Below are 113760 nucleotides of genomic sequence, written 5' to 3'. Positions count from 1 at the left end.
TCGCCGTCGCTGGCGAGCCCCTTTTCGGCGAGCAGGCGATGGGCCGCGTGATCGGCCGGGATGTCAAAACTGGCGCTGATGACCGCCTGATCGGCCCCCGTGCGCAACAGGCCGGCCTCCGCCCGTTGGCCCAGCGCCAGCCCGAGCGAATCCAGCAGGATGGACTTGCCGGCGCCGGTTTCGCCCGTCAGCACGCCGAGGCCCGATTCGAACGTGAGATCGAGGCTTCGGATCAACACTACATCGCGGACGGACAGGGTCAGGAGCATGGCCGGCTAAAACAGCGATTGCCAGGTCTGGTCGAAAAAGTCCTGGTTCTGCCGCTCGAGGTCTTCCGGTGTGGGTGGGCGCTGATAGTCCTCGTTCAGGAGCGCGTAGCTGTCGCGATACCACTCGCTGTCGGGAAAATTGTAGCCGAGGACGGCGGCACTGCGCCGGGCCTCCTCAAGCAGGCCGAGGGAGAGGTAGCATTCTGTCAGCCGGTGCAGCGCTTCGGGCACGTGCGAGGTCCCGTCGTAATCGGCCAGCACGGTCTTGAACCGGTTAATGGCCGCGAGGTAATCGGTCTTGCGCTGGTAGTACCGGCCGATCTCGATTTCCTTGCCGGCCAGATGGTCGCGCGCCAGGACAGCCTTTCCCTTGGCGTCCTTGCCGTATTTGGTATCCGGGAACCGGCGGACAACCTCGTTGAGCGCCTCGAACGCGCGTTGTGTCATGCCCTGGTCGCGCTCGACGTCACTGATCTGCTCGTAATAACTGAGCGCGCGCAGGTAATAGGCGTAGGCAATGTCCTCGTTGCCCGGATGCAACTGGATGAAGGCTTCGAGTTGGTCGATGGCCAACTGGTACTTGTTCTCAAGGTAGAGCGTGTAGGCCGCCATCAGCTTCGATTTCGTGGCCCATTGCGAATAGGGATGCTGGCGCTCGACCTCGTTGAACTCGACCACGGCCTGGTTGTAGTTACCGACCGAAAACTCGTCGAGGGCGGTATTGTAGATGGCCCCGGGGTCGCGATCGACGAATTCAGGCTCGCCGCCGTCGCTCGCGCAGCCGCCCAGCACGAGGACCAGGGCGAGGACGGCAGGGGCGAGCCGGCCCCGGCGGGGGCGGCGGCTGGCGGCGGGGCGGTCAGGCGAAGCTGGCATCATGGGACGGTGCGGGCGTTTTTTTCCGGTTTGTCGGCCGACATCTTATCACGGCTCGGCCGGGTGGGGGACAGGCACTTATAACGCAGGCCGGCGCAGACGCAAGCAGGGGGGCTTCGCGGGCAGGGTGCCGACGGCGATCGCCTGGGGGGTATTTTCGGGGCGGAGATCTGCCGGCCGTGCCATGGAGGAGAGCGGACGCCCGCCTGGTGTCCGGCCCTATGGCGGCAGACCCTAGCCGGCGGCGAGTTTGAGTTCTTCCGTGCCTCGCAGGCGGCCGTCGGGTGTCGTTGTTTCGCCGACCGGACCGCTCATCGGTGCGACGGGCGCGTCCGCCCATTCCCAGGCGGCATCGTCAGCAAAAAGCGCACGAAGCAGCTTGTTGTTGATGCGATGGCCGGCGCACGAGCCTTCGAAGCGGCCAAGCACGAGGCCGCCCGCAAGATAGAGGTCGCCGATCGCATCCAGCAGCTTGTGGCGCACGAATTCGTTTTCGTAGCGCAGACCGTTCTCGTTGAGGATTCGCTCGCCCGAGACGACGACCGCGTTGTCCAGGGATCCGCCCAAGGCCAACCCCTGGGACTGAAGCGCGGTCACATCCTCGAGGAAGCCGTAAGTGCGTGCACGGCTGACCTCCGCGCGGAAGGTGGGTTCGGAAAAATCCAGTGTGTGTGATTGGCGGGCAATCACGCGATTGTCGTACTCGATCTCGAAAGAGAGGGAGGGTTGCTCGGCCGGAGTCAGGCTGGCCTTTGCGGTCCCGTCGCTCACCGAAACGGGCTTCAGCACGCGCAGGACCCGGCGTGGTGCTTCCTGTTCGACCACGCCCGCGCATTCGATCAGGAAAAGGAACGGCGCGGCGCTGCCGTCCATGGCCGGAACCTCGGCGCCATTGATCTCGATCAGCGCATTGTCGATGCCCGCGCCTGCCAGCGCCGCCATCAGATGCTCTATCGTGGCCACGTTCGCGCCCTGTCCGTTGCCGATCACCGTGCACAGCCGCGTATCCACCACATGATCGTAGCGTGCGGGAATATCGCCCGCACCCGCGGGCCCAACCCCCGGGCCCGTCCGGCGAAACACGATGCCTGTGTCTGCCGGCGCCGGATGCAGGGTCATCGCGACATGCGTGCCCGCATGCAGCGCCGTGCCCGAGCAGTTGATCGGGTTCTTGAGCGTGCGCTGGCGAACGGGCTCTTTGCCCGCCCCGGTCAGGCTGAAAGGAAATCCGTCTCTTGGCATGGTCTCTGGTTGGTCCCCCTGGGGGCGCTGTCCTTGGGCGCGTCCCGTCCCTTTGTCCCGAAAAGGGCAGGGGGAGTTAACCAAACTCCCCCTGCTGTCTCAAATCACCTTTTGTTACAGAATGTTACGCCAGAACCGCGGAGGTTCAGCCGGTTCATTCCACCTTCCGGCCCTGCGCCGTGAGGCCTCGCTCAATTGGCTTGCCGGCGCAGGAAGGCCGGAATATCGAGGAGGTCGTCCTCGGACTCCGCCCCGCCCGTGGCCGCCCGCTCGACCGGCATCCGCGATTGCGGAACCTCGCGCGGCCTTGCCGGCGCCGAGGCCTCCTCAGACCGGGCCGGGGTCTCGCGGCCCGGCGCCGCCTTCGGCAGGGAGGGCGCCGGTGCCGACGCCTGTTCGGTCGGAGTTTCTGCCGATTCCGGCGCCTCGTCGCGGGCGGCCTCCTTCTGTCGGCTGCCCATGAAGCCGAACAGTCCCGGCCGGTTGCTTCTGGGGCGGTCCGGCTGCCGGCCGCCATTGGCCATGGCCGCCTCGGCAAAGGGGTCTGGCCGGGCCGCGGTCGCCCGCGTGGCCTGTTCCGGCGATGCGGCGGGCTGGACCGGGCGGGGCGGGATGAACGGCTGGTCCGCCGCCCGGGTGCCAGGGGCCGTCACGGTCGCGGCGGGTGAGCCGGCGGCCGGGTCGGAAGCAATCGCCCCGGGCGTCTCGGGGTCCGCCAGGCTTGCTGCCTCGGGCACGGTATCGCCGGCGGTTTCGGCGCTTGTCTCGAGCTTCGTCTCGAGCTTCGTCTCGGGATCCGGCTCGGGGATGGCTTCGCCCGCGGGCTCGGCCATCGCCACTGCTGTCGCCGCGCCACCCGTGGCCACGGGCTGGGGCTGGCCTGGCATAGGGCTCACCGGGGACGGCCGGAAGGCCGGACTGGCGGTCGTGGCAACCACCGCCGGCCGGACCGGGCCCGCGTGGTTCGTCGTGGGTTGGGCCAGGCGCGCGCGGGCTTCGGTCCGCTCCCGGATTTCGGGATGCCGGGCGCCGATCGCCTCGGCGTCGATCCCGGTCGCGACGACCGAAACCCGAAGCTGGCCTTCCATCGCCTCGTCGAAGGTGGAGCCGAAGATGATATTTGCTTCCGGATCGACTTCTTCGCGAATGCGATTGGCGGCTTCATCGACCTCATACAGCGTCATGTCCATGCCGCCGGTGATATTGATGAGAACCCCGCGGGCACCCTTCATCGAGACGTCGTCCAGCAACGGGTTGGAGATGGCCGCTTCGGCCGCATCGGTGGCCCGTTTATCGCCATCGCCTTCGCCGGTGCCCATCATGGCCTTGCCCATTTCGGACATGACGGCCCGGATATCCGCGAAGTCGAGATTGATCAGGCCGGGCATCACCATGAGGTCGGTAATGCCCCGCACGCCCGAATAAAGGACGTTGTCGGCCATCGCGAACGCATCGGCGAAGGTTGTCTTCTCGTTCGCCACCCGGAACAGGTTCTGGTTGGGAATGACGATCAGCGTATCGACAAACTGCTGAAGCTCCTCAATCCCCGCCTCCGCGAGCCGCATCCGGTTGGTTCCTTCAAAGTGGAACGGCTTGGTCACGACGCCCACCGTCAGGAGGCCGTGGTCGCGCGCGGCCCGCGCGATAACAGGGGCCGCGCCCGTGCCGGTGCCACCGCCCATGCCGGCCGTGATGAAGAGCATGTGGCTTCCGCCCAGCTGCTCCATGATTTCCTCGATCGCTTCTTCGGCGGAAGCTCGGCCGACTTCGGGGCGCGAGCCGGCGCCGAGGCCCTGGGTGATCGTCGTGCCAAGCTGTAACGTGCGTGGCGCGCCCGACTGGGCAAGGGACTGGGCGTCGGTGTTCATGGCTGTGAACTCGACCCCCCCCAGGTTGAGATTGATCATATTGTTGACCGCGTTGCAGCCGGCGCCGCCGACTCCTACCACGGTGATACGAGGTTTCAGTTCCGTTTCGGTTTGCGGAACGCTGAGGTTGATGGTCATTTCAAATCTCCATTCCCCATAGTGGTTCGATTGTTCCGGTGCTGACCGGATGGCCATCGCCGGGCTCCCTTGCGCCTCAAAAGTTCTCCTTCAGCCAGAGACTCAGGCGGCGCAAAAACCCCTCGGGGTCGCCTGATCTCTCTTGTTCCATTCCAAATCCTTCGTTTTCCGCCGCGTTGGCGTAGAGCAGCAGACCGGCCGCCGTTGAAAAGGCGGGTCCGCTCATGGATTCAGCGAGCCCGGCAATGCGGGCCGGCCGCCCGATGCGGACCTGCTTGTCGAGAATGAGGGCGGCCAGTTCCCGCACGCCCTGTAGCTGGCAGGCGCCACCGGTCAGGATCACCCGCCGCCCCGCCAGCCGATCGAGGCCGCTCGCTTCGAGCGCGGCGCGCACCATTTCGAATGTTTCCTCGATCCGTGGTCGGATGATCCGGTGCAGCAGAGATTTGGAGACGTAGTTCGGCTCACCCGTCTGCGGTTCGCCGACGGGCGGCACGTCGATCCGGGCCTTGTCATCGCCAGGCAAGGTGGAAGTGCTGCCATAGAGTGTCTTGATGCGCTCCGCATCCGCCACCGAGGTGCAAAGCCCGCGCGCGATATCGCTGGTTACGTGGTGGCCGCCGACCGGGACCACGTCGGTATAGACGACCTTGCCGTTGACGAAGACGCCAAGGCTTGTGGTGCCGCCACCCATGTCGATCACAGTGGCGCCAAGATCCATCTCGTCCTCGACCAGGCAGGCCAGGCCCGAGGCGTAGGCCGAGAGCACGACACGCTCGATGTCGAGATGGCTGCGCTCGACACAGGTCACGAGATTGCGGACGGGGCCGCTCGTGGCCGTGATGACGTGCATTTCCACGCCCAGATTGTCACCAAACATCCCGCGTGGGTCGCGAATGCCGGAGGCATCGTCGACGCGGAACCCAACCGGTATCGAATGGATGACCTCGCGTTCCTCAAGATCCACATGGATCTGGCCCTCTTCGAATACGCGGCGAAGATCCGCGTCACCGATCTCGTGGCCATTGAGTGCGACTTCGACATCCAGGCGGCGCGAGCCGGGGCGGCCGCAGGACAGGTTGACGAGCACCGAGTGGACCGTCTCGCCCGCCATCTGTTCGGCCGCGTGTACCGCCTGGAGGATGGAGGCCTCCACCGCGTCCATATCGATGATCGCTCCCGCCTTGAGGCCCCTGGACATCTGGTGCCCGATGCCGCGGACGCGGGGCATGCCGTCGGGCCCGGTCCGGGCGACCAGGCAGCAGGTCTTGGTGGTGCCGATGTCGAGGGCGGCGATGGTATCGTTACGCAGTTTCATTTCTCGCTCACGTGTCCTGGCCCGACGCCCCACGCCGGGTGTCGGGTCCTGGCGTGCCGGACGGACGCAGGTTGCGGGGTTTGACCGTGATGCGGTCAGGCAAGCGCAGATCGATCGCCGCCATGTCGCGTGAAAGTATTTTTTCGCGCGATTCCAGCTCGGCGAGGCGCGTCAGCGCCGCATCAAAACTCTCCGCCGGCAGGCGGACTTCCACCGCGTCATCGAAACGCAGGTTCCATCGCCGGCCGGCGATCCGTACGGCCGCGGTCAGTCGCCGGGCCAGGGTGGGGTGGCGCCAGATGGCCTGGAGCAGCGTCTCGGTCAGATCGAGCGCACCGTCGCCCGCGATCACCGGCAGATCGGCATGCCGGGCCGCTATGTCGCGCTCCAGAATGGCGCCGGTACGGTCGATCAGGTGCAGTCGGGCGTCTGACTGCCAGCGGGCGGCGGGCCGGCGTTCGAAGAGATGAATGGCCAGCGTGCCCGGCAGGCGGCGGGAGACGGCGGCGCGTTCGACCCAGGCGAGCGCCTCGAGCCGGGCCTTGGCGGCCGCCAGATCGGTGGCGAGGATGGGATCGCCCCAGGCGACACCGAGCGCGGCGCGCAACTCGCCCGGGTCGGTCTCGACGCGCCCGCGCACCAGGGCCTCGCGGACAAACAAGCCATGGGCCACGGTTTGCTCGAAAAAAGCCGTTTCCACGCGTTCCGCCGCATGCCCGATCCAGCCTGATGACCAGAGATACCAGGGGCCGCCCACCAGCAGAGCGGCCGCCGCCGCGCCGCCGCTGCCCCAGGCGATGAGCCTGGGCCAGCCGGATCTGCGGCTGCTGGCCGACCGGCGGCGGGGCATGCGCTTCGTCTTCGGGCGTGGGAACGGATTCAGCCGCGGCATAGGGCGTCCTCCACCATCCAGTTCACCAGATCGGGGAAAGCGATCCCGGCATGGGCCGCGATTTCGGGGACCAGCGAGGTCGGGGTCAGGCCGGGCTGGGTGTTGACTTCGAGAAGGGCGAGGCGCGGCGCCAGCGAGGACATGTCGTCGAAGCGCAGATCGGCGCGCGTGACGCCGCGGCAGCCAAGACAGGCATGGGCGTCGCGGGCGATGGCCATGGCGGCGGCATAGATGTCGGCCGGCAACTCGGCGGGCAAAATGTGGTCGGACCGTCCGGGCGTATATTTCGCCTCGTAATCGTAAAAGCTTGTCGCTGCCCGGATTTCCAGCACGCCCAGAGCCTCGCCGCCCTTGACCGCAACTGTGATCTCGCGCCCCGGGATAAATTCCTCGACAAGCACCCGGTCGGCCCAGGGCCAGTCAAATCCGGTATCTCCGAGGGCCGGATCATTTTCGTCCACGATGCGGACCCCGACGCTTGACCCTTCCCCGACGGGCTTGATCACGAAGGGCCGGGCCATCGGCTCGCCCGCCAGAAGCTCGCGTTTCGTCATGACCCGGCCGCGCGGACAGGCAAGCCCAGCCTGAGCGAACAGTTTTTTTGCAGTGGGCTTGTGCATGGCGAGCGCGGACGCCAGAACGCGGGAATGGGTGTAGGGCAGGCCCAGCACCTCGAGCAGTCCTTGCACGGTCCCGTCCTCGCCGCCGGTGCCGTGCAGCGCGTTGAACACCACCTCGGGCGCGGGCGAGACCGCCGTGATCCGTGCCGGAAGGTCATGCCCGGCATCGATTTCGATCACGTCGTGGCCGAGTTCCGTGAGCGCCCGGGTCACGTTGGCGCCGGTCGCGAGAGAGACCTCTCGCTCGGCCGACCAGCCGCCTTTGAGGACGAGAACGCGCCGGCTCATGTCAGGCCGCCTTTCAGGCCACGTTGGCCACTCGGCCCCGGCAGACCGACCCGGCGGATTTCCCAATCCAGTTCGATCCCGCTCGTCTCGCGCACGCGCCGGCGTACTTCTTCACCCAGTTCTTCAAGATCGGCTGCGGTCGCGGTGCCCGTATTGATCAGGAAATTGCAGTGCAGATCCGAAACCATGGCGCCGCCGCGTGACAGTCCGCGGCAGCCGGCCGCATCGATGAGTTCCCACGCCTTGGGCGCGTTTGCGCCCGGCGGGTTCTTGAACGTGCTGCCGCCGGTGCGTGTCCGCAGCGGCTGGCTTGCCTCGCGAGCGGCGCGAATTTCCGCGATCCGGGCACGAATCTTCGCGGGATCGCCGCGACGGGCATGGAACGTGCCGCCGATCACGACCGAATCCGGCGGAAGCGCGCTGTGGCGGTAGCCGAAATCGAGGGCGCGGGCGGGAATCCGCTCGCGCCGCCCCATGCCCGAAATCGTGTCGGCATCGATCAGCACCTCGCTGACCTCGTGCCCGTAGGCGCCCGCATTCATGCGGATGGCGCCGCCGACCGTCCCCGGAATCCCGGCCAGGAACTCAAGACCCGCGAGACCGCCCGCCGCGGCCGCATTGGCGACCTTGAGTCCGGCCGCGCCGGCGCCCGCATGGATCGTGCCGTCCTCGACCGTGATCTCGGCGAAGGGCTTGCCCATATGGATCACCACCCCGGGCACGCCGCCATCGCGGACAAGGAGATTCGATCCCAGCCCGAGCATGGTGACGGGAATGTCCTTGGGACGGGCGGCGAGGAAAGCCGCCAGATCATCCGCGTCGGCCGGCTGGAACAGGGTTTCGGCCGCGCCGCCAACCCGAAACCAGGTCATGCCTCCCAGCGGGGCGTCCTCGATATAGGTGCCCCGCACCGGCGGCAGCCGGTCGATCAGGCGGTCGGTGATCTTGCGTACGCCGACCATCATGCCCGGGCTCCGCCTTCGCCATTAGCCGTCGCTGCGTGCGAGGGCGTGGGCAGTTGCGCCTCCAGTTCGCCGGGCAGCGACTGCGCCCAGTTGGTGATCGAGCCCGCGCCGAGACAGACGACGAGATCACCCGGTTCCGCCATATCGGCGATCATGCGGGCGAGGTCGGACGGGGTTTCAAGCGCGATGGCCTGGCGGTGCCCGTGCGCGGTCAGTCCGCGGACCAGTGCGTCGCGGTCGATTCCCTCGATCGGTGCCTCGCCGGCGGCGTACACATCGGCCACGATCACCACGTCCGCGTCATTCAGGCAGGCGCAAAAATCCTCGAAAAGCGCCTGGAGGCGCGAATACCGATGGGGCTGGATGACGGCAATGACGCGACCCTCGGTCGCCGCCTGCGCGGCGCCGACAACGGCCGCGATCTCGACCGGATGATGACCGTAATCATCGATCACGGTAATGCCCCCGGCGGTACCTGTGATGGTGAAGCGGCGCTTCACGCCGCCGAAGGTGCGAAAGCCCTTGCGGATGATCCGCTCGTCGAGCCCCATCGTGAGGATGATCGCCGCCGCCGCGAGCGCGTTCTGCACGTTGTGCCGGCCCAGCATCGGCAGGGTGATTCCGGTGATGAGATGTTCGGTTCCCTTCTGGCGGTTGGCGAACGCGATATCGAAGCGCACGCCCTCGACCGAAGAGGCCATGTTTACGGCCCGGATGTCGGCCTGCGGCCCCAGCCCGTAGGTGATGATGCGCCGGTCCTGGACCCGCGCGATCAGGGATTGCACCTCCGGGTGATCGACGCACAGAACGGCGAAACCATAAAACGGGATGTTCTCGACGAAATCCGTAAAGGCTTCGCGGACCTTGTCGAAGGAGCCGTAAAAATCGAGATGCTCGGGGTCGATATTGGTGACGGCGGCAACGGTCGCCGGCAGCTTGGTGAAGGTGCCGTCGGACTCGTCGGCCTCCACGACCATCCAGTCGCCTTCGCCCAGGCGCGCGTTGGTGCCATAGGCGTTGATTATTCCGCCGTTGATTACCGTGGGATCCAGCCCGGCGGCATCAAGCAGCGCCGCGATCAGGGACGTCGTGGTGGTCTTGCCATGAGTCCCGCCCACCGCGATGGACCATTTCAGACGCATCAATTCGGCCAGCATCTCCGCCCGGCGGACCACGGGCAGAAGCCGGGCCCGCGCCGTTTCAAGCTCGACGTTGCCGGGTTTGACGGCGCTCGAGGTGACGACGACCGAGGCACCATCCAGATTTTCGGCCTTGTGGCCGATGGAGACGTGCACGCCGAGGTCGCGCAGGCGACGGACATTGGCGTTCTCCGTCATGTCGCTGCCCTGAACCTTGTAACCCAGATTCACCAGGATCTCGGCGATACCGCTCATGCCGATTCCGCCGATGCCGATGAAGTGAAGCGTGCCCAATGGCAAGGGCAGCATGCGGTGCGTGGTCATCGGATGGCCTCCTGGCGGATGTAGGTGCTGCGGGTGGTTCCTTCGCTGTCTTCGCCGGCATCGAGGGACGGTGTGACGGCAAGGACAAGATCGGCGAGATGTCGGGCGGCGGCGGGCCTGGCGATTCGTCCTGCGGCGCTCGCCGTCTTGCGCAGCCCGGTCGCGCCACCCCGCAACAGATCGGCGAGGTGGTCGGCCAGACGTTCCGCATCGAACGCGTCTTCGGGGATCACCACCGCCGCGCCGGCGGCGGCCATGGCTTCGGCATTGGCACGCTGGTGGTTGTCGGCCGCATGGGGGTAGGGGACAAGAACGGCGGGCCGGTGGGCGGCCGCCAGTTCGGCGACGGTGGAAGCGCCAGCACGCGCGATCACCAGATGGGCGGCGACCAGCCGAGCGGGCATGTCGTCGAAGAAAGTCCGGGTCTCGGCCTCGATCCCGGCGGCGGCATAGATCGTGCGCACGCGCTCAAGGTCCTCCTCGCGGCATTGCTGGACCACCTTGATTCGGGTCCGGAGCGAGGAGTCGAGGCGCGCAAGCGCTTCGGGCACCACGCGGGAAAAGATGGCAGCACCCTGACTGCCGCCAAAGACCAGCAGACCGACCGGACCGCTTGGCGCCGGATGATGAAATGTCCGGGCGCCGATATCAGCGATCTCGGCCCGGACCGGATTACCGGTCAGCACCACTTTCTGATCCGCGCGGGGCTTGAGAAATTTCACCGCGGCGAAGCTGGTGGCGATGATCCGGGCCGCCGGGGCCATGAGGCGGTTGGCGCGGCCGAGCACGGCGTTCTGTTCGTGCAGGATGATCGGAAGACGCAAGAGTCGGGCGGCCATCAGCGTCGGCAGGGACGGATACCCGCCGAAACCGACCACCGCCGCCGCGTCGACTGCCTTGAGGGCCCGACGCGCGAGGCAGACGCCCCTGCCGAGCTGGACCAGGGTGTGGCCCAGGCGGAGCGGATTTCGCGCCAAGCGGGCGGCCGGGACAGTGCGTACGCCGATCTCGCCTGTCTCGGCCCCGGGTGCGGCACCAAAGGCCGCGCCCCGCTTGTCGGTGAACAGATAGACGGATATGCCGCGACGGACGAGTTCTCGTGCCAGCGCGTCGGCCGGGAAGACATGGCCGCCAGTGCCGCCGGAGGCAAGCACGATCGCGGGATGGCGCGGCGTATCGGCCTTCATGCGCTGCCTCCCTGATGGGGGCGGCGTCGGGTAAGCCCCAGCACCATGCCCATGGCGAAGGCCAGCCCGATCAGCGATGAGCCGCCGTAGCTGATAAAGGGCAGCGTCATGCCCTTCGTCGGCAGGAGATGCAGGGACGAGCCCATGTTCACCAGCGCCTGCACGCCGAACATGACGACAAGTCCCGTGCCGGCCAGCATGACGAAGAAATTTTGGTCCTGCAGCAGCCGCCCGAGACCGCGGATTACGACAAAGGCGAACAGCGCCACCAGCAGGAGGCAGGCGATCAGCCCGAACTCCTCTCCCGCGACCGAAAAAATGAAATCGGCATGGGCGTCGGGCAGCATGGTCTTTATCACCCCTTCGCCCGGGCCACGGCCGAAGATGCCGCCATTGGCGAACGCTTCGAGGGATCGGTTGATCTGGTAGCTGTCGCCGGCGGCGGGATCGAGAAAGCGGTCAATCCGGCTGGCGACGTGGGGCAGCAGGAAATAGGCACCGACCAGTCCGCCGATCCCGAGGATGCCCAGCAGGATGACGAAGATCATCGGGAGGCCGGCGGCAAACAACTGGGTGAACCAGACGGTACTCACCACCACCGTCATGCCGAGATCCGGCTGCAGGACAAGCAGGCCGATCATCAGCATGAGAAGAGCCGCGCCGATGCGGTAGCCCGGGAATTCGGGCCGCAAACGGTGCTCCGCGAACATCCAGGCGGTGACGACGGCAAAGGCGGGCTTGGCGATCTCCGAGGGCTGCAGCGAAAAGCTCATCACCGGCAGCCAGCGTCGCGCGCCCTTGATCTCGGGGCCGACCAGCAGCGTGAGGACGAGAAGGCCGACCGAGGCGACGAACACCACGACAGCGGTCCGCCGGATGTTCTGCGGGCTGAGCAGGGACACGCCGACCATGATCATGACGGCGACAGGCAGGATCATCCACTGGCGCTTGACGAAGTGGAAGGAATCGAGGCCGACCCGCTCCGCCACGGGGGGGCTCGCGGCCAGGGTCAGCAGCGCGCCGACGAAAATCAGTGCTGCCAGGGCCCCCAGCAGCCAGTGGTCCACCGTCCACCACCAGCGGCCCAGCGTGCTCGTATCGGTGCGGGCAAAACTGTTCACGCGGCCGCCTCCCCGAGGACGAGGGCGCGAAAACAATCACCCCTTTCCTCGAAATTCCGGAACTGGTCGAAGGAGGCGGCGGCCGGCGACAGGAGGATTACCTTCTCGCCCGCCTGCGGGTCTCCGCTTGCGTCCCTTTCAGCGTCTCCCAGGGCGGTGGCCAGATCGCGGGAGAGGGTGACGGGAACCCGGCCCTTCAGCCGGCCGGCGAAATCCGGGCCCGCTTCGCCGATGGCGTAGGCGTGGCGGACGGCCGCGAGATGGTCGATCGCCTCGCCCAGCCCGTCTGCCTTGGCGCGCCCGCCCAGAATCCAGAAAACGCTGTCGTAGGACTGAAGTGCCCGGGCGGCGGCCGCGCCGTTCGTGGCCTTGCTGTCATTCACGAACAGCAGATCCCCCTTGCGGGCGACGAGTTCCTGACGATGGGCAAGCCCGGGAAAGCTTTCCAGCCCGGCAGCCACTTCCTTCACGGAAATGCCGACGGTTCTGGCCACGGCCGCGGCGGCAGCGGCGTTCTGCCGGTTATGCGTGCCGCGCAGGGTCAGGCTGGCGGAAAGGTCGGCGATCGCCCGCTCGCGGCCCTGCGTGGTCTCGATCAGTCGTCCGCTCGCATCGGCAAAAATGCGGCGGGGCCCGGCATCGCATCCGGAAACGGCGATGACGGTGCGCTCGTGGTCTTCGCGCAGCGTATCGAGTATCGCGCGGCAATGCGCGTCATCGGCCCCAACGATGGCGACATCACCGAACTTGCGGCCCTCAAAGATCCGCCGCTTGGCTGCGATATAGCCCGCGAGCCCGCCATGGCGGTCAAGATGATCGGGCGAGATATTGAGCAGCACCGCGACGTCAAAGCCCGGGTCGTCGAGAAGGTCGAGCTGGTAGGAGGACAGCTCCAGTACGTAGATTCCACCGGCACCGAGAGGGTCGAGATCGAGCGCCGGCCGGCCGAGATTTCCGCCCACCTGGACGGGTCGGCCTGCCTGCCGCAGCAGATGGCCCGCAAGCGCGGTGGTGGTCGATTTGCCGTTCGTGCCGGTAATGGCGATGAAAAACGCATCGCCCTGGGCTGCGCGCAAAAGCGCGACGTCGCCGGTGATCGGCACGCCGTCCCGCCGTGCGCGGGCGACGGCCGGATGGGGCGCGGGGTGGTTCAGCGGGATTCCCGGGCTCAGCACCAGCAAGATTGCGTCGCCGAACCCGGCCGCGGCGAGATCCTGCACGCTTGCCCCCAGACCTGCCGCGGTGGCGCGCCGTTCGGGTGCGTCGTCCCAGGCCAGGACCGTCGCGCCGCCGGCGCGAAGTGCTTTCAACGTCGCGAGGCCCGAGGCGCCGAGACCCATCACGGCAACCGTCTTTTCCTTGTATGCATCGAGCGTAATCACGGCGTGCCGAGGACCTCTATCGCAGCTTCAACGTGGACAGGCCGATCAGGGCAAGCACCAGGGCGATGATCCAGAAGCGGATCACCACCGTGGGTTCGGCCCAGCCTTTTTTCTCAAAATGGTGGTGCAACGGCGCCATGCGGAACACGCGCCGTCCGGTCAGCTTGTAGGAGGCGACCTGAACGATCACCGATACGGTTTCCAGGACGAACAGCCCGCCGATGATGGCAAGCACGAGTTCGTGCTTGGTCACGACGCTGATCGCGCCCAGGGCGCCGCCGACGGACAACGAACCCGTATCCCCCATAAAGACCATGGCGGGTGGCGCGTTGAACCAGAGGAAACCGAGGCTCGCGCCGACCAGCGCGCCGCAGAGAACGGCCAACTCGCCCGTGCCGGGCACGTAGTTGATCTGCAGGTAATTGGCGAAGACCGCGTTCCCGACAAGATAGGCGATCAGGGCAAAGCAGCCGGCCACGATCATCACCGGTCCGATGGCCAGGCCGTCGAGCCCGTCCGTCAGGTTGACCGCATTGGAAGCACCCACGATCACGAAGACCGAGAACGCAAGATAGAGCCAGCCGAATTCCACCAGCACCTGCTTGAGAAACGGAATTGACAGGCTGGTGCCCGTGCCTTCGGGCAGGCTGACGGCGATCAGGTAGGCCGCGACCAGGGCGATGGCGATTTCCAGGGCCATGCGCAGCTTGCCGGGCACGCCATGATGGCTGCGCCGGCGGATCTTGAGAAAATCGTCGGCGAAACCGACAGCGCCGAAGCCGACGGCGACAAAGAGCACGATCCAGACGAAGCCGTTGCTGAGGTCGGCCCAGAGCAGCGTGCTGATCGAGAGTGCGATCAGGATGAGAAACCCGCCCATGGTGGGTGTTCCGGCCTTGGAAACGATATGCGTCTCCGGTCCGTCGTCACGGATGGGCTGGCCGTATTTCTGCTGACGGCGCAACCAGTCGATGAGCGGTCGGCCGAACAGGAAGCAGATAAAAAGGGCGGTCAGGACACCGCCGCCGGTGCGAAAGGTGAGATAACGAAAAAGATTAAAAATGGCGTGCTCGTCGGCCAGGGGGACGAGAAGGTTGTAGAGCATGCTTCAGGCCTCCTTTGCCGGCCTGTCGCGGACGGGCCGGTCAACACGGCTGGCGGAGAGCAGGGCGTCGCGCAGCCGGTGTAGCGCCACCCCGGCAGACCCCTTGATGAGAACGATGTCGCCGGCCTGAAGCTCGGCGAGAAGCGGTTCCGCCAAATCGGCCGCCTGTTCCACGGCCCGGGCTCTCTTGTCGGCCGGCAGATCCGCCATCAGGGAAGCGGCGAGCGGGCCGACGGTGAACACGCGCGCCACCTGAGCGGCCGAGATGTCCCGGGCCAGCGCCCGGTGCAGGCGTTCGGCCTCGGGCCCCAGTTCGAGCATGTCGCCGAGGACGAAAATCCGCCGCCCGTTGCCTTCGGGCGCGAGGTCACCGAAAACCTGGAGCGCGGCGCGTGTCGCCGCCGGGCTGGCATTGTAGGTCTCGTCGATCAGGGTCACGGGTCCGCAATCGAGACGAAGACGCTGGCGCGCACCCCTTCCCTGCAGCGGCGAGAGCGTGGCGAAATGTGCGGCCGCCGTCTCGATATCGCCCCCCGCGGCATGAATGGCGGCCAGCGCAGCCAGGCTGTTCAGCGCCGAATGGCGGCCCGGCAGGCCTATCGCATAGCGAAGCGGGCTGCCCATGACCACGGCCTCCACCTCGCTCCCGATCTCGCTCCCGATATTGGCGCCCGCCTCGCCGGCGAACTCTTGTGAGCGATAGGCGTGCAGGCGTGCATCCGCGTCGGGATGCGCCCCGAAAGAGAGAATGCGGGCAATGCCGGCACGATCGGCCTTTTCCGAAAGATAGTGAAAAAACGGGTTCTCCCGGTTGAGGACCGCCGTGCCACCCGTCATGCCTTCGAAGATTTCCGCCTTGGCATCGGCGACGCCGGCGATGGACTGGAAGAATTCGAGGTGCACGGGCTCGATCGTGGTGATGACGGCGATGTTTGGTGCCACCATTCGGGTCAGCTCGCTGATCTCGCCCCCGTGGTTCATGCCCAGTTCAAACACCGCATATTCGGAATCCCTAGGCAGCCGCGACAGGCTGAGCGGCACGCCATAGGCATTATTGAGATTGCCGGCGCTCGCGTAGGTGCGCCCCTGGGGCGCGAGCCCGCAGCGGACGGCTTCCTTGGTACCGGTCTTGCCGACACTGCCGGTGATCGCGATGCGTTTTGCCGGGCAGCGGGCGCGGGCCGCCTTGCCGAGATCGCGGAGTGCTCGTGTGGTATCATCGACCCGCAGCAAGGGTGTGGTCCCCCGTCCGGCCTCGAAGTCCCGGCTCACGACCGCGGCCGCGGCGCCGTTTCCGGACGCGGCTGCGACAAAGTCATGGCCGTCGAAATTGGGGCCCTTCAGCGCCACGAACAGATCGCCCGCCTCAAGGCGACGTGTGTCAATGGAGACGCCGCTCGCGCGCCACGGCCGATCGGTTGCGCCACCCGTGGCCCGGGCAGCCTCTTCCGATGTCCAGAGTGCGGTCATGGCCGCGGTCATGGGCGCGCCTCCCCCTCGCGGTCGTCGACCCTGGCGGCCCGCGCGATCTCGCGGACGATCTCGCGGTCGTCGAATGGATGGATGGCCTGGCCGATTATCTGGCCCTGCTCGTGCCCCTTGCCGGCGACAATCAGAAGGTCATCCGGCGCGAGAGACTCCATGGCGGTTGCGATGGCCTCGCGCCGGCCGGCGATTTCCCGCGCGCCGGGGCAGGCCTGGAGGATCGCCTGTCGGATGGCGGCCGGATCTTCGCTCCGCGGATTGTCATCGGTGACGAAAACCCGGTCGGCCGCGCGCGCGGCTGCCTCGCCCATGAGGGGACGCTTGCCAGGGTCACGGTCACCGCCGGCGCCGAAAACGACGACGAGGCGGTTTCCGCAATGTGCTCTCGCGGCTTCGAGCACATTGCGGAGCGCATCGGGTGTGTGCGCGTAATCAACCAGAATGTCGGCACCCCGGTGGCGTGCCACGCGTTCCATCCGGCCCGGCGCGGTGACCAGCGCGGGGGCCTCCGCGACGATCTCCCGGAACGGTCGGCCGAGCCCCATGACGAGTCCCGCCGCGGCCAGCACATTCTCGGCCTGGAACACGCCCAGAAGGGAAAGCCGCATCTCGAAATCGGTTCCCTCATGGGCAACCGTCAACGACAGCCCGTCCGCGTCCGCCGTTACCCCGCGCAGCATCAAATCCCGCCCGGCCCGGCCGTAGCTCACGACCCGGTGGCGGCGGGCGGCGGCAATTTCGCACAGTGGCGCGTAACAGGGGCTGTCGGCGTTGAGCACGGCGACGCCACCCGGCGCCATGACCTCGTCGAAAAGCCGGGCCTTGGCGGCGAAATAGGCGGCCATGTCGGGGTGATAATCGAGATGGTCGCGCGACAGGTTGGTGAAGGCGGCGGCGGCGATTTTCACGCCGTCGAGCCGGGCCTGGTCGAGTCCGTGGCTGGATGCTTCGAGCGCGAGGTAGTCGATGCCTTCGCTGGCGAGCCGGGCGAGCAGGCGATGCAACAGGACCGGATCGGGACTCGTCAGCCCGCCCGCGGCCTGAACGGCGGCCGGCCGGCCCGGAACGGAAAGTCCGAGCGTGCCGAGGCTGGCCGCGGGCAGGCCCAGGCGATGCCAGAGCTGGGCAACAAAAAAGGCGACGGATGATTTGCCGTTGGTTCCGGTAACGGCGGCGATGGTATGGGGTTGCTCCTTGTAGAAGGCGGCGGCGGCCAGGGCGAATGACCGCCGGGGCCGGCTCGTGCGAATTACGGGCACCGGCGAATTGGTGATATCGCTCTGCGTTCCGGCCAGAATTGCCGCCGCTCCGTTGCGGATGGCATCGGGCACGAAACGCGCGCCGTCGGCCTTCGCCCCTGGCAGGGCGGCAAAGAGAAATCCCGGCAGGACGTCGCGGGAATCCGCCGTCAGCCCCGCGATCTGGATCGCGCGAGCGGCATCAGCGGACTCCTGTATGTCTTGGAAAGCCAGCACCTCGTCCAACCGCACCTCAGTGTCCCCGTGTTCCCACATGGGTAAGGAGTTCTTCGAATTTGGGATCTTGAAAACGCAGCGTCGGGCGCACGCCAAGCAGGGGTGCCGCCTTTTCGACGACGCTGCCGACCACCGGCGCTGCGGTCCAGCCGCCGGTCGCGTAGCCGAAAGATTCCTTTGTACCTTTCGGGTCGTCGATCAGAACGACCAGCACGTAGCGCGGGTCATTGATTGGAAAGGCTGCCGAGAACGAGGACAGCAACCCCTCACCGTACCGCCCGTCCGACGTCTTTTCCGCCGTGCCCGTCTTGCCGCCCACAAGGTAGCCTGGCGCCACGGCATGGCTGCCGGTGCCGTGCTCGACGGCGAGGCGCAGGAGGTGGCGCATTTTTTCGGACGTGCGCGGGGAGATGATACGCGGGCCGGTCTCGACCCGGTCATCCGTGTCATGGGCAAGCAGCGTTGCGCGGGGCAGAGTGCCGCCGTTGACGATCGCCGAGGTGGCCGTCGCCATCTGGAGCGGCGTCACGGCAAGGCCGTGGCCGAAGGAAATCGTCATGGTGTTGATGTCGCGCCAGCGCGCCGGCACGAGGGGCGAGCCGATCTCGGGCAGTTCGAGGTGCGGCGTCGAAAGAAGGCCGATCCGGTCGAGAAAGTCGCGCTGGGCCTGGGTGCCGACATCCATGGCCATCTTGGCGGTGCCGATATTGGATGAGTACATGAAGATTTCGGGCACGCTGAGCGGCCCCTTCTTCGGCTTGAAATCGCGGATGGTGAACCGGGCGATACGGATCGGGTCGGACGTTTCGTATTGGTCCGAAAGGGTGACCGTTCCCTTTTCCAGCGCTAGCGCCGTGGAAAACGTTTTGAAGGTGGACCCCATCTCGTAGACGCCGAGCGTGATGCGGTTGAACGTCGTGGCCGCGTTCACCGTACCTGGCTGGTTCGGATCGAAGTCCGGCAGCGAGACGAGGGCGATGATTTCGCCGCTGGTCACGTCCATCATGATGCCGGCGGCGCCGCTCGCGCTGAATTCTTCGGCCTTCTTCGAAAGCTCATCGCGCAGAATGCTCTGCACCCGGATATCCACGGACAGCCGTACCGGCGACTGGCTGGTGCGCAGAAGATCATCCAGGCCTTTTTCCACGCCCGAGAGACCCTCGTTGTCCACGTTTGTCATGCCCAGCACGTGCGCGGCCGCGGGGCCATGCGGATAGACACGACGCTCCTCGCGCAGGAACTGCAGGCCCGGCAGACCGAGACGGTTCACCTCGTATTGCTGGCCCGGTGTCAGGTTGCGCTGAAGCCAGACGAAGCTTCGCCCACCGGACAGCTTGGCGCGGAGCTCCGGCTCGGAAAGGCCGGGAAGGACCCGCACCAGCCGGCGCGCGGCGTCCGCGGGATCCAGCACGCGACGCGGTTCAGCGTAGAGTGAGGCGGTCGCAAGATTGGTCGCGAGCAGCACGCCGTTGCGGTCGACGATATCGGCGCGCGCCATGTGCAGGCTCGCTGTCTCGGGCATTTTGGCAAGTCGCGGCTCGGCCGCGCGGTTGAGCGCCATGACCTCGAAGAGGCGCAGGCCGACCACGAAAAACGCCAGCACGAACAGCGCGCTCATGATGACGATGCGCGTGCGCCCGGTTTCAAGCGCCTGCTTGACGTGCCCGTCCATTTGGACCCGGCCGTGTTTTCCGGGCGTGGTGCCGGCCTGGCCTGAGGCGCTGCGTCTGGCTCTGGTCATGGATGGCCTCCCGTGAGGGCGGCTGGTTCGACGACGACGGAGCTCTGCGAGGTGCCGCGGTCGTGCGAAGCGACGGGGCCGGGCCGGCTCGTGGCTTCGGGCCGGGCCGGCGCCCGGGGCGTCGCGGGTAAATCCGGGTAGCGCTGGCGAAATGCGTCGAGGGTGATGAACTGATCGGATCGCGCGGGGGCGAGGTCGAGATATTTGCCCGAAAGTTTGCGCAACCGGTCCGGCTGATTGAGGAAGCTCCATTCGGCCTCGAGCACGTGGATAGCTTCCTCGCTGGAAAGGATGTCGCGGTTGAGTTGTGTCACTTCGCGTTCAAGATCCATTACCTGGTACTTCACGGCGAAGACGAAGATCCCGAGAAGCAGGGCGAAAGCGAGGGAGAACAGGGTGGACCGGCGCATCACGCGCCTCCGCCCGGGCTGGCCGCGGCCAGTCGTTCGGCCGCCCGCAGCCGGGCCGAGCGGGCGCGGGGATTGCGGGCGATCTCGGCTGCGCCGGGTTTCACCGCCCGGCGGGTCAACTGGCGAAATCCAGGGCGCTCGGCCAGCGTCTCGGGGACCGGCGGCAGATGGCGCGACGGGCTGGGCCGATCGCCGCTGCGACGGCGGAGAAAGGATTTGACCCGGCGGTCCTCGAGCGAGTGAAAGGAGACGGCCGCCAACCGGCCCCCCGGCCGGAGGAGTTCCTCTGCCGCCGCCAGCCCCTGGTCCAATTCCTCCATTTCGTGGTTCACGGCGATCCTGAGCGCCTGAAAACTGCGAGTCGCGGGATCGATCTTGCTGGCCTTGGACGATTTCTGCCTGCGTCCGCCCGGGACAGCGTCCCGAATGATCTCCGCGAGTTCGCCCGTGCGGGTGATGGGGCCCTGCATCCGGCGCTCGATGATCGCGCGGGCGATGCGCCGCGCGAAGCGCTCCTCTCCGTACTCGCGAAAAATCCGGGCCAATTCCTTTTCTTCCGCCTGGTTGACGAGATCGGCCGCACTCGCGTCTCCGCCGTCTCCCTGGCTCATACGCATGTCGAGCGGCCCGTCCTTGGCGAAAGAAAAGCCGCGCGCCGGGTCGTCCAGCTGGAAAGAGGACACGCCCAGATCGAGGGCGATCCCGTCGACGAAATCGGTGCCATTGGCGCGTACGAGCGAGTCCATCCGCCCGAACGTTCCCTTCAGCATCACGAAACGTCCCGGCTGCTCGTCGGCCAGCGCCTGCCCGCGCGCCACAGCTTCCGGGTCGCGGTCGATGCCGAATACCTTGCCGGCCCCGCCCGCCAGAAGCGCGCGGCTGTAGCCGCCGCCGCCGAACGTGCCATCGACATAGATTCCCCGCTCATGTGGCGCGAGGAAGGCAAGCACTTCGGCGATCATAACGGGGAGATGGCCGCTGTTTGTCGCGGCGTGGCTGGTGGCGAAAGGGGTGTCGTCCGCCATCATGGCGCGCTGCCTCCGCCCCCGGCCGGCGGACTGAGGTGGAGCGTCGCGCCGTCGGCGATGACCCGGGCGCGCGCCGTTTCCTGATGCGCGGCAAAGGCTTCGGGTTCCCAAATCTGAAAAGTGGGGCCACGGCCGACAAAGGCGGCGCGTTCCGCGATGCCGGCATGGGCCAGCAGATCTTCGGGCAGCATGATCCGCCCCTCGCCATCGAAAGCAAGTTGGCGGGCATCGGCGAAAATCGTCGCCGTCAAATCGTCCTGGCGGTCGGAAAACAGGTCGAGACCGTCGACGCTCCGCGAGATCTGTTCCATGCGGTCGAAACCGAAGGCCTCCACGGCGGGCAGCTTGTAGGACCGAAACGCGACCAGGCCGTGAAAGCTCTGCCCGGCCAGGGCAGCACGAAAGGGGGCAGGGACCGAAACCCGGCCCTTGCGGTCGATCTTGTTTACGAAGGTGGAAAGAAACAGCGCCACGTTCGTCCCCACGGGCGTCATCGCCCTTGGCCCCCTCTCGGCCGATACCCAGTGCGCCGTTATGCGGATGGCGGGATCGGCCCGGGCATCCCCTCCTGGCGCGTCCCCATCCTTGCCGGGATTGGGACGTTATGGGATATCATGGGTAATTTTGGGCGTCAATGGAAATAGACCGTAACCGCTTGGGTTTTCAGCCATTTTCCGGTCGGGTTCGGCGCGAAGGGGCACAACCCCCAAATGAAAGGGGGAGGCTTGATTTGGACCCCCAAATATTGCGGTCACCAATATTTTGTTCTACTTATGTTCTATTTGGGGCCGGACCGGCCGGGCGCCCGGCCAGATTTTTACAAGACCCTGTTATGAAAGAAAAAAGCCAGATGGCCTGTAAGCCGGGTTCTGTCCCCGCCGAGGCGGGGGATGGCCATTCATCTGGGACGCCCGTCACCGGGCGCCTCGCGCGACCGACCCGGGCGACGGCGCGGAAACCCGCTTGCCTGGCAGAACCAGGCCTGCCGCCCCTATTTGGTCTTGCTCCCGGTGGGGTTTACCCTGCCGCCGCCGTTACCGGCCGCGCGGTGCGCTCTTACCGCACCTTTTCACCCTTACCCGGCTCGAGGGCCGGGCGGTATGGTCTCTGTGGCACTTTCCCTGGGGTCGCCCCCGCCGGGCATTACCCGGCACCGTGTTTCCGTGGAGCCCGGACTTTCCTCCCCCGCGGGCAAAAGCGTCGCGGGAGCGGCCATCCGGCCATCTGGCACTACCTAGGTAGGGTGGCCGTGACGGCCCGTCAAGGACGGCTAGGGCGCGCCAAAGCGCTGTGCCAGATCGGCCAGCCGGCGACACATCTCGGGATCGGGCGGCAGGCCGGTCGCTTCTGGCTGAAAATGCCGCTGAAAGGCGAGGATCACGGCCCGCGTTTCGTCATCAAGTCGGCCGGTATCGGGGCAGGCATAGCCAAAGCGGCGCAGCAGAGTCTGAATTGCGCCGACATCGTCGGGTGCCGGTACCGTGTCGGCGGGCGTGTCGGCGCCCGGCCAGACACCAAGGCCGATTTCCGAGAGCCCCTGCCAGTCGAATAATTCGCCCGGGTCCTGTTTGCGCAGCGGTGCCACGTCGCTGTGACCCAGAATACGCTCGGCCGGGATCGGGTGACGTTCCAGAATATCGAATATGAGCGCTTCGAGGCTTGCCATCTGGGCCGCCGGAAACGGGATGTAGCCCCATTCGTGGCCGGGATTGACCAGTTCGATCCCGATCGATCGGTCGTTGATATCGGCCGCCCCCTGCCAGGACGCCATCCCGGCATGCCAGGCGCGGCGTTCCTCATCCACCAGCCGATAGCGCAGCCCGTTGCGTCCGACCATGTAATGGGCGCTGACTTTGGCCGCGGGGTCGCACATGTTGCGGAGTGCCGCCTGGTAGCTCTGCATGCCGGTGTAATGAATGATCAGCGTATCGACCGTCTGCCCGGACGGACGGTCCTCGCAATTGGGCGACGGGTGACTGATGATCTCGGTCCGCATGGCTAGCCCGGCTTTCCCGCCTCGATCGTCTCGCGCAAGGTTTCAAGATCGAGCCAACGCTGTTCCGCTGCCGCCAGCTCCGCCTGACGGGCTTCCAGTTCGGCCGCCAGGCGTTCAAAATCATGCGGATCATTCTGATAAAGCGCGGGATCGGCAAGTTTCTTTTCCAGCCCGGCCTTTTGCGCTTCGAGCTGCGCGATCCGGTCGGGCAGAAGATCCAGATCGCGCTGGTCCTTGTAGCTGAGACGTGTGGGCCGCGCCGACTTCGTCTTGCCGGCCTCATTCGTTCGGCCCTCTCGGGCGGACTTGTTGGCCCGACCGCCTCCCGACCCGAAAACGTCGCCGATCCGCCGGGCGTATTCGCTGTAGCCGCCGACGAACTCATCGGCCTGGCCGGATCCGTCGAGGACGATGACGCTGGTGACCAGCCGGTCCAGGAAGTCCCGGTCATGGCTGACGATGAGCAGCGTGCCATCGTAGTCGTCAAGCGTTTCCTGCAGCAGGTCGAGCGTATCCATGTCGAGATCGTTGGTCGGCTCGTCGAGCACGAGAAGGTTGCTCGGCTTGGTCAGGATCCGCGCCAGCATCAGGCGATTGCGCTCGCCGCCCGAAAGACTGCCCACGGGCTGGCGCGCCTGATCGGGTGAGAACAGGAAATCCTTGAGGTAGGCGACGACGTGGCGCACCCGGCCATTGACGAAAACCGTGTCTCCGCCGTCTTCGCATAATGTGGTCCAAAGGGTCGCGGCCGGATCGAGTTGCGCGCGGTTCTGATCGAAATAAGCGGTCTTGAGGGCCGCGCCGAAGCGGATTTTCCCCCCGGTCGGCGGCAGTTCGCCGATCAGCATACGCAAGAGCGTTGTCTTGCCGGCCCCGTTGGGTCCGACCAGACCGACACGGTCGCCCTTGAGGATGCGGGTCGAGAAGGGCCGGATGGTCGGCCGGTCCTGATCCGGATAAGTGAACGATGCCCGATGCGCCTCCAGCACCAGCTTGCTCGGGTCGTCGTCGGCGGTAATCTGAAGCTTGGCGCGGCGCGCCGGATCGGTCCGGGCGGCCCGCCTGTCGCGCATTTCCGCCAGCCGTGCCAGCCGCCCCATATTCCGCCGGCGGCGCGCTGTCACGCCCCGATGCAGCCAATGAATTTCCTGCGCGATCCTGGTGTCGAGCCGTGCGAGTTCTTTTTCTTCCGCTTCGAGCACTTCTTCGGACCATTCATCGAATGCCGAAAAATTGCGGGCCGTCTGGCGCAGCTTGCCGCGTTCGAGCCAGAGGATGCTGGTGCCGAGCGCGCGGAGGAAGGCGCGATCGTGACTGACCATCAAAAGTGCGCCCCGAAAACGTTTGAGCCTGTCCTCAAGCCATCGGATCATCCGCAAATCAAGATGATTGGTCGGCTCGTCGAGGAGCAGCACATCGGGCTCGCCGGCGAACGCCCGGGCAAGGGCCAGACGGCGCGCCTGCCCGCCCGACAACTCACCCGCCTTCAGCGCCGGCGCCAGCTCGATCTCGTCCAGCGCGGCCTCGGCCATGTGTGTACGGTCCGACTCGTTTTCGGTCGGCAGTCGTGGCGGCAGGCCCGAGAGGACGATATCGCGGCAGGCGGTGTCGGGATCGAATTGCGGCTCCTGGCGCAGGTAGACGATACGCGCCCCTGGCTCGACATAGCGTTCCCCGGCGTCGAGCTCGATTTCGCCGATCAGTGTTTTCATCAAGGTGGACTTGCCGGAGCCATTGCGCCCGATCAGGCAGGCCCTGTCTCCGCGATTGAGGAAAATGGAGACGTCCCTGAAAACCGGCTTCTGTCCGAAGGAAACCGTGCCGTCGCGTAACGCCAGGATGGGAGGATCAGCCATTTTGTGAGGATCGTGCCTATGCGAGGATGGTGTGCGGGGATCGTGCCTTAAAGGCGGCGTTCTTTTTCGATCTGGTCATACGCGGCATTGATCGTGGCCATCCGCTCGTTTGCCAGCTCGATGAAGTCATCGGGCATGCCCTCGGCGATCAGCTTGTCGGGATGGTTCTCGCGAATGAGCCGACGATAGGTCTTCTTGATGTCATCATCGCTGGCCGAACGGTCAAGCCCCAGCACACCATAAGGGTCGCTTTTTTGCGCCGCGTCGCTGGCCGCGCTGACGCGCTCGAACTCCCGCTCCCCAAGTCCGAAGATGCGGGCCACCTCGCGCAGATAGGCGATTTCGCTCGGACTGACATCCCCGTCGGCGCGCGCGATGTGGAACAGGGCGTCAAGCAGTTCCTCGAGGACGGCGGGCGAGCGGCGGAAAAATCCCGCGACCTGCGCCGCATAGGGCTCGAATCCGGTCGCATCCTTCTTGGCCGCGTCGAAAATGCGGGCGACATTCCGGCTTTCCTCAGGCGGAATATGAAAGAGGCGCTTGAAGGCGTCCACCTCGTCACGGGTGACGTGCCCATCGGCCTTGGCCAGTTTGGCGGCCAGCACGATGAGCGCCACGGTAAAGGCCGCCTGCGCCGTATCGGCCCCGGCCGCGCCCTTGCCGGGCAGGTTGCGGTCGATTGCGTGGCCGGCTGCGACCCCCAGGATGGCGCCCAGCGGGCCGCCCAGGGCGAAGCCCGCCGCGCCGCCGATAATTTTGCCCCAGATGCTCATTCGGAACCCGTTCCGTGCCGGAAATCAGGCTCCTTCTATAAGTGAGGCGCCCGCCGGCGTCCACCAGGCCCGGGCCGGGTCCCGAAGAAGCGCTTTTCGAGATCGGGCCTGACTCCGTACAATCCGGGCGCACGAAACGAGACGAGAGTGGGGACAGATGATCCGTGTTCACGAAAGTGCGGTCATTCCTCATCCGGTGTCACGGGTCTGGGCGCTGGTGGGGGACTTCAATTCGATGCCGGATTGGCAGCCGGACATTGTGGCGAGCGAGCTTCAAAACGGATTGCCCGGCACGGCCGTGGGTTGCGTGCGCCTGACGACCCAGAAGGATGGCTCGCAGATTCTCGGCATTCAGGTCGATCGCTCCGAGGAGGAGCACCGATATACCTACGCCATCATCCGCTCGCCCGTTCCGCTTCGCGACTATGTCGGCTGGCTCGAACTGCGCCCGGTCACGGCCGATGATACCACGCTGATCGAATGGTCCTGCCGCTTTGGCGCGGCGGAAGATGCGCCGGCCGGATTCGAGCCGGATGGGGCCGCATTCCTGGCCGATGTCTTCCGGCGCAGCTTCGCGAACATCGCGCGCTGCCTCGTGGCCTGATGGGACGCCCGGTCCTTGCTTTGCGGTCTCCGCCCGCGTCCGCCCGGCGCGAGAAAGCGGGCGCGGCTTGACCGGCGATAGCTTGCCGCACCGCGACGGCGCCGAGGGCTGGCGATTCTGGGTCGACCGGGGGGGCACGTTTACCGATCTCGTCGCCCTCGCCCCCGATGGGCGGCGGCTCACGCACAAGCTCCTCTCGGAAAATCCGGCACACTATGAGGAAGCGGTGACGGCCGGGATCCGGCAGATCATGGGGCTCGGGTCGGAAGCCTCCCTTCCCGGGCACCTGATCCGACATCTCAAGATGGGAACGACGGTCGCCACCAACGCGCTGCTTGAGCGTAAGGGCGACCGCGTACTTGTGCTGACGACGAAGGGGTTTGGGGATGCCTGGCTGATCGGCAATCAGGCGCGGCCCGATCTCTTTGCCCGCGAGATTCGCCGCCCGCCCGTCATTTACGAGCGAATTGTGGAGATCCCTGAACGCGTGAGCGCGACGGGCGAAATTCTCTCGCCCCTGGACGAAGACGGGCTGCGCCAGATCCTCGAGGCGGCCTTCAGGGACGGGCTCAAATCTGTGGCGATCGCCTTTCTTCATGGCTATCGCTTTTCGGGCCACGAGGCGCGGGCCGCGGAAATCGCCCGCGATATCGGCTTCCCGCAAGTTTCGGCCTCCCACGAGATCAGCCCGCTGATCAAGCTCATTCCGCGCGGCGAGACAACCATCGTTGATGCCTATCTGAACCCGGTGCTGCGGCGCTATGTCGAGGGCGTGGCTGCCGCCCTTGGCGATGTCCGGCTCATGTTCATGCAGTCCTCGGGCGGCCTGGCGGATGCACGGTTCTTCCGGGGAAAGGACAGCATCCTGTCGGGGCCTGCCGGCGGCATTGTCGGCGCGGTCAAGACGAGCGAGGCGGCCGGCTTCGAGCGCCTTATCACCTTCGATATGGGCGGGACATCGACGGATGTCGCCCATTACGCCGGCCAGTACGAGCGCAGCCTCGATAACGAAGTGGCGGGCACGCGCCTTCAGGTGCCGATGATGCGGATCCATACCGTGGCGGCGGGCGGCGGGTCCATCTGCCGTTTCGACGGCGCGCGGTTGCGCGTCGGGCCCGAATCCGCCGGGGCCGAACCGGGGCCGGCTTCCTACCGCCGGGGCGGGCCGCTGACAGTGACCGACTGCAACGTCATGCTTGGCAAGATTCAGCCCGATTTCTTTCCGGCGCTGTTTGGCCCCGGCCGCGATCAGCGGCTTGATAGCGCCATCGTAAGGGAGAAATTCGCGGCGCTTGCGGCCGAGGTCGGCGCGGTGACGGGCCAGGCAACGGACGGCGAGACGGTGGCGGCCGGTTTTCTTCAGATTGCAGTGGAAAACATGGCCAATGCGATCAAGAAGATTTCGGTCGAGCGCGGTTATGACGTCACGAAATATGCGCTTGTCTGTTTTGGCGGCGCCGGCGGGCAGCACGCCTGTCTGGTGGCAGATGCGCTGGGCATCGAAACGGTGCTGATCCATCCCTATGCCGGCGTTCTTTCCGCCTATGGCATGGGGCTCGCCGACATTCGGGCCATTCGCGAGGAATCGGTAGAGCGCCCGCTCACCCCCGCGCACGAAGCGTTGTTTCGTGCCCGCGTGGAGGCACTGTCCCGCGCCGCCCGCGAGGAGGTCAGCCGGCAGGATATGGACGAGTCGGTGGTCACGGTGACGGCGACCGCCCTGGTCAAATACGCCGGCAGCGACACCGCGCTCGAAGTTCCGTTTGGCGAGGCAGAAGCCATGGCAGAAGCATTCGCGAAATTGCATCGCCGGCGCTTCGGTTTCGTCATGGCGGAAAAGCCCCTCATCCTCGACGCGCTGTTGGTGGAGGCGGTCGGCCGGACGGCGGCGATCGATGGCGGTATTGAAGCGCTGACGGAACCGGCCGGACCGGCTGCCGGGCCGGCGCCCGACCCGGTTGCGCGCCGGCCGGTTTATTGGCAGACAGGGACGGAGACGGCGGGAGTTTACGACCGCGCGGCGCTGGAGCCGGGGGCGCGATTGGCCGGCCCCGCGCTCGTCACCGAGACGACGGCCACAACGGTGATCGAACCCGGCTGGCAGGGCGAAATCCGCTCCGGCGGCATGATGGTGCTGACGCGCCGCGTCGCACGACCGAGCCGCCATGCCGTCGGCACGGCGGCCGATCCTGTCATGCTCGAGGTCTTCAACAACCTCTTCATGTCGATTGCCGAACAGATGGGCGCGGTTCTCGCCAATACGGCTCACTCCGTCAATATCAAGGAGCGCTACGATTTTTCCTGCGCCATTTTTGATGCCGAAGCCCGGCTGATCGCGAACGCCCCGCACATTCCGGTTCATCTCGGCTCCATGGGGGATTCCGTTGCCGCCATTGCTCAGGCGCGGTCGGGGGAAATGAAGCGCGGCGACGTCTACGTCATGAACTCACCCTATGCCGGCGGCACGCATTTGCCCGATGTCACCGTGGTTACGCCGGTCTTTGCCGAAACGGGGGACGACATCCTGTTCTACGTGGCGGCGCGGGGCCATCACGCCGATATCGGCGGACTGACGCCGGGCTCGATGCCACCCCACAGCCGGCGCATCGAGGACGAAGGCATCCTGATCGAGAATTTCCTACTGGTCGAAAACGGAGAATTGCGCGAAGCGGAACTGCGCGGGATTCTCGCCGCGCCGCCTTATCCTGTCCGGAATCCGGATCAGAACATCGCCGACCTCAAGGCCCAGATTGCGGCTAATGAAAAGGGGGCTGAAGAACTGAACCGGATGGTGGCGGCCTTCGGTCTCGACGTCGTGCGCGCCTATATGGGTCATGTGCGCGAAAACGCGGCCGAATCCGTACGCCGGGTACTGGACCGGCTGGAGGACGGCGCATACGAAACCGAGATGGATGACGGCGCGAAGATTTGCGTCCACGTCACGGTGGACCGGCGCGCGCGTCGCGCGCGGGTGGATTTTTCCGGCACCAGCGCCGTGCGGGACAACAATCTGAACGCGCCAAGCGCCATTTGTCGTGCGGTCGTGCTCTATGTCTTCCGTACCCTGGTCGAAGACGCGATCCCGCTGAATGCGGGATGCCTCGAACCGCTCGAGATCGTCATTCCCGGGGACTGTTTTCTCAACCCGTCCGCCCCCGCCGCCGTGGTGGCGGGAAATGTCGAGACATCGGAATGTCTGGCGGACGCGCTGTTCGCCGCACTGGGTGCCCTGGCGGCGAGCCAGGGGACGATGAACAATTTCACCTTCGGCAATGCCCGCTACCAGTATTACGAGACCATCGCCGGCGGCGCGGGGGCCGGCCCCGGCATTACGGGGGCGAGCGCGGTCCAGACACATATGACCAACTCGCGCCTGACCGATCCCGAGGTGCTGGAATGGCGCTTCCCGGTACGAATAGGGACCTTCGCAATCCGTCGGGGGAGCGGCGGAGACGGCCGTTACCGGGGCGGCGACGGGGCTGTGCGCGAAATCTGCTTCCTCGAGGAACTGCAGGCGGCCATCCTGTCCAACCGCCGGCGGGTCGCGCCCTTTGGCCTGGCCGGCGGCCGGGCGGGCCAGACCGGCCGCAACAGCGTCCGGCGCGCCGATGGCCGGGTCGAGGAGCTTGCGGGGACCGCGGAAATCCAGGTCGGACCGGGCGATTGCCTGATCATCGAGACACCGGGCGGCGGCGGTTACGGGGCGCCCGATGACCGTGGCGGCCGCCGTGGTTCCGGCGAGGATGAGTGCGATCATGGAGCTCCTGTCACGGGCAGGCCATAATTCAATCTATGATAGGCTCGTCAGCCAGGACGACGCAGCATCGAGACCGCCGGCGCTGACCGGCAGGCCGGGCTTTCCCAGGCAACCATTCGAGACGGCGAAAGGATCCCATGACTTCCTCAGACAAACCGGCTTCCGCACCCGCACCGCGCCGCCGCCTTCCTCTCCTTCTTGGGGCCATTCTGGCGGCGGTCGTCGCGCTTCTGCTGATCGTGCCGGCGTTTCTTGACTGGAATGAATACAAGCCGCAGATCCGCCAGGCCGTCCTGGACGCGACGGGCCGCGAACTGGTGATCGGCGGCGATATCGGCCTTCGCCTGCTGCCGAGCCCCGCCCTTACCCTGTCCGATGTCCGCCTTTCGAATTTCGAGGACGGGACCACGCCTGACATGGTGCGCGTTTCTGCCTTCGATGTGCGTCTGGCGTTCTGGCCCCTGTTCACGGGCACGGTTGCGGTTTCCTCCATCGTGCTCGAGGACCCTGTGATCGTGCTCGAGAAGCGTGCCGACGGCACTGCGAACTGGGAACTCACCCCGGCCCGGGCAACAGCCCCGGCCGAGGGCGGCGTCGACGGGGTGGCCGCCGACGACGAGGGCGGGACCGATGTGCCGCTAGGTGTATCCGTAAGCCGGGCCCGGATCGAGAACGGGCGCCTCGTCTATATCGATCGGGCCGCCGGCACGCGCACGGAAGTCAGCGACATGGATCTCGATCTCGAGGCCGAATCGCTGAGCGGGCCGTTCGATTTGGAAGCGTCGGCGGCGCTCGACGGGATGCCACTCACCCTGGAAGCCCGCGTCGGCAAGGTGGCGTCCCGCCGTGCCGTGCCGTTCCGGCTGGCGCTTGGCACAGGTGGCGGCGAAGGCGCGCTAACTCTGGCCGGGCAGCTATCGGAGCCGACGCCGGAGGGCAAGCTGTCGGGCTCGCTCACATTGTCGGCCGATCGCCTGGCCGACCTGCGCGCTCTCACGCTGCCGGCGGGCCGCCACGATGTGCCGGGGCTTCTCGCGCACGGGCTTTCGCTCGAAAGCCCGATCGAAGGCACTCTTCGCAACGTCTCGCTGACCGATCTGAAGCTTGCCCTTGGCCCGGCGCGCTTCACGGGGCGCATGGACGCGGCCTTCGCGGACGCGCCCAGACTGGACCTCAGGCTCTTTTCTCCCGGATTCGACGCCGAGCCTCTGATCGGCAAGGCCCCCATCACCGTGCGGGGCCGCGTCGCGCCAGCGGAAGACGCCCCTCCTTCGGGCGCGCGGTCCGACAGGCAAACCGGCCCGGCCGGGGGACAACAGGCAGCACGAGGTGGTTTCGCCGTCCCGACCGGCATGGCGGGGTCGATCGAAGTGACGGTCGACGAGATCGATTACGGCCGCGGCGCCATGCGCGACGCGCGCGCGGTGGCGCAGCTCGCGGATGGTCGGCTCGAAATCGCCGATTTGTCGGTCAGCCTGCCGGGTCAAAGCAGCTTCGCGCTGAATGGCGAAGTACTTCCCCTTGAGGGTGAGCCCGGTTTCAAGGGCGGGCTGGCCTTCGATTCGGCCGATCTGCGTGGTCTCCTGTTCTGGGCCGGCGTTGACCTTGCGGGCTTGCCGCCCGAGGCGTTACGCAAATTCGATTATCGGAGCGATATACAAGCGCGCGCCGCCCGGGTCGAAATTCAGGATATCAAGGTCAGGCTCGACGAGACACGCGCAGTGGGGGCGGTGGTGGCCGCCCTCGGGCCGCGGATCGGGCTGGGCGTCTCCGTGCGCGCGGGCACGGTCGATCTCGACAAGTATCTGGCGGCCCCGGCGGCGGAAAGTAGCGAGAGCGCGTCTCCGACGCCGACGCCGACGCCGACGCCGACGCCCGGTGGCGCAGGCGCGAGCAAACCGGCGCCGGACCCCCTCGCCGCGCTGGCAGTCCTGGGCAACTTCGATCTCAATTTCAGGGGCAGCGTCGAATCGCTCATCTATCGCAAGGCGCCGGCGCAGGATATCGCGCTCGATCTTTCTCTCGTGCAGGGCCGGCTGGATATCCGGAAACTGGCGGTGGCTGATCTTCTCGGCGCACGCGCTGATCTGGCGCTCCGCATTGACGAGTTGACCTCGGCGGCGACGATGGAGGCACGCTACAATGTCACGGTGCCGAAGTTGGAGGCGCTCGCGGGCACGCTCGACCTGCCGGTGCCGGACGTCGCCAGGCGAATGGGGACGGTCAGCCTCGACGGAACGGCGGCGGGCAAGCTCAGCGACATCGCGCTCGACGGCACGGCCGGGGCTGCCGGCGGACAGGTCACCTATCAGGGCCGTATCGCCCAGCTGACCGCGCAGCCCTCGCTGGATTTGTCGCTCGGCGTTTCGCATGCAAATGTTGCACGCCTCATTCGCGTCTTCGACCCGCTCTACGAGCCGGCGGGCGGCAATCTCGGCCCGATCGAACTTTCGGGCCGGCTCAAGGCGGACAGCATTGCGGCCAGCCTCTCCGACCTGACGGGCCGCATCGGGCCGGTCGCGCTGAATGGACAGGTGGAGGCCGAACTTACGGGCGCGCGGCCGGCCGTGATTGCACGGCTGGCCCTGAGCGAGGTGCCGGTCGACATGTTCGTGCCCACGCGCCGTGAGGCGCGATTGGCCACCGACCAGCGCGCGGACGCAAGCGGCGGGGCGGAATTGGCTCAGGCGGCACCGGCGGGGCCGCCCTGGTCGACGGCCCCCATCGACCTGTCGGCGATGGGGCTCGTGGATGCCGATGTCCAAATCAACGCGGCCGAAATCAAATACGGCGCCTTCCGTCTCTCGAAGCCGTCCCTGGTGATGACCCTTAAGGACAGCGTCGCCGATATTTCGCGCCTTGGCGGCGGGCTGTTCGGGGGCGATCTGTCGCTGACCGGTCAGGTGAACGGCCGGGCCACGCCGCGCATCAACACGGCGCTGAATGTACAGAAGGCCGATCTCGGCCAGGCGGTTGACCTCGTGCGTCATCTCGGGCTGGGCGGTGGCCTCCTCGGCCTCGATTTCGGGCTTTCGGCCGAGGGCGGCAGCCAGGCGGCGCTGGTGCAAAGCCTGTCGGGCAATGGGGCGGCGTCGCTGACCAATGGGAGTCTGATCGGGATCGACATCGACGCGATTACGAAGCGGCTTGAAAACCTCGATACGCCCGAAGCCTTTCTCGGCCTCTTCCAGACCGCGCTTTCAGGCGGCACGACACCCTTTCGCGATCTCTCGGGAAATTTCCGGATCAGCAACGGCGTCGTTCAGACACGGGATCTGACGGTCAAAAGCCGGCAGGCGGATCTCAAGCTCGCCGGCAATGTCGATCTGGCCCGGTTTACCATGGACACGGCGCTCGCGATCTCGCTCGCCAACAAGCCCGACGTGCCGCCCTTCGGCCTGCGTCTCGTCGGCCCCCTCACGGCGCCCGAGCGGGTGCTGGACGTGCAGGCGATCCAGGCGCATTACCTGAAAAAAGGTGTCGGCAAGTTCCTGGAGAAAGTCCTGCCGAAAAATGGCGGCGGGGAGCAGGGAAGTCCGGGAAGCGGGGGGACGGGCGCGTTGCCAACCCCCGGGGGGCTGCTGGACAAGCTGCTGCGCAAGTAGGCGGCCGATAGGCGCCGGGTCTATTTTTCCGACGGTTCGCCCTGTTCCGTCCGGGCGAGGGCGTCCTCCAGACTTTTCAGGACGAAAAGCCGGATCGCGCTCGACAGATTGCCCCGACGCGTCCGGTCGATCTCCGTCACGAAAGCGTTCAACGACTGGCCGCGCTCGCGCGCGAGCCGCGCCAGCACGCGCCAGAAGTCGGGTTCGAGGGAAATGCTCGTCGGGTGACCCGAGACAAGAACGGATCGTTTCTTCGGCGCGGTCTCGGGCGCGCTGGTATCCGGCCCGGTTTCGGTATCGGCCACCGGATCCTCCGTCAGCTCCGGGGGCCGGTCATGTTTTCCGGGACGACATATCTGTCGAACTCTTCGGCCGTCAGCAGATCGAGGGCGATGGCCGCCTCCTTGAGCGTCGTTCCCTCCTGATGCGCTTTCTTGGCAACCTTTGCTGCATTGTCGTAACCGATATGCGGATTCAGCGCCGTAACCAGCATCAGTGACTCATGCAGCAGCCGCTCGATCCGTTCGCGGTTGGCACGGATGCCGGTCACGCAATTATCGGTAAAGCTGTCCGAGGCGTCCGCGATCAGGCGGATGGATTGCAGCACGTTGTAGATCATTACCGGCTTGAAGACGTTCAGCTCGAAATGGCCCTGGGCGCCGGCGACCGTGACGGCGGTATGGTTGCCCATGACCTGGGCGCAGACCATGGTCATCGCCTCGGCCTGGGTGGGGTTGACCTTGCCCGGCATGATGCTGGAGCCCGGCTCGTTTTCCGGCAGGGCCAATTCGCCGAGACCGCAGCGCGGCCCCGAGCCCAGGAGCCGGATATCGTTGGCGATCTTGTTGAGGGATACTGCCAGCACGTTAAGGGCGCCCGAGAGCTCGACCATGGAATCATGCGCGGCCAGCGCCTCGAACTTGTTTTCCGCCGTGACGAAAGGCAGATCCGTGATGTCGGCAACCTGTTCGGCGAAAGCGGTGTCGAATCCCTTGCGGCTGTTCAGTCCCGTACCGACGGCCGTACCGCCCTGGGCGAGTTGCATCAACCGGGGAAGCGTCGCGCCGATGCGGTCGATGCCGTTGTTGATCTGCTGGACGTAGCCGGAAAATTCCTGCGCCAGAGTCAAAGGCGTGGCGTCCTGCAGATGGGTGCGGCCGATCTTGATGATTCCGTCGAATTCCGAGACTTTCCGGTCGAGCGCGTCTCGGAGCTTGGTCAGCGCGGGCAGAAGGGCGCCGTGGATCTCGCCAGCGGCCGCGATATGCATCACGGTCGGAAACGTGTCGTTCGAAGATTGCCCCAGATTGCAGTGGTCGTTGGGGTGCACGGGCGTCTTTTTGCCCTTGGGCTGGCCGAGAATTTCAGCCGCGCGGTTGGCGATCACCTCGTTCGCATTCATATTGGATTGTGTGCCGGAGCCGGTCTGCCAGACAACGAGCGGAAAATGGTCCGCCAGCGTCCCGTCGATCACCTCGTCGGCCGCCTGAACCATGGCCTTGCCCAAGGCCGCGTCGAGGTCGCCCAGTGCCATGTTTGTCAGCGCTGCCGCCTTCTTTTGAATTCCGAGCGCGCGCACCACGGGCGCCGGCATTCGTTCGCCGCCGATCCGGAAATTCTGCAGGCTGCGCTGGGTCTGGGCGCCCCAGTAGCAGTCTGCGGGGACTTCGATTTCCCCCATGGAATCGGACTCGATCCGGACGCCCTGACTGGTGCTCATGATGTTTTCCTTCTGGTGGTTATCCGCGGTCTCCGGCGGCCAGCGCCCGGGGCCGCGGCGCGCGATCCCGCTTCATAGGCCCTTCGCGCCCATTCGCAAAACTCCTCGCTATCCTCCATCACCTCCAGCGGCACTTCCCAATATGGCATGGGAAACGGCTTGCCGCGGAGGCTCGGGATGAATTGCTCCGAGCTCGCCCTCTCATAATCGGCGCGATTGGCGTCGTCCACTTTGAAATAAAGCTTGTCGCTTGCCATGAGCGCAAAAATCCGGCCCTCAAAATAGAGGCCTCTGCTGCCAAACATGGATTTGACCGTGACGGGACCGAGCCCCCGGAGCTGGTCCAGGACGAATTCGATAAATTCGGGGCTGATGGCCACGGGCTAGCGGGAGTCCCGCCGGGCAGAGCCGACAAGGCGGCAGGGGCGTGCGGGTTTATTTCTTCCGGAAGGCATCGATCGCCACGACCTTGGCGTCGTCGTCCGCCGCATCGCCATCGACCGGCGGCTCATCCGTAGCCCCGCTATGCCCCGATCGGGCGGACGAGGTTTCGAAGGTGGCGACATCGCCTTCCTGCCCGCTGCCCGGCGCGGTTGCCCCGTGCCGCCGGCCCTCGAACTGGACGCCGAACCGCACGGCCGGATCAGCGAAGCGCAGGAGGGCCGAAAAGGGGACGACGAGGCGCTCGGGTTTCTTGTTGAAAGCGAGGGTGACGGCGAAGCCGTCAGGCTCCACCTGCAGGTCCCAGAACTGGTGTTCCAGGACGACGGTGATTTCCTCGGGATATTTGGCGATCAGGTAATCCGGCAGCTCGACCCCGTCGGCCATGGTCCGGAAGGTCACGTAGAGAGAGCGGCCGGCCGGCAGGCCCTCTTCCGCGGTGGCCTCCAGCGCGGTCTTCACCACGCTGCGAAGCGCATCCTCGACAAGGGTCTCGTACTGGTCGTGATCCAAGGCCATGGCGGGTCTGATAGATACCGCGGGACGGGAGGAGATCCCGCCTTTCCCGATGTCCCCAATCCGGGAAAGACGACAGCCAAGAGTGGAGGGCTTCTGTTGCCCGGTGCCCTCCGGACCGCGCTTACTTAGAGACTAAGCAGCGAGTGCTACCTCATTATCGTTGGCAGCTGTAAAAGGCCCGATAACGGCGGTACCATGCCGGGCAAAAACCATGACTTTCCCTCGCACGTCGATCCTGGTTCGCCCCCATAGCTGGCCGGTGAGCCGGGTGTCCGGAAGAAGTGGCCGGAATGGTGGAGGCGCCGGGTACTGCCCCCGGGTCCGATACGGGTAGTGGTCATGGCGTTTATCGCCATAGTCGGTTGCCCGACACATAAAATATAGGAAACTGCCCCGGCAATTAAAAGGCCGGCGGTAGCGGCCGGCAAAGCCGCACTCCGGGCCGGTTTCCGGGCGGCGCCGGCTCAACCGGCCGCCCGCCAGTGGCGAACCGGGGAGCTCCGGCACGCATCGCGATCGGGCCGAGCAACTTCTGGCCTCGCCCCGAGCAAGCCGCTAGAGTGCCCGGCCCGTCGAACGTTTCCCGGCTCGCCCGAGGACGCGCAACCGGTCCCGAGCCAACGATCCCGATCCGTCATACCCAGATACGTCTCACAACATGTCCCTGACCCCCGAACAGCTTGCCGATATCGAAACCCAGCGCGCGCAGACGGCGCCGACCCGGCGCGCCGTTGCCCCGGCGCTGGAGGAAACGCTCTACCAGGCGGTGCCGATCCTGGATCACGGCTTTGTCCGGGTGATCGACTATATGGGCGACGATGGGGCCATCGTCCAGGCGGCCCGGGTTTCCTACGGCAAGGGCACGCGCAAGGTGAGCGAGGACAAGGCCCTCATCAACTACCTGATGCGCCACCGGCACACGACGCCGTTCGAGATGTGCGAGATCAAATACCACATCAAGCTGCCGATCTTCGTGGCGCGGCAATGGATTCGCCACCGGACCGCCAACGTCAACGAATATTCGGCCCGCTACTCCATCCTGGACAAGGAATTCTACATTCCCGCGCGCGAGCAGCTTGGGGCACAGTCAGCGTCGAACCGGCAGGGACGGGGTGATGTGCTTGAGGGCGCAGAGGCCGATCGGGTGCTGCAAATCCTGAAAGAGGACAGCGAGCAGGCCTATCGCAGTTACAGCGAGATGCTGAACGAGGACGAGGCGGGCAATCCGGTGGACCCGGACAAATCCGGTCTGGCCCGCGAACTGGCGCGCATGAACCTCACGCTCAATTACTATACGCAGTGGTATTGGAAAATCGACCTCCACAACCTGCTGCATTTCTGTGCACTTCGGGCGGACCGGCACGCACAGTATGAAATCCGCGTCTATGCGGACGCCCTGCTGGAGACTGTTCGCCGATGGTGTCCGGCTGCTTACGAGGCGTTTGTCGAATACGGCCTGGGCGGCGCGCGCCTGTCGGCTCGTGCCCTCGAGGTCGTGCGGCAGATGATCGACGGCAAAAACGTTTCGCGCGAGGCGAGCGGGTTGAGCCGGCGTGAATGGACGGAGTTGATGGAACTTCTGGGCCGGGCGCCCTAGACCCGGCCAGCCGAGAGGGAGGATGATATGCCAAAGGTGACACGCAGTTTCGAGTTCGAAGTGCCGGCCAAGGAATTGTGGGAGTTGGTCAGCGGCTTCCACGGCATGCCGAAATGGCACCCGTTGATCCTAAAGAACAAGGTCGAGGATGGCGGGCGTATCCGCCACATGGCACTCAAGGGCGGCGGCGCGGTCAAGGAGCTTCTGACCAGGCTCGATGAAAAGGGTCGTTCGATGACCTATGTCATCACCGAGGGCGACATGCCATTTTCTGGCTACTCGTCATCCTTGTCTGTGGCGCGCAAGGGTCCGCGAAAATCGACGCTGACCTGGGTCGGAAATTACACGCCCGAAAAAGCGCCGAAAGAGGAATGCGCCAAGATCATCGCCATGGTCTACGAGACCGGTGCGGAAGGCATTCGCAAGCACTTCAAGCTGGGCTAGGCGGGGTTCATTCGACCACGATCCTGGGCGCCTGGCGGCCTGGCGCGGCAGCCTGTGCCTGGAGCTTCTCCCAGACGGTGTCGGCCAGATCCAGATAGGGTCTGGCCTGCGGGCTGTCGGGCGCCGTGGCGACAACCGGACGGCCCTCGTCCGACGTCTCGCGGATTTCAATGTGCAATGGCACTTCACCGAGGAAATCCGTGCCCAGGCGCAGCGCCTCCGCCCGTACGCCGCCAGTGCCGAAAATGTCGCTGCGTTCGCCGCAATGCGGGCACAGAAAATAGCTCATGTTCTCGATGATTCCCAGAACGGGAACCTCGACCTTGCGGAACATGTTGAGTCCCTTGCGTGCATCCAGTAAGGCGAGATCCTGCGGCGTCGAGACAATGACCGCGCCCGTCAGCGGCACACGCTGGGCCATGGTCAGTTGGGCGTCCCCGGTACCGGGCGGCAGGTCCACCACCAGCACATCCAACTCGCCCCAGTTGACATCGTGCAGCATCTGTTCGATCGCCGACTGGACCATGGGGCCGCGCCAGATCATGGGCGTCTCCTCATCGACCAGAAACCCGATCGACATGCACTTGACGCCGTAATTTTCCATCGGCTGGATTGTCTTGCCGTCGCTCTCGGGCGTGCCCTTGATCCCGAGAAGCCGGGGCATGGAGGGGCCGTAAATATCGGCGTCCAGAATGCCCACGCTGAGCCCCTTGTTCTTGAGACCCATGGCAAGGTTGGCGGCGGTGGTGGATTTGCCGACCCCGCCCTTGCCGGAGGCCACGGCGACGATGGTCCGGACACCCGGGATATCGGGCCTTTGGGGCTTGCCGCCCCGCGGTCCCGGCGCGGATGCCCGCCCGCCGGTAGCGTCCTGGCCCGCTTTCGCCTGGCCCGCATTCGCGTGGCCGGCTTTCGCGTGAGCAGTCAGCACGGCGGTGACGGACAGGACGCCCGTCAGCCGGCCGACCGTCTCCTCGACCATTTTACGGACCGGCTCCATGCGTTCCGCCTGGGCGGGGTCGATCTCAAGCATGATGTGGACATTGCCGTCCTTGACGATGATGGCGTTCGCCAGCCCGGCCGTGAAAACATCGCCGCCATCGGGGAGCGGCACACGTTTCAATTCTTCCCGGACGAGATCTTCTGTCGGCGCTGCCATGGCTGGTACTTCCCTCGGGTCATTCTTTCCTGGTGCTCGATCTCGCCTCGCCCTGACGCGGGGCGGGAGGCAGAGGATGTTCCGGCCCGTCGGTGGCGGACAGGCCCGTCCCGCGGGCAGGGCAAAACCCCATAAAAAATGACGGTTTTCCTGCCCCGGCGATTGAACCGGCCGATCGTCACCTCTATATACGGGGGAACGAAAAGATATAAGGTGGTGGCGCGAATTTTTACCACCTGCCGCTGCAAAAGGACGTGATGCATGCCGTGGAACGATCAGACGGGAAAGGGCGGCCCATGGGGGTCAGGCGGGAGCTCTGGCGGGGGCTCTGGCGGAGGATCGGGCGGCGGCCGGGGCAACAGCCCCTGGGGATCGGGCGGCGGCCGGGGTCCCGGCGGTGGCGGCCCGCAGCCCCCTGATCTGGACGAGGTCTTCCGCAAGGGCCAGGACTGGCTCAGGAGAGTGTTTCCCGGCGGCAGTTCGCGCGGCATCTGGATTATTCTCATCGCGGCAGTGGCGTTATGGCTGGCTAGCGGATTCTACCGCGTCGAGCCGGACGAGCAGGGCGTCGTGCTGCGCTTCGGCGAATGGACTCGCACGACGCAGCCGGGCCTGAATTACCATATTCCCATGCCGATCGAGCGCGCGCTGACACCCAAGGTGACGCAGGAAAACCAGGTCGCCATCGGTTTCAGGAAGGCGACGGAGGGACGCGGCACCAGCGCCGGCCGGCAGGTGCCGGAAGAGGCGCTGATGCTGACAGGCGACGAGAATATCGTCGATATGAATTTCACCGTCTTCTGGGTTATCCGCGACGCCGGCGCCTTCCTTTTCAACGTTCGCAGCCCCGAAGAAGCGGTCAGGAACGTCTCGGAAAGCGCCATGCGGTTCGTTGTCGGCCAGTCGCCGAGCCAGTCGGTCACGTCCGAGAACCGTGCCCAGATCGAACTCGACACGCGCACCTACCTGCAAAACGTTCTTGATTTTTACGAGGCGGGCATCGAGGTCACCGGTCTGCAGCTCGAGCGGGTGGATCCGCCGGCGCCCGTCATCGATGCCTTCCGCGACGTGCAGCGCGCGAAAGCCGATCAGGAAAGAATGCGCAACGAGGCAGAAGCCTACCGGAACGAAATCATTCCCCAGGCGCGCGGCCAGGCCGAGCAATTGACCCAGGAGGCCGAGGCCTACAAGCAGGAGGTCGTCGCCCGGGCCGAGGGTGATGCCGGCCGCTTCCTGTCGGTCTACAAGGCCTATCAGGCCGACAAGGATGTCACGGTGGAGCGGATCTATATCGAGACACTCGAGGATGTCCTGAGCAAGGCAAAGAAGATCCTGATAGATTCCGAAGGGGCGGGCGCGCAGGGCGTGGTGCCGTATCTGCCGCTGCCGGAAATCGACAAGGCGCGGACGAGGCCGGCGAGTGAAGGAGACACGCAATGAGCCGTCGACTGATTTTGATCGCCGTGACGGTTCTGGTGCTGGTGATCGTGGCAACCAGCACACTCTTCACCGTGCGCCAGACCGAACAGGCGATCGTGACCCAGCTTGGCGAGCCCCGGCGCGTCATCCAGGAGCCGGGACTGAAGATGAAGATGCCCTTCATCCAGGACGTCCGGTACTTTGATAGCCGGCTGCTGACCTTTGACGCCGCCTCCGAAGAGATCATCGCGCTCGACCAGAAGCGTCTCGTCATCGACAGTTTCCTCATTTACCAGATTGTCGATCCGCTGCGCTTCTTCCAGACGGTGGCCACGGAAGCGGGCATTCGCGCCCGGCTCAACTCGCTCCTCACCGGCGCGCTGCGCCGGGTGCTGGGCGGATTTACCCTGTCCGACATGCTGTCGGCCGAACGTGAACAGATCATCGAGACGATCCGCGACCAGCTACGGAGTGAAGGTGAGCGGTTCGGTATCCGGGTGGTCGACTTCCGCATCAAGCGGGCCGACCTGCCGCCACAAAACAGCCAGGCCATTTACGCGCGGATGAATGCCGAACGTGAACGCGAGGCGCGCGAATTGCGGGCCCAGGGTGAAGAGCTCGCCCAGCGCATTCGCGCCCGGGCGGAACGCGAGCAGACGATCCTGATCGCCGATGCGCGCCGGACCTCCCAGCTTCTGCGCGGTGAAGGCGATGCCGAGGCCGTGCGGATTTACGCCGACGCTTTCGGGCAGGATAAGGATTTCTTCTCGTTCTACCGGTCTATGGAGGCCTATCGTAAATCCATCGACGAGGACACCACCCTGGTCCTGTCACCGGATAGCGACTTTTTCCGCTATTTCGGCGACGCCGCGGGCAAGCAGAAAGTGAAGAAGTAACGCGGGCGGATTCGGCGCGGGTTCAGGTGTACGATCTGGCAACAGCCTTGGCGCTGGTCCTCGTTGTCGAGGGGCTGGCCTACGCCCTCTTCCCCGAGCTGATGCGCCGGGCCATGGCAAGCCTCCTCGCGCTCGAGCCACGGGTCGTGCGGCAGGCGGGACTGGCCGCGGCCGTCATGGGGGTCGTGATCGTCTGGCTTATCCGCGGCTGAAGCGGCCGGGCGCGCGGGTCACGATGGCGTGAAGGCGGGGCCGCGTGCCATAATCGGGCCATATTGGAGCGCCCTTATTGGCGCCTACCCCGAACGGGGCCTCCACAGGGCACACCCGTGCCCGGCACGGCCGTAAAGTTGGGGAAGACGCGACAATGCCGGACGGTACGGCACCGGACGGTACGAAAAGGCATGTATCGAAGCAGGAGACGATGGTGGCAATAGCGACACCCAGCAAGACAGGAATTCTCACTCTGGCCGCGGTCGTGCGTCCGGCGCACCGGCTGCTTCTTCTGGCGCTCCTGACAGGTTTTGCGCTGGCCCTGACAGGTCCCGTGAATGCCCGGGGCGCCCCCGACAGCTTCGCCGATCTGGCGGAAGAACTCTTGCCGGCGGTGGTCAATATTTCGACCACACAGGTTGTGGAACGGCGCGCCCCCCAGGGCGAAATTCCCTTCCCGCCGGGCTCACCCTATGAGGAATTCTTCCGCGATTTCTTCGAGCGTCAGCGCCCCGAGAACATGCCGGAGCAGCGTGCGACTTCCCTGGGTTCCGGATTCATCATCGATTCCTCGGGCTATGTTGTAACCAACAATCACGTGATCGCCGATGCCGAGGAAATCCGGGTCATTCTGCACGACGATACGAGCCTGGAGGCAACGCTGGTGGGGCGCGATCCCAAGACGGATATCGCGCTCCTGAAGGTGGAGACGGACAAGCCCCTGCCGACCTTGAAATGGGGTGATTCCGACGGCACCCGCGTCGGCGACTGGGTGCTCGCTATCGGGAACCCCTTCGGCCTTGGTGGCACGGTGACCGCCGGCATCGTCTCGGCACGCGCCCGCGACATCAATGCCGGCCCTTATGACGACTTCATTCAGACGGACGCGTCGATCAATCGGGGCAACTCGGGCGGTCCGATGTTCAATCTGAAGGGCGAGGTTATCGGCGTGAACACGGCCATTTTCTCACCCTCGGGCGGCAATATCGGCATCGGCTTTGCGGTGCCGAGCACCCTGGCCAAGCCGGTGGTGGACCAGCTTCGCGAGCACGGGCGTACCCGGCGCGGCTGGCTCGGCGTGCGCATCCAGGGCGTGACCGAGGAAATTGCCGAAAGCCTTGGTCTCGATAGGCCGATCGGTGCCCTCGTCGCCGCCGTCACCCCGGGCGGGCCGGCAGAAAAGGCCGGCGTCCAGGCGGGCGACGTCATCATCGAATTCGAAGATGAAACGGTCGAGGAAATGCGGCGCCTGCCCCGGATGGTCGCGGAGACCGATGTGGGCACCCCGGCCGATGTCACGGTATGGCGAGACGGCAAGAAGGTGGATCTCAAGGTCAAGCTGGGCGAGCTTGAAAAGTTCGAGGAATCGGACCTTGCTGCCGCCGAACAGCCGGCCCCGTCAGGTGCCACCTCCGAAACCGAAGTGTTGGGCCTGGCGCTCACCACGATCTCGCCCGAGGCCCGGGCCCGGTTCCAGCTCAGCGCCGAAACCAAGGGCGTGCTGATCGCCGATGTGGCGGTCAACAGCCCGGCGGCGGAAAAAGGACTGCGGCCCGGCGATGTGATCGTCGAGGTAGGCCAGGAGGAAGTCGCCAGCCCGGCCGATGTTCAGGCCCGGATCCAGGCGGCCAAGGACAACAAGCGAAAATCGGTGCTGTTCCTGATCGAGCGGCGCCGCGATCTCCGCTTCGTGGCGCTCCGGGTGGACGGCGAAAATTAGGACCACCCGGATGGTCTTTTGTGGCAGCGGCAGACGGGGGTGTCGTTTTCATAGGTCTCCGGCGCGGAACTCCTCGCGCCGGTAGCCCTGAAAAAACAGAAGTGTCGTCAGGTCGCCGTGATCTATCGCCGCCGCCGCCGCCGCTCTCAGGGCAGGCTTGCCGCGATAGGCGACACCGAGACCGGCAGCCGCGATCATGCGAAGGTCGTTCGCCCCGTCGCCGACCGCCAGCACGTTCTCCGGCCCGCCGACCTCGGCCGCGAGGCTTTCCAACACGCGGGCCTTCCCAGCCGCGTCCAGCACCGGTTCCCGCACGCGGCCCGTCAGGCACCCGTCCTGTACCTCGATCGTGTTGGCGTGATCGGTATCGAACCCAAGCGCGTCGCGCACACGTGATGTGAAGACGCTGAACCCGCCGGAGACCAGCGCCGTGCGCACGCCCCGGGCCCTGAGAGTGCGAAGCAGGGTTTCTGCCCCTGGCGTGTAGCGAATACCGCGCGCCGCCTCTTCGAGCACGTTGGCCGGCAACCCTCTGAGAAGGCCGACGCGTTCACGAAGCGCGGCCGCGAAATCCACATCGCCGCGCATGGCCCGCGCCGTGATCTCGGAGACCTCTTCGCGCAGCCCGACACTGCCGGCAAGATCATCCAGCAATTCGTTCTCGATGATGGTGGATTCGAGGTCGGCGATGAACACCCGCTTGTGTCGGCCGTTCAGCGCCTGGATAGCGAAATCGACCGTTTGCATCCGGCCCAGATTGCCGAGCGATCGCCGGGCTGCCTCCAGATCCAGTCCCTCAAAGGTGAGATCGAAGGCGCGACCCTCCTCAAGCCAGTCAAGGTTGCCCGGTTCGGCTCCCAGCCCCGCGAGACTGTCGCCGATATGGCGAGGAAGTTCGCGAATGGGCCCGGCGCCACCTTTGCCGGCGACCGCGGTCAGAACGAGGGGGGCGGACATGGACGGCGGGTCTGGCGAGTATCGAAGGCAGAAACGGGGGGGCTGGACATGGCCGGATCATGGGGGCACTCATTTCCGATGGCAAGAAAAGGACGACAGGGCGAGCAGAAAAATTGGGGCGGCGGGTCCAGCCCGGTCCGACCACCCGTCGTCGTGGTGGCGGGGCCGACGGCGTCGGGCAAGACGCGGCTCGCGCTTGAAATCGCCAGGCGCTTCCAGGGTGAAGTGGTGAATGCGGACAGCATGCAGATTTATGACGGGCTTCGCATTCTCACGGCCCGGCCCGAACCTTGTTCGCAAACGGGCGTTCCGCATCACCTTTTCGGCTCTCTCGATCCAGCCCGGCGCGGCTCGGTAGCCGGCTGGCAAAAGGCGGCGCTGGCCGTTCTCGGTGACATTCATGCGCGTGGCCGGCTGCCGGTGGTGACGGGAGGCAGCGGCCTTTACCTGAAGGCTCTTATGGAGGGGCTGGCCGAGATCCCCGAGATCTCCCCGGCTGAGCGCGCCGCCAGTCGTCGGCGGCTGGATGAGATCGGTGCCGAGGCGTTCCACCGCGAACTTCAGACGCGCGACCCTGAAACAGCGGCACGCCTCGCGCCGGGTGACACGCAACGCCTGCTTCGCGCCTATGAGGTCGTGATGGCGACCGGCACGCCGCTCAGTGCCTGGCAGGCGAAGACGCTGCCCGCACCGCCTCATCACTTCGCCGTTGTTGTGCTCGATCCGCCCCGGGCCGAGTTGCACCGGGCCATCGAAGCGCGCTTCGGCGAAATGATGCGGGCAGGCGCAGTCGAGGAGGTGCGGGCACTGCTGGCCCGCGGGCTCGATCCCGAGCTGCCGGCGATGAAGGCACTCGGTGTGCCCGCCCTGGCGGCTTTCCTCCAAGGAGAGCTGTCGCGCCGGGAAGCGGTCTTCCAAGCCATCGTGGCGACCCGGCAATATGCCAAGCGCCAGGCGACCTGGTTCCGCCATCAGCTCGAAGAAGCCCCGTTTCGTGCGGTTCTTCGGGTGGGAGAGAAATATTCGGAAAGTTTAGACGAGAAAATCTTTACTTTTATTCGTCAAAACCTGTTGACCCCTGACAGGTGAGCCAGTAGGTTCCCCCTTCCCAAAGGGGCTTTTTGGCCGAATCCTTGGGCTTAACAGCTTTTTGTGCAGCGCAGTAATCTGGCGCTCGTAACCGGGCGCGGAGACCTCGCGCCCCAACCCCCGTCATCCCGGCCCCCGTCATCCCGGTCCGGCATGTCCTAGTGGGAGACTCGGGGTTTTGGAGTTGTGGCAATGGCGAGCGACACTTCTTCGCCGAAGGCAAGACCGGATGCCGGGCAGGCAGGGGCCGCGCCCAGCCTGTCGGGATCCGAGATCATCCTCAAGGTCCTGCGCGAGGAGGGTGTCGAGGTCGTCTTCGGCTATCCGGGCGGCGCGGTCCTGCCGATCTATGACGCCATCTTCAAGCAGAACGACGTGCGCCATATCCTGGTGCGTCACGAGCAGGCCGCCGTCCACGCGGCCGAAGGCTATGCGCGTTCGACCGGCAAGGTCGGCGTCGTTCTTGTCACCTCGGGCCCGGGCGCGACCAACGCCGTCACGGGGCTGACCGATGCGCTCATGGACTCGATCCCCCTCGTTTGCCTGACCGGACAGGTGCCGACCCATCTCATCGGCAACGACGCGTTTCAGGAAGCCGACACCACCGGGATCACTCGCCCGTGCACCAAGCACAACTATCTCGTCAAGGATGTGACGCGGCTCTCGCGCACACTGCATGAGGCGTTTTATGTCGCGAGGAACGGGCGGCCCGGCCCGGTCGTTGTGGATTTGCCGAAGGATGTTCAGCTTGCAGAGCATCGCGACGATTTTTCGGGCAAGGTCGAGCACAAGAGCTACCGGCCGCGCGTCAAGGGCGATCCCGCGGCGATCCGCCAGGCTGTCGATTTGCTCGCGCGCGCCAAGCGCCCGATCTTTTACGTCGGCGGCGGTGTCATCAATTCGGGCGACGAGGCTTGCCGCGACCTGACAGCACTCGTCCGCGCGACGGGTTATCCATGCACGAATACGCTGATGGGGCTGGGCAGTTTTCCGGCTTCGGATCCGCAATTTCTCGGCATGCTGGGCATGCATGGTACTTATGAAGCCAATCTTGCCATGCACGACTGCGATGTCATGATCGCGGTCGGGGCGCGGTTCGATGACCGGGTGACCGGCAAGCTGAGTGAATTCTCGCCCGATTCCACCAAGATCCACATTGATATCGACCCGTCCTCGATCAACAAGAACGTCCGGGTGGACCTGCCCATTGTTGGCGACGCGGGCCAGATCGTGGCCGAGATGCTGCGCCTGTGGACAGAGGAAAGCCCGAAGCCGGACGCCCGGGCGATCAAGGCATGGTGGGCGCAGATCGATGGATGGCGTGCGCGAAATTGCCTGCGCTACACGCCAGACGACAAGCTGATCAAGCCGCAGTTCGCGCTGGAGCGCCTTCAGGCGGCGATCCGCGACCGCGATTTCTACATCACGACGGAGGTCGGCCAGCACCAGATGTGGGCCGCCCAGTTTCTCCATTTCGAGAAGCCCAAGCGCTGGATGACGTCCGGCGGGCTGGGCACGATGGGCTATGGCTTTCCCGCTGCCCTGGGCGTCCAGGTGGCGCATCCCGAGGCGCTTGTCATCGATGTCGCGGGCGAGGCGTCGTTCCTGATGAACATGCAGGAACTCTCGACCGTTTGTCAGTACAACCTGCCAGTCAAGGCGTTTATCCTGAACAATGAGTACCTTGGCATGGTTCGCCAGTGGCAGGAACTGATGCATGGCGGGCGGTATGCCGAAAGTTATTCGGCCTCCCTGCCGGATTTCGTCAAACTGGCCGAGTCGTTTGGTGCCAAGGGGTTGCGCGCGAGCCGGCCGGACGAGGTGGATGATCTCATTCGCGAGATGATCGAGACGGACGGTCCCGTCATCGCCGATGTCATGGTCGACAAGGAAGAAAACTGTTTTCCGATGATCCCCTCGGGCGCGGCCCATAACAGGATGCTGCTCGGCCCCGGAGACAAGGACGGGGGCGATGAGAGCGGTGACGGGATGGTCCTGGTCTAGGCCGGGGCGCCGTGTAAGAACCATCAGAACAATCAAAGGCCGGCGTGCGAGCCGGAAAAAACAAGATGGCGCAGGAAAAGAATCTTTATGGCGCGCCCCCGAGCGATCAGGGGATCGAGCAGCACACAATCTCCATACTGGTCGATAACGAGCCGGGCGTGCTGGCGCGGGTCATCGGCCTGTTCTCGGGCCGGGGCTACAATATCGAAAGTCTCACCGTGGCGGAGGTGGATCATCGCGAGCACGTCTCGCGGATCACCGTTGTCACCTCGGGCACGCCCATGATCATCGAGCAGATCAAGGCCCAGCTCGACCGCCTTGTGCCAATCCACACGGTTCAGGACCTGACCGAGGAGGGGCCGTTCGTCAATCGCGAGCTGGCGCTGGTCAAGGTGGTGGGCGGCGGCGAAAAGCGGGTCGAATCGCTGCGAATAGCGGATATCTTCCGCGCCCGGGTGGTCGACAGCACCATTGATTCCTTTGTTTTCGAGATTTCGGGCGCGCCCGGCAAGCTGGATGCGTTCATCAATCTGATGGTGCCGCTCGGCATGGTCGATGTCTCGCGGACCGGGGCCGTCGCTATTGCCAGAGGCGGCCCGCCAGAGTAGGACTCCGGCCATCTCGGGACAGTTCCAGGGTCGGGCAGGGGCGCGGCCGCAATATGAATGAAGCCCTGAAACGGGGCCCAGCAGGGGAAGATAGAGCGATGCGCGTGTATTACGACCGCGATGCGGACGTCAATCTGATCAAATCCAAGAAAGTCGCCATCATTGGCTATGGCAGCCAGGGCCATGCCCATGCTGCCAATCTGCGCGACAGCGGCGTCGAGAACGTCGCAATCGGGTTGCGGGCCGGCTCGGGCAGCGTCGCCAAGGCGGAAGGCGCGGGCTTCAAGGTCCTGACCCCGGGTGAGGCGGCGGCCTGGGCCGATGTGGTGATGGTGCTGGTCCCCGACGAATTGCAGGCGGATCTCTACAAGGCGGACCTGGTTCAGAACCTCAGGAAGGGGGCGGCCCTGGCCTTCGCGCACGGCTTCAATATTCATTTTCAGCTTATCGAGGCGCGCGACGATATCGATGTGTTCATGATCGCGCCCAAGGGGCCCGGCCACACCGTACGGGCGGAATACCAGCGCGGCGGCGGCGTTCCCTGCCTGCTGGCGGTTCATCAGGATCCGTCCGGGACGACCCACGAGTTGGCGCTGTCCTATGGCTCGGCGATCGGCGGCGGGCGCGCCGGCATCATCGAGACCACCTTCCGCGAGGAGTGCGAGACGGATCTGTTTGGCGAGCAGGTGGTGCTGTGCGGCGGCCTGACATCGCTCATCCAGGCCGGGTTCGAGACACTGGTGGAGGCCGGCTACGCGCCGGAAATGGCCTATTTCGAGTGCCTGCACGAGGTCAAGCTCATCGTCGACCTCATCTATGAAGGCGGTATCGCGAATATGCGCTATTCCATCTCGAACACGGCCGAATTCGGCGATTACACGCGCGGGCCGCGGGTCATCAACGAGGAATCACGGGTGGAAATGCGCCGTATCCTCAAGGAAATCCAGGAAGGCGCCTTTGCCCGCGAATGGGTAACGGAGAACCTGGCCGGCCAGCCCGGCTTCAAGTCCCACCGCCGGCTTTCGGCCGAGCACCCGATCGAGGAGGTGGGCGGCAAGCTGCGGGCCATGATGCCCTGGCTCAAGGAAAACCGGATGGTCGACCGCTCCAAGAACTGACGCCGGCCGGCTCCTCGGGGCTCGTCCCAAAAAATCGTTGCGGAACAATGGGTTTTGGCGTTACACCTAAACCCGTTAACCAGGCTCGCCCAGGTGTGGCGGCCGTGGGTGCCGGTTGAGGAAATATTTACCATGATCGGCGAGGCTGGTGGGCCGGGGCGCTTGTTTTGGCGGTGCCGCCGGCACATATGTAAGGGGCCCTCGGGTGGGCCCGTAATGCAAGGGGCCCTCGGGTGGGCCCGTAACCCCTTGGGCGAGAGAAACCGGGTACGCATGACCATGGTGGCAGGAAACGGAATTTTCGCGTGGCAGGGCGCGGCCGGGATACCGGTCGACGCAGGGCGCCGCACGTCCGGTTCGACCGTGTGTCGAGGCCTGTCCCCTTCGGTTTCCATTTCGTCCCTTCCTTTGCTTTCGGCGCCGGGTGCGCTGCGACTTACCCGCCCCTGAACGGCCCGGCGAGTCTTTCGCCATGCGTTCAGGGGATCAGGTAGCACAACCCGGACACCGTGAAGCGAGGGACATGAGAAATGACCGAAGCAACTAACAGGATCACCAAAGACCCCGACCACGTCGTGATTTTCGACACGACCCTGCGCGACGGCGAACAATCGCCGGGCGCGTCGATGACCATCGACGAAAAGATCCGGATCGCCACCGTGCTCGAGGAAATGGGCGTCGATGTGATCGAGGCCGGTTTCGCCATTGCCTCCAAGGGCGATTTCGAGTCCGTGCGCGAAGTCGCCCGGCAGATCGACAAATCCGTCGTCTGCAGCCTGGCCCGGGCCGGACGCGAGGATATCGAGCGGGCGGCCGAAGCGCTCGAGCCGGCGCGGCGCAAGCGCATCCATACCTTCATCGCCACCAGCCCGCTCCACATGCAGTACAAGCTGCAGATGCAGCCCGAAGAGGTGCTGGAGCGCATTCACGACAGCGTCAGCCACGCCCGGCGCTTCACCGATGACGTGGAGTGGTCGGCCGAGGACGGCTCCCGGTCCGATCACGATTTTCTCTGCCGCGCGGTCGAGACCGCGATTTCGGCCGGCGCCAGCACGATCAATATTCCCGATACGGTGGGCTATGCCGTGCCCGGGGAATACGCGGCGCTCATCGCCATGCTGATCGATCGGGTCCCCAATTCGGACCAGGCGGTATTCTCGGTTCACTGCCATAACGATCTGGGCCTGGCGGTGGCCAATTCCCTCGCCGCCGTCGGCGCGGGCGCGCGTCAGGTGGAATGCACCATCAACGGCCTGGGCGAGCGGGCCGGCAACGCGGCCATGGAAGAGATCGTCATGGCTCTCAAGACACGGCAAGACGCGATGCCGTACGAGACCTCGATTCGAAGCGAGTTGATCACCCGCGCCTCGCACCTCGTTTCGACGGTGACGGGTTTCGTCGTGCAGCCGAACAAGGCCATCGTCGGGGCCAATGCCTTCGCCCATGAAAGCGGGATCCATCAGGACGGTATGCTGAAACACGCCGGCACCTACGAGATCATGACGCCCGAATCTGTGGGGCTGCTGAAATCCAATATCGTGCTGGGCAAGCATTCCGGGCGCCACGCCTTCAAAAAGAAGCTCGAGGATCTGGGCTACAAGCTGGGCGACAATGCCATCCAGGATGCTTTCCGCCGCTTCAAGACGCTGGCTGACAAGAAAAAGGAAGTGTTCGACGAGGATATCGTGGCGCTTGTGGATGACGAGGTCGTGCGCGCGAACGAGCGGATCCGTGTCGTTTCGCTCCAGATCGCCTGCGGGTCCAAGGGGCCGCAGACGGCCGATCTCGAGCTCGATATTGACGGCGAGCGCCGCATGACCACCGCGACGGGCGACGGGCCGGTGGATGCGACCTTCAAGGCCATTCGCGAGCTGTTCCCGCACGAGGCACGCCTGCGGCTCTACCAGGTGCATGCGGTCACCGAGGGCACCGATGCGCAGGCGGAAGTGACCGTCCGGCTCGAGGAAAACGGAAAATCGGTGGTCGGCCAAGGGGCGGATGTGGATACGCTTGTGGCGTCGGCCCGGGCGTATGTTCATGCGCTCAACAAGCTTCTGGTGAAGCGGGAAAAATCCGCCCCCCGGGCCCTGACGGCCTGAGGTGGCATCGTAGCGGCGAAACGGCCCTTTGCGGGCCGTTTCGTTTGACCGAGTGGTGATGTCACGGGCGGGCAGGGGGTCGCTCGAGAGCAAGCATCATTAACAGCACCCCTAACGGCAAAGGTAGCGTTGAATGTTCTCGAGACTGCTTGGAATGTTATCGGCCGACATGGCAATCGACCTCGGCACAGCGAATACGCTCGTCTATGTCAAGGGACGTGGCATCGTATTGAACGAGCCATCGGTGGTGGCCATAGCCGAAATGAAGGGCAAGCGCCAGATACTCGCCGTGGGGGACGAAGCCAAAATGATGCTGGGTCGCACGCCGGGCAACATCCAGGCGATCCGCCCGCTGCGTGACGGCGTGATCGCCGATTTCGAGGTTGCGGAGGAAATGATCAAGCATTTCATCCGCAAGGTGCACAATCGCCGGAGCTTCGCAAGCCCGCAGGTCATCGTCTGCGTGCCCTCCGGATCGACCGCTGTGGAACGCCGCGCTATCCAGGAATCAGCCGAGGCGGCCGGCGCGCGCCGCGTCTTTCTGATCGAGGAACCCATGGCTGCCGCCATCGGCGCCGGCCTGCCGGTGACCGAGCCGACGGGCTCCATGGTCGTGGATATCGGGGGCGGCACCACGGAGGTGGCGGTCCTGTCGCTGGGTGGCATCGTGTATGCGCGCTCGGTACGGGTCGGCGGCGACAAGATGGACGAAGCCATCATCGCCTATATCCGGCGCCACCATAACCTGCTGGTGGGCGAGGGCAGCGCCGAGCGCATCAAGAAAGAAATCGGGACCGCCATGCCGCCCGCGGGCGACGAGGAAGGCAAGCAGATCCAGATCAAGGGCCGCGACCTGATGAACGGCGTGCCCAAGGAAGTGAACATCAGCCAGCGCCAGATCGCCGAAAGCCTGGCCGAGCCCGTGGGCGCGATCATCGAGGCTGTGAAGGTGGCTCTCGAACACACCGCGCCCGAACTGGCGGCCGATATCGTTGACAAGGGGATCGTCATGACCGGCGGCGGGGCGCTGCTCGGCAATCTCGACAAGGTGCTGCGCCAGGCGACCGGCCTGCCCGTGTCGATCGCCGACGATCCGCTGTCCTGCGTGGCGCTCGGGACAGGGCGGTGCCTCGAGGAGATGGCGACGCTCAAGACCGTTTTGATCAACATGTATTGATCGCTAACAGGGCCCGGGCCCGGTTGGCCGCCCGGTGTCCGATGGCAGAGGGGGTTGAGGCACGTGACGCGCCGCACCGGATATGTCCGCCAGTTGACGAGGCCCATCCGGGCCGTCGTCCAGCGCTCGGCGTTCTATCTGCTGGTGATGCTGTCGCTCATGCTGATCGGCCTGTCCACGGCCGATGACACGTTGACGGGGCGCGTGCGCACGGTGGTCGCCGACGCCGCGGCCCCGTTTCTCACCGCCCTGTCCTGGCCGGCCCGCGCGATCAGCACCGGCGCCACGGAAATCCGCGACCTGGCCCTGATCCGGGCCGAGAATCGCCGCCTCCGGGACGACAATATCCGCCTGCGGCAATGGGAGACGGTCGCCCGCCGGCTCCAGGTCGAGAACCGGTCGCTGCGCACCCTGACCCGCGCCGTGCCGGACGCGCCGGCCACTTACGTCTCGGCCCGAGTGATCGGCGATCCGGGCGGCGCCTTCGTGCACAGCGTTCTGGTCAACTCCGGCCAGCGCAACGGCATCGCGAAAGGCCAGCCCGTAATCACGGACAAGGGGCTGGTCGGCCGCGTCACCCATGCCGGTCAGCGCGCCGCTCGCATCCTGCTCCTGACCGATCTCAATTCGCGTGTGCCGGTGCATATAGAATCGAGCCATGAGCGCGCGATTCTTGCCGGCGACAATTCCCGCGAGCCGGCACTTCTGTACCTTGGTCCCAATGCCGAGGTCGAGGTGGGCGACCGGGTCGTGACCTCGGGCGAGGCGGGGGCGTTCCCGCCGACGCTGCCCGTGGGTGTCGTCTCCGAAATCTCGGGCGACCGCGTGCGCGTGCGGCCCTACCAGAACCTCGACCGGCTGGACTTCGTTCAGATCGTGGACTACGGACTGGGCAGTATCGAGAACACGCTGATGAGCGCCGACAGCGAAAGGAGGGAAGGGCGTGAGTGAGCTGATCTGGCAACGACTCGACATCGCATCGCGCAATCTTCTGCCGATGATGCTGACGCTGCTGCTGGTGGTGCTGTCGATGGTGCCGGTGCCGATCGACGGCTACGGACCGATCGCGCCCATGTTCGCGCTGATGGGCGTCTATTACTGGGCCATTCATCGTCCCGATTTGCTGCCGCTGGTGGCGGTCTTCACCATCGGACTGCTCCAGGACGTGCTGGGGGGTGTCGCGCTCGGCCTGAATTCCCTGATATTCCTGCTGGTCTACTGGATCGTCCTGCATCAGCGCCGCTTTTTCCTCGGCAAGTCCTTCTCGCTGATGTGGTGGGGGTTCGGCCTGCTCGCTTTTGGCGCCAGCCTTTTCACCTGGATCGCCGTGTCACTGCTCGCGATCCAGCCCATGCCGGTTCTGCCGCTTCTCTTCCAGCTGATCCTGACCGTGGCGCTTTTTCCGGGCATTGCCTGGATCCTGATGCAGGCGCAACGGCTGACCCTGAAACGAACCTGACCGGCGGCGCCCGATGATCGATGATGGAAAGCGGGGCAAGCTCTTCACCAGGCGCGCGGCCATCCTCGCCGGCGTCCAGCTCGGCATGTTCGGCGTGCTGGCCGGGCGGATGTATTACCTGCAGGTCATCGAGGCCGATCGCTATGCCGTCCTGTCCGAGCGCAACCGCGTCTCGGTGCGTCTGATCTCGCCGCCGCGCGGGCCCATCGTCGACCGTTTCGGCGTGCCCCTGGCCGAGAACCGTCAGAATTACCGGCTCGTCATCGTGCCGGAACGCGCGCGCGATGTTGACGGCATTCTCGACGCGCTCGGCCGCGTCGTCTCGATCTCGGGCCACGAACGCCGCCGCGTGCTCCGCGACGTGCGCCGCTCGTCACGTTTCACGCCGGTCACGGTGCGCGAGAATCTCACCTGGCAGGAAGTCGCGCAGGTCGAGGTCCACGCGCCCGACCTGCCCGGCGCCATGATCGATATCGGCCGGACCCGCTATTACGCGCAGGCGGAAAAGGCGGTCCATGTCGTGGGATATGTCGCCGCCGTCTCCTCACGCGATATGTCCGACGACCCGTTCCTGCGTCTGCCCGACGCGCGCGTCGGCAAGTCGGGGGTGGAACGCCAGTACGACCTGCCGCTGCGTGGATCGGGCGGCACCAGCCGGGTCGAGGTGAACGCGGTGGGCCGCGTCATCCGCGAATTGGAGCGCGATACCGGGGAGGTCGGCCAGCGCGCCATCCTGACCCTCGATATGGACCTGCAGGAGCGCGCCTTCAAGAGCCTCGCGGGCAGCCACGGGGCGGCCATCGTGATGGACGCGAGCAACGGCGAGGTGCTGGCCATGGTCTCGCGGCCGGCCTTCGATCCCAATCGTCTGATCAAGGGGCTTTCGAGCGAGGAATGGCGCGCGCTCAGCTCGGACCCGACGGCGCCAATGAACAACAAGGCGCTCGGCGGGCAATACGCACCGGGCTCGGCCTTCAAGATGGTGGTCGCGCTGGCGGCGCTCGAGGCGGGTGTCGTGGGCCCCGATTTTTCGGTCGCCTGCACCGGGCATATGGACCTGGGCAACGGCCGTTTCCATTGCTGGAAGGAGCGCGGCCACGGGCCGATGACCATGGAATCGGCCATCCGCGAATCCTGCGACATCTATTTTTACGAAATCGCCCGCCGGCTCGGCGTCGATCGCATCGCCGAGATGGCCCGCCGCTTCGGCTACGGCAGTCCGGCCGGGATCGATCTGCCGGGCGAAAGCCGGGGCATCGTGCCCGACAATGCCTGGAAGATGGGCGTCCTCGGGACCAGGTGGCAGAAAGGCGAAACGCTGATCCTGGGAATCGGGCAGGGCTATATCCTGGCCACGCCCCTGCAGATGGCCCTTGCGACGGCGGCCATGGTCAATGGCGGCTATCTGGTGACGCCCCATGTTCTCAGCCGCGTGCGCGAGACCGAGGAGGAGTGGGCCGGCCCCGGTCAGACCGCCGGCATCGGCATCGGGGAAATCGCGCCTGGCGCGCCCGCCGCCGGCACACGCCTTGTCGCGGCGACCGGCGCGGCGGACCCGGGCCCGGTGCCGGGCGCGCCGGTGGGCGTCTCGCCCGATCACCTGCGCCTTGTGCAGGAAGCGATGGTCAGCGTCGTCAATCACGAGAAGGGAACCGCCTTCGCGTCGCGGATTCGCGACCGGCGGTTTCGCATGGGCGGCAAGACCGGGACCAGCCAGGTACGCCGCATCAGCCGGGCCGAGCGCGAGACGGGTGTGCTGAAGAATGCCGAACTGCCCCGCCAGCAGCGCGACCACGCGGTCTTCGTCGGCTTCGCGCCGACCGATGCGCCGCGCTACGTTGCAACCGTGGTGGTCGAGCATGGCGGCAGCGGCTCGACCGCGGCCGCGCCCATCGCCAAGGACCTTCTGTATCGCGCGCAGCAGCGCCCGATCATCAGCCGCGATCAGGACGCCTCCGGTCCGGCGGATGGCCGGCCGCGCGATCCAAGCCGGATGGGCTAGCCCATGAGCCTCGCGCCGTTTGCCCGTGATGAACTCTCCCTCACCGAAAAGCTCTGGCAGGTCAACTGGGGGCTGGTGCTGATTCTGGGCCTGATCGGGCTCGTGGGCTTCGCCATGCTGTATTCGGCCGCCAACGGCAGCGCCGATCCCTGGGCCTGGCGGCAGGCGGTGCGCTTCATGGTCGGGCTGGGTGTGCTGCTGGCCGCGGCGGTGATCGATATCAGGATCTGGCTGCGGCTCGCATATCCCATCTACGGCGCCGTGCTGGTGCTGCTCATCGCCGTCGAGATCGGCGGCACCATCGGCATGGGCGCGCGGCGCTGGATCGATCTGGGGCTGATCCAGATCCAGCCCTCGGAACTGATGAAGGTGGCCCTCGTCCTCGTGCTCGCCCGCTATTTCCACGCCGCCAATCCGAACGACCGGGGCTGGCTCGGCTATCTCCTGCCGCCCCTCGTGCTGCTGGCCGCGCCGGTGCTGCTGGTGAGCCGCCAGCCCGATCTCGGCACCGCCATGATCCTCCTGATGGTGGGCGTTTCGGTGTTTTTCCTCGCCGGCGTCACCTGGCGGTTCTTCGCCACCCTCTTCGTCGCCGCCCTGGCCGCGATCCCGCTTGGCTGGCAGTTCCTCCACGGCTATCAGAAGGCCCGGATTCTCACCTTCTTCGACCCCGAGCGCGACCCGCTCGGCGCCGGCTATCACATCCTGCAAAGCAAGATCGCCTTCGGCTCGGGCGGGGTGTTCGGCAAGGGGTTTCTCGGCGGCAGCCAGAGCCATCTGAACTTCCTGCCGGAAAAACAGACCGATTTCATCTTCACCATGCTGGCCGAGGAATGGGGCCTGATGGGCGGGCTCGCCCTGCTCACGCTCTACGGCCTCGTGATCCTTTACGGCATCTTCATCGCCCTCAGCTCGCGCAGCCATTTCGGCCGGCTGCTGGCGCTGGGCGTGACGATGATCTTTTTCCTCTATGTGTTCATCAATATCGCCATGGTCACGGGGCTGATGCCGGTGGTGGGCGTGCCGCTGCCCTTCGTGTCCTATGGCGGCACGGCGCTGCTCAGCCTGCTGTTCGCCTTCGGCCTCGTGATCAATGTCTGGATCCACCGCGAGGTGCGGCTGTCGCGCTTCGGCCAGTCGGGGGCCGACGCCTAGCCCCGGATTCGGCCCGGCCCGCCGCCGTGCCCGCGCTCGACAGGCCGCCCGGCCTTTGCTATGAAGCCCGTCCACCCACACCCGGCCACCCCGGCCGGGGCGAGCCTGGCTCGGGGCGGGCGCATAGCTCAGTTGGTAGAGCAGCTGACTCTTAATCAGCGGGTCCAAGGTTCGAGTCCTTGTGCGCCCACCAATCTTATCAGGGCCTTAGCCGGAAACGGCGGAGGCCTTGGTTCGTTGTAGGAAGGTTATAGGAAAGCCTAAGATTCAAAATTCTTCGATCGGGGCCAAGAGCCCGGTAGTTTAGGCACGCGCGGATCAATATCCGGACAATCAATAAGCTGCCGCGTGCAGGGGGGAGGGGAACCAGTGATACCTGACTACCAAACGCTTATGCGCCCGGTCTTGGAATGTGCCGCACACGGCGAGGTGCGGATCGGCGACGTCATCAATCTACTCGCCGAGCGTTTCGGGCTGACGGATGACGAGCGTAACGAACTCCTGCCGAGCGGCAAGCAGACCCGATTCTCCAATCGCGTTCATTGGGCAAGGGGCTACCTCAAACAGGCCGGGCTCGTCAAAGCGACGAAACGGGGACACTTCGCGATCACGGATCGCGGCCGGACGGCACTTGCCGACGCCTCGGCGGAAATCAACAACACCTATCTTGAACATTTTGAGGATTTCCAGGCCTTTCGCACGCGGGCGAAGGAGACCGACCGGCCGGAGCATGCAGCTACCCCTGCCTCGGCAGAGACCGAGGTAACGCCGGACGAAGCGTTGCGGGCAGCACACAGGAAGATAAACGCGGCCTTGGCGGAGGAACTTCTGGAACGGGTGCGCGATGCGCCTCCCGCCTTTTTTGAAAACCTAATTGTCCAATTGCTTCTGGCCATGGGCTACGGGGGAACGTCAGAGGACGCGGGCCGCGCCCTAGGTAAGAGCGGCGACGACGGTATCGACGGCGTCATCGATCAGGACCCCTTGGGCGTCGATCAGATCTATGTTCAGGCCAAACGCTACGCTGACGGCAATAACGTGGGGGCCGGGGCCATTCGGGATTTCTTTGGGGCCTTAAACCTGAAAAAGGCACATAAGGGAATATTCGTCACCACGTCGGCCTTCAGTCCGTCGGCGGTTCAGACGGCCATGGACCTAGGGATGCGGATTGTGCTCATCGACGGGGGTCAAATGGCTCGCCTGATGATCCGCTACAACATAGGATGCCGCGACGAGGACATCCTGCATTTGAAAAAGATCGATGAAGATTTTTTTGAATAAGTAAAGTTTGAGAGCTTCACGTAGTCGAATTTCAGCTTGAGCCGGTGCGCTGACCTGACGACGGGTACAGGTTCTTCCAACGTCTGCCTCCGCCGACCATCCCGCACCTCGGCGGTTCGACGGTCTGCCCGGGCGCACGCGGATTGTGATAGGCTGGTTGCCGGCCCCGGACGAAACGGCAGGACGCGAGGAAATTCGGCGGAGATGAGCGGCTGTTGCGGCGATGAGGTCACCTTCGAAGGGCTTTCGGCCGGCTACCGGCGGGCGCTCTGGGCGGTGATCGCGATTAACGGCGCGATGTTCCTGGCCGAGATGGGCGCGGGCATCTTCGCGGGCTCGCAGGCTCTCAAGGCCGACGCGCTCGACTTTCTGGGCGATACGGTGACCTACGCGCTCAGCCTGTTCGTCATCGGCATGCCGCTGGTCTGGCGCGCCCGGGTGGCGCTCCTGAAGGGCCTCAGTCTCGGGGCCATGGGGCTGGGGGTGCTGGCGGCAACCGGCTACAAGGTCTTTTTCCTCGCCACGCCCCAGGCCGGGGTCATGGGAGCGGTCGGGCTTCTCGCCCTCGCCGCCAATCTCGCGAGCGTCGCCCTGTTGCTGAAATACCGCGAGGGCGACGCGAATGTCCGCTCGGTCTGGCTCTGCAGCCGGAACGACGCCATCGGCAACGCGGCCGTGCTTCTCGCCGCCAGCGGCGTCTGGGCAACCGGCACCGGCTGGCCCGATCTGATCGTGGCGGGCTTCATGGCGAGCCTGTTTCTCTGGTCGGCGATCCAGATTGTCCGCCAGGCCACGGGCGAGCTTGGCCGCGCCCCGTCCCGTCGGGACTCCCCGGCCGATGGGGGCCGCTATCGGGGCTGAACCCGCCCCATCGCGCGCCGCTATTCGCGCGCCGGGCGGCTCTGGCGGCGCCCCTCCGGCCGCGCGCCTTACGCCCGATGCGCCGCCGGCCGCTATCATGATAGGGTCTTCGTCCGGCCGCGATACGTCCGACTGATCCGGTAGGATAAAATTTTAGCTTAATTTTTTCGCGGAACTTGTTAGCGTGTCAGGCCGGGAGCGGGCAGAAACGCGAGGAGGAGAGAATGCCGGAAGACGCAGCGGGCAAAAAAGAGCGCAAGATTTCCAAGGCATTTCAGCCCTATGTGGATGCCGAATGGGGATTGAAGAACTACTGGTACCCGGCACTGTTCAGCAGTGAACTGGCGGAGGGCGAGCTCAAGGGCGTGAAGATCTGCGGCGTGCCTATCGCGCTGCGCCGCGCCAAGGGCAAGGTCTACGCGCTCAAGGATGAATGCATTCACCGCGGCGTCGAGCTGTCGGCCCGGCCCATGTGCCTGACGGACGAGACCGTCACCTGCTGGTACCACGGCTTTACCTATGACCTCGCCTCGGGCGAACTCGTCTCCATCGTGGCCGCGCCCGACGACAAGATGATCGGCAATGCCCGGCTTCGCACCTTCCCGGTCGAGGAAAAGTCGGGAATGATTTTCGTCTTCGTGGGCGACGAGGATTACAAGACGCCGCCGCTGTCGCGCGACATGCCCCACCGCCTGCCCGAGGATTACGAGCATCGGGTAGCCCATCCGCTCGACGACAACGCGGTGCTGCTTGGCATTCATCGCACCGGCAACTCGAACTGGCGGCTCGCCGTCGAGAACGGCGCCGATACCGGCCATCTGTTCATTCACCTCGACAATCCGCTGGTCATGGCGCTCGATCGCCAGTTGCCGCTGGGTGCCATCGCGGAGTCCGAGGACGCGATCAGCTGGTATGTCGACGATGACGCGCCCAAGGGCATCGTCAACGAATACACGAAATACACCCCGGTCCTGGAAAACAAGGTGGTCGGCCTCAAGGTCAAGGGCAAGAATCCCTGGAAAGGCGGGCGCACCAGCATGTTCCTGCCCGGCGTCCTGCTGGTCGAGAACTGGCCCGACTATCGCCTCGCCCAGTACGAATGGTACGTCCCCATCGATAACGAGCATCACGAATACTGGGAAATCATCGCCGCCGTCTGCAACACCGAGGAAGAGAAGAAGGAATTCGAGATCCAGTACGAGAATCTCTGGAAAAATCTCGCCCTCGGTCAGGGCTTCAACGACAACGATCTGTTCGCGCGCGAACAGATGCAGAAATTCTACGGCCATCACAGCGGCTGGACGGACGAGGTGCTGTGCAGCCTGGATGCCTATGTGATCGCCTGGCGCAAGCTGGTGGCGCAGCACAACCGGGGCCTCGCCGAAGTGCCCGAACGGGGCTAGACGGGCCGAAGCGGAACGGCGCGGCGCTTCAGTCGAACTCGCGCCGCGCTTTCTCGATCCCCTTGCGAAACGCCTCCCAGGCGGCTTCGGCCCCGCGCGTCAGGTCCTCCCAGGCGTACTCGCCTGCCTCGCCCAGGCGATGGAGTTCGGCCTCCGCCTCGCGCTGGCGCGTGCGCAACTCGTCGACCCGGTTCGACAGCTCGGCCGCCCGCCGGCCCTCTTCCTGCTCCAGCCGGGCTTCCAGCTTCAGCATATCCGCCCGCCATTCTTTCATGCGGCCCTCGATCTGCCTGAGATAGGCGTCCTTGCGTGTCATGGCACTCTCCCCTCCTGGTTTGGCTTTCTCGACCGGGAAGCAAGAGCGTAGGAGACCGGTCGAGAGGGCGCATTGTCCTCACTCAAACCACCAACCGTCAAACCGGCCGGGCGCGATCCCGCCCCTATGGCCCGGCCGCCTCGAGACAGGTGGTAAAGCTGTCGGCCAGGTCCCGGAGGAGGCGCAGATAGGCGCTGGCGTCGCCGGCGGCCGGCCCGCCCAGCGGATCGGCGGTCGTCAGGCGGAGATCGAGGTCGCGCGCCACCTGTTCGGCCAGGGCCGGGCGGAATTGGGGTTCCACCACCAGGCATCGGGCGCCGGTCGCGCTGATGCGGGCCATGATGGACTCGAGGCTTTTCGCGCCCGGCGTGCGGCCCGGATGAGGCGTCAGGAAGGTCACGACCTGAAGCCGGTAACGCGCCTCGAAATACTGGTAGGCGTCGTGAAACACGGCCAGCTTCCGGTGGCGGAGGGGTGCCAGGCGGGCTTCGATCGCGCCATCGAGATCGGCCAGCGCTGACTTGAAACGGGCCGCGTTGGCCGTGTAGCGCGCGGCATTGGCCGGGTCGGCCTGGCCGAGTGCGATGGCGATACGGTCGACCAGCAACTGCGCGCGCAGCGGATCGAGCCAGATGTGAAGATCGCGGGGCGCGTTCGGCCGGGGGCCCGGGCGGTGGTCCGCGCCCTCATCGCCACCGTGCCCGCGCTCATGCCCATGCAGGGTGTCGAGCCCGCGGGCGGGCAGCAAATCCAGCCCCGGCGTATCCACCAGCGTGACGAGTTCGGTATCGGGGCCGAGGATCGTGCTCAATGGCTTGACGAGAAAGCGCTCCATCCCGGGGCCGATCCAGACGACGATGTCGGCCTCGCGCAGGCTCGCGATATCGCTCGGCTTCAGCGCGTAGCTGTGGGGCGAGCCGGAATTGGACAGAAGTCCGGTGGCCCGGGCCGGGGTGCCCTCGATCACCGCCTCGACGAGGCCATGCACCGGGGGCAGCGTCGCTACCACACGCGGCGCCGACGGGTCGTCATAGGCCCGCGCCGCCGGCACGGGTGCCAGCAGGGCCGAAAGAAGCAGGAAGATGGCGAGCCAGCGCGCAGGAGGCGCCAGCCCCGGGCTAGATGAAACCATTGGATACTCGGGACCGGAGGCGGAAAGAGGCAGACCGGGACGGCGATTGCCGCGCTCTATACCATGACGGGGGCGTTATGACACAGGTGCGCGCGTTCTGGCGAGAAGCGCCAGGGACAGGTCGGGCGCCCCGGCGGGCGCGGGCGCCTCCAGCCAGCCGCCGGCCTCGCTCATGGCGGAAACCATTTCCATCGCGACATGCCGGGCGGCGATCCGGGCCGGGGCGCAGGCGACCCGGGCACGGGCAAACATGACCAGCCTGTCCGCCTCGTCGCGCTGGAGGGCGGCGAGGCTGGCGATGAAATCCTCCTCCAGCGCCGTCAAATCGGGCCCGAAAGTCCGGTCAAAATCCGGCGGCAGGGGCTGGCGAAAGTTCAGAAAATGCATGAAGCCGTCGAAATACCCAAAGGCCTGGCTCCAGCCGGCCCGGTGGAAGCGGCCCCGGATCTGCTGACAGGCCGGCCGTTCCGTGACCTGGCCACGAAGCCACGCCCTTGCCGCCCAGAGCAGGAGGCGCGCGGGCGGTGTCAGCCCGGCGAGAGAGGCTGGAGTTAAATCCCGGTTGCGGGGCAGGGTTTGCGGCGCCATGGGTGGACCCCCGATAGTGATCAGGGGGAAAGCCTAGCCTGCCGCGTCAATAAGTGCAAATGATTATCAATCGCATAATATTCAGGCTTTGTTTCAAGCCTTTAGCTCTCGTCGGCGGGGCTGTCGGGATGGGGGACAGGCGGCGGGGCCCCGGCCGGACCGCTCAGCAGGCTGAGGAGAAATCCGACGGCACCCTGAGGGCCGCCCGCTTCCGGCGCCGGGTCTTCGGTGACGGGGAGGGCCATGGCGGTGTAGGGGGCGGTGTGCGATGCGGGCCTGCCGGGCTCCGGAAAATGCCGGCCCCGGATGACCGGGTGTCCGGCCAGGGCGGCCTCGCGGCAGGTATGGAGGAACCAGTCGAGGACGGCGGGAGAATAGGCGTAGGCCACCCGTTTCGGCCCCGTGCCGTCGCCGGGGGCAAGGCGGCGGAGAAGCTGGAGGTGGCCGCCGCGCCACGCCATCAGGGCCGTGCCCGGCCAGTCGCACGCAATCTCGTCGAGATTGAAATCCGACAAGCTCGGCAGCGTCCTCCCAAGGCGTTTTTCGCTCCAATGGCGCGCCAGGATCTCGGGGGACTTCGCATGGTGCGTCGGCGGGGTGGTGGCCGCCGGCGTGCCAGGGGGTGGGGCGGGGGGCACGGACGCGTCGGGCCGGGTTGGCGGCGCCGGCGCCGACGCCAGCATTCGGGCCGGTTGCCGGCGGATCCGGACCTCGGCCAGCGTGGCATAGCCCGGTTCGGCCCGGGCGGTCATTCCCGGCCTCCCTCACCCGCGTCCCAGTCGCTTCCCTGCAGGCAGGGGCATTCACCCGGACGGATTTCCCGGCTCAAATCGCGCACGTATTTATCGATCGCCTCGAGCGCGATGACCTGCATGCTGCGCCCGCTGTGGGCGGCCGCCAGGCGCAGTTTCAGATGGCGCGCGCCATCGAGGCGGAGGGTGAATTTGAGCCGCGCCGCGGTTGTCTCACCGCCGGACACATCAGGCAGGATTTCGGCGCCCCCGGCCTGGAGCGGCGACAGGGTCAGCGGCCGGCGCTGGGCCGGGCGGGCGAGGCCCTTGCGCGCCAGCAGGCTGGCGCCGAGCCGGGCCGGCCCCATCGAAAGGCGGGCCGCATCTGTCATGGCCGGGTGGCTCCCGCGCGGGGTCGCAGCCGGTCGCGCTCGCTCGCATTCGGATCCGGCAACGGAATGACGGCGGAGCGCCCGGCGACGCTTGGCCGGTGCCTCTGAAGGCGCGTGCTCAGGTATTGCCAGAGTTCGACGATTTCGCGCGCCGACCGGCTTTTGGGATCGATCTCGCCGACCGTGCGGCCATCGATCATGCTCGCCGCGAAATCGGTGCGCTGGTGCACCGTGACCGGGGCGACGGTTCCGTGTTGCGAGAGGGCGACGGCCGCTTCGCCGGTAATGCGCGCCCGAGGTGTGGCGCCGTTGACCGCGAAGACCAGGGGCTTGCCGAGAAATTCGACGATGTCCACCGTGGCTCCCGCGGCTCGAAGATCGTGCGGGCTGGGGCGCGTCGGAATGACCACGAGATCGGACAGGGCCACCACGCGCCGGATCATGTCGGTGATGGCAGGCGGTGTGTCGATCACGAGAAGCGCCACGCCGATATCGCGCAGCCGTGCGATATCGTCGGCCAGCTGATCGATCCGGGGTGCGGCAAAGACGGGCGTTTCGGCGCGGCGCACGTTCCACCAGTCGCTCAAACTGCCCTGCGGGTCGGTATCGATGAGTGCCACCGGCCCGCCACCCGCATGGTCGGCCGCGACGGCGATATGGCCGGCCAGCGTCGTTTTTCCCGAGCCGCCTTTCTGCGAGGCGAAGGCGAGGACCTGCATCTTTTTAGCTCCCAAGACCGTTCCCGCGTCGCTGACGCCAACGACACCTGTGGGGAGGATGGCACGGAGTCTTTAAGGGGGGCTGAATAAAAAGTATTATAAATCAAGTATTTATATAGATTTTGCCGGGAATTTAATCGGTCTTTTTTCGATGCCCGGCCGAGGCCGCCCATGCGCACATGCGCCCATGCGCACATGCGCCCATGGGTCCTTTCGGGCGCTACTTGCGGCCCCTGATCGTGTCATAGGCGGCGAGGGCGTCGCGCCGCGCGATTTTGTGATCCACGAGCGGGCAGGGATAGGTTTGGCCCGGCACGATTCCCGCCTCGGCGAGGAGCGCGCGGCTCGCTGTCCAGGGCTTGTGGATGACGGCGTCCGGCAGGGCGGCCAGTTCGGGCACCCATTGGCGGACGTAAGCGCCAGAAGGATCAAATTTTTCGCCCTGGGAGACAGGATTGAAAATCCTGAAATAGGGAGCGGCATCGGCGCCGCTGCCGGCGACCCATTGCCAGCCGGCAATGTTGTTTGCCCTGTCGGCGTCGACCAGCGCGTCCTGGAACCAGGCGGCCCCCTCCCGCCAATGGATCCGGAGATTCTTGGTCAGGAACGAGGCGACGACCATGCGGAGCCGGTTGTGCATCCAGCCGGTTCGCCATAATTCCCGCATACCGGCGTCGACAAGGGGATAGCCTGTCTGGCCCCGTTGCCAGGCGCGAAGGGCGTCGGGGTTATCGATCCAGGGAAAGTTGTCGAATTCCGGACGGAAGTTTCCGCTCTCCATGGCCGGGAAATGAAACAGCAGGTGGTGTGAAAATTCGCGCCAGCCCAGCTCGGCGAGAAATTTCTCACCACTCGTCGCCAGCGTGCCCGCGCCGTCCGCCATCCGCATGCGGGTCTGGTGCCATACCATGTGGGGGCTGATCTCGCCGAAATGAAGGTGGGGCGACAGGCGTGAGGTCGCGGCCCGATCAGGCCGATCACGATCGACCGCATACCGCTCGAGATCCGACCGGAGGAAGTTGGACAGCCGGGCGGCCGCGCCAGCTTCGCCCGGTTGCCAGCACTCGCCAAATCCCGAGGCCCAGTCGGGATTGCGGGGCGCCAGCCGCCAGTCGTCCGGATCGTCACTCGCCAGCTTCCAGGCGTCATCGGGCGCTGCGTGACCGGTGGACTGCGTGCTGGGCGGCGCGGGCAAGGGATCGCGCGGCGCCGGTGCTGCCCGACACGCTTTCCAGAAGGGCGTGAAGACCTTGTAGGGCGCGCCGGCGCCGGTCCGGATGGTCCGGGGTTCGAAAAGGAGGGCGCCGTCGAAGGTCTCGACAGCGATGCCGCCTTGCCGGAGCTTTGCCTTGATACGCGTGTCGAGGGTGGCGGCGGCGGCCACATAGCGCCGGTTCCAGTAAACCGCTCCGGCACCGGACCGGGCGACGACCGCCGATAATACCTCTTCCGGATCGCCCCGGCGCAGGATGAGGCGGAGTCCCGCTCCGGCCAGGCTTTCCCCGAGTGCGCGAAGGCTGTGGTGCAGCCACCAGCTGCCGGCGGCGCCCGGTGGCGGCAGATCTGGCGTATCTTCCAGCACGTAAAGGGGCACGATCGGCCTGCCGGTCTGGAACGCGGCCGAGAGGGCCGGATTGTCAGCCAGCCGAAGATCGCGTCGAAACCAGACGATGACGGGCGCATCCATTTCGGGCCGTTCCCAAAAAAGCCATGTTCGCGGGCGAGCCTGCCGGTGACGGGTCGGCACGCGTCAATCTATTATACGCGTGGGCGCCGGATCGGATGTCACGCGGCGTACCGCTTGGCAGATACTCGAATTTCTTGAGGAGGATGAAACACATGAGACGGTCAACGACAAAGACGGCTCTTCTGACCGGGACTTTTCTCGCCACCGCCATGGCCCTTGGCCTGGCTGCTCCCGCTTTCGCCGAAAGTCACGGCGAGCATGGCGAAAACATGCAGGGTGAGGGAATGCACGGCGAGTCGAAGGGTGAGATGAAGAACCATATGGACGAGGCCCATGAGCGCGCCAAATCCATGGGGGAAGGCGAGAAGGAGGGCCTTTACAAGGACAAGGACGAGAAAAAATCCGAGATGAAGGACAAGATGAAGGACAAGATGAAGGATCACCATAAAGGCATGGACGATTAGGACCCGCGCCGCCCGGGGGTCGCGCGACCCGTGCCGGGCGGACGAAGGGGCTGTTGAGATCAGCGGGGCTGTTTCAGCCCCGCTTTTCTATTCGATCCGGGCCGAATGGTAATGCGGTTTGAGGACGTAGATGCGCAGGATCGGATAAACCAGGAACGAGACCGCAAGCGATGTCAGAAACTCGATCGGGATGAGGTCGTTCAGGACGTAATGGGCCAGGACGAATCCGATCACGATCGACGTCACCCCGGCCCAGTTGACGTAATCGGCCCCGAAGCGGTCGGTGTCCTCGTGGCCGAGCCGGGGGCGGACGATGAAGTAATCGGCCATGATGATCCCTGAGAAACAGGTGGTCAGGATGCCGAGGATCTTCAGGAAATTATAGAAGAAGGTCAGGATCTCGCCGTAAAGGAAGCCGATCGCCAGGAGGTTGGCCAGGATCACAAAGAACAGCCGCCCCGGCCGCCAGGAAAACACCGCATCAAACAGATTGGTGAGGGAGAGAGAGCTGGAATAAGTGTTGAGCACCTGTGCCTTGGACTGTGCCAGCACCATCAGCACTGTTCCGATCCAGCCACCGAACAGGATAAAGGCGATGGCCACGTGTTCCGGGCTCTGGCTTGTGAGAAGGCGGGCTTCCTCGGTGGAAATCCCCTGGGCAGCGGCGCTGTAATGCACTACCGCATACATGATGATCCCGCCCAGCCCGACCATCGCGACATCCATGAAGAAGTTGCCGATATAGGCGGCAATGCCGATGTCCTTTGAACTCCGCGCATAGCGCCCGAGATCGGCGTCGACGAGGGCGAGCGCGCCGGCCGGCCCCATCATCATGTTGACTGCGACGACGACCTTGCCGTAGGTGCTCAGCGCACCGGCCTCCGCCAATTCGGCATCAGAGAACTGCACGCCGAAATTCAGGACTTCCCGCCATGACTGGCCGGTCTCACCCACGATGGTGAACATCATGTAAATGAGAACGCCGAGGAAGCCTACCAGCGTGATCGAGGCAACCCGCGTGACGATGTCGAAGCCATATGCCGTGAGTGCGATCCAGGCGAGCGAGAGAAGACCGTAGATCAGAATCTGGTTTTGAAGCGTGTCCTCAAGGCCGAAGTAATAGATAAAACCCTTGTAAAGGAGGATATTTTCGACGGCGATGAAGCCGATGATGATGAAACCGAAGATTGCCGATGTGATGAGCGAGCCCTTTACGCCGAATCCGTAAAGCCGGGACATTACGGTCGCCGCGAGGCCCGAGCGGTAGGCGATATGGCCGAGCCCCCAGCCCAGCGCGCCGCCGATGATGGCGACGCAGAGCCCGGTCAGGAGGCCCAGCTCCATACCCGCCATGAAGGTAATCGTCGCGCCGATATAGATCTGGATCAGGGTGGTGACAATGCCTGCCGTGTTCCAGGAAATCTGCAGCCAGTTGTGGCGGTCGCCGGGTGGCACCCGCTCCAGCGCGTGATCCTCGATACGTTCACTGACAGTGTGCTTGTCGCTCATCCTACCCCCCTGTCGCCCGCTGATATTCGCTGACCGGACCTGTTTTTTGTGCGGTGCGCCGCAGGCGCGAGCTTGCCCGCCCGATGCGCCAGTTAAAAGAAAAAATATGTCTGGAAGAAGTGGAAAACCACCGCGAAATCCCCGCGTGTGGGCGGGGCCGCCCGTGCGCTCTAGCGGGAGCCAGCGTAGCGGCAGCCTTCGCCGCAGCTTTCGCGCCGGACGGTCACGGTCCGCAGGCCTGGAAGGTCGGGCAATGTCTGCGTCCAGATCCAGCGCGCAATGTTTTCCAGCGTCGGCCGCGCGAGTCCCGGGATATTGTTGAGAAGCTGATGGTCGAGCCGGCCGTGCAGTGCCTCGGCTGCGGTGGCCAGCAGCGCTGGCTCACCGTCGCTGGCCTCGATCTCGACGGCGAAGGAGTGTCCGTGCAGGGTGCCGTAGGCATGGCCCGACGGGACATTATCGCCAAGCTCGTGGGTCGCCTCGAAGCAGAAGCGACGAAACAGTGTCATGGGTGCGGGGTCCTGTCCCTGGCCTCGTGGTTGGCGCCTGATCGCTTGCCTCGGGTTCCGGAATCAATCTGACATGGGGTCGGGCAGGGATCAATGGGCCCGAATCTGTTTCAGGCTTTCTGCGGCTTCCTGGCGCACGTCGATAATCGTCCGGCCCGGTTCGACGGACAGAACGAGCTCCATCGCCGTCTCGGAAGCGAGCGACAGGTCCAGCGGATGCGGCTGACCGCCGGATTGCGCGATCCAGACGGAGGTTCTTTCGAGAGACTGGGCGAGCGAATGAACATGGGGAAACCGGCTGAAGTGGATATCGCGGCGAAATTCGCCGAGGCGATCCGCCAGCTCCGCGAGTGCAGCCGCGGCCGGGTCAAGGGCGCCGGCGCTGAAGGAGCGACGCATGAGCTCGGCGAGAACAAGAATACGAAATGAGAGCCGCGCCGCCCGCCGTGATAGGACTTCCACCTTGGCGCTCTGAATTTGCCTGGAAACCGTGATCTGGTCCCAGTGTCCCAGAACCTTGTCACGGAAGGTGTTGGGGACATCCAGTCCGAAACGGCTCTCGTCCTGCCGCGGCGTTTCGCGCCGGTCCGGGCCGATATAGTCGCTGACGACGACAAATTTTTTGCGCTGTTCGATCGAGGCCATCACCCTGGCCCAGATGGCGTGGGAAGAAACCGGCCAGGTCACCAGAAAATCCACCCCTGAATTCACCATTTGCCGGACACGGTCGGGCGTCGGGTTGCGGATGATACCGATCGCAACGATAAACGGGTTATCACCAAGGCGGCTGTAACGAACCTCGCGGATGAGCTCGGTCACCTCGCCGCCCGACAAATCGGAATCGATCAGAACCACGTCCGGGATCTCGGGTGATTGCAGGACGCCGATGGCTTCCTGCATCTGGCCGGTGCTGACGAGATTGCGGAAACCCCAGTCCGAAAGGGCGGAGCGCAAGCCAGTGCGCAAGGCCGTTTCCTTCTGCGCGATGAGCGCGCGGACGGCCGAGAACTGATACGCCGAGCGCTCGATCCGGAGCGGCGTTACGTCATTGGCAGTTGTCATTGTCCTGTTTTCCAGGCCGTCACGGCCGGGCCCTTCCCCGGCCACCCTAGGGGCGCTTCCTTAACAAAGCGTCACAAGGGGGCGGCCGGCGGTCTCCGGCGGAACCGGGGAGGGCATCGCGCGCCGGGCGGGCGGATAAAGGCCGACCGACACCTCAGCGGGCCTGGCGGTAGAACCAGGCGGCCACGAGGCCCCAGACGGAATTGGCGATGAGGACGAAGAGAGGCATCCAGGTGCCGATGTTCTGGCCCAGAAGTCCTGGCCCATGGCCCATGGCATTCGTATGCAGTGGAAAGAAGTAAAACAGCGCCGCCGCGGAGGCGAGGGCACCGAGGAGCAGGCCGCGCAAGATCACCGAGCGCTCGAGAACCGGCAGCACCAGCGCGATGCCCCAGAGCCCTCCCCAGGCAACCTGACGATAAAGGAACTCGGGCAAAGGCGGCGGGCTCGACAGGGACAGGGAAAGAAGGTCCGTCAGCCTGTACTGGATCGACAGCCAGACGAAGGCGACGTTGGCGACGGCGCCCAGGGCACCCGCGCTGAAACCGATGGCGATATTCCGCATGTGGCTGCTCCCCTGACCGTGGTGGCTGTGCGTGCCCCGGGCGGCGATCATACTAGTCGCGCGCGAAGGGCAGAGCCAGTGCCCAGCCGAGACGACCTGTCGATCCCTGCTGGTAGGGCGGCAATCCGATGGTAAGCCCAGGGTCACCATCCTTGGCGGCCCGGCGATACGTGCGAAACAGCCTGTCCCAGACCGAAAAATTGAAGCCGTAATTGCTGTCGGTTTCCTCGCGCCGGATGGAATGATGTATGCGGTGCATGTCGGGCGTGACGATGAGCCAGCGGAGCACCCGGTCGATCGCCGCCGGCAGGTGCAGATTGGCGTGGGTAAAAAGCGACGTCGCGCTCAGGACGATTTCAAAAATGATCACGGATATGACCGGTGCACCGAGGGCAATCACGAAGCCCATTTTCAGCCCCATGGAAAAGGCGATCTCGATCGGGTGAAACCGGACTCCCGTGGTCGCGTCGAAATCGCGATCGGAATGATGCACCCGGTGCAGCCGCCAAAGCAGCGGGATATGGTGCATGGCGACATGCTGTCCCCAGACCAGAAGGTCGAGCAGCACGAAGGACAGGGCAATTTCCAGCCAGACCGGCATCGTAATCTGGTGGAGCAATCCCCAGCCCGTACTCGCGGCCCAGGCGGCGCTGCCCACGGCCAGAAGGGGGAAAGCGAACCTGAGCACAGCCGTGTTCACGAGGGCGAGCGTCAGGTTGGTCGCCCAACGCCGGCGTCCTTCACGCAGGCCAAGATGAGGGCGAGCAAGTTCAATCAGGGCCAGGGCGGCGAAAACGCCGAGGAATATTCCAAGACGCAAGGCAGGCTCGTTTCGCGTGATGAAATCTTCCATTGTTTGCCCGCGCTATCAGGAGGCGTCAGCCTTGGCCGAACCGCGATTGACCAGAACCAGGCCAAGCGCCATAAGCGCCAGCGCGGCACCGAAGATGACCGTAAGACTTTCGGCGAAGATCAGGACCGCCCAAAGCACTCCGGTCACGACGTTGAGGTAGGTGAATTGCGAGAAAAAGACCGGTCCTTCCCGACGAACGATTTCATAGAACAGCGTGATCAGGGTGACGATAACGAGGCCGCCAAGAAGGATCGACACCTCGCCGGTTCCAAAGCCGCTGCTGCCCGGTCGGTACACGCTGCCCGAGAAGAAAACGACCGGCGCCAGTAACACGGCGCCCCCCGCCATCTGCCCCAGGGCCAGGGTGAGGGGCGGCGACGCGGGCGGCGCGAATTTGGCCGCGTAGACATTCGCCAGCCCGAACATGGCGGGCGCGGCCAGGGCAATAAGCAGCCAGGCGACGGTGTTCGCCTGGCTCTCGCTGCCGCCAAAGATTGCGAGCACCGCCACGCCCGCGAAGCCGGCGACCAGGCCCAGCAGACTTGACGGGTTCAGCCGATCGAGCCGAAGAAAAAGCGCGTAGAAATATGTCATGGCCGGCGTCAGGGCGATGATCAGGGCCACCACGCTCGCCGGAATATGGGGGGCGACGAAGTTCAGCGTGACCATGGGCAGGGCCAGCCCGAAGCCACCCATCAGAAGATAGGTTCGGATATGTGCCACCGAATGGCCCGGCCGTCGCCGGGTCAGGAGGCAGGCGACGGTGGCGAAGCCTACGCCCGTCGCCGCATACCAGAAGGCAAAATCGATGGGCGGCACGCCGTTGGTGACCGCGAGGCGGTTGAGGGACGGCATGAGCCCAAAGACAGCCGCCGCGCCGAGCAGCATGACGTAGGAAAGAGCGAGTCCGCCAATGCGGGGATTGGACGATGCGTCGGACACAGGGTCGGCCATGGGATCGGGTCCATTCATTCTCTGATTTTTTCAACAAGTTTCGCGGCGCGCACGGATTTCTTTACCACTAATCCCGCCAGGCGCCGCCAGTTTCACCACAACCGGACAGACGTCCCCGCCACCGGGTCAGATCTTTGCGTTGCAACAAAGCCATCCTGTTGCGGTGAAAAATCCCAGTTTCGGCAACGTGCCATCCTTTGGGCCCGCGCTATTGCACTGCGGAAATTTCTTGTGTCCGGTGCGGTCGATGATGGTCAACCATCAACATATAGGGGCGGAATTTCATCGAACCTACAATATTTTTGTTTCACCGCGTGAAATTTGCTAAATTCCGTCGCCCGCGGAACAAAAGCGGGGACCTTAAATGAAGCCTTTCGTCTTCAGTAAAAGGGGGAGTGTTAATGGACTTTCTAAAGTCTCTTTCCGGCTGGATCGGACAGATCACGGAAATCTTGCTTGGGCTGGTGGCGCTTGCCATCGTGCTCCAAATCCTGTTCGGCGGCGGGGCGGCGTTCCTGCCCTCCGATGTGGTCGGCAATCTTGTCGGGCTGATCCAGTCGCTTGGAGATAACGGCCTCGTCGGATTGATCGCCTTGGCCATCATTATCTATCTCTATAAAAGAAACGTCGCGTAGCGACTGACGCAACGCGTTTGGACGGCGGGGCGCGCTTTGCGCGTCCCGCCGCTTCCTTTTGCTATCCCCGTGCCGTGCGCTCGAGCTGCAGATTGGCGAGAAGGGCGGGGTACCGGAGCGCCAGGGTCAGGCCGCGCAGGGCGAGAAACAGATCCAGCGCCGCCCACAAACCGTGGTTGCCGAAACTCAGCAGGGCGGCATAGGAAACGGCGAGGTAAAGACCGGTCGACACGACCATGGTGTTGCGCAGATCCCTCGTTCGGGTCGCGCCGATGAAAATGCCATCGAACTGATAGCACCAGACGCCCAGCACCGGCGCGAGAGCGGCCCAAATGAGATAGTCCCGCGCTTGGTCGCGTATCTCCGGGATCGAGGTGAAAAGGTCAATCACCAGGCCTCCCGCGGCAAGATACAGAACCGAAAACCCGACCGCTGAAAGTCCGGCCAGCCAGAAACTCGCCCGCACGCCCTCCGACAGGCGGTCCCGGTCACGCCTGCCCATCGCCTGGCCGACGAACGATTCGGCCGCATGGGCGAAGGCATCGAGGGCGAATGCCATGATCGCAAGGAAATTAAGCAGCACCGCGTTTGCCGCCAGGACCTCGTTCCCGAGCCGGGCGCCCATCGCGGTGAACCAGGCGAAGGCGAAGATGAGCAGCAGGGTGCGGATAAAGATGTCCCGGTTGACCGCGGCAAGGCGCCAGAATTTTCGCCCGTTGGTCAGCAGGGCGAGGTCCCACTCACCCGGCGTGTTGCGAAGCCTGGCAACGATAAGCAGGGTTGCGAAAACGGCGGCGGCGATCTCCGAGATGACCGTGCCGCCGGCCACGCCCGCCACGCCAAGGCCCAGACCAAGGACAAACCAGATGTCGAGCACGACATTCAGCCCGTTCATAAAGATCTGCAGGGCAAGCGCATCGCGGGTGCGGCCCATGCCGATGAACCAGCCGAGGGCCACATAATTGACGAGCGTCGCGGGCGCGCCCCAGATGCGGATCGAAAAATACCGCCGCGCTTCGGTTTCGACCTCCTGGCTTGCGTCCAGCAGGTAGAAGCTGATGGCCTCGACCGGTGTCATCAGCGTCCAGGCCGCGAGGCCGAGGGCGAGGGCGAGCAGGACCGCGCGGCCCAACGCGGCGCGGATTTCAGGGCCGTCATCGGCCCCAAGCGCCTGCGCCACCAGCCCTGTCGTGCCCATGCGCAGGAAGCCGAAGCCCCAATAGAGAAAAGAGAAAATCAGCGAGCCGACCGCGACGGCGCCGAGAAATTTGGGGTCCGGGAGATGGCCCATCACGGCCGTATCCACTGCGCCCAGGAGCGGCACCGACAGATTGGCCACGACCAGCGGCAGGGCGAGAGCCCAGACACGGCGGAAGGCGTCGGGTGGCGCGCCGGAGAGCCGGCTGAGGAGGTTGGCGGGACCGGACATGGCTCTGCCATACGCCAGCCGCGCCAAAACGGCCAGTTCCTTGTTCAATCCCCGGCCAGGGCCGGCTTCAGGGAGCGAGGACGCTCAGATCGGAAAGCCGGGGTCGGAAGAAGGCGCGGCGGTAAAGAATCTGGTCCGTGATATAGGGGTCCGCGAAAAACGCGTCGTAATCGAAAAATACCTCGGCCACGATCAGATTCTCTCCGTCGCGCACGATCATCTCGCTCGGCAGGATAGCGGGATTTCCGGGCAGCCCGATCTGGGAGCTGGCGATGAGCGCGCCGCCGCCCGCCTGCTGCCAGTCCACTGTGGCCGGCGCCCCGCCGCTGGCGCTGACGCTGGAGACGATCACACGTCCGCGCGTCTCGAACTCGAACGGATCCGTCACATCTCCGGCGGCCTGGAACAGATTGTCGAAATCCCCGGCGGCCAGCGCCGGACTCTGGGCCACGAGATCGGCCAGGGTCACCGCCGCGCGCGACATTTTCTGTTCGACCAGCACGAATCGTCCGATCTCTATGCCGCCCACCAGCAAGAGCGTCAAAACCGGCACGATCATGGCGAATTCAACCATCAGCGTGCCACGCTCGCAGCGTCCCAGCAGGTGCAGAAACCCAAGCATCCTCGAATGCCGCAAGATGCCCATGATCAGCCTCCGCCCGCTGTCAGAAATGGCTCGTTGCGGACGGCCGTCGAGGCGCGGAGCCGGAACAGGCCGTTCTGCCCCATGATGGGACTGAGAATCGGGGTCAAGAGCGGCCAGTCATATTCGACCGAATAAATGACCACATCGCCGGGGCCGCCAAGACCGGCGGCACCCATGTCGGCGTCCCAGGCGCCATTGCCGTTCACATCCGTGAACGGCTCGCCCGCGTCGTAAACGCCGTTTGCCGGCGCGGAGTCGCTGAAAGGCTCGGGCTCGTTGACGTCACCGAAACTGGGATAGACGGTCTGTGTCACGTCGGCCGTGTCGAGATCGACAAGCCCCATCAGATTCTCGTTCATGATTTGGACAATCTGCTCGGCGCGCGACACGCCCGGAGGCGAGGTGCCGGTGATACCGAAACGCGATGCCTCGCGCAGGCTTCCTTCCATCAGCATGGTGACGAAGAGGATCATCCCGAATTCGAGAATCCCCGACAGGATCGTGATCAGGATGGGGGCTGCCAGGGCGAATTCAAGAGTGCCCGCACCCGCCTCATCCAGGCCGAGCCATCGGCGCCGGCGCCGGCGCCGATTGCCGATCCCCGGGCGGGCTGGCAGCCGGCTGCGTGGTGCTGTCGGCCGGGGCAGCCAGGAGTCTGTCACGGTCTTTGCCATGGTCGCGCCGCCTCCTTTTCTGGCCGGTCCGGCTTGTCGACAAACCGAGTATGGATCCCGGCCCGTTAAAAAGAATTGAATAATGACATCATTTTTATAAGTAATAAATTCCAATGATATTCTAAATATTAGAGAAAATTATCAATTTGGCTAAAATTTTATTATTTATTACTTGTCTTTTATTTCCTTTATCAACGAAAGATCAAGATGGTGCTGCCATACTCGGCGTCATCGGGATTTCAACCGGCACCGGCCGGGGGAGAAACGAGATGGTGCAAGCTTTCAATCAGGCGTGGCGGCGATTTTGGCGCGACCGGCGCGGCGCGGCAGCGGCGATGGTCGCGATCGCCGCCATTCCGCTGGCCGGGTTCATCGGGATCGCCACCGATGCCTCGCGCGGCTATCTGATGAAGTCACGCCTGGGCGAGGCGCTGGATGCCGCGGCCCTGGCGGGCGGCCGGGTCGTCTTCTCGCCCCATTTCGAGGACGACGTGGAAATGTATTTCGAAGCCAATCTGCCGTCCGATTATCTCGGCGCCACCATCACCGGCCCGACGATCAATGTCGACGCCAATGGCGAGATCATCACGCTGACGGCGTCGGCGGAACTGCCGGCGACCTTCATGTCACTGTTCGGCCACGACAAGATGACGGTGTCGGCGCGGACAGTGGTTCAACGCTCGGTGCGCGGAATGGAGCTGGCTCTCGTCATGGACAATACCGGTTCGATGTCGAGCAACGACAAGATTGGCACCATGAAGGCGGCGGCCAAGGACCTCGTGAATATTCTTTACGGAGAGCGTGAAACGGTGCCGGATTTCTGGGTCAGCCTCGTGCCCTATTCCGCTTCCGTGAATATTGGCGCGGCTCACCAGGACTGGCTTACGGGCTTCGATGCCGGCGCTTACAGCCCGACCACCTGGAAAGGCTGCGTGGAGGCCCGGACAGCCCCCCTCGACCAGACCGACGACCCGCCCGGAGACGGGTTTTACTGGACGCCATATCTGTTCCCGGTCGACAGCGACAATGCCTGGCCGCCGGTCAGGGAGGAGAATTTCTGGGGAAATGACGGGACCGGTCCCAATCTCGGCTGTGGTCCCGCGGTCACGCCGCTCACGGCGGAAAAGTCCGGCGTGATCGCGGCGATCGACGAAATGCAGGCCTGGAGTCGGGGCGGCACGCTGACCAATCTCGGTCTGGTCTGGGGCTGGCGTGCGATCTCGCCGCGCTGGCGCGGTCTTTGGGGGGGAGGGACTCCCGCCAACCTGCCGCTCGATTACGGCACACCCCTGATGGACAAGGTGATGGTGATCCTGACCGATGGTGTCAACCAGATGTTTGACAAACCGCCCGCGGGCCCCGACGGCAGCGACTACACAGCCTACGGCCGCGTCGGCTGGGGACGGCTGGGGGTCACCACCCAGGGTGCCGCGCTTGACGAGGTAAACGACCGCATGGCCGCTCTCTGTACCGACATCAAGGCCCAGGGTGTCATTCTCTATACGATCACCTTTCAGCTCAGCAACACGACGACGCAGAACCTCTTTCGCAACTGCGCCACCTCGGACGAGCATTACTTCAACTCCCCCAACAACGCCGACCTTCAAGCCGCCTTTCGCGAGATCGGCACCAAGCTGAGCCAGCTCCGATTGCGGGAATAGGGGGGCTGGTCCGGGCGAAGGGCAAAAAAAACGGGCCGGTTTAGACCGGCCCGTTTCTTATTGCCGGTCGGGTCCGTCTAGAATTTCACGTTGCCCTGAAGGCTGAGGATCTGGATCGTGGTGTTCTTGAAGGCGCCGCGCAGCACATCGCCCGTGCTGCCGGTCTGGTTGACGGGTGCGTCCGACACCGCGATATGGGTGAAGCCGGCATCGATGGTGAGCAGGTCGCTCCACCGCCAGCTTCCGCCGACGCTACCCCACCAGCGATCGGCATCCGGAATACGCGGAGTGCGAAAGCCCGTCTTCACCGGGCTCTCATCCCACGCGACACCGGCGCGCAGGGCCCATTGCTCAAGGGAATCGTATTCCACGCCAGCCGAATAGCGCCACGTATTGTCCCAGTCCTCGGGCTGGACGATTTCCTGGCTTGCGGCGTTGTCGATCTGGACGGTCAGCGTTTCGAAGCGGCTCCAGTGAGTCCACGTCGCATCGGCCATCACCGAGATCTTGTCAGAATACTGGTGAACCACGCTGATTGCCGCGGTCTCGGGCATCGTTGCCTTGGCCCGCGCCGTGCTGCCCTGGAAATTGCCGCCCGCCGTCAGGAAGGCGGCCGCGGCCGGCACGTTGAAGGAGGCGACGCCTTCAAGCTCATGGGAAATCTTCGACCGGTAATGAAGGCCGAGCCGGGTGTTCGCCACGGGCTCGACAATGAGCCCGAGATTGTAGCCGAAGCTCGTGTCATTGCCCTCGACATTCGCGCTGCCGTCAGCCGCCTGAGGCGTCAGCCCCGCGCCGGCGCAGGTGGCCGGCGCCACCCCCGACCCGAGGCAGACCGAACCAAAGTCGATCGCGTTGGACAGCTCCGCCTCGGCATATTGCACGCTCGCGCCCGCGCCGACGGAGAGCCAGTCCGTCACCCGGTAGGCGACGGCCGGGTTGAAGTTGATCGTGATGAGCTCGGACCTGAGCGCCTGATAGCGCCCGACCCAGCCGGCGCCGTATTCGGTTTCGAGCCCGAAGGGCGCGTTCAGTCCCATGCCGACCCACAAACGATCGTTCATTTGATAGCTGGCGAAGAGATTGGGCACGGTCAGCGGGTTCGACGCGCTCGTTTTGGCGCCGCCCGTCAGTGGCGCCCCGCCCAAAAGGGGCGAGACGGTCGAGCCGTTATTGGTGAACTCTGAATTCGGGAGGATGAGGTGGAAGGCACCCATGGCGTTGATGCCGTCAAGATAGGTCATCCCGGCCGGGTTGAAGAAGACGGTCGAAGCGTCGTCGGCCACGGCGGCCGCGCCGGCAAAGGCGCGCCCCAGCCCCTTCGCGCTGTTCTCGGCGACGGCGAAGCCAGCCGCCCGGGCGTTGGTGGTCAGTGTCAGGCCGGCTATCACGAGCGCGCCGGCCAGTGCGAAGTGCAGGTTTCTGGTCTTTGTCATCCCTAAATTCCTCCGGAACCCGCGAGAAGTCTCTCGGGTCCCAAACGTGCCGGCCTGTTCGCCCTTCGGCACGGACCGGGGGTCTCCCCGCCCGTTGCCGCCCCCCGGACAGTGACAATCAATGGTTAACCAAAGGTTATTACAACACAAACGCGCGGGTAAGGGACCTATTTCGGGCCGGCCAGGGCGCGGGGCCGGAAACGGCTCAGGCCAGGCTTTCAGGAATCATAGGCCAGCAGCGAGTGCACCGGAATGTCGAGCCGTTGGCGCCCTTCGAGGAAGGTGAGTTCGATAATGCAGGCGGCCGAAAGCACCTTTGCCCCGACTCGCTGCAACAAAGTCACGGCCGCGTCCAGCGTGCCGCCCGTCGCCAGCAGATCATCCAGGATGACGACCGATTGTCCCGGCTGGATTGCGTCCGCCTGCACCTCCAGCGTGTCGCTGCCGTATTCCAGTTCGTAGGTATGGGCGATCGTGGCTCCGGGCAGCTTGCCTTTCTTGCGCACGAGGACAAAGCCGCGGCCGAGCCGGTTGGCGACGGCGGCGGCGACCAGAAAACCACGGGATTCGATGCCGGCGAGGAGATCGGGATCGTGTCGCTCGCAGATTTCCGCCAGCCGGTCGACGGTCGTTCGCCAGGCCTCGGCATGGCCGAGGAGCGTGTTGATATCATAGAAGAGAATGCCCGGTTTCGGGAAATCCGGAACTTCGCGAATGTGCCGCTTGAGATCCATGCGTATCCTGAAAGGCCTGTCGTTATCCCTGGTCGTCTTCTCCGGGGCCGGTCGCGCCGGGAGGACGCCCCCGTCGCCCGGCTCGGTTGACCGCATGCTATCCTTCCGCCCATCATCGGGCAATTCGCAATCACCGGCGGGAAAGCCCGCGCCGGAAGCCGGCCAGCGCGCCGCGGGGAGGCCGCCATTCGACGTTTTCCGCTTGTCGTCCTCGCCGCGATCACGTTATCGCTCGGCGCCTGTGACGACAGCACCGACACGCGATTTCTGTCCATCGGCACCGGCGGGGTGACCGGGGTCTATTATGTCGTGGGCGGTTCGATCTGCCGGCTCGTCAACCGCGACCGTGCCGATCACGGTATCCGCTGTTCGGTCGAAAGCACCGGAGGCTCGGTCTACAACCTGAATGTACTGCGCCGGGGCGATCTCGACATGGGCGTGGCGCAGTCCGACTGGCAGTATCATGCTTTCCGCGGGGACGTGCCGCCTTTCGCGGATGCGGGACCGGATACCGAACTGCGCGCACTTTTCTCGCTCCACGCGGAACCCTTCACGGTCGTGGCGCGGCGCGAGTCCGGGATCAGGACTTTCCACGATCTGAAGGGAAAGCGGGTCAATATCGGCAATCCGGGGTCGGGACAGCGGGGCACCATGGAAGTGGTCATGGCGGCGCTCGGCTGGACGAGGGAAGATTTTCTGCTCGCGGCCGAACTCAAATCGGCCGAGCAGGCCCAGGCGCTGTGCGACGGCAAGATCGACGCGGTGATCTTCACCGTCGGCCATCCGAGCGGCTCAATCCTCGAGGCCACCACTGCCTGCGACGCGGTCCTCGTGCCGGTCACCGGGCCCGAGATCGAGGCGCTGGTCAAAAAATGGCCCTATTACGACTGGGCCGTCATTCCAGGCGGCACATATCGGGGCACACCGGAAGACGTGCGAACCTTCGGCGTGCGGGCGACCCTCGTGGCGCGCGCGAGTGTCCCTGATCGGCAGGTGCGGGCCGTCGTCGAGGCCGTCTTCGGCCATCTCGATGATTTCCGTCGCCTCCATCCATCCTTTCGCCATCTTGCCCCGGTCGACATGGTCTCCAAGGGCTTGTCCGCGCCACTCCATGAGGCGGCGCGTCGCTATTACGTCGAGAAGGGCTGGCGCTGATTATGGCCGGGATGTCCTGGGCCGAGGGATTGCGAACCCGCACCGCAGCGGCGCTGGCCGTCGGCTGGTCGCTCTTCCAGCTCTGGTACGTGTCACCGCTGCCCTTCGCCCTCGGCGTACTGGTCATCAATGACGGCACCGCGCGCGCCATCCATCTGGCGTTCGCCCTGGCGCTCGTCTTTCTGGCGGGCGGCGGGCGGGAAAAGACCGAGACCGCGACCGGCGGTCGCCTGAGCTGGCTTTTCGCCGGGGCCGGGGTCGCGACGACGCTTTACCTCGTCGCCTTTGACGATGCCCTGGCCGTCCGTGCGGGGCTGCCGAACACGGTGGACCTTCTGATTGGCGCGCTTGGCCTCGTCCTGCTCCTGGAGGCGACGCGCCGGGCGCTCGGCTGGCCGCTTGTCCTGATCGCGACAGCGTTCCTCGTCTATGGTCTCGCCGGTCCCGTGATGCCCGATGTGATTGCCCACAAGGGCGCCTCGTTCAGCAAGACGATCAGTCATCAGTGGCTGTCGAGCGAAGGCGTATTCGGCGTTGCGCTTGGCGTGTCCACCGCCTTTGTTTTCCTGTTCGTGCTGTTCGGGGCCTTTCTCGAACGGGCGGGGGCGGGCGGCTATTTCATCCGCCTCGCCTTCGCCCTGCTCGGCCACCGCCGGGGTGGTCCGGCCAAGGCCGCCGTCCTGGCCTCGGGGCTGACGGGGCTGGCCTCGGGATCGAGCATCGCCAATGTCGTGACCACAGGGACCTTCACGGTGCCGCTGATGAAGCGTGTCGGATTCCCGGCTCACAAGGCGGCCGCCGTGGAAGTGGCCGCCTCGGTCAACGGCCAGATCATGCCGCCCGTGATGGGCGCGGCCGCCTTCCTCATGGTGGACTATGTCGGCATCAGCTATGTGGAGGTGCTGAAGCACGCCATCCTGCCCGCCGTGATCTCCTATGCCGCGCTTTTCTATCTGGTTCACCTCGAGGCGCTGAAGGCCGGCATGACAGGCCTGCCGCGCGCCATCCCGGCACACCCGGTGCGGGCGCTGGCCGGATTTCTCTTCACCTTCATCGCCATGGCGCTGCTCGCCCTCGGCGTCGAGGCGGGGCTCGGATGGACCCGATCGGCCTTCGGTGATGGGGCGGGCTGGGTCGTGGCCGGCCTGCTGGGGGTGGTTTATCTGCTTTTTATCCGGCTGGCCGCGCCCGGCGCGCGGGTGGGTCCGGCGCGCGAGGAAAGCGAGGATTTGGAGGTGGTGCCCCCGGTCCTGCCCACGCTGATGCAGGGCCTGCCCTATCTGTTGCCGCTCGTGCTGCTCGTCTGGGCGCTGGTGGTCGAACGCCTCTCCCCCGGACTTGCTGCTTTTTACGCGGCCGCCTTCCTCGTTTTCATTCTGCTCACCCAGGATGTCCTGCTGCTGCGGTTTCGAGGCGAGAAGAGTGGCTGGCCGGAACTGCTTGCGGGCGCCCGCGCCGCCCTCCAAGGGCTACGCAACGGCGCCGAGGGAATGGTCGGCGTGGCCCTCGCCACGGCGACGGCCGGCATCATCGTCGGGACGGTGTCTCTGACAGGGATCGGTCTCGTGATGACGGAACTGGTCGAGGCCCTGTCGGGCGGGGATCTCGTCCTGCTTCTGATCTTTACCGCCCTGATCAGCCTGGTCCTCGGGATGGGCTTGCCGACGACCGCCAACTATATCGTCGTCGCAACCCTCATGGCGCCGGTGATCGTGGCCCTCGGCGGCGATGCGGGGCTGGTCGTGCCGGTCATCGCTGCCCATCTCTTCGTCTTCTATTTCGGGCTGATGGCGGACGTCACCCCGCCCGTGGGCCTCGCCTCCTATGCCGCCGCCGCGCTGGCGGGCGCCGATCCGCTCAGGACCGGCTTCACGGCCTTCTTCTACAGTCTGCGCACGGCGGTGCTGCCCTTCGTCTTCATCTTCAATCCCGAACTCCTCCTGATCGGCATTACCGGCTGGGCACACGGGTTCGTGGTCGCGCTGGCCGCGCTCTCGGGCATGCTGATTTTTGCCGCCGCCACGATGGGCCATTTCCAGACCCGCAACCGGCTGGTCGAAACTCTGCTTCTGCTGCTCGCCGCATTCACCCTGTTCCGGCCCGATTTCTGGATGGACCGGATCGCGCCGCCCGCCTATCTCGCCCCGCCGAAAGAGATCACTGCCGCTGTCCGCGCTGTGCCGGAGGGTGGGCATCTCGACCTTCGGGTCGCAGGCGACACGCTTTCGGGCAAATCGGTCGAGCGGCTCGTCGCGGTTCGACTCGGCCCGCGCGCGGCCCCTGATGACGGCGATGGGGCCGCTCGGCTGGCGGCGGCCGGGCTCACGCTCCGGCGCGACGAGGGCGTGCTGCGGGTGGAGCGCGTCGTTTTCGGATCGGCCGCGCACAAGGCGGGGCTGGCCGCGGGCTGGACCGTTGAGGGCGTGATCCGACCGACCGACCGCGTGCCCAAGGAGGTGTTCTACCTGCCGGCGCTTCTGCTCGCGGGGGGAATCTGGTTCGTCCAGCGCCGCCGTCGCCAGGCCGAGGCAAAATGAAAAGCGCCGGCCTCTTCGGGACCGGCGCTTCCGGAAACGCGTCTGCTCGCCTGGCTTACTGGGTGTTTTCCTTGAGATAGGCGATAACGTTGCGCCGGTCCTCTTCCTTCTTCAGGCCGATGAACCCCATCGTAGTGCCCGGCAAATATTCCCGCGGGTTTTCGAGATATTCGAACATCACCTCTTCCGTCCAGACGATGTGGGAATCCTTGTTGGCATCCGAATAGCGCGAAAACCCTTCAACCGAGCCCGCTTCGCGGCCGAAAATGCCGTGGAGGCTGGGGCCGACCTTGTTCTTGCCCTCTTCCAATGAGTGACAGGCCTTGCATTTGTTGAACACTTTCTTCCCCTCGGCGGGGTCTCCGCCGTCGGCCGCGAAGGCCGCGCCAGAGGCGGCCAGGGCCAGGACCAGTGAAACAATGGCGATGGGCGCGCGGAACACGGTTGATGTCATACTGTCTCTCCAAGTACCGGGCCAGGCTATGCGCTGCCGGGCGTGGCGTGATGGCGGCCATTATGCATCGGGGCTGCCCGGCGGCAACCCCGGGGGCAGCCCCCCGGTGGGGGGCTAAAAACGACCCCGAATCAGATAATTGAGCCAGAAACCGGGGGTCTGCGACGAAATGCCTCAAACGCGCGCCCGCGGGTAGCCGCAGCGCTGGCCCTGGCGGGCCCGGATCGCTATCTTTGGGAAAACGCAGACCCGGCCGCGCGCACGCAGGTGGATCGGCCGGAAAAAACGCGAGGGATCTCGTCGGGGGGCGGCACGGAAAACAGCCACCCGGCGTCAGAGGGGTAAACACGCTTCATGCCACTTAACGTGGTTATCGTCGGCTCGGGGCCGAGCGGCTTCTACACGGCCGAGGCCCTTCTCGAAAAGGCACCGGACGCGCGGGTCGATGTTATCGACCGGCTGCCGTCGCCGTTTGGTCTGATAAGGTTTGGTGTGGCGCCGGACCATCAGGGCAGCAAGAAAATCGTCAAGCGCTTTGAGCGGACGGCGGCCGACCCGCGCGTACGATTCTTCGGCAACGTGGATGTGGGTCGGGATGTCGCCGTCGGAGAACTCCGCGAGCTTTACGACGCCGTCGTCTTTGCCAGCGGTGCCGCGCTCGACCGCAACCTCGGCATCCCCGGCGAGGACAAGAAGAACGTCCTTGGCTCGGCGGATTTCGTCGGCTGGTACAATGGCCACCCGGATTTCGCCGGGCTCGATGTCGATCTGAGCGGCAAGGCCGTCGCCGTGGTCGGCAACGGCAACGTGGCGATCGATGTGGCGCGCGTGCTGGCCAAGACCGAGGAAGAAATGTCCACGAGCGACCTGCCAGAAGAGGTGGCCGGCAAAATCCAGGCCGCCCGACTCAAGGACATCTACATTATCGGACGGCGCGGTCCGGTCGAGGCCTCGTTCACCACGCGCGAGCTGAAGGAACTGGGCAATCTCGAGCGCGCCGTGCCCCTGATCGATGCCGGCCTGCTGCCCGATTCCGTGTCCGATCAGGGCGATCGCAAGACGCAGATCGTCAAGGAAAAGAACCTCGAAGTGCTGCGCGGCTACGTGGATAACCGGCCGGGCGACAAGCCAATCTCCATCCACCTTCTGTTTCTGGCGTCGCCCGTGGAGATCCTGGGCGACGAGAAGGCGAGCGGCCTCAGGCTCGTGCGTAACCGGCTGGAGCGGGGCCGGGCTGTCGCGACGGACGAGAGCTTCACCCTCCCCGCAGACCTGGTCGTGACCTGTATCGGCTACCGCTCGCGCCCCATCGACGGCGTGCCCTTCGATGACAGGGAGGGGCGCTTCATCAACGAGGATGGCCGCATCGCCAGCGGCCTGTACGCGGCCGGCTGGGCCAAGCGGGGGCCCACGGGCGTCATCTCGACGAACCATCCCGACGGTGTGAACGTGGCGGGGCATGTCGTCGAGGATTGCGGTACGGGCAGCGGTTCGACACCCGGTCGTGAGGGGCTGGAGTCCTTGCTGGCGACACGCGGCTGTCGCGTCGTCGATTACGGGGACTGGCAGAAGATCAACGCGGCCGAACTGGCGGCGGCGCGGGCGGGCGCGCCCCGGCGCAAATTCACCACGGTCGCGGACATGCTGGCAGTGCTCGATCAGCTGGCCAAATAGCCAGGGGGAGAGGTTCAGGCGGCCGGCGTGCCGGACAGCGCGTCGTCGATCCAGTCTGCCACCCGGATCCGGGCCGGTTCCGCGGCCATCTCCGGATGGCGGCAGCGATAGACCTGCACCGCCGCGTCGAATGCGATCGGGTCCGTCTCGCCACAGGCGCGGAGCTCCAGATACGTGGTGATCGCTGCCTCGCGGCAGGTCGTGGGCCGAACGGTTTTCATGGCGGCCTTCTTACCACCGCGCCCGGCCCAATTCCACAGAAAAACTGGGGTTAAATACCGAGTCGCCTGCTATGTTAATCTGTCCGCCCCGCGCGACAGCAAGGCAGAGAGGACCGCATGCCCAAATCCGCCATATTCGATCGCACCCATGCGGGCCATGTTCGCGAAAAGGACGGGCCTCATATCGTCGAAATCGAGAATAGTCCGCGACGGGTCCGGGCAATGTTCGGCGGCGAGACCATCGCCGATTCTTCCCGTCCGCTCCTCGTCCTCGAAACGGGCTGCCTCCCGGTCTATTATTTTCCCCGGGCCGATATCCGCATGGACCTCCTCGTGCCGACGGATCACCGCACGACCTGCCCCTACAAGGGCGAGGCCGCGTACTGGACGGTCAAGGCCGGGGGCCGTTCGGCCGAGAACGCGGCCTGGAGCTATCCGACGCCCATACCGGAAAGCGCTGCCCTCGGGGAGGCCATCGCCTTTTACTGGAACAGGATCGATCACTGGTACGAGGAGGACGAGGAAATCTTCGTACATCCCCGCTCGCCCTATCACCGCGTCGACGTGGTCCAAAGTCACCGGCATGTCGAGGTCGTCGTCCGGGGCGAGGTGGTTGGCGAAAGCCGCCGCGCCCGGTTCCTTTTCGAAACGGGACTGCCGCCGCGTTTCTACCTCCCGCCCGAGGATCTGAAACCCGGAATCCTGTCTCCCAGCGAGACGACGAGCCGTTGCCCTTACAAGGGTGTCGCCGCCTATCACGACGTGACGGTGAGGGGAGAAACGCTGCGCGATCTGGTCTGGACCTATCCCGATCCCATTCCCGAATGCCCGGCCATCAGGGGGCTGCTTTGCTTCTATAACGAGTTTGTCGACGAGATTCGGGTGGATGGTGTTCCGGTCGAGAAATCCGCAACCCCCTGGAGCCGGGCCCGGGCAGGATCGTGAGGCGGGCGCCATCCGTGATCGTGCCGCGGGCGCAAAAAAACCCCGCGGCCGGGTGCCGCGGGGCGAGATGGGCAAACTGGCCGGACCCTGCCGACCGTTTCCCGGGCGTGATTACTTGCCTTCGGATTTCTCGAGGCACTCGGCCCGTTTGTCAGGGTCCTGTATCTGGTCGCATTTGGCTGAGTCGTCTCCTGCCTGGGCGCCCAGGAATGCGGGTAGGGTCAGCGCCGCTGCGAAGGCGGCCGCGTAAAATCCTTTCCTGATTTCCATGTGCTCTTCCTTTTCGCATATGCGTTAAGTCGCGGTTGGATGAAACGACCGGCCCGGGTGGTGAGACGTCCCGAACCGGACGATCGAATGCTGGGCGCGCTTGTAGGCGGAATTGCGGTGCAAATTGTGGAACTTTGAAGGCGGCGGGCGAAGGATTGTGGCGCGCGTCTTATTCCGTTCCGCTCTCGCGCCGCGCGCGCCGGTCAGACCGCCGGAAGGGGTAGCCGGCGAGCGCATCGGGGAGAGGCATCATGGCCGGGCGCATGAGAAAACCCTGCCAGGGTCGGGCAGGGGCTTCTGGCGGTGCCGTCGCGGCGCGCGCTGGAACGCCCCCAGAACGAGGGCGAACCAGCGGTTCGCGCGATATGGTCGGAGTGAGAGGATTTGAACCTCCGGCCCCTGCCTCCCGAAGACAGTGCTCTACCAGGCTGAGCTACACTCCGGCACGGGTCCCGTCAGGCAGGGCCTGACGAGGGGGCGCTTATAGCGTGCCGCCGCGCCCGGATCAACTTGGGCGACGCCCTAATGGGCGCGTTCGATGCAGAAATCCACGACCCTGAGCAGGGCCTCGCGGGCCTCGGCGTCGGGGAAGATCGCCAGCGCATCGCGCGCCACCGCGCCATAATGGCGCGCCCGGGCGACGGTATCGGCCAGCGAGTTGTGCCGTTCCATGAGATAGATCGCATAGTCGAGATCGCCGTCCTTCTGGTCCAGCCTCTCGATCGTGCGACGCCAGAAATCCCGCTCCTCCTCATTGCCGCGCCGGTAGGCCAGGATGATCGGGAGCGTGACCTTGCCCTCGGCGAAATCGTCGCCGATGGTCTTGCCCAGCGTGGCCTGCTTGGCGGAAAAGTCGAGAACGTCGTCCACGAGCTGAAAGGCTATTCCCAGGTTCAGCCCGAAGCTCTCCAGCGCGTCCGCTTCCACGTCCGGTCGCTCGGCGACCACGGCGCCGATCCGGCAGGCAGCGGCGAAGAGCCGGGCTGTCTTGGACTTGATGACCTCGAGATAGGCCTCCTCGCCCGTCTCGGTGTCGTTCGAGGTGACGATCTGGTGCACCTCGCCCTCGGCAATGATCGCACTCGCGTCGGACAGGATACGCAGCACCTCGGTCGAGCCATCACTCACCATCAACTGGAACGAGCGGCTGAACAAAAAGTCCCCCACCAGCACGCTGGCCTTGTTGCCGAACACGGCATTGGCGGTCGCGAGTCCGCGGCGAAGGGCGCTCTTGTCAACGACATCGTCATGCAGCAGCGTCGCCGTATGAATAAACTCCACCGCCGCGGCCAGGCCGATATGGCGCTCACCCTCATAGCCGCACATGCGTGCCGCCGCGAGAGTGAGCATCGGCCGGACCCGCTTGCCCCCGGCGGCGACAAGGTGGGCGGCAAGCTGCGGGATCAGCGCGACCGGGCTTTGCATCCGGTTCACGATGACGCGGTTCACCTCCTTGAGATCGTTGGCCGTAAGATCGGCCAGGGCCTGCAGGCCTTCGGTTGCCGGGCGTTCCCGCCCGCCTTCCAGATTTACGATGACGGCCACTGATCAATCTCCCGCCGCCTGGCGCGGCAAAACAGCGTCAAGGAACGAGAATAGGCGAGCCCGGCGAGGCGTCAAGCGGCGCACTGTCGCAAGCCAGGGCCCGGCCCCGCGCCGGCCCGCCCCGCTCCCCGAAGATGCGACAGGTTGGAAATTCGCCTAAAAGAGACCAGATTGAAGTCATCGCCCCCGGGCCCGCTTGCCATCCTGGGGCCGGCGGCGGTCGGAACGGCAAGGGAGTGCCATGCGCGCCGTCCTCGAAACCACCGATCTCGTTCGCCTGTCCTGGGCCCAGGCGCTGTTGCAAGCGGCTGGAATAGAGGCCGTCGTGCTGGACGAACACGCGAGTATTCTGCAAGGGAGCATCCTCGCCATACCCCGCCGGCTGACGGTCGGCGATGATGATGCCGCCCGCGCGCGCCGTCTTCTGGCGGCGGCCGATCCCGCCGGGCCCGACATGATGGAAGCGGGATCTCATGACGACGACTGACAGGGCGTCCGCCGCGCCCCGGGACACGACGCTCAACGGGCTGCTTGATAACCGGGTCAGGCTGCGCCAGCCGAGGCGCGGCTTCCGCGTGGCCGTGGATACGGTCTTTCTGGCCGCGGTGGTGCCCGCACGACCGGGCGACAGGGTGCTGGACCTGGGCTGCGGCGTGGGCGGGGCGGGGCTTTGCCTGCTTGCCCGCTCACCCGAATCGCACGTAGCGGGTGTCGAAATTGATTCCGAGGCGGCCCTGCTGGCGCGGGAAAATGCGGCCGGTAATGACGTGGCCGGGCGGTTCGAGGTGATCGAGGGCGACATCCGTGATCCGGCACTCGATCTCGTGCCCGCGAGTTTCGATCACGTCATGGCCAACCCGCCCTATCTCGACGGCCAGCGCGCAAGGCCATCGCCGCACTGGCGCCGCGCGCGCGCCACGGTGGCCGGGGCGGACGGACTCTCACCCTGGCTTCGCGCGGCGGAACGTTTCGTCCGTCCCGGGGGGAGTGTGACCCTTATCCATCGGGCCGACCGCCTGGCAGAGCTTCTCGACGGCATGACGTGGATTACCGGAAGGCTCCGTGTTTTTCCGCTCCAGCCGAAATCCGGCCGCACGGCGAAGCGTGTTCTGGTGCAGGGGCGCAAAAGCGAGACGGGGCCGACCGTGTTCCTGCCGGGACTCGTCCTGCACGAGTCGGATGGAAGCTATTCGGCGGCGGCCGAGCGCGTGCTGCGCCAGGGCGAAGGGCTCGATCTTGCCTGACAGCCGCACGCGGGACGGGCCGGTCGCTGCGGGTCCTTGCCGGTCCCTGGTGATCCCTGGCGACCCCTGGCGATCCCTGAATGGTGGCGCTTGGCAGGGTGCCTCACCCTGACATAGTCTTTCCCGATGGTTACAACCGCCGAAAACGCGCTGGGCCGATTGTGGGGTCGGGGCCGGCCGCTCGTCACCGTGCTGCGCCTCTCGGGGGCGATCGGGCAGGGCAGCCGCCTGCGCCAGGCCCTCTCCATGCAATCGCTGTCGAGCACCATCGAGAAGGCCTTTCGTCCCTCCCGCCTGACGGCGGTGGCGTTGCAAGTCAATTCACCGGGCGGCTCGCCGGTGCAATCCTCGCTGATCGCCGCTCGTATCCGCCAGTTGGCGCGGGAAAAGGATGTGCCGGTGCTGGCCTTCGCCGAAGATGTCGCGGCATCGGGCGGCTACTGGCTGGCCACGGCCGGAGACGAAATCTTCGCCGACCGCAATTCGATCATCGGCTCCATCGGGGTCGTCTTCTCCGGCTTCGGATTCCCAGAGCTTCTTGCCAGGATGGGTGTGGAGCGCCGGCTTCACGTCGCGGGCGAGAACAAGGGTATGCTCGACCCCTTTCGCCCGGAGGATGCGCGTGACGTGGCCCATCTCAGGGAAATCCAGAAACGCGTGCATGAGGACTTTATCCGTCACGTGCGCGAGCGCCGCGGCCGGCGGCTCAAGGGCGCGGACGATGTGGTTTTCTCGGGCGCCTTCTGGTCCGGCGGACAGGCCCTCGACCTTGGCCTGATCGACGGGATCGGCGACATGACCTCGGTCCTCAAGAGCCGGTTCGGCGACAAGGTGCGGATCAAGCCGGTAGGCGGCAGCCGGGCCCTGTTTCGGCGTCCAACCTTCACAGGTGCACGGGCCGCCGGCGGCGGGGTGGGGGAGCCGGGGCTCTGGGCCGACCAGCTTCTGGCAGCCGTCGAGGAACGCGCCCTCTGGGGCCGTTTCGGCCTCTAGGCGCGGCCGGTCGTTATTGACCGGTCCCCCCCATCCCGGTAGGTTCCGCCCAACTTTCGCCGGCGCCGCCGGCGGCCGTTCTTCAGACGCTTTGCCCCTTTCCGCGGACCCAGGCGCGTGGCCCAGAAATCGAGAGAAACCGCCCCGAAAGCCGGGGGAAAGGCGGATGATTTCCAGTCGCTCATCCTGCGTCTGGCAAGCTTCTGGGCCGATCAGGGCTGCGTGCTGCTCCAGCCTTACGACATGGAGATGGGGGCGGGCACGTTTCATCCGGCGACCACCCTGCGGGCCCTCGGCCCCAAGCCCTGGCGCGCCGCCTATGTCCAGCCCTGCCGCCGGCCGACAGACGGGCGGTATGGCGACAATCCCAACCGGCTCCAGCATTACTACCAGTTCCAGGTGGTGCTGAAGCCGTCTCCGGACGATGCCCAGGCCCTCTACCTCGACAGTTTGCGCCATCTCGGGATCGACCCGCTGGCCCATGACATCCGCTTCGTCGAGGATGACTGGGAAAGCCCCACGCTGGGGGCATGGGGGCTCGGCTGGGAGGTCTGGTGCGACGGGATGGAAGTCACGCAGTACACGTATTTCCAGCAGGTGGGCGGGTTCGAGTGCAAGCCCGTGACGGTGGAATACACTTACGGGCTCGAACGCCTCGCCATGTATATCCAGGGGGTCGAGAATGTCTACGATCTGGACTGGAACGGGCAGGGCATCACCTATGGCGACGTCTTCAAGCGGGGCGAGCGTGAATTCTCTCACTACAATTTCGAACAGGCCGACACGGAAGCACTGATCCGCCACTTCGCCGACGCCGAGGGGGAATGCGCCAAGCTGGTAAAGGCCGGCCTGGCCCTGCCGGCCTATGATCAGTGCATCAAGGCCAGCCACACCTTCAATCTTCTGGATGCGCGTGGCGTGATCAGCGTGGCGGAGCGTCAAAGCTATATTCTGCGCGTGCGCGAGCTGGCGCGCGCCTGTTGCCGGTTGTGGCTCGAATCGGAAACCGGGACGGGCAATGGCTGAGCTCCTGATCGAGCTCCTGTCCGAGGAGATCCCGGCGCGCATGCAGGATCGCGCGGCCGGGACATTCCGCACGCTCGTGCTGGACGAATTGGCGGCGGCCGGTCTCGCGCCCGCTGATCCGGCCAGGGCTGAAGCACTGGTCACGCCCCGCCGTCTCGCCCTTGTGGTGCCGGACCTGCCGCTCCGTCAGGCCGATCAGGTGATCGAGCGCAAGGGGCCGCGGCCCGATTCGCCGGCCCGGGCGATCGAGGGGTTTCTCAAGTCCGCCGGGCTCGACTCGATCGATGAGGCCGAGCTTCGCGAAACCGACAAGGGGATGTTCTATTTCAGCTCCCGTCATGTCGCTGGCGAACGGGCGGAAAAGGTCCTGCCCGGCCTTGTCGGCGCGGCCATCGGCGGGCTCGGCTGGCCAAAATCCATGCGCTGGGGCGAGACCGATTTCGCCTGGGTCCGGCCGCTTCTCTCCGTCCTCGCCCTGTTCGATGGCAAGGTGCTCAAGGGGGCGGTGGATCTGGGCGGCGCGGCGATCGAATTTACCGGCCGGACATCGGGTCACCGGTTTCTTGCGCCCGGGCCCGTCCGGGTCAGGAACTTCCGGGATTACGGCGAAAAGCTGCACAACGCCTTCGTCATGCTCGACGGCAAGGAGCGGCGTGACTTCATCCGGCAATCGGCCGAGGCGCTGGCCCGACATCACGGCCTTCGGCTTGGCGCGGAGGGCGGACTTCTCGACGAGGTGGCGGGCCTGGTCGAATGGCCCGTCGTGCGGATGGGCCGGATCGATTCCGCGTTCATGGATCTGCCGCCCGAGGTGCTGGTCACCGCCATGAGCAAGCACCAGCGCTATTTCGCCCTGCATACCGGGACGAGCCGGCTGGCCGACCGGTTTCTCCTGGTCAGCAACATGGAAACCGACGATGACGGCGCCGCCATAATCGCGGGGAACGAGCGCGTGCTCCGCGCGCGGCTGTCCGACGCCAAGTTCTTCTGGGATCAGGACCGGCGCCAGACACTCGCGAGCCGGGCCGCGCGGCTCAAGGAAATCACCTTTCACTCCCGCCTCGGCACGCTCGACGACAAGGCGGACCGCGTGCAGGCGCTGGCCGTCGCCATCGCCCGCCATGTACCGGGCGCCGACGGGGATCGGGTGCGCTCCGCCGCGCGGCTTGCCAAATGCGATCTGACCAGCGGCATGGTGGGCGAGTTTCCGGAACTCCAGGGCGTCATGGGGCGCTATTACGCCCTCGGTGACGGCGAACACGCAGAAGTGGCGGATGCGATCCGCGATCATTACGCGCCACAGGGGCCCGGTGATGCCTGCCCCGCGGCTCCCGTCACCGTGGCTTTGGCGCTGGCCGACAAGATCGACACGCTGGCGGGATTCTTCGCCATCGACGAGAAGCCGACGGGCTCAAAGGATCCTTACGCACTGCGCCGGGCGGCGCTCGGCGTGATCCGGCTGATCCTCGAAAACGGGCTGCGCCTGCCGCTTGACCCCGTCTTTGGGGCGGCCGGCGCCAGCCGCGACGTGGCCAGCGATCTGCTCGGGTTCATTGCCGACCGTCTCAAGACCGGGCTGCGCGAACAGGGCGTTCGCCACGACCTGATCGCCGCTGCTTTCGCGGCCCGAAAGACGGCGACGGATGGCGTCGGGGCGGAAGATGATCTGGTCCGGCTGCTTGCCCGCGTCGCCGCCCTCGAGGCGTTCCTCGACAGCGAGGCCGGGGGCAACCTCTTGATTGCCTATCGCCGGGCGATGAATATCGTGCGTGCGGAAACGGCCAAGGGTGGCTTCACGCCAGGCCCCGTCTCGGCCGACCTGCTCCGGGAGCCGGCGGAAAGGGCGGCCTTCGAGGCGGTGACGGCAATCCGTCAGCCGGTCCGGCGGGCGCTCGAAAAGGAGGATTTCGAGGCCGCGATGGGGCATTTGGCGAGTCTCAGGCCGGTACTTGATGTGCTATTTGATGAGGTGACGATCAACGCCACCGATGCCGGCCTTCGGGAAAACCGGCTGCGCCTGCTGAGCGAGGTGGGCGGGGCTATCGAGGAAGTGGCCGACTTCTCCCGGGTGGAAGGAGAATCGGCCGGTTCTGAAAGCAACACGGGTCAGGGAAAAAGAGGTCAGGGATGACGAAATGGGTCTACAGCTTTGGCGATGGCGCGGCCGAGGGGATGGCGGGGCTGCGCGAACTGCTGGGCGGCAAGGGCGCCAATCTGGCGGAGATGAGCAATCTCGGTCTGCCGGTGCCGCCGGGCTTCACCATCACCACCGAGGTGTGCACCTATTTCTATGATCACGATCGCAGCTATCCCGACGATCTTGCGGAGCAGGTGAACGAGTCTCTCGCACTGGTCGAGAGGCGCACCGGCGCCAAATTCGGTGACGCTTCCAACCCCCTCCTCGTGTCCGTACGCTCGGGTGCCCGCGCCTCCATGCCTGGCATGATGGACACCGTTCTCAATCTCGGTCTCAACGACGAAACCGTGGAAGGCCTCGCCCGGCACAGCGGGGACGAGCGGTTCGCCTATGACAGCTACCGGCGTTTCATCACCATGTTTGGCGATGTTGTGCTCGGCGTGCCGCATCATGTCTTCGAGGAAGAGCTGCAACTGCACAAGGCGGACAAGGGCTTTGATCTGGACACCGAGCTTTCGGCCGGTGACTGGAAGCATCTGATTGGCATCTACAAGGAAAAGATCCAGCAGGAGCTCGGCGAGCCCTTCCCGCAGGATGTGCGCGACCAGCTCTGGGCCGCGATCGGCGCCGTCTTCAAGAGCTGGATGAACCAGCGTGCCCGGACCTACCGACGGCTGCACAACATCCCCGCTGAATGGGGAACGGCGGTCAACGTGCAGGCCATGGTGTTCGGCAACATGGGCGGGGACTGTGCGACGGGCGTCGCTTTCACACGCGACCCCTCCACCGGGAAGAAGGAGTTTTATGGCGAGTTCCTCGTCAACGCGCAGGGGGAGGACGTTGTTGCAGGCATCCGCACGCCGCAACACCTGACGGTTGCCGGCCGCAAGTCCAATGGTTCCGACCTGCCTGCAATGGAAGAGGTCATGCCGGATGTGTTCGGGCAACTGGTGGAGGTCCGCGCCCAGCTCGAAAAGCATTATCGCGACATGCAGGATATCGAGTTCACCGTTCAGAAGGGCACGCTGTACATGCTGCAGACCCGGAACGGGAAACGTACCGCGGCGGCGGCGCTCAAGATCGCGGTCGACATGGTCGAGGAAGGGCTGATTTCCCGCGAGGAAGCGATCAAGAGAATCGATCCCGCCTCCCTCGACCAGCTTCTGCATCCGACGCTCGACCCCAAGGCCGAGCGCCAAGTGCTCGGCCGCGGCCTGCCGGCGTCACCCGGCGCGGCGTCGGGCCGGATCGTGTTCAGCTCCGACGATGCGGAAGCGCGGACGGCGCGCGGCGAAGCCGTGATCCTGGCGCGCATCGAAACGAGCCCCGAGGATATCCACGGCATGCACGCGGCCAGGGGCATCTTCACGACCCGCGGCGGCATGACCAGCCACGCGGCCGTGGTGGCGCGCGGCATGGGCCGGCCCTGCATCGCGGGGGCAGGCGAATTCCGCATCAGCTATGCCGACGCCACCATGACGATAGGCGATACGGTTCTCAAGGCCGGCGACATGGTAACCCTCGACGGCGAGAAGGGCGAGTTGCTGCTGGGCGAGGTGCCGATGGTCAAGCCCGACCTCTCGGGCAATTTTGCCCAGATCATGGAATGGGCCGATTCGGTGCGCCGATTGCGTGTGCGTACCAATGCCGAAACGCCGCGCGACGCGGAAGTGGCTCGCGAATTCGGCGCCGAAGGCATCGGCCTTTGCCGGACCGAGCACATGTTCTTTCAGGACGACCGCATTCTCGCCATGCGCGAGATGATCATGGCCGAAAACGTGCAGGGACGGCGTAAGGCGCTCGACAAGATCGAACCCATGCAACGCCAGGATTTTGTCGAACTGTTCGAGATCATGTCGGGCCTGCCGGTGACCATTCGTCTCCTTGACCCGCCGCTGCACGAATTCCTGCCGCATACGGACGAGGAGATGGAAAATCTTGCCCGCGCAACCGAGAAATCGGTCGACGAGGTGCGCCAGCGGGCCATCCGGTTGAAGGAAGCGAACCCGATGCTGGGCCATCGCGGCTGCCGGCTCGGAATCACCTATCCCGAGATTTACGAAATGCAGGCGCGGGCCATTTTCGAGGCGGCAAGCGATGTCATCAAGAAGGGCAAGGACAAGGTGCTGCCCGAGATCATGGTGCCTCTTGTCGCCACCCGGCGTGAACTCGATATTCTGAAGGAGGTCATCGACAAGGCGGCACAAGATGCGAGGAGCCAGACCGGAGTCAAGGTCGACTACCTGGTGGGCACCATGGTGGAGTTGCCCCGCGCGGCGCTGGCGGCAGATCACATTGCCGAGACGGCCGAATTCTTCAGCTTCGGCACGAACGATCTGACGCAGACGACGCTCGGGCTGTCGCGCGACGATGCGCAGAACTTCATGGAGGCCTATCTGCAGAAAGGCATCTTCGGTACGGACCCCTTCGTCACCCTGGATATCGATGGCGTGGGCCAGCTCGTCCGCATCGCGGCAGAACGCGGCCGGGCGGCCCGCGACGGGCTTAAGCTCGGCATTTGCGGCGAGCATGGCGGCGATCCCACCTCGATCTATTTCTGCGAACGGGTGGGGCTGGATTACGTTTCCTGCTCGCCCTATCGGGTGCCGATCGCCCGGCTGGCCGCGGCCCGCGCCGCCCTCGAGGAATCGTCCGAGCCCGTTGACGCCTGAGCCGGCCGCCCGCCGCCCGCTAGGGGGATGATGACAGATCGCGCAGCCGGGTGACGAGTGCCTGCCCGGCCGCGCCGCCCGGCCCGGCGATGCGGTGCTCGGCCACGAGTGACAATGCCTCGAGATGGGCGAGACAGATGTCGCGCCGCGGCTCGGCCACCGGGCCCGCGCGCAGCAATTCGCACAGCATGCCCGCGATTTCACTGATCAATGGATAGCCGAAGCTGCCGCCCTGGCCCTTGATATCGTGTACGACGCCGAAAAGCCGTCCGGTCTCGTCGGGCGACAGGTTGCCGGCGCGATCGCCCAGCACATCCCGCGCCCGGGCAATTTCCTGCCCGACCCAGTTCGGATATTGGGCCGCCAGCGCCGCGACAGATTCCTCGGCCTCCGCCAGCCTGTCCCGGTCTTCCGTGGCAGCCCTGCCATCCGGCGGGATGGCTTGGGAACTCTCGCTCATGGCTCGGCCTTTCCCAGGGGTTGGTGCGGCTTCGCCCGCGAGTCTGTGGCTCAATTCCTGACGAAAGCCTAAAGCCCGCGCCGGATGCGCGAAAATTCGGGGATCATCCGGTCGATCCATGATCAAAAACTTCGAGCCGCATACCATCGGCTGTCAGGGGGGCGTCATCCGAAGACGGGTCCGGCAGGGAGTCGAGCCGCAGCAGGGCGAGGCCGATCCCGTTCGTGGATGATTTCATCTCGCCCGCGGTCTGATCTCCGGCCATGACCGGCGTTCCCGACGGCGGGAGCGGGGCATCGGCACGAATCGTCATCAGCCGCTTGCGGATATTGGCGCGATAGCGCGTTCGGGCCGTCAACTCCTGACCCATGTAGCAGCCCTTGTCCCAGTCGATGCCGTTGAGGCGGTCGATCCCATGTTCCAGAAGGAGCGCCTTGCCGACCGCCATGTCGCGGCTGCCATCGGGCACGCCATGGCTCAGGCGACGCGTTTCGTAAAGGTCGAAATCGGTGACCGACGCGCCCAGCCGGGCGGCGACGTCATTGATCGTGCCGGCGGGAAAAATCACCCGGTGTCCCAGGTCCGGATGACGTGGATCGCGGTACACAAGGGTGTCCGCGCCCGCGTTCGGGATGGCGCCGTCGGTCGCATTGAGGAGTGCCGCCACGTCGCGCTCGGCGCTCTCGTCCGAGATATCGACCTTCGATCGAAGCCGGTAGCGCAAGAGCCGTGTTTTCAGGTCCTCGGCCCGCTCGCGCTCGCAATCGAGGACGAGCGCCTCACCGTTGGCCACGATCAGAAAATCATGAAGGAACATGCCCTGCGGGGTCAGCAATGTGGCGTACACCGCCCGGTCGGCCGCCAGCGTGGTGATGTCGTTGGAAACGAGATTATCGAGGAAGGTGACACGGTCCGGGCCGGTCAGGCGCAGCAGGCCCCGGGCAGGGAGGGGAACGATTTGGCTGACCTCGGACATATGCGGGCGGAGACCTGGAAAAAACGAAACATCAAAGCACTTCTCACCTAAGCACGGAGCTGCGGTTTGGCAAGGGGTGTCCCGGCGGGCCGCGCTGCTTGGCAAGGGGCGGGACGGTCCCTATAACATCGGGCTTGCCGTCCTCATCCCGCCCAGCCTGCCGAGGCCCCGATTGGACACGCCCGCCAACCCAGCCCAGCTTTCCGCCGTTGTTGTCGTGCACAACGAGGCCCATCAGCTCGCCGCCTGCCTCGAACGCCTTGATTTCGCCGATGAGATCGTGGTCGTGCTTGACAGATGCACGGACGGCTCGAAAGAGATCGCGGCCAGCTTCACCGATCGCCTCGTGGAAGGAAGCTGGGAGCGGGAAGGGCCGCGCCGGCACGCGGGAATTGAGGCGGCTCGAGGTCCGTGGATTCTCGAAGTCGATGCGGATGAGCGGGTCAACTCCGTCCTGGCCCGCGAAATTGGCGCGATGGTCGCCACCTCGCGCGACCACTATCATCGCATCCCGGTCGCCAATTACATCGGCGATCGCCTCGTGCAGTACGGCTGGGGCGCGTATTTCGGGAAGTCGGCCTACATGGGCCTCTTCCGGAAAGGCTACAAGAGCTGGGGAGATGAGCGGGTTCACCCGCGAATCCGCTTTCGTGGCCGCGAGGGCGAGGCGCTGGAGACGGCGCTCAACCATTATGTTGATCGCGATATCTCGGACATGATCCGCCGGCTCGATCGCTATACCACACTGCGCGCGGCCGATCTGCGCGACAGTGGCGATCCGGGCCGGCTCTGGCCCAATATCCGGCGGATTTTCTCGCGCTTCTACAAATGCTTCATCCGCCGCAAGGGCTATCGGGAAGGGCTGTACGGGTTTCTGATTGCGCTTTTCGCCGGGCTCTACCCGATTTTGTCCTATGCCAAGGCGCGCCTCGAGGGGTCCGGCGATACCGGCGACGAGGGCGCGTGATGGCGCGGGTGGTGATGACCGATGACGGGATCGCCTTTGACGGGCATACCCTGACCGAGCGGGCGTTGGGTGGCGCCGAATCGGCCTTCGTCTCGCTCGCCGAGGCGCTTGCCGGGCGCGGACATGAGGTGTTTGTCCGCAACAACTGTCCGGCCGCGGCGGTGGTCAACGGAGTCGATTGGGCGCCGCTGGACACGCCTGCGCCCGAGCAGCCCGATCTTTATGTCGCCAACAGGAGTTACCGTCTGCTCGACGGGTTTCCCGGCGCGCGCCGCCGGATCTTCTGGATCCACAACCCGGCGCAATATCTCCTCAAGTTCCGCTACCTTTGGCGTCTCGCCCGGTGGCGGCCCGTGATCATTTTTTCCGGCCGCAGTCACCTCGCAACCTATCCCGCCTGGGCGCCCGATGGCGGGCGGGTTATTCTTCCCTATGGCATCGAGGAAAGATTCCGCATCGGAGAACCGGCCGCCGCGCCGCCGCCCCCGCGCGCGATCTTCACGTCCAACCCGCTGCGATCACTCGACTGGTTGCTCGAGCTCTGGGCGCGCGACATCCATCCGGCTCTTCCGGCGGCCGAGCTTCATGTCTTTTCCGGCGCCAGCACCTATGGTGCGGCCGGCGACCGGAAGGCGGCACAAATGAAGGCGGTCCTGGACCGGGCGCGCGCATTGGCCGATCAGGGCGTCCGGCTGCGCGAGCCGGTTCAGAAGGACGTGCTGGTCCGGGAACTGGCGTCGGCCCGCGCGATCCTCTATCGCGGCGATCCGGGCGAGACGTATTGTCTGGCTCTCGGCGAGGCCCAGGCCATGGGCGTGCCGGCGGTAATCCAGGATATCGGCGCCGTGCGCGAGCGCATCGTCGATGGCGAGACGGGCTTCATCGCCGCTGATGACGATGCTTTCGCGCGGTCAGCCGTGGCGCTTCTTGGTGATGACGCACTCTGGCACCGCCAGCACCAGGCGGCGCTGGCCCGGCAGCGCAACTGGGGGTGGGATCAGGCGGCGGCCGAATTCGAAAGGCTGCTTCCCTGATGCGCGTGATGCAGATCATGGCGGGCGCTTTGCATGGCGGGGCGGAGACCTATTTCGTCGATCTTGTCTCGGGCCTGCATCGCGCGGGTCTGGATCAGATTGTGGTCATCCGGCGCAACCCGGGGCGCGCCGAGGCGCTCGGGCGGCATTCCATCTACCCGGTCGAACTCCCGTTCGGTGGAATGTTCGATTTCACCACCCGGCGCAAGCTGGCGCGGCTCATTCGCGAGACGAAGCCCGATATCGTGCAAAGCTGGATGAACCGGGCGACCCGGTTCGTGCCCTCGCGCGACGGGACCTGGCCGTTTGTCCATGTCGGCTGGTTCGGCGGCTACTACAAGGTCGCGAATTATCGTCATTGCGACCATCTGGTGGGTGTCACCCCTGATATCCGCGCCCATCAGGTGGCCGGCGGGTGGCCCGACGACCGGGCGCATTACATCCCGACCTTCGCCGCGACAAGAAAAGTCCCGCCCGTCCCGCGCGAAAGTCTTGAGACGCCCGAAGGCGCGCCGGTGATCCTCGCCCTGGGTCGGCTGCACTGGAAAAAAGCCTTCGATATCCTCATCAGGGCGATGGCCGATGTGCCTGAGGCGTATCTCTGGCTCGCGGGCGAGGGCGAGCTTCGAGCTGAGCTGGAAGAGCTGGCGCGGCGCGTGGGGGCCGCCGAGCGGATACGGTTTCTCGGCTGGCGCGATGACCGCGAGGCGCTCCTGGCGGCGAGCGATCTTTGTGTCATGCCCTCACGCTACGAACCTTTCGGGACAGTGATGATCGAGGCCTGGGCACAGGACGTCCCGCTCATCGCCGCCGCCGCGGCCGGCCCCAAGGGGCTCATTCGCTCGGGCGAAAACGGGGTGCTGGTGCCGATCGACGATGTCGCTGCCCTGTCGGCAGCCATGCGTCAGGTCCTGCAGGACAAGGAGTTTCGCCAGCGCATCGTGGCCGGCGCCCGGGTTGAATTCGATGCCAGGTTTACGGAGCAGGCCGTGGTCGGGCAGTATCGGGCGTTCTATGCTGACTGCCTGAAAGGATCTTCCGCGTGAGCGATCGGTTTGACCTGATCATCCGTAATGCCACTGCCGCTCTGCCACAAGGAGTTGTGCCGGCGGATATTGGCATCAACGGGCAGAGCATTGCGCAAATCGGCGATCTGTCGGGAGCTTCGGCCGAGAACGAGGTGGACGCGCGGGGACTGCATGTCCTGCCCGGTGTGATCGACAGCCAGGTGCATTTTCGCGAGCCCGGTCTGGAGCACAAGGAAGACCTGGCGACCGGCACAGCGGCGGCGGCGCTGGGCGGCGTGACGGCGATCTTCGAGATGCCCAACACCAACCCCAGCACGCTGACGGAACGCGATCTGGCTGACAAGGTGAGCCGCGCCCGCGGCCGAGCCTGGTGCGATTTCGCTTTCTTCATGGGATGTGCGGCGGAGAACGTCGATCGGCTGGCCACGCTGGAGCGCCTGCCGGGCTGCGCCGGCGTCAAGATCTTCATGGGGAGCTCCACCGGATCCCTCCTCGTCAAGGATCCGGAAATCCTCGCCCGCGCGCTGGCCAACGGCACCCGGCGCGTCGCCATTCATGCCGAGGACGAGGACCGCCTGCGCGAGCGCGCTCACCTCGCGAAGGAAGGCGGGCACCCCCGGTTTCATCCGGTCTGGCGCGACGAGCAGACCGCCATACGCGCCACCGAGCGCGTTCTGTTCATGGCCGCGAATGCCCGCCGGCGTGTCCACGTGCTCCATATCACGACGGCGGATGAAATCCGGCTCCTGTCGGGCTTCAAGGATATCGCCACGGTCGAGGTCACGCCCCAGCATCTCACGCTGGAGGCGCCTGACTGCTACGAACGTCTGGGCGCCCTGGCGCAGATGAACCCGCCGATCCGGGATGGCGCCCACCGCGCCGGGCTGTGGCAGGGCGTCGAACAGGGGATCGTGGATGTCATCGGCTCGGACCATGCCCCGCATACGCGAGAGGAAAAGGCCAGGCCCTATCCGGGCAGTCCGGCGGGCATGCCGGGTGTGCAGACCCTGGTCCCGGTCATGCTCAATCACGTGGCGGAAGGCCGGCTGACGCTGGAGCGCTTTGTCGACCTGACATCCGCCGGCCCGGCCCGGATCTACAACATCGCGCGCAAGGGCCGGATCGCCGTCGGCTATGATGCGGATCTCACCCTTGTGGACCTGAAGGCGCAGCGCGAAATCCGCGACGCCGATATGGCCAGCAAATGCGGCTGGACGCCTTTTGACGGCAAGACAGTCACGGGATGGCCGGTGCGCACGGTTATTCGCGGCTCCAGCGTGATGATCGACGACGAACTGACGGGCAAGCCGCGGGGCGAGGCGGTGCGTTTCACCGAGTGCCTGTAGCGCCAGATTGACCTGAGGAGAAGACCATGAGTGATTCGTTCAAGGCCGTGCTGGTCTCCCAGACCGGAGAGGGGAAGGACGCGACATATTCGTCTGCCTTGACCGAATTGCCGGTCGAACGCTTGCCGGAGGGCGACGTGACCCTGCGGGTGCTTTTCTCCAGCCTGAATTACAAGGACGGGATGATCACCACGGGCCGCTTCGGGCCGCGCGCCGGGCCGTACCCGCTGGTTCCCGGAATCGATCTCGTCGGCGAAGTGGTCGATAGCGCCGAGGCCACCCTGTCGCCCGGCCAGCACGTCATCGTGACCGGCTGGGGCATTGGCGAGCGCCACTGGGGCGGGTTCGCACAGATGGCACGCGTCCGAAGTGACTGGATCACACCGCTGCCCTTGTCCCTCAATCCCATTCGGGCCATGGCGATCGGCACAGCCGGGCTGGCCGCGATGATGGGGATCATGGGGATGGAGCGCATGGGACTGGCACCCGACCAGGGCGAGGTTCTGGTCACTGGAGCCGCCGGCGGGGTTGGCAGCCTCGCTACCGCGATATTGGCCAATCTTGGCTACGATGTGGTGGCCTCGACGGGCCGGCGCGATCAGGATTCGTATCTCAGGGATCTCGGCGCGCGCGACGTCATCGACCGCGCCGAGTTGTCGGCGCCCACGGACAAGCCCATGCTGGCCGAACGCTGGGCCGGCGCCATCGATAATGTCGGCGGTGCCACGCTGGCCAACATCCTGCTCGCGCTGAAGAGCCGGGGCAGCGTCGCGTCCATCGGGCTGGCCGGCGGGCGGGAACTGCACACCACGGTGCTGCCGTTCCTGTTTCGGGGCATCAACCTCTTGGGCGTCGATACGCCCCTCGCGCGCCCCGAGGAACGCCGCGTCGCCTGGGACCGGCTCGCCCGGGAGCTGCCGCTCGACAAGCTTGACGCCATGATCGAGATGGCGCCGCTTGCGGCGGTGCCGGACTTGGCCGAGGAAATCATCCAGGGCAGGGTGCGCGGGCGCACGGTGATCGACGTAAACGCCTGATCCGGCTGGCGATTATTCCCCTAACCATTCCCTAAGGGGTTGGTCGTAGTCTGGCCGGCGCATCGCCAACCGGGACGCGACAAGGATGGACGGATTGCAAAAATTTCTGATGGCCGGGGCGCTCGCGCTTGGCCTTGCCGGGACGGGCTGTACCGCCCTGCCCGAGGTCAAGGCCTATGCCCAATCGGGCGAGCGCATCCGCGCGGCCGGCATGGCCAGTTATGCCACGCCCGCGGTGGAAGAAACGGTCACTTGCGAGCCGACTCTGGCCGCGCCGGAATGCAGCCGCCGGCTTTCCGCCCCGGCGATCCCGCCCGCTCAGTCAGAGGATGGCGCCACCCCCGCGGCCCCCGCGTCCCCCGCGTCCCCCGCGGCCCCCGCGGCCCCCGCGGCCTAGGTGTGTCTTCAGACCAGGGTCACGATCAGGAGTGGCAGGCCGCCGCCGACAAGGAACAGGAAGGGCGAATCCCAGGTATGGGGCGAATACGCCTCGGCCAGGGTCATGGCGACGGGGAGCGTGGCATAGGCCAGCCAAAGCTGCGCCTGGGTCAGGGGCGCGCCGATGAACTGCCCCGATTGCGCGCCGGCCTGATAAAGCCAGACCGCCAGAAACCCGCTCAGAAAAACGCAGGCGCTGCCTTCCAGGCTGCGGGTATAGGTGCGGTCGGAAAAGAGCGCCCGTGTCCGGAATTTATGTCGCCCGAACCGGACGCCGACGGGCTCGGCCAGGCCGTCCCCCAGCCCGTTGACGATGATCGCGATCAGAAACAGCTCGGGATAGCCGGTGTCCAGCATCAGGGCCATCAGGACGAGTGCGACAACACAGGCGACCGCGATCTGGGTCGACAGCCATAACAGGGTGTAAGGCCTGTCCTCGGGCCGGTCGTAGGAGCGGAACATCAAGGCGATCCAGCCGATCTTCCGACGCATCGGCTCGACGTAAACCGCAAGCAGGCCAACGGCCAGGACACTCTTGACGATGAAGGTGCCGAGATCGTCACGGAACTCCAGGCCGACGGACAGCGCCATGGGAAAAAAGAAAAGACAGAAATGATTGATTTTACGGGTGTAGTTCACCCGTATCCCCCAATGGGTGACCATCAGCCCTGTCAGGCTCTGCACAGATAGCTGGGCCGCCATATTGGCCGCGATCAGAATCCAGAAAATCGTCTCGAATATTCCGTCGAACGATTGCACCGCCCTTCACCCCCTGATCGGATCTCGTTGTCCCGCCACGGTTGGGTCCGGGCTGGCCAGAGGGCGGCAGTCTATCGGCCGTTATGGAAATGTCATGGAAATGTTTTGTTGCGCATGACGCCAGGTCGGCGCCGGATCCATACCAGGCGCGACCAGTGCCGGAGCAGATCGGGACCGACAAGAATTTTGTGGACGATTTCGCCGCGGCGACGGAATGCGGATTCGGGCGCCGGCGGTGGGAACAAATTCCGGCCCTTGTGGACATTCATCGCGACGGCTGGTGAGGATATCTGGCCGGCGGCATACGATTGCGGGTCGAGGCAAAAATCGGGACAAAAAATCGCGGATCGGGGCCGTTTTGGGCGCAAACTTTAAGTCCCTGTAAACGCTGTCCGCCTAGCGTGCAGCTGGTAACGGGGCGGGATGGTGAAGGCGGTGCGGGATCAGACGGCAGGGCAGATCGAGGAAACGGAGGTTGTCCAGGACAGCGACGCGCCCGCGCGCGCCCGGCTGGCGCCGCGCCTCGTGGAGACAAATGTTCACGCCGAGACCTTTCTGGCGACCGATTATCTGAACCATTTCAACGAAATCATCATGCTGCTCGAGCTGATTCCGGAAATGCCGGAATGTCTCGAGGACGCGCGCGCCTGGAAACCCGTGGATTATGTCAGTCATTTTCGCAATAGCGGATTGTCCGACGGCCCTGTCGCGATAGAAGCCTATGCGGTGGCGCCGGCATGCTTTCGCAAGCCGTTTGATCAGGTGGTCGCCGATCTCGAAACCGCGGTCATGTACCATGTCGGGCAGCTCGCCAGACTTGTCGATGGCGGCGAGGTCACGGTCGTGGCGGAGGCAGCGCGCACGGGAACCCGCGAGTTGCAGGGCCTCGTGGACCGGGCGAGCGCCATCATCCACGGTGATCTTCGCGACCGGGACCTCGCTGTCGGCGAAACGCAGAAAGCCGCGTCCGGAAGCGGACCGGCGCTCAATCAGGACGATATCGACGCGCTGTTTGACTGACGGGGCGAAGCGGCCGGGTCTGCTTCCGCCTCCTCGTCACCGCTGTTTTCAGTTTCGCCCTCGGGCGCTTTCATCCAGAGCACCGGATAACAGGAGTCCACCTCGACGCCGGTCGCGCGCAGCTTGCCGAAAAAGCTTTCAACCGCCAGCCCGTCATCCTGGTCGCGAAGAAAGCCGCAAAAGCTCTGCCCATCCGCCAGCTTGATAATCGACAGCCCGTTTTTCTGCAGCCTGTGGGAAAGCTCGAAGAAGGCGATCCAGCCGTTGATCTCAACGTTGTCTCCCTCGTCACGCAGGATCACCGCGCGCATATCCCTGACGGTATCGATCGGGGGCGAGGGGACGGTGACGATGGGTGCGTCCCAGGGAAAGGGCGAAAGCTGTCCATCCGACATGCGCACCTCGCCGATCACGACCGTTCGTGGACGGCCCGAATCGCCCCCTTCGCCGGGGCTGGCCTCGAGCTCGCGCCGGATCCCGTCGAGCCGGCGGGCGATATGGGCAGGCAAGGGACGCCGGCCCGTTTCCCAGTGCGAGACGGAGGCGGGCTTGGCGCCCATCAACTCGCCGAAAGCCGCCTGGGTCATGCCGAGCTGCTCCCGGAACTCGCGGAGCGCCTTGTGATCGCCGCTGGCCATGATCGTACGAAACCTCTATTGACGGCCGGAATGTAGAAAATGCATGATACAAAATTATACGTATTTATACAAGCGCAAGACATGGCGGCGGATGGCGGGATGATGCGTCCTTCGGCCGACGGGGAGGGGCTTCATGGAAATCGGAATTTTCCTGCCGATCGCGAAAGGCGGGTTCATTGTCTCGAAAAACGTGCCGGAGACCTGGCCAACCTGGGAGTTGAACCGGGACGTAACCCTGCGCTGCGAAGCAATGGGCTTCGACTTCGCCCTGTCGATGGTGAAGTTCCGGGGGTTCGGGGGAGAGACGGAATACTGGGATTACTCGCTCGACAGTTTTACCCTGACGGCATCGCTCGCGCCGCTTACCTCCAGAATCAAGCTCATCCCGTCGGTCACCAATCTTTCGTTACATCCCGCAGTCGCCGCGCGGATGGCGGTAACGATCGAGGCCGTGTGCCCCGGCCGGTTCGGACTCAACATCGTCTCGGGCTGGTACAAGGATGAGTTCAAGCAGATGGGGCTATGGCCCGGAGACAGCCATTTCGAGAAGCGCTACGACTATGCAAGCGAGTATGTGACGGTATTGCGGGACCTCTGGGAAACCGGCCGGTGCGATTTCAAGGGCCAGTTTTTCCAACTCGACAATGCGGAAATAAAACCGATGCCCTCCACCTATATTCCGCTGGTCTGCGCCGGCCAGTCGAAGAAGGGGATTGACTTCACGGCCGCCAAGGGAGACCGGAATTTCGTGATCGCGGGCGGCAATACCCATGACATCGAAAGCGATATTCGCACCTTCCACGGTATCACCACCGAATTGCAGAAAGAGGCGCGCAGGCTGGGCCGCAGGGTGGGGACGATCGGCCTCTTTAACGTCATTGCTGCCGAGACCGACGAGGATGCGCACAAGCGATTCGCTCATATCGTGGCCGGGGCGGACGAGGGAGCGTTGCGGAATCTCGTCAGCCAGGCGGAACTCGACGAATCGGAAGGTATGTCGGAAAGCCTCAAGCGCAAATCGATGTTCATGGGACTGCCAACGCTCGTGGGCTCGTACAAGACGGTCGCCGATTATCTGGACCGGATTTACGACGAAGCACATATCGATGCGACGATGTTTGCCTTTCCCGATTTTATCGGCGATCTCGACAATTTCCGGGATCACATCCTGCCGCGGCTGGAGTCCCGGAAGCCGGAAAACATGAAGACCACAGCCGCCCAATAGGCAGACCCCGGGGCCGGGTGTTTCGAATGACGAGGGAAGGGATCCGATGACCGACAGTCTTGGCTTTCGTAAGACGTTCGGGGTGATTGCGCCGTCCACCAACACCTCCGTCCAGCCCGAGTATGACGACATGCGCCCACCCGGCGTGACCAACCATTTTTCGCGCGCCGTCATTCCCGATACGAAGGTGACGGATGACGAGAGCTTCATGGTAATGCTCAATAACATCCGGGCGGCCGTGACCGACGCCATCGAATCCGTCATGACCTGCCACCCCGACTACGTGATCATGGGCATGTCTGCGGAAACCTTCTGGGACGGGACCGAGGGCAGCCAGAAGCTGCACAGGAAGCTCGAGGACACGGCCGGCGTGAAGGTGGCGATGGGCTCCGACGGTTGCCGCGCTGCCCTTGAGGCGTATGGCGGGATTCGCCGGATCGCGGTGGTGACCCCCTATATGCCGGTGGCCGACAGGAACGTAATCCGGTTCTTCAGCGAAAGCGGCTATGATGTGGTTCGGCTCAAGGGGCTCAAATGTGCGAGCCCGAGCCAGATCGCTCAGGTCTCCCCGCAGCAGCTGCGCGACGCATTGATCGAGCTGAACGGGCCCGATGTGGACGCCCTGGTGCAGGTGGGCACCAACCTGGCCATGGCGGCTGTCGCGGCGAAGGCCGAATTCTGGTTCGACAAGCCGGTCGTTGCCATCAATACCGCGACCTACTGGTATGCCCTGCGCCAGAACGGCATAGATGATAGGATTCCCGGATTCGGCCGTCTGCTGGCCGAATTCTGACGCGGGAGCCACAATGAAGTCATGTCTGAAGGCCCTGGCCGGGCCGCTTGCCCTCGTTTCCGTCCTGGCAGGCGGGGGAAGCGCCACAGCGCTCGGGGAAAGTTGCGCCGGCGACCGGCTGTGCCCGGGCTTTGTCGTTTCGGCCGACACGCTTGACGCCAATCTGGAAAAGACCTTCGAGGGCTACCGCCTCGCCGATCTGATCCCGCCCCAGCGCCAGCGGGAAATTCGCGAGACGGGCCTGACCCTGACGCTGGCGCGGCCCCGGCCCTATCCCCGCCATGATCGGTTCGAGGCCGCGACGGCGCGCCATGCCGGCGATGTGGTCTTCCATCCGGAGACCAACGATGTGACCGGCTGGAAGGCCGGCGTGCCGTTTCCCGAGATCGATCCGGAAACAGATCCCCATGCGGCGGCCAAGGTGATCTGGAACGTGGTGCGCGGGCGTGACCGGGGCGATACGCTGGACCAGCCGGTCTTTGCCTTCATCCTGATCGACGGCGCCAGCGGGATCGAGCGGGTGCAGCACTGGGGATACCGGCGTTTCGCCATGAAAGGCCTTGTGGCCAGCCCGCGCGGGCCGGTTCTGGGCGATGGCACGATTTTCGACAAGGAGCTTCTGTTTTCGATCGCGCCGCAGGACATCAAGGGGCTCGGCACCTTCACGGTGCATTACGACAACGGCCAGTACAACGACGTCTGGGCCTATGTCCGCGAGGTCCGCCGGACAAGGCGGCTGACCGGCGCATCGTGGATGGATGCGGTCGGAGGCACGGACTGGCTGACGGATGATCTGCTGACTTTTGGTGCGTATCCCGCCTGGTACGAATCCTATAACTATCTCGGTCGCACGACCATTCTCGGGATCGCCCATGCTGCCGTGCCGGTCTGGGATACCTCCGCCAGCACGCGCCGTGCGGAGTTTCCAACTCTCGACGTGACGTCGCCACCCTACTGGAATTTTCGCGAAACCTGGGAGCCGCGCGCTGTTCATGTGGTCGAGGCCATCCCGCCGGAAGAGCACCCGTATCTGAAAAAAATCATGTACGTGGATGCCAAGACCTGGAACAGCTACGGGAACTTCATCTTCGCGAAGAACGGCGAACATTTCAAAACGCAGACTTTCGCGTTCCGACCGTGGCCATTGGCGGACAAGCCCGACCAGTTCGGCAATATCGATGTGGCAGCGACCATGATCGATTTCGAGCGCAATCATGCGACTGCTTTTGTGGTGACTTCGGACCTCACCCTGAATGCGCCGTTGAAGGAAGAGGATATCAGCCTGCCCGCGCTGGAAGCGATGGGGCGCTGACGGAAGACCCGGCAGGGCCGGATTTCCGCCGGTTTCGCTTCGCCGCAGCTTCAGGCTATAAATGAGAGGTAACTGTCACCCTACTGGAGCTGTCCGGGCATGCCCTTATTCACATCCGTGCCGCTGACGCGGTTTTTCGGCCCCGCCGCCCTGTCCGTATGTCTGTTCGCGGTTTGCCTGACCTTGTTTGGGGCGGGGCCGGCGCGTGCGGCCTGCGCCGGAGGCGATCTGTGCGCGGGTGACCGCATCGGGCCGGAAAATGTCGAGGCTTCCCTCGATCGGCGATTCCACGGACAAGCCCTGCGCGACCTGCTGCCCGAACGCCTGCTCTGGCAGATTCGCGAGTACGGGCTCACGCTGACGCTTGCCGATCCACGGCCGCACGACGTGGATCCGCGCTTTGCCGAGTCGACCCGGCGCTATTCGAAGGATGTTGTGCTTGATCCCGAGACTGGCGAAATCTCGGGCTGGACGGCGGGCATCCCCTTTCCCGATGTGAGCGGGGACGATCCCCAGGCGGCTCTCAAAATCATCTGGAACGTGGCGCGCGGGCGCAACTGGGGGGACACGGTGTCCCAGCCCTACACTGTCTTCCTCCTGATCAATGGTGGCAGCGGTCTCGAACGGGTGCAGAACTGGCTGTACCGGCGCTACGCGATGAAGGGCCTGCTGCGCGCGGGCGGCTCACCGGCACGTGGGGACGGCGATGTATTCGCCAAGACAATGCTGTTCGCCATGGCGCCGCAGGACATCAAGGGCGTCGGTACCTTCAACATCATCTATGATACCGGCAAGTTCGACGACACCTGGGCCTATGTGCGCGAGGTGCGCCGGACGCGGCGGCTTGCCGGTTCGTCCTGGCGGGACGCGATCGGCAGCACCGATCTTATCGCCGATGACTTCGCCGGATTCTCGGCATATCCTACCTGGTATGACGGGTTTGAACTGGTGGGGGAGAGGACGATCCTCGCCGTCGCAAACAGTAAAACCGAGCTCTGGCGCATGGATGGTGGGACGCCGACCGAATCGTACCCCGGGATTGACGTGGACAAGCCGCCCTACTGGAACCTGCAGGACCATTGGGAACCGCGGGACGTCTACGTGCTCAAGGCCTACCCGCCCGAGGACCATCCCTATGGCAGCCGGCTGCTGCACATCGACAAGCAGTCCTACGCTCCGCTCTTTAATGTCATTGCCGACAAGAGCGGTGAACTGTGGAAAATTCAAACCATCGGCGCCCGGCAGTTTCCGACGGAAGACGATCCGAAAGGGTCTGTGGTTTTCGATGTTTTCGATAATATGATCGATTATCAGCGAAATCACGCGACGGTTTATCTGACGGGGCCGGAGCTTCTCTTTAACGTGCCCTTTGACGAGGGTGACGTGAGCCTGGCGGCAATGGAGACGATTGGGCGCTAGGCCGCGGCTACGGGCGGCTAATGGCCGGAACGGATAAATGAGCGACCGCGCGAAAGAGCTTGAGAAGATCGTCCGCGACTTCTGCAAGGCATGGGAGGAAAAGAACCTCGATGCCATCCTCGACGCCTTCGCCCCGGACGCCCTTTACCACAACTTGCCCCTGAAGCCGCTCAAGGGCCGGGAGGAGATCCGCGGTTTTATCGGCGGCATCTTCAGCGCGGTGCAATCGATCCGGTTTGAAATTCTGGATATCTTCGCCGCTGGCGGGCGGGTCGTGACCGAGCGCGTCGATCATTTCGATTTCGGCACCGCCAGGGTGGCCCTGCCGATCGTCGGCCTGTTCGAATTCGACGGCGAGGGCCGGATCGCGGCCTGGCGGGAGTATTTCGATCTGAAGACCTGGTACGACCAGGGTGGCCCGCCGGTGGAATAGCCCCGGCCCGGCATGGACCCGGCCGGGCCCGACGGATGGTGCTGCCGGAGAGATTTGAACTCTCGGCCTCTCCCTTACCAAGGGAGTGCTCTACCCCTGAGCTACGGCAGCGCCGGGGCAAGGTATATCGGCCCAAATCGCGGATTGCCAGCGTGTTTTCAGTCCCTTTATGGCCAGAATCCGCTGGAAATCCGGCGATCCCCCGAAATCCGGCGCTGGTGACGGCCGACTTCGGCGTGCTACTTTGTGGCCGTCGCGCGCCGGCCAGGCCGGCGCGGACAGGGGAACGGCCGCCGGGCGCCGCGTAAACCCATCCTTTCGGGGGGTGAGCTAACAGCGCGCGGGCCCGTAGGATCGTCGGCCAGACCTGCCGCGAAAAAGGAGAACCGGGGATGGGGCAAAAACTGCCTGAGGGGTTCGAGGACCTCGAACATTTCGTGCCGGAATGGGTGCTTCCGACCGAGAGAGAGCGCAACCACTACCGGGTCCACCAGGATCAGGCGAAGCTGCGCGAGTTTTACGACATCATGATGCCGCGAATGGCTGAAATTGCCGCCTATCTCGACGACTTCCCGCTGATGGAAATGCCGCGTCTGCAGGCCAACCTTCTGGAACTGGCCCTGATGCAGATGGAAGTGGCGCCGGCGATCGATTTCTACGACCAGCCCGACGTGCCGAACTCGGTGGAATTCGAGAAATTCGAGGTTCTGCCCGTGAAGCGGCGCTATGCCGTCGTGGCGCAATAACAGGTTTAGGGAGATAGCCCATGAGTGCCGTCGAAAAATACGATCTGACCACCACGGAGCGGCTCAACGCCGACCGTTTTCCGGAACTGGGGACCGGACCCGTCCCGATCGAGCCCTTTGTTTCCGAGGATTTCCTCGCCGACGAATGCGAGCATATCTTCTCCAAGGTCTGGCTCCTGGCCGGGCGGGTGGAGCGCATTCCCAATCCTGGCGATTTCTTCGTCAAGCGAGTGGAATGCCTGGACAAGTCCGCCATCATTGTGCGCGGGCGCGATGGCGTCATCCGTGCCTTCTACGATGTCTGCCGGCACCGGGGCACCAATGTCAGTAACGGCGATCATGGCAACTGCAAATTCTTCACTTGCCGCTTCCGCGGCTGGGTCTACGACACCGAAGGGAAGATCAAGCATATCCCCGACGAATCGCAGTTCCACACACTCGATAAAAGCAAGCTGAACCTCGACGCGATTCATTGCGAGGTCTGGAACGGCTTTATCTTCATCAATTTTGCCGAAAAGCCGAAGGAAGCGCTCCGCCAGCAACTCAGCCCCCTCGCCGAAAAGCTGGACGAATTCCCGGCCGAACAAATGGTGGAAGTCGGGCACTGGGGCGCGACGCTGAAAGCCAACTGGAAACTTTTCCTGGACGCTTTCCAGGAAGGCTATCACGTGGACACGGTGCATGCCGGCACGATCGGCGTGTATTTTACCGGTGCCCGTAATCCGACGTGCCGACCCTATCATCTTGAGCTTTATGAAAAGAACCGGGCCGCATCTTTCTCCTACAACCCGGATTACACGCCCAAGCCGTCGGAGGTTTTCGCCGTTCAGATCGGTGATTCCCTCAGTCAGGGGGCGGAGGCCGCGCGCCGGAAGCTGCCCGGAATCAATCCGGATGACGATCCCTATTACTCTTTCGATATCAACGGGGTCTTCCCGAACTGGCTGCTCGACACGTCTGCCGGATTCTTTTTCATTCACGAATTCTGGCCGATTGACGCCAACACCACACGCTGGGAATCGGAGCTTCACTTCTTTCCGGCTCAGAATGCCTCTCAGTTGATTGCGCAGGAGCAGTCGATCGCATTGCTGCGCGACGCCTTCCGTGAGGACATCGCGACAAGCGAAGGTTCCCAGGCAGGAATGCGCTCGGGCTCCCTCAAGGAGATCAATTTCGCCGATACCGAGATCACCTGCCGGCATTCGCTGAACGCCATAATGCGCATGATCCGAGAAGGCAAACAGGCAGCATCCTGACCTCACAGGAGGCTCCCGGCGACCCGTTTGCCGGGAGCCTCCGCTTTCTGTAAGTTCTCCGCGAGACTGATGTTGGCGCGAGGCCGCAAAGCGCGGCCCGCCCGTTCGACGCGGAAACATGACCAACCCACCCCGAAACCGCCCGTCCAGACCCGAGAGGGCCGCGCCCGCGCGGCAGAAACCGTCGCGGCCGCGCCTGTCCGAAAAGGCTGCGGCGGCCAAAAAGCAGCGCGAGGCGCGCCTCGCGGATCGGCTTCGCGACAATCTGCACCGGCGCAAGGCCCAGATCCGGGTGCGCGAGTCGGGCGGAGTGGCGGCGGAGGACGAGCCGAGCGGAGACTGAGACGGGGCCTGGGACGGGAGTCGGGGCCCGGGACGGGAGTCCGGGCCCGGCCGGCGGGGCTTGCCACGCCATGCTTGAGGGGGTCTCCCGGTTCCAGTAGAACAATGCCGGTCGCGCCGGGACCGCGGCACCGATCACCGGAGGAGGGGGACATTC

Annotated in this window: 105 protein-coding genes, 3 tRNA genes and 2 other RNA genes (1 of these 110 cut by a window edge); 52 read left to right on the top strand and 58 right to left on the bottom strand. The window is 65.1% G+C overall.

What is annotated here, in order from left to right; all coding sequences use genetic code 11:
• The 23 genes from recN to RLQ26_03250 all read right to left on the bottom strand — a co-directional run.
• Nucleotides 1–239: the start of a DNA repair protein RecN gene (recN, locus tag RLQ26_03360; protein ID MEQ9087759.1), read on the bottom strand. The gene continues 1414 nt to the left of window position 1, outside the view; 239 of the gene's 1653 nt are visible here — the first part of the coding sequence; it begins with the start codon at nt 237–239; its stop codon lies beyond the left edge, outside the window.
• A gap of 36 nt (nt 240–275) precedes the next feature.
• The gene (locus RLQ26_03355) at nt 276–1148 is read right to left on the bottom strand and encodes an outer membrane protein assembly factor BamD (GenBank protein ID MEQ9087758.1); all 873 of its coding nucleotides are present in this window, start codon (nt 1146–1148) and stop codon (nt 276–278) included.
• 231 nt (nt 1149–1379) lie between these two features.
• Nucleotides 1380–2387 (bottom strand): UDP-3-O-acyl-N-acetylglucosamine deacetylase, encoded by a 1008-nt coding sequence (lpxC, locus tag RLQ26_03350; GenBank protein MEQ9087757.1) that lies wholly within the window; start codon nt 2385–2387, stop codon nt 1380–1382.
• Nucleotides 2388–2578: 191 nt separating this feature from the next.
• Complete coding sequence (gene ftsZ / locus RLQ26_03345; GenBank protein ID MEQ9087756.1) at nt 2579–4393, bottom strand: cell division protein FtsZ; 1815 nt, start codon at nt 4391–4393, stop codon at nt 2579–2581.
• A 76-nt stretch (nt 4394–4469) separates the two neighbouring features.
• Nucleotides 4470–5711 carry a cell division protein FtsA gene (gene ftsA / locus RLQ26_03340; GenBank protein ID MEQ9087755.1) on the bottom strand — a complete coding sequence of 414 codons (1242 nt, stop codon included), beginning with the start codon at nt 5709–5711 and terminating at the stop codon, nt 4470–4472.
• A 7-nt stretch (nt 5712–5718) separates the two neighbouring features.
• Nucleotides 5719–6561, bottom strand: coding sequence for a cell division protein FtsQ/DivIB (locus RLQ26_03335; GenBank protein ID MEQ9087754.1), 843 nt, complete (start codon nt 6559–6561; stop codon nt 5719–5721).
• Nucleotides 6562–6590: 29 nt separating this feature from the next.
• Entirely contained in the window at nt 6591–7511 is a 921-nt protein-coding gene (locus RLQ26_03330; GenBank protein MEQ9087753.1) for a D-alanine--D-alanine ligase, read from the bottom strand.
• Complete coding sequence (gene murB / locus RLQ26_03325; protein ID MEQ9087752.1) at nt 7508–8473, bottom strand: UDP-N-acetylmuramate dehydrogenase; 966 nt, start codon at nt 8471–8473, stop codon at nt 7508–7510. Before murB ends, RLQ26_03330 begins: the two co-directional genes overlap by 4 nt.
• On the bottom strand, nt 8473–9939 hold the full coding sequence (murC, locus tag RLQ26_03320; GenBank protein ID MEQ9087751.1) for a UDP-N-acetylmuramate--L-alanine ligase: 1467 nt from the start codon (nt 9937–9939) through the stop codon (nt 8473–8475). Before murC ends, murB begins: the two co-directional genes overlap by 1 nt.
• Nucleotides 9936–11126, bottom strand: coding sequence for an undecaprenyldiphospho-muramoylpentapeptide beta-N-acetylglucosaminyltransferase (murG, locus tag RLQ26_03315; GenBank protein MEQ9087750.1), 1191 nt, complete (start codon nt 11124–11126; stop codon nt 9936–9938). The genes murC and murG overlap by 4 nt, the downstream gene beginning before the upstream one ends.
• Entirely contained in the window at nt 11123–12247 is a 1125-nt protein-coding gene (locus RLQ26_03310) for a putative peptidoglycan glycosyltransferase FtsW (GenBank protein MEQ9087749.1), read from the bottom strand. Before RLQ26_03310 ends, murG begins: the two co-directional genes overlap by 4 nt.
• The gene (gene murD, locus RLQ26_03305; GenBank protein MEQ9087748.1) at nt 12244–13629 is read right to left on the bottom strand and encodes a UDP-N-acetylmuramoyl-L-alanine--D-glutamate ligase; all 1386 of its coding nucleotides are present in this window, start codon (nt 13627–13629) and stop codon (nt 12244–12246) included. Before murD ends, RLQ26_03310 begins: the two co-directional genes overlap by 4 nt.
• Nucleotides 13630–13645: 16 nt before the next feature.
• Complete coding sequence (mraY, locus tag RLQ26_03300) at nt 13646–14734, bottom strand: phospho-N-acetylmuramoyl-pentapeptide-transferase (GenBank protein ID MEQ9087747.1); 1089 nt, start codon at nt 14732–14734, stop codon at nt 13646–13648.
• A 3-nt stretch (nt 14735–14737) separates the two neighbouring features.
• A complete protein-coding gene (gene murF, locus RLQ26_03295; GenBank protein ID MEQ9087746.1) occupies nt 14738–16216 on the bottom strand; it encodes a UDP-N-acetylmuramoyl-tripeptide--D-alanyl-D-alanine ligase in 1479 nt (492 codons plus the stop codon).
• Nucleotides 16213–17709, bottom strand: coding sequence for a UDP-N-acetylmuramoyl-L-alanyl-D-glutamate--2,6-diaminopimelate ligase (locus RLQ26_03290; protein ID MEQ9087745.1), 1497 nt, complete (start codon nt 17707–17709; stop codon nt 16213–16215). Before RLQ26_03290 ends, murF begins: the two co-directional genes overlap by 4 nt.
• 1 nt (nt 17710) lies before the next feature.
• Entirely contained in the window at nt 17711–19435 is a 1725-nt protein-coding gene (locus RLQ26_03285) for a penicillin-binding protein 2 (GenBank protein ID MEQ9087744.1), read from the bottom strand.
• A complete protein-coding gene (locus tag RLQ26_03280) occupies nt 19432–19845 on the bottom strand; it encodes a hypothetical protein (GenBank protein ID MEQ9087743.1) in 414 nt (137 codons plus the stop codon). The genes RLQ26_03285 and RLQ26_03280 overlap by 4 nt, the downstream gene beginning before the upstream one ends.
• Nucleotides 19845–20873 carry a 16S rRNA (cytosine(1402)-N(4))-methyltransferase RsmH gene (rsmH, locus tag RLQ26_03275; protein MEQ9087742.1) on the bottom strand — a complete coding sequence of 343 codons (1029 nt, stop codon included), beginning with the start codon at nt 20871–20873 and terminating at the stop codon, nt 19845–19847. Before rsmH ends, RLQ26_03280 begins: the two co-directional genes overlap by 1 nt.
• Nucleotides 20870–21367, bottom strand: a complete 498-nt coding sequence (mraZ, locus tag RLQ26_03270) for a division/cell wall cluster transcriptional repressor MraZ (protein MEQ9087741.1) — start codon at nt 21365–21367, stop codon at nt 20870–20872. Before mraZ ends, rsmH begins: the two co-directional genes overlap by 4 nt.
• A 348-nt stretch (nt 21368–21715) precedes the next feature.
• Nucleotides 21716–22101, bottom strand: an RNA gene (rnpB, locus tag RLQ26_03265) — RNase P RNA component class A.
• Between the two features lie 42 nt (nt 22102–22143).
• Nucleotides 22144–22869, bottom strand: coding sequence for an N-acetylmuramoyl-L-alanine amidase (locus tag RLQ26_03260; protein ID MEQ9087740.1), 726 nt, complete (start codon nt 22867–22869; stop codon nt 22144–22146).
• 2 nt (nt 22870–22871) lie between these two features.
• Nucleotides 22872–24725, bottom strand: coding sequence for an ABC-F family ATP-binding cassette domain-containing protein (locus tag RLQ26_03255; GenBank protein ID MEQ9087739.1), 1854 nt, complete (start codon nt 24723–24725; stop codon nt 22872–22874).
• Between the two features lie 47 nt (nt 24726–24772).
• The gene (locus RLQ26_03250) at nt 24773–25498 is read right to left on the bottom strand and encodes a TerB family tellurite resistance protein (GenBank protein ID MEQ9087738.1); all 726 of its coding nucleotides are present in this window, start codon (nt 25496–25498) and stop codon (nt 24773–24775) included.
• A 157-nt stretch (nt 25499–25655) separates the two neighbouring features.
• On the opposite strand from RLQ26_03250, the gene RLQ26_03245 reads away from it, so the two are divergent.
• The 3 genes from RLQ26_03245 (at nt 25656) to RLQ26_03235 (ending at nt 33464) form a co-directional block, all read left to right on the top strand.
• Nucleotides 25656–26102, top strand: coding sequence for an SRPBCC family protein (locus RLQ26_03245; GenBank protein ID MEQ9087737.1), 447 nt, complete (start codon nt 25656–25658; stop codon nt 26100–26102).
• Nucleotides 26103–26169: 67 nt separating this feature from the next.
• A complete protein-coding gene (locus tag RLQ26_03240) occupies nt 26170–29886 on the top strand; it encodes a hydantoinase B/oxoprolinase family protein (protein MEQ9087736.1) in 3717 nt (1238 codons plus the stop codon).
• A gap of 110 nt (nt 29887–29996) precedes the next feature.
• Nucleotides 29997–33464, top strand: coding sequence for an AsmA family protein (locus RLQ26_03235; protein ID MEQ9087735.1), 3468 nt, complete (start codon nt 29997–29999; stop codon nt 33462–33464).
• 20 nt (nt 33465–33484) lie between these two features.
• Here the strand turns inward: RLQ26_03235 and RLQ26_03230 are convergent, their stop codons facing one another.
• The 5 genes from RLQ26_03230 to ssrA all read right to left on the bottom strand — a co-directional run bounded on the left by RLQ26_03230 (nt 33485) and on the right by ssrA (nt 36554).
• Entirely contained in the window at nt 33485–33769 is a 285-nt protein-coding gene (locus RLQ26_03230) for a ribbon-helix-helix domain-containing protein (GenBank protein MEQ9087734.1), read from the bottom strand.
• 11 nt (nt 33770–33780) lie between these two features.
• Entirely contained in the window at nt 33781–35184 is a 1404-nt protein-coding gene (fumC, locus tag RLQ26_03225; protein ID MEQ9087733.1) for a class II fumarate hydratase, read from the bottom strand.
• Nucleotides 35181–35564: a TfoX/Sxy family protein gene (locus RLQ26_03220; GenBank protein MEQ9087732.1), complete on the bottom strand. Its 384-nt coding sequence runs from the start codon at nt 35562–35564 to the stop codon at nt 35181–35183. Before RLQ26_03220 ends, fumC begins: the two co-directional genes overlap by 4 nt.
• Nucleotides 35565–35619: 55 nt before the next feature.
• Entirely contained in the window at nt 35620–36144 is a 525-nt protein-coding gene (locus tag RLQ26_03215) for a ClpXP protease specificity-enhancing factor SspB (protein MEQ9087731.1), read from the bottom strand.
• Between the two features lie 81 nt (nt 36145–36225).
• Nucleotides 36226–36554: a transfer-messenger RNA gene (gene ssrA / locus RLQ26_03210) on the bottom strand.
• Between the two features lie 248 nt (nt 36555–36802).
• Between ssrA and thyX the strand changes: the two genes are divergently transcribed.
• Nucleotides 36803–37741: an FAD-dependent thymidylate synthase gene (gene thyX, locus RLQ26_03205; protein ID MEQ9087730.1), complete on the top strand. Its 939-nt coding sequence runs from the start codon at nt 36803–36805 to the stop codon at nt 37739–37741.
• A gap of 27 nt (nt 37742–37768) precedes the next feature.
• Nucleotides 37769–38185 (top strand): SRPBCC family protein, encoded by a 417-nt coding sequence (locus RLQ26_03200; GenBank protein ID MEQ9087729.1) that lies wholly within the window; start codon nt 37769–37771, stop codon nt 38183–38185.
• 7 nt (nt 38186–38192) lie between these two features.
• Here the strand turns inward: RLQ26_03200 and RLQ26_03195 are convergent, their stop codons facing one another.
• A complete protein-coding gene (locus RLQ26_03195; GenBank protein MEQ9087728.1) occupies nt 38193–39344 on the bottom strand; it encodes an Mrp/NBP35 family ATP-binding protein in 1152 nt (383 codons plus the stop codon).
• A gap of 261 nt (nt 39345–39605) precedes the next feature.
• Here RLQ26_03195 and hflK point away from each other — a divergent pair, with 261 nt between their 5' ends.
• The 4 genes from hflK (at nt 39606) to RLQ26_03175 (ending at nt 43592) form a co-directional block, all read left to right on the top strand.
• Nucleotides 39606–40784 (top strand): FtsH protease activity modulator HflK, encoded by a 1179-nt coding sequence (hflK, locus tag RLQ26_03190; protein ID MEQ9087727.1) that lies wholly within the window; start codon nt 39606–39608, stop codon nt 40782–40784.
• Nucleotides 40781–41659 (top strand): protease modulator HflC, encoded by an 879-nt coding sequence (gene hflC / locus RLQ26_03185; GenBank protein ID MEQ9087726.1) that lies wholly within the window; start codon nt 40781–40783, stop codon nt 41657–41659. The genes hflK and hflC overlap by 4 nt, the downstream gene beginning before the upstream one ends.
• 26 nt (nt 41660–41685) lie before the next feature.
• Nucleotides 41686–41871, top strand: coding sequence for a DUF2065 domain-containing protein (locus tag RLQ26_03180; GenBank protein MEQ9087725.1), 186 nt, complete (start codon nt 41686–41688; stop codon nt 41869–41871).
• Between the two features lie 155 nt (nt 41872–42026).
• Nucleotides 42027–43592: a DegQ family serine endoprotease gene (locus RLQ26_03175; GenBank protein MEQ9087724.1), complete on the top strand. Its 1566-nt coding sequence runs from the start codon at nt 42027–42029 to the stop codon at nt 43590–43592.
• Between the two features lie 48 nt (nt 43593–43640).
• On the opposite strand, the gene serB is transcribed toward RLQ26_03175, so the two are convergent.
• Nucleotides 43641–44549 carry a phosphoserine phosphatase SerB gene (gene serB, locus RLQ26_03170; GenBank protein ID MEQ9087723.1) on the bottom strand — a complete coding sequence of 303 codons (909 nt, stop codon included), beginning with the start codon at nt 44547–44549 and terminating at the stop codon, nt 43641–43643.
• A 78-nt stretch (nt 44550–44627) separates the two neighbouring features.
• Between serB and miaA the strand changes: the two genes are divergently transcribed.
• The 14 genes from miaA (at nt 44628) to RLQ26_03100 (ending at nt 60805) form a co-directional block, all read left to right on the top strand.
• Complete coding sequence (gene miaA, locus RLQ26_03165) at nt 44628–45638, top strand: tRNA (adenosine(37)-N6)-dimethylallyltransferase MiaA (protein ID MEQ9087722.1); 1011 nt, start codon at nt 44628–44630, stop codon at nt 45636–45638.
• Between the two features lie 192 nt (nt 45639–45830).
• Entirely contained in the window at nt 45831–47642 is a 1812-nt protein-coding gene (locus RLQ26_03160) for an acetolactate synthase 3 large subunit (GenBank protein MEQ9087721.1), read from the top strand.
• A 65-nt stretch (nt 47643–47707) separates the two neighbouring features.
• Nucleotides 47708–48250 carry an acetolactate synthase small subunit gene (ilvN, locus tag RLQ26_03155; GenBank protein MEQ9087720.1) on the top strand — a complete coding sequence of 181 codons (543 nt, stop codon included), beginning with the start codon at nt 47708–47710 and terminating at the stop codon, nt 48248–48250.
• 98 nt (nt 48251–48348) lie between these two features.
• Nucleotides 48349–49368 carry a ketol-acid reductoisomerase gene (gene ilvC, locus RLQ26_03150; GenBank protein MEQ9087719.1) on the top strand — a complete coding sequence of 340 codons (1020 nt, stop codon included), beginning with the start codon at nt 48349–48351 and terminating at the stop codon, nt 49366–49368.
• A 530-nt stretch (nt 49369–49898) separates the two neighbouring features.
• Complete coding sequence (locus tag RLQ26_03145) at nt 49899–51467, top strand: 2-isopropylmalate synthase (GenBank protein MEQ9087718.1); 1569 nt, start codon at nt 49899–49901, stop codon at nt 51465–51467.
• 133 nt (nt 51468–51600) lie between these two features.
• A complete protein-coding gene (locus RLQ26_03140; GenBank protein ID MEQ9087717.1) occupies nt 51601–52644 on the top strand; it encodes a rod shape-determining protein in 1044 nt (347 codons plus the stop codon).
• A gap of 63 nt (nt 52645–52707) precedes the next feature.
• A complete protein-coding gene (gene mreC, locus RLQ26_03135) occupies nt 52708–53595 on the top strand; it encodes a rod shape-determining protein MreC (protein MEQ9087716.1) in 888 nt (295 codons plus the stop codon).
• Nucleotides 53588–54103, top strand: a complete 516-nt coding sequence (gene mreD, locus RLQ26_03130) for a rod shape-determining protein MreD (GenBank protein MEQ9087715.1) — start codon at nt 53588–53590, stop codon at nt 54101–54103. The genes mreC and mreD overlap by 8 nt, the downstream gene beginning before the upstream one ends.
• Before the next feature lie 13 nt (nt 54104–54116).
• Nucleotides 54117–56105, top strand: a complete 1989-nt coding sequence (gene mrdA, locus RLQ26_03125) for a penicillin-binding protein 2 (protein ID MEQ9087714.1) — start codon at nt 54117–54119, stop codon at nt 56103–56105.
• Between the two features lie 3 nt (nt 56106–56108).
• Nucleotides 56109–57260 (top strand): rod shape-determining protein RodA, encoded by a 1152-nt coding sequence (gene rodA, locus RLQ26_03120; GenBank protein MEQ9087713.1) that lies wholly within the window; start codon nt 56109–56111, stop codon nt 57258–57260.
• A gap of 117 nt (nt 57261–57377) precedes the next feature.
• A tRNA-Lys gene (locus RLQ26_03115) sits at nt 57378–57453 on the top strand.
• Nucleotides 57454–57629: 176 nt separating this feature from the next.
• Nucleotides 57630–58541 carry a winged helix-turn-helix domain-containing protein gene (locus RLQ26_03110; protein MEQ9087712.1) on the top strand — a complete coding sequence of 304 codons (912 nt, stop codon included), beginning with the start codon at nt 57630–57632 and terminating at the stop codon, nt 58539–58541.
• Nucleotides 58542–58745: 204 nt separating this feature from the next.
• Nucleotides 58746–59402 (top strand): cation transporter, encoded by a 657-nt coding sequence (locus RLQ26_03105; protein ID MEQ9087711.1) that lies wholly within the window; start codon nt 58746–58748, stop codon nt 59400–59402.
• 224 nt (nt 59403–59626) lie between these two features.
• Nucleotides 59627–60805 (top strand): Rieske 2Fe-2S domain-containing protein, encoded by a 1179-nt coding sequence (locus RLQ26_03100; GenBank protein MEQ9087710.1) that lies wholly within the window; start codon nt 59627–59629, stop codon nt 60803–60805.
• A 28-nt stretch (nt 60806–60833) separates the two neighbouring features.
• Here the strand turns inward: RLQ26_03100 and RLQ26_03095 are convergent, their stop codons facing one another.
• The 7 genes from RLQ26_03095 to RLQ26_03065 form a co-directional block, all read right to left on the bottom strand.
• Nucleotides 60834–61121 carry a hypothetical protein gene (locus RLQ26_03095; protein MEQ9087709.1) on the bottom strand — a complete coding sequence of 96 codons (288 nt, stop codon included), beginning with the start codon at nt 61119–61121 and terminating at the stop codon, nt 60834–60836.
• A 124-nt stretch (nt 61122–61245) separates the two neighbouring features.
• The gene (locus RLQ26_03090) at nt 61246–62253 is read right to left on the bottom strand and encodes a zinc ABC transporter substrate-binding protein (protein ID MEQ9087708.1); all 1008 of its coding nucleotides are present in this window, start codon (nt 62251–62253) and stop codon (nt 61246–61248) included.
• 75 nt (nt 62254–62328) lie between these two features.
• Complete coding sequence (locus tag RLQ26_03085) at nt 62329–62841, bottom strand: hypothetical protein (protein MEQ9087707.1); 513 nt, start codon at nt 62839–62841, stop codon at nt 62329–62331.
• A 101-nt stretch (nt 62842–62942) separates the two neighbouring features.
• On the bottom strand, nt 62943–63593 hold the full coding sequence (locus RLQ26_03080; protein ID MEQ9087706.1) for a hypothetical protein: 651 nt from the start codon (nt 63591–63593) through the stop codon (nt 62943–62945).
• Nucleotides 63590–63964, bottom strand: a complete 375-nt coding sequence (locus tag RLQ26_03075; GenBank protein MEQ9087705.1) for a hypothetical protein — start codon at nt 63962–63964, stop codon at nt 63590–63592. The genes RLQ26_03080 and RLQ26_03075 overlap by 4 nt, the downstream gene beginning before the upstream one ends.
• Nucleotides 63961–64683: a ParA family protein gene (locus tag RLQ26_03070; GenBank protein MEQ9087704.1), complete on the bottom strand. Its 723-nt coding sequence runs from the start codon at nt 64681–64683 to the stop codon at nt 63961–63963. The genes RLQ26_03075 and RLQ26_03070 overlap by 4 nt, the downstream gene beginning before the upstream one ends.
• 220 nt (nt 64684–64903) lie before the next feature.
• Nucleotides 64904–66370 (bottom strand): deoxyribodipyrimidine photo-lyase, encoded by a 1467-nt coding sequence (locus RLQ26_03065; protein MEQ9087703.1) that lies wholly within the window; start codon nt 66368–66370, stop codon nt 64904–64906.
• A 152-nt stretch (nt 66371–66522) separates the two neighbouring features.
• Here RLQ26_03065 and RLQ26_03060 point away from each other — a divergent pair, with 152 nt between their 5' ends.
• Complete coding sequence (locus RLQ26_03060) at nt 66523–66834, top strand: hypothetical protein (GenBank protein ID MEQ9087702.1); 312 nt, start codon at nt 66523–66525, stop codon at nt 66832–66834.
• Between the two features lie 87 nt (nt 66835–66921).
• Here the strand turns inward: RLQ26_03060 and RLQ26_03055 are convergent, their stop codons facing one another.
• The 6 genes from RLQ26_03055 to RLQ26_03030 form a co-directional block, all read right to left on the bottom strand.
• Nucleotides 66922–68343 carry a cytosine permease gene (locus RLQ26_03055; protein ID MEQ9087701.1) on the bottom strand — a complete coding sequence of 474 codons (1422 nt, stop codon included), beginning with the start codon at nt 68341–68343 and terminating at the stop codon, nt 66922–66924.
• 170 nt (nt 68344–68513) lie between these two features.
• The gene (locus RLQ26_03050) at nt 68514–68852 is read right to left on the bottom strand and encodes a 6-carboxytetrahydropterin synthase (protein ID MEQ9087700.1); all 339 of its coding nucleotides are present in this window, start codon (nt 68850–68852) and stop codon (nt 68514–68516) included.
• Nucleotides 68853–68942: 90 nt separating this feature from the next.
• Nucleotides 68943–69914 (bottom strand): response regulator, encoded by a 972-nt coding sequence (locus RLQ26_03045; GenBank protein ID MEQ9087699.1) that lies wholly within the window; start codon nt 69912–69914, stop codon nt 68943–68945.
• Between the two features lie 154 nt (nt 69915–70068).
• Nucleotides 70069–70479 (bottom strand): hypothetical protein, encoded by a 411-nt coding sequence (locus tag RLQ26_03040; GenBank protein ID MEQ9087698.1) that lies wholly within the window; start codon nt 70477–70479, stop codon nt 70069–70071.
• A 52-nt stretch (nt 70480–70531) separates the two neighbouring features.
• Complete coding sequence (locus RLQ26_03035) at nt 70532–71332, bottom strand: sterol desaturase family protein (GenBank protein MEQ9087697.1); 801 nt, start codon at nt 71330–71332, stop codon at nt 70532–70534.
• A 15-nt stretch (nt 71333–71347) separates the two neighbouring features.
• Complete coding sequence (locus RLQ26_03030) at nt 71348–72286, bottom strand: DMT family transporter (protein MEQ9087696.1); 939 nt, start codon at nt 72284–72286, stop codon at nt 71348–71350.
• A 401-nt stretch (nt 72287–72687) separates the two neighbouring features.
• Here RLQ26_03030 and RLQ26_03025 point away from each other — a divergent pair, with 401 nt between their 5' ends.
• Nucleotides 72688–72921, top strand: coding sequence for a hypothetical protein (locus RLQ26_03025; protein MEQ9087695.1), 234 nt, complete (start codon nt 72688–72690; stop codon nt 72919–72921).
• Between the two features lie 61 nt (nt 72922–72982).
• Here RLQ26_03025 and RLQ26_03020 read toward each other — a convergent pair whose 3' ends face one another.
• The 3 genes from RLQ26_03020 to RLQ26_03010 all read right to left on the bottom strand — a co-directional run bounded on the left by RLQ26_03020 (nt 72983) and on the right by RLQ26_03010 (nt 75670).
• On the bottom strand, nt 72983–74350 hold the full coding sequence (locus RLQ26_03020; protein ID MEQ9087694.1) for an MATE family efflux transporter: 1368 nt from the start codon (nt 74348–74350) through the stop codon (nt 72983–72985).
• 67 nt (nt 74351–74417) lie between these two features.
• Nucleotides 74418–74996, bottom strand: coding sequence for a pilus assembly protein (locus RLQ26_03015; GenBank protein ID MEQ9087693.1), 579 nt, complete (start codon nt 74994–74996; stop codon nt 74418–74420).
• A 2-nt stretch (nt 74997–74998) separates the two neighbouring features.
• Nucleotides 74999–75670, bottom strand: coding sequence for a pilus assembly protein (locus RLQ26_03010; GenBank protein ID MEQ9087692.1), 672 nt, complete (start codon nt 75668–75670; stop codon nt 74999–75001).
• 269 nt (nt 75671–75939) lie between these two features.
• On the opposite strand from RLQ26_03010, the gene RLQ26_03005 reads away from it, so the two are divergent.
• The gene (locus tag RLQ26_03005) at nt 75940–77331 is read left to right on the top strand and encodes a VWA domain-containing protein (protein MEQ9087691.1); all 1392 of its coding nucleotides are present in this window, start codon (nt 75940–75942) and stop codon (nt 77329–77331) included.
• A gap of 77 nt (nt 77332–77408) precedes the next feature.
• Here RLQ26_03005 and RLQ26_03000 read toward each other — a convergent pair whose 3' ends face one another.
• Together RLQ26_03000 and RLQ26_02995 are read right to left on the bottom strand one after the other, a co-directional pair.
• Nucleotides 77409–78767 carry an outer membrane protein transport protein gene (locus RLQ26_03000; GenBank protein ID MEQ9087690.1) on the bottom strand — a complete coding sequence of 453 codons (1359 nt, stop codon included), beginning with the start codon at nt 78765–78767 and terminating at the stop codon, nt 77409–77411.
• A 218-nt stretch (nt 78768–78985) separates the two neighbouring features.
• Nucleotides 78986–79501 (bottom strand): adenine phosphoribosyltransferase, encoded by a 516-nt coding sequence (locus tag RLQ26_02995; GenBank protein ID MEQ9087689.1) that lies wholly within the window; start codon nt 79499–79501, stop codon nt 78986–78988.
• Between the two features lie 186 nt (nt 79502–79687).
• Here RLQ26_02995 and RLQ26_02990 point away from each other — a divergent pair, with 186 nt between their 5' ends.
• Both RLQ26_02990 and RLQ26_02985 read left to right on the top strand, forming a co-directional pair.
• Nucleotides 79688–80656 (top strand): TAXI family TRAP transporter solute-binding subunit, encoded by a 969-nt coding sequence (locus tag RLQ26_02990; GenBank protein ID MEQ9087688.1) that lies wholly within the window; start codon nt 79688–79690, stop codon nt 80654–80656.
• Between the two features lie 2 nt (nt 80657–80658).
• On the top strand, nt 80659–83193 hold the full coding sequence (locus RLQ26_02985; GenBank protein ID MEQ9087687.1) for a TRAP transporter permease: 2535 nt from the start codon (nt 80659–80661) through the stop codon (nt 83191–83193).
• Nucleotides 83194–83248: 55 nt separating this feature from the next.
• Here RLQ26_02985 and RLQ26_02980 read toward each other — a convergent pair whose 3' ends face one another.
• A complete protein-coding gene (locus tag RLQ26_02980) occupies nt 83249–83647 on the bottom strand; it encodes a cytochrome c family protein (protein MEQ9087686.1) in 399 nt (132 codons plus the stop codon).
• Nucleotides 83648–84001: 354 nt separating this feature from the next.
• Between RLQ26_02980 and RLQ26_02975 the strand changes: the two genes are divergently transcribed.
• On the top strand, nt 84002–85321 hold the full coding sequence (locus RLQ26_02975) for an FAD-dependent oxidoreductase (protein MEQ9087685.1): 1320 nt from the start codon (nt 84002–84004) through the stop codon (nt 85319–85321).
• 14 nt (nt 85322–85335) lie between these two features.
• Here RLQ26_02975 and RLQ26_02970 read toward each other — a convergent pair whose 3' ends face one another.
• On the bottom strand, nt 85336–85542 hold the full coding sequence (locus RLQ26_02970; GenBank protein ID MEQ9087684.1) for a hypothetical protein: 207 nt from the start codon (nt 85540–85542) through the stop codon (nt 85336–85338).
• 117 nt (nt 85543–85659) lie between these two features.
• Between RLQ26_02970 and RLQ26_02965 the strand changes: the two genes are divergently transcribed.
• Nucleotides 85660–86487, top strand: coding sequence for a DUF427 domain-containing protein (locus tag RLQ26_02965; GenBank protein MEQ9087683.1), 828 nt, complete (start codon nt 85660–85662; stop codon nt 86485–86487).
• A 111-nt stretch (nt 86488–86598) separates the two neighbouring features.
• Here RLQ26_02965 and RLQ26_02960 read toward each other — a convergent pair whose 3' ends face one another.
• From RLQ26_02960 to RLQ26_02950, 3 genes are all read right to left on the bottom strand, one after another.
• A complete protein-coding gene (locus RLQ26_02960) occupies nt 86599–86757 on the bottom strand; it encodes a hypothetical protein (protein MEQ9087682.1) in 159 nt (52 codons plus the stop codon).
• A 366-nt stretch (nt 86758–87123) separates the two neighbouring features.
• A tRNA-Pro gene (locus RLQ26_02955) sits at nt 87124–87200 on the bottom strand.
• A gap of 79 nt (nt 87201–87279) precedes the next feature.
• Complete coding sequence (locus RLQ26_02950) at nt 87280–88302, bottom strand: polyprenyl synthetase family protein (protein ID MEQ9087681.1); 1023 nt, start codon at nt 88300–88302, stop codon at nt 87280–87282.
• A 241-nt stretch (nt 88303–88543) separates the two neighbouring features.
• Between RLQ26_02950 and RLQ26_02945 the strand changes: the two genes are divergently transcribed.
• From RLQ26_02945 to ppdK, 6 genes are all read left to right on the top strand, one after another.
• Nucleotides 88544–88789: a DUF2007 domain-containing protein gene (locus tag RLQ26_02945; GenBank protein ID MEQ9087680.1), complete on the top strand. Its 246-nt coding sequence runs from the start codon at nt 88544–88546 to the stop codon at nt 88787–88789.
• Entirely contained in the window at nt 88776–89546 is a 771-nt protein-coding gene (locus RLQ26_02940) for a methyltransferase (GenBank protein ID MEQ9087679.1), read from the top strand. The genes RLQ26_02945 and RLQ26_02940 overlap by 14 nt, the downstream gene beginning before the upstream one ends.
• Before the next feature lie 126 nt (nt 89547–89672).
• Nucleotides 89673–90539, top strand: coding sequence for a S49 family peptidase (locus RLQ26_02935; GenBank protein MEQ9087678.1), 867 nt, complete (start codon nt 89673–89675; stop codon nt 90537–90539).
• A gap of 117 nt (nt 90540–90656) precedes the next feature.
• A complete protein-coding gene (locus RLQ26_02930; protein MEQ9087677.1) occupies nt 90657–91565 on the top strand; it encodes a glycine--tRNA ligase subunit alpha in 909 nt (302 codons plus the stop codon).
• On the top strand, nt 91558–93696 hold the full coding sequence (gene glyS / locus RLQ26_02925; GenBank protein MEQ9087676.1) for a glycine--tRNA ligase subunit beta: 2139 nt from the start codon (nt 91558–91560) through the stop codon (nt 93694–93696). Before RLQ26_02930 ends, glyS begins: the two co-directional genes overlap by 8 nt.
• A complete protein-coding gene (gene ppdK, locus RLQ26_02920; GenBank protein MEQ9087675.1) occupies nt 93693–96374 on the top strand; it encodes a pyruvate, phosphate dikinase in 2682 nt (893 codons plus the stop codon). Before glyS ends, ppdK begins: the two co-directional genes overlap by 4 nt.
• 19 nt (nt 96375–96393) lie before the next feature.
• Here ppdK and RLQ26_02915 read toward each other — a convergent pair whose 3' ends face one another.
• Both RLQ26_02915 and RLQ26_02910 read right to left on the bottom strand, forming a co-directional pair.
• Nucleotides 96394–96834 (bottom strand): Hpt domain-containing protein, encoded by a 441-nt coding sequence (locus tag RLQ26_02915; GenBank protein MEQ9087674.1) that lies wholly within the window; start codon nt 96832–96834, stop codon nt 96394–96396.
• A 103-nt stretch (nt 96835–96937) separates the two neighbouring features.
• Complete coding sequence (locus RLQ26_02910; GenBank protein MEQ9087673.1) at nt 96938–97810, bottom strand: folate-binding protein; 873 nt, start codon at nt 97808–97810, stop codon at nt 96938–96940.
• Nucleotides 97811–97886: 76 nt separating this feature from the next.
• On the opposite strand from RLQ26_02910, the gene RLQ26_02905 reads away from it, so the two are divergent.
• From RLQ26_02905 to RLQ26_02880, 6 genes are all read left to right on the top strand, one after another.
• Entirely contained in the window at nt 97887–98777 is an 891-nt protein-coding gene (locus RLQ26_02905; GenBank protein ID MEQ9087672.1) for a glycosyltransferase family 2 protein, read from the top strand.
• Nucleotides 98777–99811, top strand: a complete 1035-nt coding sequence (locus RLQ26_02900) for a glycosyltransferase (GenBank protein MEQ9087671.1) — start codon at nt 98777–98779, stop codon at nt 99809–99811. Before RLQ26_02905 ends, RLQ26_02900 begins: the two co-directional genes overlap by 1 nt.
• Complete coding sequence (locus tag RLQ26_02895) at nt 99811–100857, top strand: glycosyltransferase (protein ID MEQ9087670.1); 1047 nt, start codon at nt 99811–99813, stop codon at nt 100855–100857. Before RLQ26_02900 ends, RLQ26_02895 begins: the two co-directional genes overlap by 1 nt.
• Nucleotides 100854–102185, top strand: coding sequence for a dihydroorotase (locus RLQ26_02890; GenBank protein ID MEQ9087669.1), 1332 nt, complete (start codon nt 100854–100856; stop codon nt 102183–102185). The genes RLQ26_02895 and RLQ26_02890 overlap by 4 nt, the downstream gene beginning before the upstream one ends.
• A 26-nt stretch (nt 102186–102211) precedes the next feature.
• Nucleotides 102212–103222, top strand: coding sequence for an MDR family oxidoreductase (locus RLQ26_02885; protein ID MEQ9087668.1), 1011 nt, complete (start codon nt 102212–102214; stop codon nt 103220–103222).
• 85 nt (nt 103223–103307) lie between these two features.
• On the top strand, nt 103308–103619 hold the full coding sequence (locus tag RLQ26_02880; GenBank protein ID MEQ9087667.1) for a hypothetical protein: 312 nt from the start codon (nt 103308–103310) through the stop codon (nt 103617–103619).
• 8 nt (nt 103620–103627) lie between these two features.
• On the opposite strand, the gene RLQ26_02875 is transcribed toward RLQ26_02880, so the two are convergent.
• Nucleotides 103628–104419 carry a hypothetical protein gene (locus RLQ26_02875; protein ID MEQ9087666.1) on the bottom strand — a complete coding sequence of 264 codons (792 nt, stop codon included), beginning with the start codon at nt 104417–104419 and terminating at the stop codon, nt 103628–103630.
• A gap of 155 nt (nt 104420–104574) precedes the next feature.
• Here RLQ26_02875 and RLQ26_02870 point away from each other — a divergent pair, with 155 nt between their 5' ends.
• Both RLQ26_02870 and RLQ26_02865 read left to right on the top strand, forming a co-directional pair.
• The gene (locus RLQ26_02870) at nt 104575–104703 is read left to right on the top strand and encodes a hypothetical protein (protein MEQ9087665.1); all 129 of its coding nucleotides are present in this window, start codon (nt 104575–104577) and stop codon (nt 104701–104703) included.
• Nucleotides 104704–104854: 151 nt separating this feature from the next.
• Nucleotides 104855–105439, top strand: a complete 585-nt coding sequence (locus tag RLQ26_02865; protein MEQ9087664.1) for a hypothetical protein — start codon at nt 104855–104857, stop codon at nt 105437–105439.
• On the opposite strand, the gene RLQ26_02860 is transcribed toward RLQ26_02865, so the two are convergent.
• Entirely contained in the window at nt 105409–106077 is a 669-nt protein-coding gene (locus RLQ26_02860) for a helix-turn-helix domain-containing protein (GenBank protein MEQ9087663.1), read from the bottom strand. The genes RLQ26_02865 and RLQ26_02860 overlap by 31 nt on opposite strands.
• Nucleotides 106078–106210: 133 nt before the next feature.
• On the opposite strand from RLQ26_02860, the gene RLQ26_02855 reads away from it, so the two are divergent.
• The 5 genes from RLQ26_02855 (at nt 106211) to RLQ26_02835 (ending at nt 111259) form a co-directional block, all read left to right on the top strand.
• Nucleotides 106211–107302, top strand: a complete 1092-nt coding sequence (locus RLQ26_02855; GenBank protein ID MEQ9087662.1) for an LLM class flavin-dependent oxidoreductase — start codon at nt 106211–106213, stop codon at nt 107300–107302.
• 46 nt (nt 107303–107348) lie between these two features.
• Nucleotides 107349–108095, top strand: a complete 747-nt coding sequence (locus tag RLQ26_02850) for an arylmalonate decarboxylase (protein ID MEQ9087661.1) — start codon at nt 107349–107351, stop codon at nt 108093–108095.
• Nucleotides 108096–108108: 13 nt separating this feature from the next.
• The gene (locus RLQ26_02845) at nt 108109–109407 is read left to right on the top strand and encodes a DUF1329 domain-containing protein (protein MEQ9087660.1); all 1299 of its coding nucleotides are present in this window, start codon (nt 108109–108111) and stop codon (nt 109405–109407) included.
• A 99-nt stretch (nt 109408–109506) separates the two neighbouring features.
• On the top strand, nt 109507–110826 hold the full coding sequence (locus RLQ26_02840; GenBank protein MEQ9087659.1) for a DUF1329 domain-containing protein: 1320 nt from the start codon (nt 109507–109509) through the stop codon (nt 110824–110826).
• A gap of 37 nt (nt 110827–110863) precedes the next feature.
• A complete protein-coding gene (locus RLQ26_02835) occupies nt 110864–111259 on the top strand; it encodes a limonene-1,2-epoxide hydrolase family protein (GenBank protein MEQ9087658.1) in 396 nt (131 codons plus the stop codon).
• Nucleotides 111260–111295: 36 nt separating this feature from the next.
• Here the strand turns inward: RLQ26_02835 and RLQ26_02830 are convergent.
• Nucleotides 111296–111370, bottom strand: a tRNA-Thr gene (locus RLQ26_02830).
• 281 nt (nt 111371–111651) lie between these two features.
• On the opposite strand from RLQ26_02830, the gene RLQ26_02825 reads away from it, so the two are divergent.
• The 3 genes from RLQ26_02825 to RLQ26_02815 all read left to right on the top strand — a co-directional run bounded on the left by RLQ26_02825 (nt 111652) and on the right by RLQ26_02815 (nt 113604).
• Nucleotides 111652–112005, top strand: coding sequence for a hypothetical protein (locus RLQ26_02825; protein ID MEQ9087657.1), 354 nt, complete (start codon nt 111652–111654; stop codon nt 112003–112005).
• Nucleotides 112006–112025: 20 nt separating this feature from the next.
• Complete coding sequence (locus RLQ26_02820; GenBank protein ID MEQ9087656.1) at nt 112026–113261, top strand: aromatic ring-hydroxylating dioxygenase subunit alpha; 1236 nt, start codon at nt 112026–112028, stop codon at nt 113259–113261.
• 118 nt (nt 113262–113379) lie between these two features.
• Nucleotides 113380–113604, top strand: a complete 225-nt coding sequence (locus tag RLQ26_02815) for a hypothetical protein (protein MEQ9087655.1) — start codon at nt 113380–113382, stop codon at nt 113602–113604.
• Nucleotides 113605–113760 lie beyond the last annotated feature (156 nt).

The organism is Alphaproteobacteria bacterium, assembly GCA_040220875.1.
Classification (GTDB): domain Bacteria; phylum Pseudomonadota; class Alphaproteobacteria; order JAVJVX01; family JAVJVX01; genus JAVJVX01.
This window is presented reverse-complemented; position numbering and strand designations above follow the sequence as displayed.

Excerpts from the sequence above, each read along its gene's own strand:
- lpxC (MEQ9087757.1), bottom strand. The coding sequence starts at position 2,387 with ATGCCAAGAGACGGATTTCCTTTCAGCCTGACCGGGGCGGGCAAAGAG.
- RLQ26_02825 (MEQ9087657.1), top strand. The coding sequence starts at position 111,652 with ATGGGGCAAAAACTGCCTGAGGGGTTCGAGGACCTCGAACATTTCGTG.
- ftsZ (MEQ9087756.1), bottom strand. The coding sequence starts at position 4,393 with ATGACCATCAACCTCAGCGTTCCGCAAACCGAAACGGAACTGAAACCT.
- ppdK (MEQ9087675.1), top strand. The coding sequence starts at position 93,693 with ATGACGAAATGGGTCTACAGCTTTGGCGATGGCGCGGCCGAGGGGATG.
- murF (MEQ9087746.1), bottom strand. The coding sequence starts at position 16,216 with ATGACCGCGGCCATGACCGCACTCTGGACATCGGAAGAGGCTGCCCGG.
- miaA (MEQ9087722.1), top strand. The coding sequence starts at position 44,628 with ATGGCAAGAAAAGGACGACAGGGCGAGCAGAAAAATTGGGGCGGCGGG.
- RLQ26_02970 (MEQ9087684.1), bottom strand. The coding sequence starts at position 85,542 with ATGAAAACCGTTCGGCCCACGACCTGCCGCGAGGCAGCGATCACCACG.
- RLQ26_03030 (MEQ9087696.1), bottom strand. The coding sequence starts at position 72,286 with ATGGCCGACCCTGTGTCCGACGCATCGTCCAATCCCCGCATTGGCGGA.
- RLQ26_03035 (MEQ9087697.1), bottom strand. The coding sequence starts at position 71,332 with ATGGAAGATTTCATCACGCGAAACGAGCCTGCCTTGCGTCTTGGAATA.
- RLQ26_03100 (MEQ9087710.1), top strand. The coding sequence starts at position 59,627 with ATGCCGGAAGACGCAGCGGGCAAAAAAGAGCGCAAGATTTCCAAGGCA.
- RLQ26_02900 (MEQ9087671.1), top strand. The coding sequence starts at position 98,777 with ATGGCGCGGGTGGTGATGACCGATGACGGGATCGCCTTTGACGGGCAT.
- RLQ26_02895 (MEQ9087670.1), top strand. The coding sequence starts at position 99,811 with ATGCGCGTGATGCAGATCATGGCGGGCGCTTTGCATGGCGGGGCGGAG.
- RLQ26_02910 (MEQ9087673.1), bottom strand. The coding sequence starts at position 97,810 with ATGTCCGAGGTCAGCCAAATCGTTCCCCTCCCTGCCCGGGGCCTGCTG.
- RLQ26_02850 (MEQ9087661.1), top strand. The coding sequence starts at position 107,349 with ATGACCGACAGTCTTGGCTTTCGTAAGACGTTCGGGGTGATTGCGCCG.
- RLQ26_03045 (MEQ9087699.1), bottom strand. The coding sequence starts at position 69,914 with ATGACAACTGCCAATGACGTAACGCCGCTCCGGATCGAGCGCTCGGCG.
- RLQ26_03005 (MEQ9087691.1), top strand. The coding sequence starts at position 75,940 with ATGGTGCAAGCTTTCAATCAGGCGTGGCGGCGATTTTGGCGCGACCGG.
- RLQ26_03015 (MEQ9087693.1), bottom strand. The coding sequence starts at position 74,996 with ATGGGCATCTTGCGGCATTCGAGGATGCTTGGGTTTCTGCACCTGCTG.
- RLQ26_03285 (MEQ9087744.1), bottom strand. The coding sequence starts at position 19,435 with ATGACCAGAGCCAGACGCAGCGCCTCAGGCCAGGCCGGCACCACGCCC.
- RLQ26_03000 (MEQ9087690.1), bottom strand. The coding sequence starts at position 78,767 with ATGACAAAGACCAGAAACCTGCACTTCGCACTGGCCGGCGCGCTCGTG.
- RLQ26_02975 (MEQ9087685.1), top strand. The coding sequence starts at position 84,002 with ATGCCACTTAACGTGGTTATCGTCGGCTCGGGGCCGAGCGGCTTCTAC.
- RLQ26_03215 (MEQ9087731.1), bottom strand. The coding sequence starts at position 36,144 with ATGGCCTTGGATCACGACCAGTACGAGACCCTTGTCGAGGATGCGCTT.
- ilvN (MEQ9087720.1), top strand. The coding sequence starts at position 47,708 with ATGGCGCAGGAAAAGAATCTTTATGGCGCGCCCCCGAGCGATCAGGGG.
- RLQ26_02880 (MEQ9087667.1), top strand. The coding sequence starts at position 103,308 with ATGGACGGATTGCAAAAATTTCTGATGGCCGGGGCGCTCGCGCTTGGC.
- RLQ26_02815 (MEQ9087655.1), top strand. The coding sequence starts at position 113,380 with ATGACCAACCCACCCCGAAACCGCCCGTCCAGACCCGAGAGGGCCGCG.
- RLQ26_03235 (MEQ9087735.1), top strand. The coding sequence starts at position 29,997 with ATGACTTCCTCAGACAAACCGGCTTCCGCACCCGCACCGCGCCGCCGC.
- mrdA (MEQ9087714.1), top strand. The coding sequence starts at position 54,117 with ATGATCGATGATGGAAAGCGGGGCAAGCTCTTCACCAGGCGCGCGGCC.
- murG (MEQ9087750.1), bottom strand. The coding sequence starts at position 11,126 with ATGAAGGCCGATACGCCGCGCCATCCCGCGATCGTGCTTGCCTCCGGC.
- RLQ26_03080 (MEQ9087706.1), bottom strand. The coding sequence starts at position 63,593 with ATGACCGCCCGGGCCGAACCGGGCTATGCCACGCTGGCCGAGGTCCGG.
- RLQ26_03085 (MEQ9087707.1), bottom strand. The coding sequence starts at position 62,841 with ATGGCGCCGCAAACCCTGCCCCGCAACCGGGATTTAACTCCAGCCTCT.
- rsmH (MEQ9087742.1), bottom strand. The coding sequence starts at position 20,873 with ATGATGGCGGACGACACCCCTTTCGCCACCAGCCACGCCGCGACAAAC.
- RLQ26_03010 (MEQ9087692.1), bottom strand. The coding sequence starts at position 75,670 with ATGGCAAAGACCGTGACAGACTCCTGGCTGCCCCGGCCGACAGCACCA.
- RLQ26_02820 (MEQ9087656.1), top strand. The coding sequence starts at position 112,026 with ATGAGTGCCGTCGAAAAATACGATCTGACCACCACGGAGCGGCTCAAC.
- RLQ26_03175 (MEQ9087724.1), top strand. The coding sequence starts at position 42,027 with ATGCCGGACGGTACGGCACCGGACGGTACGAAAAGGCATGTATCGAAG.
- murC (MEQ9087751.1), bottom strand. The coding sequence starts at position 9,939 with ATGACCACGCACCGCATGCTGCCCTTGCCATTGGGCACGCTTCACTTC.
- fumC (MEQ9087733.1), bottom strand. The coding sequence starts at position 35,184 with ATGAGCACCAGTCAGGGCGTCCGGATCGAGTCCGATTCCATGGGGGAA.
- RLQ26_03255 (MEQ9087739.1), bottom strand. The coding sequence starts at position 24,725 with ATGGCTGATCCTCCCATCCTGGCGTTACGCGACGGCACGGTTTCCTTC.
- RLQ26_02995 (MEQ9087689.1), bottom strand. The coding sequence starts at position 79,501 with ATGGATCTCAAGCGGCACATTCGCGAAGTTCCGGATTTCCCGAAACCG.
- hflC (MEQ9087726.1), top strand. The coding sequence starts at position 40,781 with ATGAGCCGTCGACTGATTTTGATCGCCGTGACGGTTCTGGTGCTGGTG.
- thyX (MEQ9087730.1), top strand. The coding sequence starts at position 36,803 with ATGTCCCTGACCCCCGAACAGCTTGCCGATATCGAAACCCAGCGCGCG.
- RLQ26_03105 (MEQ9087711.1), top strand. The coding sequence starts at position 58,746 with ATGAGCGGCTGTTGCGGCGATGAGGTCACCTTCGAAGGGCTTTCGGCC.
- RLQ26_02855 (MEQ9087662.1), top strand. The coding sequence starts at position 106,211 with ATGGAAATCGGAATTTTCCTGCCGATCGCGAAAGGCGGGTTCATTGTC.
- murB (MEQ9087752.1), bottom strand. The coding sequence starts at position 8,473 with ATGGTCGGCGTACGCAAGATCACCGACCGCCTGATCGACCGGCTGCCG.
- RLQ26_03245 (MEQ9087737.1), top strand. The coding sequence starts at position 25,656 with ATGATCCGTGTTCACGAAAGTGCGGTCATTCCTCATCCGGTGTCACGG.
- mraY (MEQ9087747.1), bottom strand. The coding sequence starts at position 14,734 with ATGCTCTACAACCTTCTCGTCCCCCTGGCCGACGAGCACGCCATTTTT.
- RLQ26_03075 (MEQ9087705.1), bottom strand. The coding sequence starts at position 63,964 with ATGACAGATGCGGCCCGCCTTTCGATGGGGCCGGCCCGGCTCGGCGCC.
- RLQ26_03330 (MEQ9087753.1), bottom strand. The coding sequence starts at position 7,511 with ATGAGCCGGCGCGTTCTCGTCCTCAAAGGCGGCTGGTCGGCCGAGCGA.
- glyS (MEQ9087676.1), top strand. The coding sequence starts at position 91,558 with ATGGCTGAGCTCCTGATCGAGCTCCTGTCCGAGGAGATCCCGGCGCGC.
- RLQ26_03335 (MEQ9087754.1), bottom strand. The coding sequence starts at position 6,561 with ATGCCCCGCCGCCGGTCGGCCAGCAGCCGCAGATCCGGCTGGCCCAGG.
- RLQ26_02915 (MEQ9087674.1), bottom strand. The coding sequence starts at position 96,834 with ATGAGCGAGAGTTCCCAAGCCATCCCGCCGGATGGCAGGGCTGCCACG.
- RLQ26_02935 (MEQ9087678.1), top strand. The coding sequence starts at position 89,673 with ATGGTTACAACCGCCGAAAACGCGCTGGGCCGATTGTGGGGTCGGGGC.
- serB (MEQ9087723.1), bottom strand. The coding sequence starts at position 44,549 with ATGTCCGCCCCCCTCGTTCTGACCGCGGTCGCCGGCAAAGGTGGCGCC.
- RLQ26_02965 (MEQ9087683.1), top strand. The coding sequence starts at position 85,660 with ATGCCCAAATCCGCCATATTCGATCGCACCCATGCGGGCCATGTTCGC.
- RLQ26_03090 (MEQ9087708.1), bottom strand. The coding sequence starts at position 62,253 with ATGGTTTCATCTAGCCCGGGGCTGGCGCCTCCTGCGCGCTGGCTCGCC.
- ftsA (MEQ9087755.1), bottom strand. The coding sequence starts at position 5,711 with ATGAAACTGCGTAACGATACCATCGCCGCCCTCGACATCGGCACCACC.
- RLQ26_02960 (MEQ9087682.1), bottom strand. The coding sequence starts at position 86,757 with ATGGAAATCAGGAAAGGATTTTACGCGGCCGCCTTCGCAGCGGCGCTG.
- RLQ26_03070 (MEQ9087704.1), bottom strand. The coding sequence starts at position 64,683 with ATGCAGGTCCTCGCCTTCGCCTCGCAGAAAGGCGGCTCGGGAAAAACG.
- RLQ26_03260 (MEQ9087740.1), bottom strand. The coding sequence starts at position 22,869 with ATGCGGACCGAGATCATCAGTCACCCGTCGCCCAATTGCGAGGACCGT.
- RLQ26_03200 (MEQ9087729.1), top strand. The coding sequence starts at position 37,769 with ATGCCAAAGGTGACACGCAGTTTCGAGTTCGAAGTGCCGGCCAAGGAA.
- RLQ26_02885 (MEQ9087668.1), top strand. The coding sequence starts at position 102,212 with ATGAGTGATTCGTTCAAGGCCGTGCTGGTCTCCCAGACCGGAGAGGGG.
- RLQ26_03280 (MEQ9087743.1), bottom strand. The coding sequence starts at position 19,845 with ATGCGCCGGTCCACCCTGTTCTCCCTCGCTTTCGCCCTGCTTCTCGGG.
- RLQ26_03020 (MEQ9087694.1), bottom strand. The coding sequence starts at position 74,350 with ATGTCCGGTCCCGCCAACCTCCTCAGCCGGCTCTCCGGCGCGCCACCC.
- RLQ26_03250 (MEQ9087738.1), bottom strand. The coding sequence starts at position 25,498 with ATGAGCATCTGGGGCAAAATTATCGGCGGCGCGGCGGGCTTCGCCCTG.
- hflK (MEQ9087727.1), top strand. The coding sequence starts at position 39,606 with ATGCCGTGGAACGATCAGACGGGAAAGGGCGGCCCATGGGGGTCAGGC.
- RLQ26_03025 (MEQ9087695.1), top strand. The coding sequence starts at position 72,688 with ATGGACTTTCTAAAGTCTCTTTCCGGCTGGATCGGACAGATCACGGAA.
- RLQ26_02835 (MEQ9087658.1), top strand. The coding sequence starts at position 110,864 with ATGAGCGACCGCGCGAAAGAGCTTGAGAAGATCGTCCGCGACTTCTGC.
- RLQ26_03140 (MEQ9087717.1), top strand. The coding sequence starts at position 51,601 with ATGTTCTCGAGACTGCTTGGAATGTTATCGGCCGACATGGCAATCGAC.
- RLQ26_02840 (MEQ9087659.1), top strand. The coding sequence starts at position 109,507 with ATGCCCTTATTCACATCCGTGCCGCTGACGCGGTTTTTCGGCCCCGCC.
- RLQ26_03095 (MEQ9087709.1), bottom strand. The coding sequence starts at position 61,121 with ATGACACGCAAGGACGCCTATCTCAGGCAGATCGAGGGCCGCATGAAA.
- RLQ26_03160 (MEQ9087721.1), top strand. The coding sequence starts at position 45,831 with ATGGCGAGCGACACTTCTTCGCCGAAGGCAAGACCGGATGCCGGGCAG.
- RLQ26_02940 (MEQ9087679.1), top strand. The coding sequence starts at position 88,776 with ATGACGACGACTGACAGGGCGTCCGCCGCGCCCCGGGACACGACGCTC.
- RLQ26_02985 (MEQ9087687.1), top strand. The coding sequence starts at position 80,659 with ATGGCCGGGATGTCCTGGGCCGAGGGATTGCGAACCCGCACCGCAGCG.
- RLQ26_03050 (MEQ9087700.1), bottom strand. The coding sequence starts at position 68,852 with ATGACACTGTTTCGTCGCTTCTGCTTCGAGGCGACCCACGAGCTTGGC.
- RLQ26_03040 (MEQ9087698.1), bottom strand. The coding sequence starts at position 70,479 with ATGCGGAATATCGCCATCGGTTTCAGCGCGGGTGCCCTGGGCGCCGTC.
- RLQ26_02845 (MEQ9087660.1), top strand. The coding sequence starts at position 108,109 with ATGAAGTCATGTCTGAAGGCCCTGGCCGGGCCGCTTGCCCTCGTTTCC.
- mraZ (MEQ9087741.1), bottom strand. The coding sequence starts at position 21,367 with ATGACGCCCGTGGGGACGAACGTGGCGCTGTTTCTTTCCACCTTCGTA.
- RLQ26_02980 (MEQ9087686.1), bottom strand. The coding sequence starts at position 83,647 with ATGACATCAACCGTGTTCCGCGCGCCCATCGCCATTGTTTCACTGGTC.
- RLQ26_03355 (MEQ9087758.1), bottom strand. The coding sequence starts at position 1,148 with ATGATGCCAGCTTCGCCTGACCGCCCCGCCGCCAGCCGCCGCCCCCGC.
- RLQ26_03145 (MEQ9087718.1), top strand. The coding sequence starts at position 49,899 with ATGACCGAAGCAACTAACAGGATCACCAAAGACCCCGACCACGTCGTG.
- RLQ26_02860 (MEQ9087663.1), bottom strand. The coding sequence starts at position 106,077 with ATGGCCAGCGGCGATCACAAGGCGCTCCGCGAGTTCCGGGAGCAGCTC.
- RLQ26_03055 (MEQ9087701.1), bottom strand. The coding sequence starts at position 68,343 with ATGAGCGACAAGCACACTGTCAGTGAACGTATCGAGGATCACGCGCTG.
- RLQ26_03060 (MEQ9087702.1), top strand. The coding sequence starts at position 66,523 with ATGAGACGGTCAACGACAAAGACGGCTCTTCTGACCGGGACTTTTCTC.
- RLQ26_03195 (MEQ9087728.1), bottom strand. The coding sequence starts at position 39,344 with ATGGCAGCGCCGACAGAAGATCTCGTCCGGGAAGAATTGAAACGTGTG.
- RLQ26_02945 (MEQ9087680.1), top strand. The coding sequence starts at position 88,544 with ATGCGCGCCGTCCTCGAAACCACCGATCTCGTTCGCCTGTCCTGGGCC.
- rodA (MEQ9087713.1), top strand. The coding sequence starts at position 56,109 with ATGAGCCTCGCGCCGTTTGCCCGTGATGAACTCTCCCTCACCGAAAAG.
- RLQ26_03065 (MEQ9087703.1), bottom strand. The coding sequence starts at position 66,370 with ATGGATGCGCCCGTCATCGTCTGGTTTCGACGCGATCTTCGGCTGGCT.
- ilvC (MEQ9087719.1), top strand. The coding sequence starts at position 48,349 with ATGCGCGTGTATTACGACCGCGATGCGGACGTCAATCTGATCAAATCC.